At 55.7% G+C, this 115,343-nt stretch carries 99 protein-coding genes, 1 tRNA gene, 1 other RNA gene, 4 pseudogenes and 1 riboswitch (1 of these 106 running past the window's edge); of the genes and pseudogenes, 62 read left to right on the plus strand and 43 right to left on the minus strand.

The genetic code is table 11. The annotated features are described in order from the left end of the window. The coding region (locus DXY38_RS02670; protein WP_305791120.1) for a sigma factor-like helix-turn-helix DNA-binding protein at positions 1–170 on the plus strand (170 nt) is incomplete at its 5' end. On the opposite strand, the gene DXY38_RS02675 is transcribed toward DXY38_RS02670, so the two are convergent. From DXY38_RS02675 to DXY38_RS02690, 4 genes are all read right to left on the minus strand, one after another. Continuing rightward, a complete protein-coding gene (locus DXY38_RS02675) occupies positions 155–1,090 on the minus strand; it encodes an alpha/beta fold hydrolase (protein WP_371410985.1) in 936 nt (311 codons plus the stop codon). The genes DXY38_RS02670 and DXY38_RS02675 overlap by 16 nt on opposite strands. A gap of 5 nt (positions 1,091–1,095) precedes the next feature. Then, the gene (locus tag DXY38_RS02680) at positions 1,096–4,341 is read right to left on the minus strand and encodes an efflux RND transporter permease subunit (RefSeq protein WP_115070377.1); all 3,246 of its coding nucleotides are present in this window, start codon (positions 4,339–4,341) and stop codon (positions 1,096–1,098) included. 4 nt (positions 4,342–4,345) lie between these two features. Next, positions 4,346–5,473, minus strand: a complete 1,128-nt coding sequence (locus tag DXY38_RS02685; protein ID WP_115070521.1) for an efflux RND transporter periplasmic adaptor subunit — start codon at positions 5,471–5,473, stop codon at positions 4,346–4,348. Positions 5,474–5,545: 72 nt separating this feature from the next. Beyond that, positions 5,546–6,586, minus strand: coding sequence for a glycosyltransferase (locus DXY38_RS02690; RefSeq protein ID WP_115070522.1), 1,041 nt, complete (start codon positions 6,584–6,586; stop codon positions 5,546–5,548). 643 nt (positions 6,587–7,229) lie between these two features. Here DXY38_RS02690 and DXY38_RS02695 point away from each other — a divergent pair. Continuing rightward, positions 7,230–7,385: pseudogene (locus tag DXY38_RS02695) on the plus strand (A/G-specific adenine glycosylase); the annotation flags it as partial. Between the two features lie 52 nt (positions 7,386–7,437). Continuing rightward, positions 7,438–9,297 (plus strand): recombinase family protein, encoded by a 1,860-nt coding sequence (locus DXY38_RS02700; protein ID WP_006853923.1) that lies wholly within the window; start codon positions 7,438–7,440, stop codon positions 9,295–9,297. A 155-nt stretch (positions 9,298–9,452) separates the two neighbouring features. Here the strand turns inward: DXY38_RS02700 and DXY38_RS02705 are convergent, their stop codons facing one another. Beyond that, positions 9,453–12,164, minus strand: a complete 2,712-nt coding sequence (locus DXY38_RS02705; RefSeq protein WP_006853922.1) for a DUF3854 domain-containing protein — start codon at positions 12,162–12,164, stop codon at positions 9,453–9,455. 446 nt (positions 12,165–12,610) lie between these two features. Beyond that, on the minus strand, positions 12,611–12,766 hold the full coding sequence (locus DXY38_RS13865; RefSeq protein WP_206749672.1) for a hypothetical protein: 156 nt from the start codon (positions 12,764–12,766) through the stop codon (positions 12,611–12,613). Here DXY38_RS13865 and DXY38_RS13945 point away from each other — a divergent pair. Next, on the plus strand, positions 12,704–13,045 hold the full coding sequence (locus DXY38_RS13945; RefSeq protein ID WP_244279000.1) for a hypothetical protein: 342 nt from the start codon (positions 12,704–12,706) through the stop codon (positions 13,043–13,045). The genes DXY38_RS13865 and DXY38_RS13945 overlap by 63 nt on opposite strands. A gap of 89 nt (positions 13,046–13,134) precedes the next feature. Here the strand turns inward: DXY38_RS13945 and DXY38_RS13950 are convergent. The 5 genes and pseudogenes from DXY38_RS13950 to DXY38_RS02730 all read right to left on the minus strand — a co-directional run. After that, positions 13,135–13,344: pseudogene (locus DXY38_RS13950) on the minus strand (EamA family transporter); the annotation flags it as partial. Positions 13,345–13,555: 211 nt separating this feature from the next. After that, positions 13,556–13,921, minus strand: a pseudogene (locus DXY38_RS13955) (EamA family transporter); the annotation flags it as partial. A gap of 27 nt (positions 13,922–13,948) precedes the next feature. Beyond that, positions 13,949–15,118: an efflux RND transporter periplasmic adaptor subunit gene (locus DXY38_RS02720; RefSeq protein ID WP_115070378.1), complete on the minus strand. Its 1,170-nt coding sequence runs from the start codon at positions 15,116–15,118 to the stop codon at positions 13,949–13,951. Next, positions 15,115–18,246, minus strand: a complete 3,132-nt coding sequence (locus DXY38_RS02725) for an efflux RND transporter permease subunit (RefSeq protein WP_115070379.1) — start codon at positions 18,244–18,246, stop codon at positions 15,115–15,117. Before DXY38_RS02725 ends, DXY38_RS02720 begins: the two co-directional genes overlap by 4 nt. After that, a complete protein-coding gene (locus DXY38_RS02730; RefSeq protein ID WP_244278983.1) occupies positions 18,239–18,853 on the minus strand; it encodes a hypothetical protein in 615 nt (204 codons plus the stop codon). Before DXY38_RS02730 ends, DXY38_RS02725 begins: the two co-directional genes overlap by 8 nt. A gap of 74 nt (positions 18,854–18,927) precedes the next feature. Here DXY38_RS02730 and rppA point away from each other — a divergent pair, with 74 nt between their 5' ends. Genes rppA through DXY38_RS02755 form a run of 5 tightly spaced genes read left to right on the plus strand, consistent with a single transcriptional unit; the run spans position 18,928 to position 23,672 of the window. After that, positions 18,928–19,632, plus strand: a complete 705-nt coding sequence (rppA, locus tag DXY38_RS02735; protein WP_115070524.1) for a two-component system response regulator RppA — start codon at positions 18,928–18,930, stop codon at positions 19,630–19,632. Beyond that, the gene (gene rppB / locus DXY38_RS02740) at positions 19,632–20,999 is read left to right on the plus strand and encodes a two-component system sensor histidine kinase RppB (RefSeq protein WP_115070380.1); all 1,368 of its coding nucleotides are present in this window, start codon (positions 19,632–19,634) and stop codon (positions 20,997–20,999) included. Before rppA ends, rppB begins: the two co-directional genes overlap by 1 nt. A gap of 60 nt (positions 21,000–21,059) precedes the next feature. Next, a complete protein-coding gene (locus DXY38_RS02745; RefSeq protein ID WP_115070381.1) occupies positions 21,060–21,470 on the plus strand; it encodes a DUF411 domain-containing protein in 411 nt (136 codons plus the stop codon). Beyond that, positions 21,463–22,218 carry a MauE/DoxX family redox-associated membrane protein gene (locus DXY38_RS02750; protein ID WP_115070382.1) on the plus strand — a complete coding sequence of 252 codons (756 nt, stop codon included), beginning with the start codon at positions 21,463–21,465 and terminating at the stop codon, positions 22,216–22,218. The genes DXY38_RS02745 and DXY38_RS02750 overlap by 8 nt, the downstream gene beginning before the upstream one ends. After that, positions 22,215–23,672, plus strand: coding sequence for a multicopper oxidase family protein (locus DXY38_RS02755; protein WP_330848514.1), 1,458 nt, complete (start codon positions 22,215–22,217; stop codon positions 23,670–23,672). Before DXY38_RS02750 ends, DXY38_RS02755 begins: the two co-directional genes overlap by 4 nt. 24 nt (positions 23,673–23,696) lie before the next feature. Here the strand turns inward: DXY38_RS02755 and DXY38_RS02760 are convergent, their stop codons facing one another. Further along, a complete protein-coding gene (locus DXY38_RS02760; RefSeq protein WP_115070383.1) occupies positions 23,697–24,134 on the minus strand; it encodes a MerR family transcriptional regulator in 438 nt (145 codons plus the stop codon). Between DXY38_RS02760 and DXY38_RS02765 the strand changes: the two genes are divergently transcribed. Next, the gene (locus DXY38_RS02765; protein WP_115070526.1) at positions 24,133–24,834 is read left to right on the plus strand and encodes a DUF305 domain-containing protein; all 702 of its coding nucleotides are present in this window, start codon (positions 24,133–24,135) and stop codon (positions 24,832–24,834) included. The two genes, DXY38_RS02760 and DXY38_RS02765, sit on opposite strands and share 2 nt — an antisense overlap. A gap of 53 nt (positions 24,835–24,887) precedes the next feature. Here the strand turns inward: DXY38_RS02765 and DXY38_RS14065 are convergent, their stop codons facing one another. Continuing rightward, a complete protein-coding gene (locus DXY38_RS14065) occupies positions 24,888–25,013 on the minus strand; it encodes a hypothetical protein (RefSeq protein WP_255445316.1) in 126 nt (41 codons plus the stop codon). On the opposite strand from DXY38_RS14065, the gene DXY38_RS13960 reads away from it, so the two are divergent. Together DXY38_RS13960 and DXY38_RS02775 are read left to right on the plus strand one after the other, a co-directional pair. Continuing rightward, positions 24,993–25,082, plus strand: coding sequence for a DUF3721 domain-containing protein (locus DXY38_RS13960; protein ID WP_244278994.1), 90 nt, complete (start codon positions 24,993–24,995; stop codon positions 25,080–25,082). The genes DXY38_RS14065 and DXY38_RS13960 overlap by 21 nt on opposite strands. Beyond that, a complete protein-coding gene (locus DXY38_RS02775) occupies positions 25,079–25,348 on the plus strand; it encodes a hypothetical protein (protein ID WP_006853915.1) in 270 nt (89 codons plus the stop codon). The genes DXY38_RS13960 and DXY38_RS02775 overlap by 4 nt, the downstream gene beginning before the upstream one ends. 35 nt (positions 25,349–25,383) lie before the next feature. Here DXY38_RS02775 and DXY38_RS02780 read toward each other — a convergent pair whose 3' ends face one another. Then, complete coding sequence (locus DXY38_RS02780) at positions 25,384–25,851, minus strand: DUF411 domain-containing protein (protein WP_244278984.1); 468 nt, start codon at positions 25,849–25,851, stop codon at positions 25,384–25,386. A gap of 329 nt (positions 25,852–26,180) precedes the next feature. Between DXY38_RS02780 and DXY38_RS02785 the strand changes: the two genes are divergently transcribed. The 5 genes from DXY38_RS02785 to DXY38_RS02805 all read left to right on the plus strand — a co-directional run bounded on the left by DXY38_RS02785 (position 26,181) and on the right by DXY38_RS02805 (position 30,957). Further along, the gene (locus DXY38_RS02785) at positions 26,181–26,930 is read left to right on the plus strand and encodes a recombinase family protein (protein ID WP_236629520.1); all 750 of its coding nucleotides are present in this window, start codon (positions 26,181–26,183) and stop codon (positions 26,928–26,930) included. Beyond that, positions 26,930–28,117 carry an 8-oxo-dGTP diphosphatase MutT gene (gene mutT, locus DXY38_RS02790; protein WP_115070385.1) on the plus strand — a complete coding sequence of 396 codons (1,188 nt, stop codon included), beginning with the start codon at positions 26,930–26,932 and terminating at the stop codon, positions 28,115–28,117. Before DXY38_RS02785 ends, mutT begins: the two co-directional genes overlap by 1 nt. Positions 28,118–28,181: 64 nt before the next feature. Next, complete coding sequence (locus tag DXY38_RS02795; RefSeq protein ID WP_115070386.1) at positions 28,182–29,219, plus strand: carbohydrate kinase; 1,038 nt, start codon at positions 28,182–28,184, stop codon at positions 29,217–29,219. Next, a complete protein-coding gene (locus DXY38_RS02800; protein WP_115070387.1) occupies positions 29,216–29,458 on the plus strand; it encodes a hypothetical protein in 243 nt (80 codons plus the stop codon). The genes DXY38_RS02795 and DXY38_RS02800 overlap by 4 nt, the downstream gene beginning before the upstream one ends. 2 nt (positions 29,459–29,460) lie before the next feature. Further along, complete coding sequence (locus DXY38_RS02805; protein ID WP_115070388.1) at positions 29,461–30,957, plus strand: sodium:solute symporter family protein; 1,497 nt, start codon at positions 29,461–29,463, stop codon at positions 30,955–30,957. On the opposite strand, the gene tsaE is transcribed toward DXY38_RS02805, so the two are convergent. Further along, complete coding sequence (tsaE, locus tag DXY38_RS02810; RefSeq protein WP_115070389.1) at positions 30,851–31,387, minus strand: tRNA (adenosine(37)-N6)-threonylcarbamoyltransferase complex ATPase subunit type 1 TsaE; 537 nt, start codon at positions 31,385–31,387, stop codon at positions 30,851–30,853. The genes DXY38_RS02805 and tsaE overlap by 107 nt on opposite strands. A 24-nt stretch (positions 31,388–31,411) precedes the next feature. Between tsaE and ahcY the strand changes: the two genes are divergently transcribed. Continuing rightward, positions 31,412–32,842, plus strand: a complete 1,431-nt coding sequence (gene ahcY, locus DXY38_RS02815) for an adenosylhomocysteinase (RefSeq protein ID WP_115070390.1) — start codon at positions 31,412–31,414, stop codon at positions 32,840–32,842. Between the two features lie 512 nt (positions 32,843–33,354). Continuing rightward, on the plus strand, positions 33,355–34,014 hold the full coding sequence (locus DXY38_RS02820) for a DedA family protein (RefSeq protein WP_115070527.1): 660 nt from the start codon (positions 33,355–33,357) through the stop codon (positions 34,012–34,014). A 78-nt stretch (positions 34,015–34,092) separates the two neighbouring features. Here the strand turns inward: DXY38_RS02820 and DXY38_RS02825 are convergent, their stop codons facing one another. Continuing rightward, entirely contained in the window at positions 34,093–34,473 is a 381-nt protein-coding gene (locus DXY38_RS02825) for a single-stranded DNA-binding protein (RefSeq protein ID WP_115070391.1), read from the minus strand. A 160-nt stretch (positions 34,474–34,633) separates the two neighbouring features. Between DXY38_RS02825 and DXY38_RS02830 the strand changes: the two genes are divergently transcribed. From DXY38_RS02830 to DXY38_RS02860, 7 genes are all read left to right on the plus strand, one after another. Next, positions 34,634–35,686, plus strand: a complete 1,053-nt coding sequence (locus DXY38_RS02830) for a rod shape-determining protein (protein WP_038014152.1) — start codon at positions 34,634–34,636, stop codon at positions 35,684–35,686. A 5-nt stretch (positions 35,687–35,691) separates the two neighbouring features. Then, on the plus strand, positions 35,692–36,435 hold the full coding sequence (mreC, locus tag DXY38_RS02835) for a rod shape-determining protein MreC (RefSeq protein WP_115070392.1): 744 nt from the start codon (positions 35,692–35,694) through the stop codon (positions 36,433–36,435). A gap of 3 nt (positions 36,436–36,438) precedes the next feature. Beyond that, positions 36,439–36,942 carry a hypothetical protein gene (locus tag DXY38_RS02840; protein WP_006853880.1) on the plus strand — a complete coding sequence of 168 codons (504 nt, stop codon included), beginning with the start codon at positions 36,439–36,441 and terminating at the stop codon, positions 36,940–36,942. Beyond that, complete coding sequence (locus tag DXY38_RS02845; RefSeq protein ID WP_115070393.1) at positions 36,939–38,261, plus strand: sugar ABC transporter substrate-binding protein; 1,323 nt, start codon at positions 36,939–36,941, stop codon at positions 38,259–38,261. Before DXY38_RS02840 ends, DXY38_RS02845 begins: the two co-directional genes overlap by 4 nt. Positions 38,262–38,386: 125 nt before the next feature. After that, on the plus strand, positions 38,387–39,154 hold the full coding sequence (rpaB, locus tag DXY38_RS02850; protein ID WP_006853878.1) for a response regulator transcription factor RpaB: 768 nt from the start codon (positions 38,387–38,389) through the stop codon (positions 39,152–39,154). 70 nt (positions 39,155–39,224) lie between these two features. Next, positions 39,225–40,694, plus strand: a complete 1,470-nt coding sequence (gene lysS / locus DXY38_RS02855) for a lysine--tRNA ligase (protein ID WP_115070394.1) — start codon at positions 39,225–39,227, stop codon at positions 40,692–40,694. 45 nt (positions 40,695–40,739) lie between these two features. Beyond that, complete coding sequence (locus DXY38_RS02860) at positions 40,740–41,003, plus strand: hypothetical protein (RefSeq protein WP_006042532.1); 264 nt, start codon at positions 40,740–40,742, stop codon at positions 41,001–41,003. A 37-nt stretch (positions 41,004–41,040) separates the two neighbouring features. Here the strand turns inward: DXY38_RS02860 and DXY38_RS02865 are convergent, their stop codons facing one another. Genes DXY38_RS02865 through egtB form a run of 4 tightly spaced genes read right to left on the minus strand, consistent with a single transcriptional unit; the run spans position 41,041 to position 44,041 of the window. Then, entirely contained in the window at positions 41,041–41,526 is a 486-nt protein-coding gene (locus tag DXY38_RS02865) for a hercynine metabolism protein (protein WP_115070395.1), read from the minus strand. Beyond that, complete coding sequence (locus DXY38_RS02870; protein WP_006853875.1) at positions 41,523–41,756, minus strand: hercynine metabolism small protein; 234 nt, start codon at positions 41,754–41,756, stop codon at positions 41,523–41,525. Before DXY38_RS02870 ends, DXY38_RS02865 begins: the two co-directional genes overlap by 4 nt. A gap of 27 nt (positions 41,757–41,783) precedes the next feature. After that, on the minus strand, positions 41,784–42,776 hold the full coding sequence (gene egtD / locus DXY38_RS02875) for an L-histidine N(alpha)-methyltransferase (RefSeq protein WP_115070396.1): 993 nt from the start codon (positions 42,774–42,776) through the stop codon (positions 41,784–41,786). Beyond that, positions 42,773–44,041 carry an ergothioneine biosynthesis protein EgtB gene (gene egtB / locus DXY38_RS02880; protein ID WP_170952834.1) on the minus strand — a complete coding sequence of 423 codons (1,269 nt, stop codon included), beginning with the start codon at positions 44,039–44,041 and terminating at the stop codon, positions 42,773–42,775. Before egtB ends, egtD begins: the two co-directional genes overlap by 4 nt. A gap of 97 nt (positions 44,042–44,138) precedes the next feature. Here egtB and DXY38_RS02885 point away from each other — a divergent pair, with 97 nt between their 5' ends. Further along, complete coding sequence (locus tag DXY38_RS02885; RefSeq protein ID WP_115070397.1) at positions 44,139–46,133, plus strand: phosphotransferase; 1,995 nt, start codon at positions 44,139–44,141, stop codon at positions 46,131–46,133. Between the two features lie 59 nt (positions 46,134–46,192). Here DXY38_RS02885 and smpB read toward each other — a convergent pair whose 3' ends face one another. Further along, positions 46,193–46,687, minus strand: coding sequence for an SsrA-binding protein SmpB (gene smpB / locus DXY38_RS02890; protein WP_006853871.1), 495 nt, complete (start codon positions 46,685–46,687; stop codon positions 46,193–46,195). Positions 46,688–46,751: 64 nt separating this feature from the next. Between smpB and ruvB the strand changes: the two genes are divergently transcribed. The 7 genes from ruvB to DXY38_RS02925 all read left to right on the plus strand — a co-directional run bounded on the left by ruvB (position 46,752) and on the right by DXY38_RS02925 (position 53,218). Next, positions 46,752–47,831 carry a Holliday junction branch migration DNA helicase RuvB gene (gene ruvB / locus DXY38_RS02895; RefSeq protein ID WP_115070398.1) on the plus strand — a complete coding sequence of 360 codons (1,080 nt, stop codon included), beginning with the start codon at positions 46,752–46,754 and terminating at the stop codon, positions 47,829–47,831. Then, the gene (locus tag DXY38_RS02900) at positions 47,828–48,637 is read left to right on the plus strand and encodes a tetratricopeptide repeat protein (protein ID WP_006853869.1); all 810 of its coding nucleotides are present in this window, start codon (positions 47,828–47,830) and stop codon (positions 48,635–48,637) included. The genes ruvB and DXY38_RS02900 overlap by 4 nt, the downstream gene beginning before the upstream one ends. Then, on the plus strand, positions 48,634–49,812 hold the full coding sequence (locus tag DXY38_RS02905) for an amidohydrolase (RefSeq protein WP_115070399.1): 1,179 nt from the start codon (positions 48,634–48,636) through the stop codon (positions 49,810–49,812). The genes DXY38_RS02900 and DXY38_RS02905 overlap by 4 nt, the downstream gene beginning before the upstream one ends. Beyond that, positions 49,809–50,039: a DUF3188 domain-containing protein gene (locus tag DXY38_RS02910; RefSeq protein WP_115070400.1), complete on the plus strand. Its 231-nt coding sequence runs from the start codon at positions 49,809–49,811 to the stop codon at positions 50,037–50,039. The genes DXY38_RS02905 and DXY38_RS02910 overlap by 4 nt, the downstream gene beginning before the upstream one ends. A gap of 1 nt (position 50,040) precedes the next feature. Then, a complete protein-coding gene (locus DXY38_RS02915) occupies positions 50,041–50,667 on the plus strand; it encodes a HEAT repeat domain-containing protein (protein WP_006853866.1) in 627 nt (208 codons plus the stop codon). 41 nt (positions 50,668–50,708) lie between these two features. Continuing rightward, positions 50,709–50,815, plus strand: a riboswitch (TPP riboswitch). Positions 50,816–50,860: 45 nt separating this feature from the next. Then, on the plus strand, positions 50,861–52,264 hold the full coding sequence (thiC, locus tag DXY38_RS02920) for a phosphomethylpyrimidine synthase ThiC (protein WP_115070401.1): 1,404 nt from the start codon (positions 50,861–50,863) through the stop codon (positions 52,262–52,264). Positions 52,265–52,303: 39 nt separating this feature from the next. Next, positions 52,304–53,218, plus strand: a complete 915-nt coding sequence (locus tag DXY38_RS02925) for a glycosyltransferase family 2 protein (protein ID WP_115070402.1) — start codon at positions 52,304–52,306, stop codon at positions 53,216–53,218. 178 nt (positions 53,219–53,396) lie between these two features. On the opposite strand, the gene DXY38_RS02930 is transcribed toward DXY38_RS02925, so the two are convergent. From DXY38_RS02930 to acpP, 7 genes are all read right to left on the minus strand, one after another. Continuing rightward, positions 53,397–55,721, minus strand: coding sequence for a hypothetical protein (locus DXY38_RS02930; RefSeq protein WP_136988016.1), 2,325 nt, complete (start codon positions 55,719–55,721; stop codon positions 53,397–53,399). A gap of 598 nt (positions 55,722–56,319) precedes the next feature. Next, positions 56,320–57,699 (minus strand): hypothetical protein, encoded by a 1,380-nt coding sequence (locus DXY38_RS02935; RefSeq protein WP_206749673.1) that lies wholly within the window; start codon positions 57,697–57,699, stop codon positions 56,320–56,322. A gap of 109 nt (positions 57,700–57,808) precedes the next feature. Next, on the minus strand, positions 57,809–58,789 hold the full coding sequence (locus DXY38_RS02940) for a glycosyltransferase family 2 protein (RefSeq protein WP_198410369.1): 981 nt from the start codon (positions 58,787–58,789) through the stop codon (positions 57,809–57,811). After that, complete coding sequence (locus tag DXY38_RS02945) at positions 58,761–60,422, minus strand: DUF6311 domain-containing protein (RefSeq protein WP_136988018.1); 1,662 nt, start codon at positions 60,420–60,422, stop codon at positions 58,761–58,763. The genes DXY38_RS02940 and DXY38_RS02945 overlap by 29 nt, the downstream gene beginning before the upstream one ends. 160 nt (positions 60,423–60,582) lie before the next feature. Next, the gene (gene tkt / locus DXY38_RS02950) at positions 60,583–62,592 is read right to left on the minus strand and encodes a transketolase (protein ID WP_115070406.1); all 2,010 of its coding nucleotides are present in this window, start codon (positions 62,590–62,592) and stop codon (positions 60,583–60,585) included. A 46-nt stretch (positions 62,593–62,638) separates the two neighbouring features. Beyond that, entirely contained in the window at positions 62,639–63,886 is a 1,248-nt protein-coding gene (fabF, locus tag DXY38_RS02955; RefSeq protein ID WP_115070407.1) for a beta-ketoacyl-ACP synthase II, read from the minus strand. A gap of 8 nt (positions 63,887–63,894) precedes the next feature. Further along, on the minus strand, positions 63,895–64,137 hold the full coding sequence (gene acpP / locus DXY38_RS02960) for an acyl carrier protein (protein ID WP_038014040.1): 243 nt from the start codon (positions 64,135–64,137) through the stop codon (positions 63,895–63,897). 149 nt (positions 64,138–64,286) lie between these two features. Between acpP and psaC the strand changes: the two genes are divergently transcribed. Both psaC and glmS read left to right on the plus strand, forming a co-directional pair. Beyond that, positions 64,287–64,532, plus strand: a complete 246-nt coding sequence (psaC, locus tag DXY38_RS02965) for a photosystem I iron-sulfur center protein PsaC (protein ID WP_006042515.1) — start codon at positions 64,287–64,289, stop codon at positions 64,530–64,532. Positions 64,533–64,583: 51 nt separating this feature from the next. Continuing rightward, on the plus strand, positions 64,584–66,470 hold the full coding sequence (glmS, locus tag DXY38_RS02970; protein ID WP_115070408.1) for a glutamine--fructose-6-phosphate transaminase (isomerizing): 1,887 nt from the start codon (positions 64,584–64,586) through the stop codon (positions 66,468–66,470). A 76-nt stretch (positions 66,471–66,546) separates the two neighbouring features. On the opposite strand, the gene DXY38_RS02975 is transcribed toward glmS, so the two are convergent. The 3 genes from DXY38_RS02975 to DXY38_RS02985 are packed head-to-tail and all read right to left on the minus strand — an operon-like array spanning position 66,547 to position 69,233. Further along, complete coding sequence (locus DXY38_RS02975; RefSeq protein ID WP_115070409.1) at positions 66,547–67,488, minus strand: UDP-glucuronic acid decarboxylase family protein; 942 nt, start codon at positions 67,486–67,488, stop codon at positions 66,547–66,549. Between the two features lie 59 nt (positions 67,489–67,547). Continuing rightward, a complete protein-coding gene (locus DXY38_RS02980; RefSeq protein WP_136988020.1) occupies positions 67,548–67,742 on the minus strand; it encodes a hypothetical protein in 195 nt (64 codons plus the stop codon). Between the two features lie 27 nt (positions 67,743–67,769). After that, complete coding sequence (locus DXY38_RS02985; protein ID WP_115070411.1) at positions 67,770–69,233, minus strand: mannose-1-phosphate guanylyltransferase/mannose-6-phosphate isomerase; 1,464 nt, start codon at positions 69,231–69,233, stop codon at positions 67,770–67,772. A gap of 110 nt (positions 69,234–69,343) precedes the next feature. Between DXY38_RS02985 and DXY38_RS02990 the strand changes: the two genes are divergently transcribed. After that, positions 69,344–71,098 carry an SLC13 family permease gene (locus DXY38_RS02990; RefSeq protein ID WP_115070412.1) on the plus strand — a complete coding sequence of 585 codons (1,755 nt, stop codon included), beginning with the start codon at positions 69,344–69,346 and terminating at the stop codon, positions 71,096–71,098. Here DXY38_RS02990 and rimM read toward each other — a convergent pair. Continuing rightward, the gene (gene rimM / locus DXY38_RS02995; protein WP_115070530.1) at positions 71,095–71,658 is read right to left on the minus strand and encodes a ribosome maturation factor RimM; all 564 of its coding nucleotides are present in this window, start codon (positions 71,656–71,658) and stop codon (positions 71,095–71,097) included. The two genes, DXY38_RS02990 and rimM, sit on opposite strands and share 4 nt — an antisense overlap. A gap of 35 nt (positions 71,659–71,693) precedes the next feature. Here rimM and DXY38_RS03000 point away from each other — a divergent pair, with 35 nt between their 5' ends. Further along, complete coding sequence (locus tag DXY38_RS03000) at positions 71,694–71,876, plus strand: NAD(P)H dehydrogenase subunit NdhS (protein WP_115070413.1); 183 nt, start codon at positions 71,694–71,696, stop codon at positions 71,874–71,876. Positions 71,877–71,880: 4 nt separating this feature from the next. Then, a complete protein-coding gene (locus DXY38_RS03005) occupies positions 71,881–72,696 on the plus strand; it encodes an ion transporter (RefSeq protein ID WP_115070414.1) in 816 nt (271 codons plus the stop codon). Here DXY38_RS03005 and DXY38_RS03010 read toward each other — a convergent pair. Both DXY38_RS03010 and rnpB read right to left on the minus strand, forming a co-directional pair. Beyond that, entirely contained in the window at positions 72,654–73,406 is a 753-nt protein-coding gene (locus DXY38_RS03010) for a ribonuclease III family protein (RefSeq protein ID WP_115070531.1), read from the minus strand. The genes DXY38_RS03005 and DXY38_RS03010 overlap by 43 nt on opposite strands. 80 nt (positions 73,407–73,486) lie before the next feature. Then, positions 73,487–73,878: RNase P RNA component class A (rnpB, locus tag DXY38_RS03015), an RNA gene on the minus strand. Between the two features lie 21 nt (positions 73,879–73,899). On the opposite strand from rnpB, the gene DXY38_RS03020 reads away from it, so the two are divergent. The 3 genes from DXY38_RS03020 (at position 73,900) to DXY38_RS03030 (ending at position 74,929) form a co-directional block, all read left to right on the plus strand. After that, positions 73,900–73,973 (plus strand) — tRNA-Arg (locus tag DXY38_RS03020). 110 nt (positions 73,974–74,083) lie between these two features. Further along, a complete protein-coding gene (locus DXY38_RS03025) occupies positions 74,084–74,437 on the plus strand; it encodes a hypothetical protein (protein WP_115070415.1) in 354 nt (117 codons plus the stop codon). A gap of 36 nt (positions 74,438–74,473) precedes the next feature. After that, complete coding sequence (locus tag DXY38_RS03030) at positions 74,474–74,929, plus strand: hypothetical protein (protein ID WP_115070416.1); 456 nt, start codon at positions 74,474–74,476, stop codon at positions 74,927–74,929. Between the two features lie 89 nt (positions 74,930–75,018). Here DXY38_RS03030 and DXY38_RS03035 read toward each other — a convergent pair whose 3' ends face one another. Next, positions 75,019–77,541 (minus strand): glycogen/starch/alpha-glucan phosphorylase, encoded by a 2,523-nt coding sequence (locus DXY38_RS03035; RefSeq protein ID WP_115070417.1) that lies wholly within the window; start codon positions 77,539–77,541, stop codon positions 75,019–75,021. 230 nt (positions 77,542–77,771) lie between these two features. On the opposite strand from DXY38_RS03035, the gene DXY38_RS03040 reads away from it, so the two are divergent. Continuing rightward, positions 77,772–79,166, plus strand: a complete 1,395-nt coding sequence (locus DXY38_RS03040; protein WP_170952839.1) for a cation:proton antiporter — start codon at positions 77,772–77,774, stop codon at positions 79,164–79,166. Between the two features lie 19 nt (positions 79,167–79,185). Here the strand turns inward: DXY38_RS03040 and DXY38_RS03045 are convergent, their stop codons facing one another. Then, the gene (locus DXY38_RS03045; RefSeq protein WP_115070418.1) at positions 79,186–79,500 is read right to left on the minus strand and encodes a hypothetical protein; all 315 of its coding nucleotides are present in this window, start codon (positions 79,498–79,500) and stop codon (positions 79,186–79,188) included. A 126-nt stretch (positions 79,501–79,626) separates the two neighbouring features. Between DXY38_RS03045 and DXY38_RS03050 the strand changes: the two genes are divergently transcribed. Together DXY38_RS03050 and DXY38_RS03055 are read left to right on the plus strand one after the other, a co-directional pair. Then, positions 79,627–80,493 carry an alpha/beta fold hydrolase gene (locus tag DXY38_RS03050; RefSeq protein ID WP_244278995.1) on the plus strand — a complete coding sequence of 289 codons (867 nt, stop codon included), beginning with the start codon at positions 79,627–79,629 and terminating at the stop codon, positions 80,491–80,493. Positions 80,494–80,550: 57 nt separating this feature from the next. Continuing rightward, complete coding sequence (locus DXY38_RS03055) at positions 80,551–81,411, plus strand: galactose mutarotase (RefSeq protein WP_115070420.1); 861 nt, start codon at positions 80,551–80,553, stop codon at positions 81,409–81,411. Here the strand turns inward: DXY38_RS03055 and DXY38_RS03060 are convergent. Further along, positions 81,386–82,603 carry an FAD-binding oxidoreductase gene (locus tag DXY38_RS03060; protein ID WP_170952835.1) on the minus strand — a complete coding sequence of 406 codons (1,218 nt, stop codon included), beginning with the start codon at positions 82,601–82,603 and terminating at the stop codon, positions 81,386–81,388. The two genes, DXY38_RS03055 and DXY38_RS03060, sit on opposite strands and share 26 nt — an antisense overlap. 56 nt (positions 82,604–82,659) lie before the next feature. Here DXY38_RS03060 and DXY38_RS03065 point away from each other — a divergent pair, with 56 nt between their 5' ends. Next, positions 82,660–84,078, plus strand: coding sequence for a four-carbon acid sugar kinase family protein (locus tag DXY38_RS03065; RefSeq protein WP_115070422.1), 1,419 nt, complete (start codon positions 82,660–82,662; stop codon positions 84,076–84,078). Here DXY38_RS03065 and DXY38_RS03070 read toward each other — a convergent pair. Both DXY38_RS03070 and DXY38_RS03075 read right to left on the minus strand, forming a co-directional pair. Then, positions 84,075–85,349, minus strand: coding sequence for a (Fe-S)-binding protein (locus tag DXY38_RS03070; RefSeq protein WP_115070423.1), 1,275 nt, complete (start codon positions 85,347–85,349; stop codon positions 84,075–84,077). The two genes, DXY38_RS03065 and DXY38_RS03070, sit on opposite strands and share 4 nt — an antisense overlap. Positions 85,350–85,398: 49 nt before the next feature. Continuing rightward, entirely contained in the window at positions 85,399–86,823 is a 1,425-nt protein-coding gene (locus tag DXY38_RS03075) for an NADP-dependent isocitrate dehydrogenase (RefSeq protein WP_115070533.1), read from the minus strand. A gap of 92 nt (positions 86,824–86,915) precedes the next feature. Here DXY38_RS03075 and DXY38_RS03080 point away from each other — a divergent pair. Continuing rightward, positions 86,916–87,860, plus strand: a pseudogene (locus DXY38_RS03080) (glycosyltransferase family 2 protein). Here DXY38_RS03080 and DXY38_RS03085 read toward each other — a convergent pair. Continuing rightward, entirely contained in the window at positions 87,848–89,164 is a 1,317-nt protein-coding gene (locus DXY38_RS03085) for a ChbG/HpnK family deacetylase (protein ID WP_244278986.1), read from the minus strand. The pseudogene DXY38_RS03080 and the gene DXY38_RS03085 sit on opposite strands and share 13 nt — an antisense overlap. Before the next feature lie 34 nt (positions 89,165–89,198). Here DXY38_RS03085 and DXY38_RS03090 point away from each other — a divergent pair, with 34 nt between their 5' ends. The 9 genes from DXY38_RS03090 (at position 89,199) to DXY38_RS03130 (ending at position 101,553) form a co-directional block, all read left to right on the plus strand. After that, a complete protein-coding gene (locus DXY38_RS03090; RefSeq protein WP_115070424.1) occupies positions 89,199–89,660 on the plus strand; it encodes a hypothetical protein in 462 nt (153 codons plus the stop codon). A gap of 73 nt (positions 89,661–89,733) precedes the next feature. Next, on the plus strand, positions 89,734–90,447 hold the full coding sequence (locus tag DXY38_RS03095; RefSeq protein ID WP_115070425.1) for a heme oxygenase (biliverdin-producing): 714 nt from the start codon (positions 89,734–89,736) through the stop codon (positions 90,445–90,447). Next, positions 90,448–91,548 carry a glycosyltransferase gene (locus DXY38_RS03100; RefSeq protein ID WP_115070426.1) on the plus strand — a complete coding sequence of 367 codons (1,101 nt, stop codon included), beginning with the start codon at positions 90,448–90,450 and terminating at the stop codon, positions 91,546–91,548. Between the two features lie 510 nt (positions 91,549–92,058). Further along, positions 92,059–93,948, plus strand: a complete 1,890-nt coding sequence (locus DXY38_RS03105) for an ABC transporter ATP-binding protein (RefSeq protein ID WP_115070427.1) — start codon at positions 92,059–92,061, stop codon at positions 93,946–93,948. Between the two features lie 8 nt (positions 93,949–93,956). Then, positions 93,957–95,138, plus strand: coding sequence for a glycosyltransferase (locus DXY38_RS03110; protein ID WP_115070428.1), 1,182 nt, complete (start codon positions 93,957–93,959; stop codon positions 95,136–95,138). A 450-nt stretch (positions 95,139–95,588) separates the two neighbouring features. Beyond that, positions 95,589–96,737: a glycosyltransferase gene (locus DXY38_RS03115; protein WP_115070429.1), complete on the plus strand. Its 1,149-nt coding sequence runs from the start codon at positions 95,589–95,591 to the stop codon at positions 96,735–96,737. Then, positions 96,730–97,998, plus strand: coding sequence for a glycosyltransferase (locus DXY38_RS03120; protein ID WP_115070430.1), 1,269 nt, complete (start codon positions 96,730–96,732; stop codon positions 97,996–97,998). The genes DXY38_RS03115 and DXY38_RS03120 overlap by 8 nt, the downstream gene beginning before the upstream one ends. Next, positions 97,998–99,146, plus strand: coding sequence for a glycosyltransferase (locus DXY38_RS03125; protein WP_115070431.1), 1,149 nt, complete (start codon positions 97,998–98,000; stop codon positions 99,144–99,146). Before DXY38_RS03120 ends, DXY38_RS03125 begins: the two co-directional genes overlap by 1 nt. 922 nt (positions 99,147–100,068) lie before the next feature. Next, positions 100,069–101,553 carry a hypothetical protein gene (locus tag DXY38_RS03130; protein ID WP_115070432.1) on the plus strand — a complete coding sequence of 495 codons (1,485 nt, stop codon included), beginning with the start codon at positions 100,069–100,071 and terminating at the stop codon, positions 101,551–101,553. 92 nt (positions 101,554–101,645) lie between these two features. Here the strand turns inward: DXY38_RS03130 and DXY38_RS03135 are convergent, their stop codons facing one another. Next, positions 101,646–102,524 carry a glycosyltransferase family 2 protein gene (locus DXY38_RS03135; protein WP_006853758.1) on the minus strand — a complete coding sequence of 293 codons (879 nt, stop codon included), beginning with the start codon at positions 102,522–102,524 and terminating at the stop codon, positions 101,646–101,648. Positions 102,525–102,583: 59 nt separating this feature from the next. On the opposite strand from DXY38_RS03135, the gene DXY38_RS03140 reads away from it, so the two are divergent. The 4 genes from DXY38_RS03140 (at position 102,584) to DXY38_RS03155 (ending at position 109,351) form a co-directional block, all read left to right on the plus strand. Then, positions 102,584–104,137 (plus strand): hypothetical protein, encoded by a 1,554-nt coding sequence (locus DXY38_RS03140; RefSeq protein ID WP_170952836.1) that lies wholly within the window; start codon positions 102,584–102,586, stop codon positions 104,135–104,137. 336 nt (positions 104,138–104,473) lie between these two features. After that, positions 104,474–105,703, plus strand: a complete 1,230-nt coding sequence (locus DXY38_RS03145) for an O-antigen ligase (protein ID WP_115070434.1) — start codon at positions 104,474–104,476, stop codon at positions 105,701–105,703. Beyond that, positions 105,700–108,111: a UvrD-helicase domain-containing protein gene (locus DXY38_RS03150; RefSeq protein WP_115070435.1), complete on the plus strand. Its 2,412-nt coding sequence runs from the start codon at positions 105,700–105,702 to the stop codon at positions 108,109–108,111. Before DXY38_RS03145 ends, DXY38_RS03150 begins: the two co-directional genes overlap by 4 nt. A gap of 4 nt (positions 108,112–108,115) precedes the next feature. Continuing rightward, positions 108,116–109,351, plus strand: a complete 1,236-nt coding sequence (locus tag DXY38_RS03155) for a CCA tRNA nucleotidyltransferase (protein WP_115070436.1) — start codon at positions 108,116–108,118, stop codon at positions 109,349–109,351. A gap of 15 nt (positions 109,352–109,366) precedes the next feature. Here the strand turns inward: DXY38_RS03155 and selD are convergent, their stop codons facing one another. Together selD and galE are read right to left on the minus strand one after the other, a co-directional pair. Further along, complete coding sequence (selD, locus tag DXY38_RS03160; RefSeq protein WP_115070437.1) at positions 109,367–111,475, minus strand: selenide, water dikinase SelD; 2,109 nt, start codon at positions 111,473–111,475, stop codon at positions 109,367–109,369. Further along, positions 111,466–112,587, minus strand: a complete 1,122-nt coding sequence (galE, locus tag DXY38_RS03165; protein WP_115070438.1) for a UDP-glucose 4-epimerase GalE — start codon at positions 112,585–112,587, stop codon at positions 111,466–111,468. Before galE ends, selD begins: the two co-directional genes overlap by 10 nt. 91 nt (positions 112,588–112,678) lie before the next feature. Here galE and hisS point away from each other — a divergent pair, with 91 nt between their 5' ends. Both hisS and DXY38_RS03175 read left to right on the plus strand, forming a co-directional pair. Next, positions 112,679–113,965 carry a histidine--tRNA ligase gene (hisS, locus tag DXY38_RS03170; protein ID WP_115070535.1) on the plus strand — a complete coding sequence of 429 codons (1,287 nt, stop codon included), beginning with the start codon at positions 112,679–112,681 and terminating at the stop codon, positions 113,963–113,965. A 36-nt stretch (positions 113,966–114,001) separates the two neighbouring features. Then, positions 114,002–115,343 carry the 5' portion of a nucleotide sugar dehydrogenase gene (locus DXY38_RS03175; protein WP_115070439.1) on the plus strand. It continues 98 nt past the right edge of the window, so 1,342 of the gene's 1,440 nt are visible here — the first part of the coding sequence; the start codon lies at positions 114,002–114,004; the stop codon falls past the right edge of the window.

A 115,343-nucleotide genomic window follows, 5' to 3' on the forward strand; every position in this document is an offset into this window, starting at 1 on the left:
GAAAAGTGTTGCGTATGCGCTACGGGATGGACGGGGAAGAGCCGATGAGCCTCACCGGGATTGGCCGCATCATCGGCATTAGTCGTGATCGTGTCCGCAATCTTGAGCGTGATGGTTTGGCCGGTTTGCGTCGCCTCAGCGATCAAGTTGAAGCCTATGTTGCTTGCTGATTGAGAATTAGGAGTAAACGTTCATTGACATCAGTGGGTGATTCGTCGTGCGGGCAATGTCCAGCATTGGGAATCACCAATAATGACTGAATGCAATCAAATCGATGCTTCCAGTTTTCAGCTTCCCCTACCGGCTCCCATGGGTCATTTTTGCCCCAGATCATATGCACTGGCACTGACAAACTATTGAGTAGGTCTGGAGCTAAGTGATCATTGAAAAGGTTGATGAAGCCGCGAAATGCTTCTGCAGCTCCTTTGCGTTGGCTGGGCTCCAGTAAGAGAGACACCAAGTCATCGTCCACATTCTGACCACTCGGATAAGCCTGTTTAAGCACGGAACGAATAAGAGCGGGGCGGGCCGCATTGCGGAACAGCGCTGTGCTCAGCCAGCGTTGACTCACCAGGGTTTTAAGCAGAGGGCGAATCCAGGCCATCCAGGCTGGCTGTGTTGCTAGTTGTTTGTCGTCCATCAGCCGTTGAGCGCAGTCGATCAACACCACGCCCTTACAGGAGACAGTGTGACCCTGCTCCTTGATCAGTTGTGCAGCTCTGAGCGCTACAACACCACCGATTGAATTTCCAACAAGAACCACGGGACGATCAATCACGTCGTGACAAAAATCGGCCACTTGTTGGGCCCATAGATCAAACCCGTAGTGAACGCTGTTATGAGAGGCGAGTTCATCGTTCAGTTGTGCTTGCGGCTGATCACTTCTGCCGAAACCCAGCAGATCGATGGCATAGGTGGGAACTTGCTCGGCGAGTACGGGTTGGTTGAAGCGCCAATGATTCGTATTCGCGCCGAAGCCATGGATCAACAGCACCGCTGTCGGTGCTGTTGGATCCCCCATGACGGACCAGCCAATGTGATGGGACTTCCAGGTCCAAAGCGCCTGCATCGGAGCGAAAGGAGGGGGCATTGGCGTCATGTTGAAAGCCTGCTCTCAAGGTCCTTGACGAGTACATAAACGGGCGGAACAACCCCTACTGAGAGAACGGTGGCAACGATTAATCCTCCAAAAATCACTGTTCCAAGAGATTGTTGAGCACTCGCGCCTGCACCGTTGGCGACCACAAGAGGTAAGAAACCCGCGAGGGCGGCTACAGCGGTCATCAGGATGGGACGAAGTCGCGATTCGGCTGATTCGATCACGGCGACGACCGTACTTTTTCCCTCCTTGAGTTTTTGTTCGGCCACCTCCACGATCAAAATTCCATTTTTGGCCGCTAGGCCGATGAGGGTGATGAGGCCAATTTGTGCATAGATGTCCAAATCGATGGAGCGGATTGCAAGAAAGGCGAGAGCACCCAGCATGGCCAGGGGAACCGTTGCCAGGATGATCACAGGTGTGATGTAACTCTCGTACTGGGCTGAAAGCACCAGATACACGATCAGCACACCCAGTCCAAACACCAGGATGCTCGCGTTCCCCGCTGAGAGCTGCAGAGCTGCCAAACCGGTGAAGGCTGAACCGATATTCGTGAAGGTCTCAGCGTTAAACAATTGCTGGATTTTGCTGAGGGCCTGGCCGCTGCTCTTGCCGATCGCTTCTGCGCCCTGGATCAAGACGGTGCGGTTCAAGTTGTAGTGACTGATCACGGGTGGGGCGCTGCTGAGCTCGGCTTCCGCAAACTGGGAGACCTGGACTAATTCGCCATCGTTTGAGCGAACGTAGAAGCTGAGGATGTCATCAATGTTTTGTCTTTGATTTGGCGTGCCTTGTACGTAGATGTTGCGAACTTGGCCACTCTCGTAGGTGATGCCGGAGAAGTTATTGCCTGCCAGCGCAGAAATGGTGTCCATCGCCTCTTTGAAGTCGACATTGAGAGCACCCATCACCTCGCGATTGATGTTGAGGCCGATCGCTGGAGAGCTTGGAGTGAATTGGGTGTAAACGTTGGAAAAGTCTCCGCTGGCATTGGCGGTCTTGATCAATTGGCCCGCTAAATCGGAGAGTTCATTGAAGCTATAAGCACCGTTGCTGAGATCGTTGAACTGGAAGTAAAAACCTCCTTGGGGTGAGAATCCAGGCACCGCTGGTGGGCCTGAAGCCTTCGCAAGGCCGTCGCTTAATTGAATTAACTTGGCATTGAGGCGTTTCACGATGGCGTCTGAACTGTGAGCGGCTCCTTTGCGTTCCTCTAAGGGCTGGAGTCCGAAGAAAAAGATGCCTTGATCGGGACTGGAGCCGTTGAAGCCATAACCATTGATGATCGATGCTTGGGCTACATCGTCTTCCTCACTGAGAACCTTGGCGATTTGCATCCCAAGCTTTTTGGTTTCCACCAGGGACGCCCCGTTCTGTAGTTGGAAAATTCCCATTCCATAGCCTTGATCTTCATCGGGGATAAAGGCTGTTGGGAGGGTGGTGAAGGCGAAGCCGGTCGCCACAATTCCGAAAACCAAGCCAACGAGCACGATGCGGCGGGCCTCGATCATCCGTTGGAGGATCTTGGAGTAGGTGGTTTCGAGACGCTCGAAGTTGCGGTTAAACACTTTGAAGATCAGGGGCAGGTTCGAACCCGCCACGGCACCGATCGCGATGCCAGCGATGTAGGTCCAGTTCCCGAAGGAGGCAGCACTAAAGCGGCCAAAGGCCAAGCCCACGATCACGCCCACCACAATCCAGCTGCGTCCCTTCGGTTCTGGAGGTTTTTTCTGCGAAAGGATCAGACCCGAGAGCATCGGTGAAAATGTCAGCGCATTAAACGCAGAGATGGCCACCGAAAAGGCGATGGTGAGTGCGAACTGTTTGTAGATAATCCCGACCCCACCCGGATAAAACGCAACCGGGACAAACACGGCCATCAGCACTAAAGCGGTGGCAAGCAGGGCACCAAAGAGCTCTCCCATGCAAGCAAGTGCGGCCTCGCGGGGCTTCATTCCCTGCTCGATATTGGTGGAGACGGCCTCGATCACCACGATGGCGTCATCCACAACAAGGCCAGTGGCTAAGACGAGTCCCAGCAGCGTGAGTTCATTGATCGAAAATCCGAAAACGTTGAGGAAAGCGAACGTTCCCACGAGTGAAATCGGAATCGCCAGGCTGGGCACCACGGTGGCGCGCCAGTTCTGAAGAAACAGAAACAGGATGATGAGAACCAGCACGATGGCCAGTCCGAGAGCATCAATCACTCCATCAACGGAGGATTCGATGAATTGCCCGATGTTATAGATCTGATTAATCGTGACTCCAGGAGGAACCGTTGATTTGAATTGGTTGATTTGATCAACTACGGCTTCAGAAACATCGAGGGCATTGCTCGCAGGAGTTTGATAAATGGCAACCGTAAGGGCTTCTTTCCCATTTTTATCAACGGCTTGCACGGAAAAGGTGTTGGTGCCATAGCGGACTTCACCGACATCCTTCAGTTTGAGCAGATTGCCAGAGGGCGAGCGATTGAGGATCAGGTTGTTGAAGTCATCAATAGAGATGAGGTTGCCATTGTTTTCTACAACAATTGGATAGGTGTAGGCCTGATCACCTGAGGCCGGAGGTCCTCCAACAAGCCCACCAACAGCCACACTGTTTTGTGACTGCACGGCATTAAGGACGTCCTCTGATGTGAGTTTGTTGGCTGCAAGTTTGTTGGGATCAACAAACAGCCAAAAGGCTGGATTGGCGCCGCCGATGATATTGACGGTGGCAACGCCTTCCACCCGCGACAGCGGGTAATAGAGCTGTTCGTAGACGAGTCCATTTAAGTAAGCCGCATCGAATTGTCCTTCACTGGAACTGATCTCGTAGGCAAGCAGGATCGAGGGATTGCTCTGCTTCACCGACACACCTGTTGCGCTTACCTGTTCCGGGAGTTGGGTATTCGCCAGAGTCACACGGTTCTGGACGTTGACCTGATCAATATTGATGTCTGTTGTCTCGTCGAAATAGACATTGACCGTGCTAACGCCTGTCATGTCGGTGTTGGACGAGATGTAGCTCACCCCGGGAACGCCATTGATCTGTTGCTCCAATGGATTTGTCACCGCTTGCTCGGTGACCTCCGCATTGGCGCCTCCATAGGTTGCGCTCACCTGGATGAGGGGATTGGCAATGTTTGGCAGGTAGGCAATCGGCAGCATCGGGATCGAAATCATCCCAACCAGCACAATCAAAATGCTGCAGACCGTGGTGAGGACCGGTCGCTTGATGAAATTGTCGGAGAAGGCCATTGGTTTAGTTGGCTCCCGCTGAGACCTTCACAGGCATGCCGCTGCGAAGGCGACTGGTGTTGCTAACAGCCACTTTGTCCCCCGCTTTGAGTCCAGAGATCACGGGATAAAGGTTGTTCTGCAAATCCCCGAGCTGCACTTTTGTTTGAAGCACGATCGGCGTATTGCCTGGAAGTTTTTCCAGCCTTTTCAACGCTTTCGCCGTCGTATTAGGTGAGCGTTTGATGTTTGGTAGCGCCTTGCTGACGGGCACTACCTGATAAACGAATGGCTGTTGGGCTTGCATCATCACCGCCTGCACCGGTACCGCCAACTGCTCACGCGATCCGGTAATGATTTCGGAGGTGACGTATTGGCCTGTTTTTAATTGCCCGGTGAGATTGGGAAACTCCGCCTTCACCATCAGCGTGTTGGGAGGATTGCCCGATTTGGGAATCGCGTAGTAGGGCGAAACAAATGTGATCTCTCCTTTACCCGTAATCGCTGGGGAGGATTGGGATGCGAGCCGCACAGGTTGCCCTACTTTGACCTGGGATCCCTGAGACGCGGGAATTTCCATCAAGGTCCAAAGCGTGGAGTTGTCCACAATTCCTGTGATCACCTCTCCGGTTTTGATGTAGTCACCGATTTTTACGGTGTCTAAATCGCCGATCACTCCATTGATTGGAGAACGTACAAATTTATAATTAAGGGTGGCTTTGTCGGCGATGGCCTGATCCCTTGATTCGATCGCCTTTGTGAAATAGGCGTCACGGCGTTTGGCTGGTACGGCTCCTTGTTCGTACAGGTATTGATATCGTTCAGCATTCACCTTGTCGTAGCGAGCTTGTGATTGAGATGCATCGAGTTGAGCGCTCAGTTGCGTGTTGTCGAGCACAAGAATCACTTGACCTCTCTGAACTTGATCTCCTTCCCTGACCAGCTTTTTGATCACCCGACCATCTGTTTCAGGGCTGAGCGTCACGTTGGTGGTGGACTCAAGAGGGCTGACCGCTTTGATGCTTGGTTGGAAGCTGCCCTGGGAGATCGTTGCCGTGTTGATCGATAAGAAGGTGGTGTTGGATTTCTTGCTCTGCCCGCATGCTGCAAGCGCAACCGAGAGAGTTAGCACGACAACAAAAGGGCCCCGCACAATGCAACCGATGAGTTGCGCGGACAATACCTCTTCTTGGAGGCAGATGAGGCCCCAGCTTGTTGTTGACAACTAGCGAGCCAATTCCGAGATGTGTTGGCGGATGCTTTCTGCTTGCCGTTGGACGGATAGGGATTCAGTTAAGTCCCGACCGGCTGTGGAGAGTTGTTTCCAGCTAGCGCGATCGTTAAGGAGCGTAGATAGCTGTTGCGTCAGCACTGTTCCATCGTCGTCTGCTGGAAAAAATAACGACGAATCCTGATGAAATTCCTGATGGACGGGTATTGCGCTGATCAAGGTTGGAAGTCCTTCTGCTTTCGCTTCAAGGACCGGGTAGTCGAAGCCCTCATTTAATGATGCTGAAATCAGCGCCAAGCTGCCCCTCAGGGTTTGTAGGAGAGTCTCTGAAGTCATGGATGGGATGCACTCAAGTCCGTTGGGCCTGGGAAGGGCGCGTTGGTAGCGTTGAATCATCGGCGTGGATTTACCCTTACGTCCGATGATTCGCACCACCCCACGCCAGTGTGGGAGCCGTTTTTGTACGGTTGCGAGGGCTCGAACCAGAGCAATCAGATTTTTGTTGGCGTCATGGCGAGCTAGCACCACGAGGTCTTCGCTGGTGGGGGCGCTTAAGGCTGGCCTTTCTATCCGAATTCCATTGGGGACCACGCTGATGTGATCTGCGGGCAGGCCGAATGCGATGAGTTGATTGGCCACATGACGGCTGATCGCAATCACCCGCGTCGCGCAATGGAGGTGTTTGGGTTGCCAAAACCGGTATTTCAACCAAGCCCTCCGACTTGCCGGCAAGGTGAGAGGAGTGAGGTCGTGGCATGTGATCAGCTGAGGAATCTCTGGGAAGCAGAGCAAAGCCTCGAAAAAAGGTGAATAAATCACTTCCAAATCCTCAATGTCGACCTTGCTGCCTTGCAGGACATCCTTCAGGTTGAGACCGTGTTGTGCCATGGCATTGCTCTGCAGCAAGCGCATGAAAAAGGTTGGTGCTTGTGGAGGTGCGATCGAACTCCACTGTTCACGTGGAAGGAGAATGCCTTTCCCGTTTTCGTCAAGCTGAAGCCGCCATCCATCCAGTTCCGGGACGAGGCGTTGCACGTAGCTGCCAAATCCGGAATGGCCTGGACGCCATGAAAGTAAGTTGATCAGCCTGGCCAAAGCGGTGATGTGAGATCTGGCGTTTCTTCACTTTCCCACGTTTGTCATTTTGCTTGCTGAACCAGCCGGCATTGCCGCAATGTAGGAAGTAACCCCGCCTTCTTCAACTTGATGCAGCAATATGCCTATGAAAAGGATTCATGATCCTCGCCTGGATTAAGAAAAAGCCGAGTTTGATGTTGATTCCTACTTTGGACAATAAAGATCTATAAGAGTAGTTTTTGGTCATGCTTTTTGAGTGTGAAAAGGATGTTTCGCTTTGAGCATGAGTGATTAGGTCGATTGTGTGAAAGGTGTCGCCAGAGTGAGTAAGGACAAAAAGGCTAAGTGAGGTGATTTGGCAGTTGCGATTTCAACTTAAAAGGTGTGTTGGGGGATGTTTGCTTCAAGGCAAGCTGCGAAGGAGTGAGGTCCTGCTGAGATCATTGCTTGGATCCTCCGCCATATTCTTTGAGAATCAAATTTTGTCGACGAATGGAGCAGTGTTAAGAGCCGAAGAGTGGAGCTGTGAGACTGAAAGTTCATATCGGTCACGAATACAGCTCGTGGGAACGAGCGGGAGTGGCCATGAGATCCCAGTTTCTTGACCACTGAACGAAGTCGCTCCTTGTTGGCCTGGTGGGAGGCGCATGGTCGCCGAGATCCTGAGCAGAAACCCTGGATGTTCACTGCGGATCAAACCTGGCCAGGGCCGGATGAAGTGTTGTCTCCCTACGGCGTTTGGATCGCCGAGGTGATGCGGTGCTCTGCGGCATAGGTGACTAGCTTGTCTGTGTCGGGCAAGCCTCTCCATGGCGCTGGCTTATTCCTATCGCCGCGTTTCCAGTGGTGGCCAGGCACAAGGCGATAAGTCAGGTCTGCAGCGCCAGGAGGAGGCTCTAAAGGATTGGATGCGCAGGCATCCCGACTTTCGTCTTGCTGAGGAACTTCTCGATCCAGGCGTCAGCGCTTACACCGGCCGGAACCGCACCCAAGGGGCGCTGGGGCGGTTTCTAGAGGCAGCTCGCTCCGGTTCTATCCCGAAGGGGTCCGTGCTGGTCGTTGAGGATCACAGGCGCTTCTCCAGGCAAGAGCCTCTGGATGCACTGGAGTCTCTGATCCGGGATGTCTGGGGGCAGGGGCTTGGGTTTGCGGTCTGCAGCTATCAGGGTGGCTCTCCTTTGTTCAGAGAGACGACTGGGGCCCAAGACCTCGCCATGCTGTCGTTCCTCTTCGCACAGGCTCATGCCGAGAGCGACGAGAAGTCGAAATGGTCTCGTGGTGGGTGGCGCAAGATTTACGAGGCGCAGGATCGTGGTGAGAGGCCGCGGCATCGCAATCCCTACTGGATTGACCGGGATGAGTCGTTGCCTGACAACCCATTTCGCTTAAACGGCTACGCCAAGTCGATCGAGGCCATGTTCAAGATGTGCCTGGCGGGGATGGGCCAGACGCAGATTGCCGATGAGCTGAATACGGAGGGCTATGCAGCCCCTCCTGCATCTAAGGACGGTCGTTGGAACCGTGGTCAAGTGAGTCAACGGTTAAGGGACCCCGCTGTCACCGGCTTGTTGCAGCGCAAAAACAGCCATGAGATACCGGGTTATTACCCCTCTGTTGTTGATCAGGAGACCTTCACAAGAGCCCAACGGGCGAAGGCAACGCGTGATCGGAAGCGTTCAACCACCAAGGCGCGGAAAGTTCACTTCCTGTTCAGTGGTTTGGTCCGTTGCGCGGGTTGTGGGTCTCTGTTGACTTACAGGGCGGCCGGTCGATACGCCAGACCCGGGCATCCCGGTTATGTCACCTGTTCTGACAGTGCTGGTGCGGTCGCAAAGCAGGGTGCGACGCGATGTCGTGAGCAGCTTGGTGCTTGGCGGAAGTCGCCGACCATCAATCTTCCTTTGGATGAGGCCGAGGCGATGCTGATGGCGACCTTGTCGTTGGCCGACTGGCAGAACCTCTTCCCCATCCAGATGGGGCCGGAAGTGGAGGATTTGAGCAGGCAGATCCGTACTGCAAACGATCAGCTTCAGGAGCTCAGTGGAAGGATTCAGCGCGGTGAACATCGTCTTGCTGAAGAGCTGACGAAGGAGCTGCCCAACGAGATTCAGGTCTCTGTTCTGACCGGTGCCATCTCTCAGGCGCGTGAGCAAGTTCTAGAGCTCGAGCGAGAGATTTCTGAGTTGAACTACAGGCTCAGCGAGTTACGCCCTCAGGACCCTGTGCTGAAGGCGCAGGACACAGTCGAGATCGTGTCCCAGTTTCTTCAGCATGGGCTTCAAGAGATTCCCAAACGGATGCAGTTCAACTCTTGGCTTCAGCAGCTCGGTATTTCTTGGGTCATGAGTGGAGACTCGATTCAGCTTCACTACAACCGGCTTGGTCCCAATGGGTTTCCGACGGATTCCTGGGGGACTGCGCTTGGAGAGCTGCATGCCCTGCGAGCGATGGGTTACGAGCGCGGCTTTGCCTTCTTGTTCGCTGGCAAGACTTGGTTCAATCAACTGGTGACAGGACGAGGAGGGGTGATCAAGGAGCCTGGCAAGTTTCCGCGGCCTGTCTTCCCCCCAGAGGTTGTGGCTGGTCTCCAAGAGATTGCTCGCTTCCGTGCATCAGAGCTTGGTTACGAAGTTGATCTTGGAGGCGATAGAAGCGAGGGACGACAATGAAAACAAGCGTGAGCTTCAGCAGTTCCCTGAAGGCGCTCTGTTCGAGTTATCAACAGTCTTCTTTGCTTCGAGCTGAGTGTGGCGACTCTATGGACTGGAAAGATGTTGGACGTTGCCCTGTTTTTGTAGTGGGGTGTGTAGATCTATAGACCCCACTACAAGAATGGGGACAGCTCCAACGCGATCACCTCAAAGCGGTAGGTACGGACGCCATCAACCTGGAGCCTCTGCCTCTGGGTGGTGAACCCCGCCACCTTGAGCAGCGCCTTGGCGAACGTTGCGGGGACGTCGTCGTCTGGTCCAGGAATGGTGACGCGGCCACCGAGGATGTCTCGCAGTTCCCGTGCCTCGTGCTTATTCAGGCTCTGCACCTCTGCTGCCATCGCGCGGAACTCAGCGCTATCGACAGTGAATGACCTTGCAGCGATCAGGTCATGCACCCTGACGCGCAGCATCCACACATAGGCATGGCTGGGGTCTACCGCTGCCAGGTCCACCCAAATGCCGTTCTTGGTCTCCCTACTGGCCTCTGAGTTGGCCTGGTCAATGGTCTTCTGACCAGTCATGACCTCATGGATCAGCTGGGTCCGGCGGCTCAGTTCAGCCTGCTTTTTCTGTTTATCCCGCTGAGCCTTCGGGATAACAACAGCGTTGTCGCTGATCAGCTCGTCAAACGGCCGGAGCGTGTAGCCCTGATCCTTGAGGCGGCATGCCAACACGTGCTCGTTATTGACGGCCTCATAGTTGACCCGAGCTTCGAGGGCGACTGAGTAGCGCACGGTTGCCGGGTCAACGCCTTTCAGGTGGTCTCGGTAGAGCTCCTGCATCTTCGGGTCGATCGCAGTGAACCTGGCACGGCTGACCTCTTCTTGTGATGTCCGCCCAGTTCCGATCTTTGCCATCGGTGCTGAGACAGGCGACAGCATGATCCGCCGATCTGCGCTTCGTGCCCTGGCGACGGCTTGCATGGCGTCTTGGGGGGCCATCGCGAATTGCTGCACACAAGCAGCGATGCCAACGGTTGAGGCCTCATACGAGATGCCAGAGACCACAGATGGGCTGTATCCGACCAAGGTGTACTGACCTGCGACCGCATTGGTGTTGGACATCAGTTCAGCGACCTCCAAGGATGAGGAGTTGTCGCTGTGGATCAGAAAGCTGCGAGAAAAAGGTGCGCTGAATTTCTTCAGTGACTCTGCTTCGCCCATCGAGAGCCAGACCTGCTGGCCTTGATCGATGGTCTGTCCGCACAGCTGCTGGAGCTTGTCGATGTTGTCAGCAGTAGCGGCGCCATAGAACAGGTCGGACTGCCGGCGAAACGTGGTGTTGATGACCTGAGGTTGAACACCAGACAGCGCCTGTAGCCATTCCAGCTCGATGTCGCCTATGCCCGCTTCAGCAGCGATGATGATGAGCTCTGGGTTTCGTATCAACCGTTCAACTGACCGGATCGCCTCACGCCTGCTGTCTCTCATCCCGTCAGTCCCGTCCAGGAGCAGATGCAGGGTTGCTTGGGTGAGCTCGTCAAGGAACAGCACAGCTGGCCTGGGGTTCTCCTCCAGGTCGTGGCTCCATCTCCACATGTCCAACTCGCCGCTGTCCTTCTTGATCGATTCGCAGCAGCAGAACAGACCGTCCCTGCGCTCTCCACGTTCACGCTCAAACGTGCCTCTGGATGAGCTGAGGTCCCTGACACCGAACTCAGCAGCGCCTTTGTGGACCAGCGAGGCACGGTGATACAGACCCAGCACGATGACCTTGTGGCCCAGGGCCTGCTCCATCAGGTCAATGGCACCGACTGAGGCCTTGGTCTTGCCAGTACCCGTGGGGCCCTCCAGGGCGATAATTCGCCCCTGCATCCGCGCCTTGACCAGGTCCTCCGGCTCGAACTCGCGATCGATCGTGGTCGTCCGCCAGTTGCCCTTCAGTCGGGAGTAATGGCCCTTTTGACCCTCGTTCAGGTTGAAGCTGTCGGTTTGATCGGCTGAGCGGTCAAACGTGCCGGCGACCAGTGCCTTGCCCTTCGCCGCGAAGTAGTCGTCCGTCTTGGCCTTGCCTGGATCTGTCCAGGTGAACCAGTTGGCATCAGCTCCAGCTCGATTCAGCTGCCCTGCTACTCGCTGCGCAGCGCGCTCAGAGTTGCTGCCGTTGTCAAACCTGACAATCATCCGACGGCCACCCTTCGCGAGCTTCTGCAGGGGCACACGGAGGCGATCTGATCGGGTCTTTTGCCCTGCTGAGTTGATGCCGTTAATGCCGACGGCGAGCTGACCATGGGAGGTCGCAGACAACGCCTTAAGGGCTGATTCCTCGACCCAGATGGGGACCGCCGGGTTACTGAAGATGAACTGCCATGCCATCTCCGGGGTGTACTCCTCCCGAGTGCAGATGAACCCGTGATGATCCAGCAGATGCAAGGCGTACTCCCACGTCAACGGCGGGAGGTAGACCTTCACCTGGGTGCCGGTGCAGTCGAAGCGAACTTCACCCTTCTCTCGGGTGCGGATGCTGGGGTGCTTGCGTTGGCCTGCAAAGTGCAGTCCGGTCAGAAGCACGCCTTTGTTGGTCATCCCGACGCTGTAGATGTTCCAGTTCTCGGGCGGAGTTTCTCGGAACCTGTAGTCCGTCTTGCGAGTGATGGAGCGCTCTTCCCAGGCGACCTCGTTAGGGCGCAGGTTGAGATTTTCTTTGACCTCCTTGATCTGCTCCTGTGCCTTGCGATTTAACGCCTCACGCCAGCCTTCATCAGCGCCAAGCGTGATCGCTCCGCGGATGTAATCGTCAAGATTAATCAGATGGTCGACAACTAACTCGGCTCTGAGTTGCTCAGTTGTGTGGGGCCTGAGGCCCTGAAAGTTCTTGCGCATTGGGTTTGTGTGTGAGGAAGGTCCGGACCGACCACCTCGCACACACAGGGCCAATGAACCCAAACGAGGTGGCTATCCGGCTCAGGGAGCTACTCCTGAGGTTGTTTAAGTTCGCCACAGAAGTGGCAAGAGAGCAGTTGTTGTTCTCGTTGCAAGTGTTCCGAAGCGGTGGCAACTACCTCGAAATGCCAACCCTTCAAGTTACCTGGGCTTGTTCAGGTTCGTTCGGAATGTCGATAACAACCGGAAGCCTGGAGTAGTTACCTCTCTCTCTTGGCTTCCTTTAGAACCGATCTTGATTCCTTTTACAAGGGCCAACCCAATAGATCCTCAGGATGGATGGAGAGAAGGCGTAGAGCCTTCATCGAGAAGCAGTGGGAGGCGACTGGAGGACGTCCACTTCGCTGGGAATGCTGCCCGCTAGATCACTCTGAGCAGCTACAAAATCACCACCAATCCGAATGGTTTGGCTCTTCCGGATGAAGCTCGATGACGCTGCTTGAAGCCCGTTGGAAGCCTGTTGGAAAGCGCACAAGTCGATGAACTCCTTCCCACAACTCCCTGGTGAGCCCGCAGATGCCTTCGAGCAGCTCCTGCTGCATCGAGACTTTGGCCCCAGTCGTCAGTTCAGTCAGACAGCGGATGTTGTGGGCTGCTCTGAATCAACCCTGCGCCGACGAGCAGAACAGTGGCGCTGGAACGAGCGTCTGGCTGACTACGACTCCGGGATGCTTCAGCAGGCATCAGAGGCACGAACGAAGGAGGACCTTGAGCGCTGCAAATACCAGCTTGAGACGTTCCGACAAGAGCAGCTCGCACGAGCTCGCACCGTTGGAGATCGAGCTGAAGAGCTACTGGCGATGGTCGAGCGCAGCGCATGATGCTGATGCCAGTGGCTGTGTTCTTCCCTCAGCAATAGAACGACGCCTGACCCCATCAATCCGGCGGCAACACTCAGGTTCAGCGTGAAGGAATCACGCAGCACCACAAGCGCAAACAAGGCGCCCACAAAAGGCGCTGTGGAAAAGATCACGGCTTCCCGCGCTGCACCCAGATCCCGCAACGCCAGGAGATCCAGCCAGATCGAAAGGCCGTAGCCCAGTGCACCGACAAGCAGCAAGGCCGCGCAGACGGTGGCAGGTGGAAAGGGATGCCCCAGGACCCAGGCAAGAACGAGCATGGAGCGATGCACCCAGTGCCTTGACGGTGGCAATCTGAATCGGATCGCGCAGACTCAGGCGTTGGCTGAGGTTGTTGTCGATCCCCCAGGCCAGGGTCGCCAGAGCGATCAGGGCAGCTCCGGTGGCATTGACACCGCCGAGTGATCCATCCGAAAGAACGATGGCCCCAGCGATGGTGAGCGCTGCTGCCGCAGCGCCGCGTTTGCCGAGATGTTCACGCCCCACCAGAACAGCGATGGCCAGGGTGAAGACGGTCTCAAGGTTGAGCAACAGTGAACTCGATGCGGCTGGTAACCGCGCCAGGCCGTGAACCAGGGCAACGGGCCCGACGATCCCGCCCAGAAGGATCAACCCAGCCAAGGCAGGCGCATCACGCCGTTGGAGGGGGCTTTCATCCTGGGTTCGGCCTTTCATCAGCCGAACAATCGCCAGAGCCAGAGTCGCCCCTGCGTAGAGCAACCCGGCAATGCTCAGGGACGAACCGCTGGCCGTGAACGTACTGATCAGTGGGGCGCTGCATCCGAACAGCACGGCCGCAGCGAAGCCAGAGAGTTGACCGCATCTCAAGGATGCCATCGGTTTGATCGGGTTGCTGAACTTCACTCAGTTCTGGCTGCTGTCCTTGGAAGCATCCAGTGCGTTGCGCAACATCTGCGTGTTGCCTCTCAGGAGCACATCACCTTGACGAACACCCTGAAGGATTTCCGCTTGCCCCGCCGTTTGCTGGGCCACCACCACAGCAACCTGTTCCACAGCCCCCCGTTGATAGCGAAAGACCACCGGTGATCCATTGATCAGGGCAATGGAATCCTGCGGAACAATGAACCGTTGCTCGGAGGATGGGATCTGCACAAAGGCCGTGATAGCTGTTCCGATCGGTGGGAGTTGAGCATCAATAGGTTGCGCGCGGAGCAGCATCACGCGCCCGGCGGTTTGCGCATCAGGTGCCACAGCGATCACCCGTGCCTGCAGCGTCTGAGCTCCCGCTCGAACGCGCAGCAGCTGTCCGGTCCTGATGTTCGTGGCGAGTCCCGGTGACACGAGGAAGCGAAGCTCACCCCCTGTGACATCACTGATCTGGGCCACGTCTTCCCCCACAGACAGGACGGCACCGGGTGAGGTGCTCACAGCAGTGACCTGACCGGCAATTGGACTGCGAATCAACAGACGCCCTGAATCATCAGGCTTCCCTAGCGCTGAAGCCTTGGCAGCGGCTGCCCTGGCTGTCGTCGCGGCTGTAACGCTGGCGATGCGGCGGCTTTCCAGCTCCTGGGTCGAGAGTGCACCTTGCCGTGCCATGGGTTCGGCAAGGCGGTACAGGTATGCGAGCGAGTGCGCCGTGGCCTGCGCTGCATCGGCATCGGCGCGTACAGCAGCCGCATCAGCGCTTTGGACTTCTGCGATCGGTTCGCCAGCACGAACACGGGTGCCCGGTGACACCATCAGACGTAAAACACGTCCCGCCACAGGCATCCCCACGCTTGAGCGCGACGATGTTGCTGCTTCAACAAAACCAGTGATCGGACGTTCCGTGCCCGAGCTCAGTTCGGGGCGAACAGTGGTCAATCCCAATCGCCGAAGCTGGTCTTCGCTGAGAGCCACGCTGCCATTGGCATCCGCACGGTCCATCGCCGCAACCGATGGCGCAGAGACCGGCCGGCTGCTCTGGCGACCCACACCGATTCCAACCAGCAGAGATGCGGAGATCGCCAGAGGAAGAAGCACGCCGGGTTGGCGCAGGTGATGCGTGAGGTGGTTAAGGCTCAGGTTCATGACGGGAGAGAGGCAAGAGACGACGCCGAACCGTCGCGGGCGGGCAGCAGCCAATGGCCAAAGCGTGCATAGAGCGCCGGGAGCACCAGCAGGGTCAGGGCCGTGGAGGTGATCAATCCACCGAGCACCACCACAGCCAACGGTTGCAGGATTTCATTCCCGGCCCCGAAAGCGAGTGCAAGAGGCAAGGCTCCGAGTGCCGAGGAGAGGGCTGTCATCAGGATGGCGTTGAGGCGCTCCAGGCTTCCCTCACGGATCACCTCGCCCAGGGGTTGCCCTGCGCCGTGGCGGCGGTTGTAGTTGTCCACCAGCAACAACCCATTGCGCACGGCGATGCCAAACAGCGTGATGAAGCCGATCAACGAGGCGATCGATAGCACTCCTCCCGTGAGCAACACCGCCACCACACCTCCGATCAGGGCCAGGGGCAGGTTGAGCATGATCGCCACTGTGGCGGGCACTGATTTCACCGAAATCACCATCAGCACACCGATCACCACTGCGGCAACAGCGCTGTAGAAGACCAGAGACGCGGTTGCCCGCTCTTCTGATTCAAATTGACCGCCATAGCGAATGGTGTAGCCCTGAGGTAAACGCACATCCCGGGTGATGGTGCGCTGAATATCTTTCACCACACTGCCAAGGGGCCGACCGTTGACATTGGCCGAGACCACAATCAAGCGGGAAACATCTTCTCGGTTGACGATGTTGGCCCCCAGACCTTCCTCAACCCAGGCAACACTGCCGAGAGGAACGGTCATGCCATTGCTGAAGGCCACCGGCAACGAGCGGATGGCCTCCAGGTTCTGGCGAGCATTCTCCTGAAGCTGCACGAGCACATCGCTGCGCACACCCCCTTCCACCACGTGGCCCACCACCTTGCCGTTGAGCGCGATCTCCACTGCTTGCGACAGCTCCTCCACCGTGAGCCCGAGCGCCGCCGCGAGCGGGCGGTCGTAGTGGATCTGCACCTGGGGAATCGGCAGCTGCGGTTCCAACTGCAGATCCACCACTCCATCAATGGGTTTGATGGCCTTCTCCACCGCCTCACCGATGCGGCGCAGTTCGCCTAAATCGGTGCCGTAGATCTTGATTGCAATGGCACTGCGCACCCCCGAGAGCACTTCATCCATCCGATGGGAGATGAAGCCGCCGATGTTGGGAGCTACGCCGGGAAGCTTAAGAAAGGCTTGCCGCAGCTCGGCGATGGCAGCGGGCCGATTCGCCATGGCCTTGTCACTCAGTTCCACATCCACATGAGCCAGGTTCACACCAGCTCCATCGGCATCGCCTGGAGCGCGGCCCGTGCGCACCTGCACCCACTCAAACAAAGGGTTGTCTTGCAGGGAACGGGTCAGAGCCAGCCCTGCTCGGTTGGTCATCTCCAACGACACACCTGGATACAACAACATCGAATTCACCAATGACTTTTCGCGGAATTCCGGAAGAAAGACCCGCCCCAAGGCCGGCAAGATCAGGGTGGTTGCCACGATCAGGGCCAGTGCGATCGCCAACACCCGCTGGGGTGAGCGCAGGACTAGATCCAGGATCGGGCGGTAGAGCCGCTCGGCCTGGTTAGCCAGCCAGGTGTTCTCCTCTGGCAGCTCCGCAGGCGCGAGCAGGATCGCGCACAACGCGGGTGACAGGGTCACCGCCACCAATGTGGAGGCCGCGATGGAGAGAAGATAAGCCAGGCCCATCGGCGCAAAGATGCGCCCTTCCACGCCGGTGAGCGAAAAGATCGGCGCAAACACCACCACGATGATCACGGTGGAGAACAGCACGGGCTGGCGCACCTCTACCGAGGTGTCGAACACCACCTGCAGGGGCGATTTGGGCGTGTCGCTGGCCCGGTTGCGGCGCAGCCCCCGATAGCAGTTCTCCATGTCGACGATCGAGTCGTCGACCACCGAACCGATCGCCACCACCAGCCCACCCAGGGTCATGGTGTTGATGCCCAGGCCCAGGCTCTTCATCAACATCAGGCCAATCAGCAGTGACAGCGGAATGGCGATGAGGCTGATCACGGCGGCGCGCCAGTTCATGAGAAACAGCACGATCACCACCGAAACGATCACCACCCCCTGGAGCAGCGACTCGCTCACATTGCGGATGGCACTATCGATGAAATTGCTCTGACGAAATGTGGTCTGGACCTGTACATCGTTAGGCAGCGTGCGGTTCAACTCAGTCAGCCGCTGCTCCACCGCCCGAGTCACGGTGGGTGTATCCACATCGGGCTGCTTGATCACCATCAGCACAACGGCGGGATTTCCGTTGAAACTGGCATCACCGCGTTTGAGCGCCACACCGCGCTTCACCTGGCCCAAGGTGGAGAGCAGTACCGGGCGTCCCTGCTCGCTCTGCACCGCCGCATCGGCGAGATCACTCACCTGCGTAACCTGAGCCAGGGGGCGAATCAACCGCTCCTGGCCACCCCCGATCAGGAAGCCCCCAGGGCTGGTAGCCATCGCCGAGCCAACACCCTCCATCACCGCCTGGAGCGAGACAGCCTGAGCCTGCAGCTCCTGGGGATCAAGCAGCACCTGAAACTGCTGCTCATCGCCGCCGTAGATCGTGACCTGGGCGACGCCGGGCACCGCCAGGATTGACTGGCGGTAAGAGCGCAGGATCAGCTGCTGCAGATCCATGAGCGATGTGGCGCCATCGCCGGTCACCGTGAAGGCAACCTGCAGGATCGTGCCCAGTGGCGAGACCAGTGGGGAGACCTCGGGAGCGTCGGCGTTGGCGGGCAGCTGGGCGCTCACCTGTTGCAGCCGCTCCGCCACGGATTGGCGGGCGCGGTAGATGTCGGCGTTCTGGTTGAACACCACCTGCACCATCGACAAACCCGGCTTGGAGGAGGAGCGCACGGTCTCCACCCCGGCAATGCCATTCACTGCCGATTCGATCGGCAGCGTGATGCGGGTTTCCACTTCTTCCGGTGAGAGCCCAGCGGCGCTGGTTTGCACATCCACCTGCGGCGGCGCGAAGGGGGGAAACACATCCAGGGGCATCTGGCTCACCGCCAGCAGGCCCCAGAGGCTGATGGCGATGGCTGCGGCAACGATCAGCCAGCGGCGAGCGATCGAAAACCGCAGCGTTGTGTTGAGCAACCGCTCAAGCATCCGTCTTCCTGCGGCGGTTCAGCCAGATAGCCCCAGCGGTGAGTACGACAACCGCGCCAGCTGCCAGGGCGGGAATGGGTAGAGCGGACGGGCTCGCCGTCGCGCTGTCCTGTGGCGCAGCGGCTTTGTTATCTGCTGCCGGCTCAGCCTGTGGTGTCTTCTTCGATTCGGCGTACAGCGAGAGGGCGCCAGAGATCACCACCTCGTCGGTGGGATCAAGGCCCTCGGTGATCACAACCCGGTCACCCTGTCTGGAACCCGTCACCACGAGAACAGGGTCGTAGGTGGTCTGGGTTTGCACGAACAGCAGTGGCTTGCCATTCGCATCGACTAGAGCAGTGGAGGGAACCGAGAGCCCATCCGGCCCTTCTTCCGGCGTTGCCGTGGCCACCCCCAACAGGGCATCGGTTTCGGCGTTGCGGCGCACCTGGCGTGCGTCGCCCTGCTGCTGAAACTCATCGCCATGGCCCACATGGGCAAGAGCGAGGGGGGCTGCGATGGGGGAGGCCAGCAGAGCCGTTGCAGCAAGGCTGGCGCTTCCCGCCAGCTGGAGGATTCGTAGAAGCAAAGGCCTGAGGAAGCAGTGGATGGGCGGAGGATGGCGCAACCGGGATGAAAAACAGATGAAACCGGCTGCGCGCACTAGGATCTGAGCCTCGTTGATCCGCCACGCTGATGCCCATGCGGATCCTGTTAGTGGAGGACGAGACGGATCTGGCGGGATCCATCCAGGCCGTTCTGCAGGACCACGGGCATGTGGTGGATCACTGCGTCAGCGGCCAGGACGCCTGGGTGCTGCTTGGCAGTGATCAGGCCCGCTATGAGCTGGGGATTTTCGATTGGATGCTCCCAGACCTCAGCGGCCTCGATCTGTGTAGGCGAGCGCGATCGCGGGGCCTGGAGCTGCCGCTCTTGCTGCTGACGGCACGCGGCGACACAGCCGATCGGGTCGAGGGGCTGGATGCCGGCGCGGACGACTATCTGAGCAAGCCATTTGCGATGGAGGAACTTCTCGCACGGGTACGGGCGTTGCAGCGGCGTCATCCCAGCTATCGCGCACCAGTCCTGGAAGCCGGCTGCTTCCGGCTGGATCTCGCCACGGGGCAACTGGTCGTGACAACAGCCACAGCTGAGATGAGTATTGAGCTGTCCACGAAAGAGCAGCAACTGATGAGCTATCTCATGGATCACCCAGGTCAGGTGATTTCAGGCTCTCGCTTGCGCAACCAACTGTGGAATCTCCAGCAAGATCCCATCAGCAATGTTGTTGCAGCTCAAGTGCGATTGCTGCGGCGCAAGCTTGCTGCTCATGGGCTTGCTTCCCCGATTGAAACCGTCCCGAGTAAGGGGTATCGGCTGAATCCGCACGCTGCGGTGTTGCTGTGATGACCATCCGAACGCCGGCGCATCGCCTGTTGTTTCAAGCTCGATTGAGGCTGGCGGGACTCTCCTTGCTGGTGATGGGTGCACTCCTATACGGCGCGGGTTTCGCGATGGGAAGGCTGTTGCTGCAGAGCCAGGAGAGTGCGATCCGACGTGAACTGCAGGCTCTTGCCGGAACCCTGCACGACAGTCTTAAGCCTGTCCTGCCGCAGAGAGCCCGGCCCACATCCGCACTCGTTGCGGTTCTGCCGGGCCTCTGTATCGCAGGAGAGCCTTGCAAGGCACCAGATTCACTGGTTGAACGCCATGTAATCAGTGCCACTGATCCCGACCGCTACAAGCTGCGTGTTCTCGATCAAAGCGGTGCTCTGATCGCCAGCTCTCCCGGGGCTCCGGAGGCTGTATCTCCAGCTGCGGATCAAGGTTGGCAGCTCACGCAAGAAGCATTCGGCCAGCGCTGGCTCACCTATTCCATCCATCTCCACCACTCCAACGGCAGCGGAGAACCGGTGTGGGGCTTCCTCCAGATTTCACGCAGCCTGAACGATCTCGATCGGGAAGCCCAACAGGTGTTGTGGTTGGGTCATGGTGTCTTTCTGAGTGCGCTCTTGGCGATCGGCGCGGCCAGCTGGTGGCTGGCTGGATTGGCGATCGCACCACTGCTAGAGGCCTATCAGCGTAAGGAGCAGTTCAGCGCTGACGTCGCGCACGAATTACGCACGCCTCTTGCCAATCTCTTGGCGTTGGTGGAGGCAGAACGCCCCACACGTTCCATGGTGGCTGAACAGCCGTCAATCCAGAGCTGGGATCGGGTGCTTGTCCAGGGCCGGCGCCTGCAGAACCTGATCGGCGACCTGTTGTTGCTCGCCAGCCTTGAACGACCCTGCGAGCGGGAGCCGGCAACGGTGTGTGATCTCGCCGAGATCACGGCCGATGTGATGGAGGATTTTTCAGAGACAGCTGCGGCTGCTCAGGTGAGCCTGATTCACACGTCATGGATGTCCAGTGCCAAGGTGCTTGGGGCGGAGACAGAACTCAGCCGGCTTGTGATCAATCTGCTGAGCAACGCGATGCAGCACAGCCCAGCAGGTGGCGCGATCGACGTCTCCCTGAAGCACCAGGGTCGCCATTTCCAGCTTTCAATCACCGACAACGGGCCTGGCATCGCTGAGGAGATGCAGGGCCGAATCTTTGATCGCTTCACGCGACTGGATCCGTCTCGCTCACGCCTCCAGGGTGGCAGTGGGCTGGGGCTGGCCATCGCGCAAGCCATCGCCGTCCGCCATCGCGCAGCAATCCAGGTGCACTCCAGGACTGGATGCGGCAGCTGCTTCTCCCTGGAGATTCCGGCGGCTGAGCCACCCCATTGACTCTCCACCGACTGGAGTGTTTACGGTGGAAGCAGTCGCCGTCCTCCTGTGCCTCTGTTGATGCCTCCAGTCGCCGCCATACCTGTGCCTGCGGTGGTTTCCGCCTATCGCTCCCCAAGCTGTGGCTGCTGCAAAGGCTGGCTGGACCACCTCAGGCAAGCCGGCTTCACAGTGAAGGACTACGTGACGAGCAACCTTGCGAGCATCAAGCAGCGCTACGGCGTTCCACCTCAGCTGCAGTCCTGTCACACCGCCCGGATTGGGGGTTACACGGTTGAGGGTCATATTCCAGTGTCGGCGATTCAGCGGCTGCTGAAGGAACGCCCACAGGTGGCCGGAATTGCCGTACCCGGTATGCCGCTCGGTTCGCCCGGCATGGAATCACCGTTCAAGACAGAGAGCTACACGGTGTTCACCTTCACCGAATCCGGCCGGACCCAAGCCTTCCAGACGGTGGAGGGTGATGGCTAAGCCGGAACTCAGCGCTGTGCGTCTCTACAGGATGGAGACGCCCGAGCATGCCTGTCCGTGGGGGCAGCGCGCGCTTCAGCTCCTGCGCGCCCAGGGGATTCCGTTTGAGGATCATCCTCTGCGCAGCCAGGCGGAGGTGGAAGCCTTCAAGCATGCCCACGGTGTGACCACCACGCCGCAGGTGTTTGCCGGCGCGGAGCGCATTGGGGGCTACACCGAGCTGGCGAAACGGCTTGGTGTCACCGCGGAAACAGCAGAGGTGTCCTACGCACCAGTGATCGCTGTGTTCCTGAGCGCTCTGTTGATCAACCTGGCATTAGGGGGCGAAATCCGGGGCTACATGGGCCTGGCGATCTGCCTGTTGGCGATGCTCAAGCTGATGGATATTGCGGCATTCGCTGCAAGCTTCCGCAAATATGACCTGCTCACGCAGCGTTGGCAGGCCTGGGGAAAACTGTATCCCGCTGTTGAGCTATTGGTGGGACTTGGGATGCTGCAATCGGCCGAGAGTATGGGCCTTGAAGCTGTGATTGGCGTGACAGCAGTGCTTCTCGGTGTGATGGGCATGGTCTCCGTCGGCAAAGCCGTGTTCGTCGATCACCTGGCACTGAACTGTGCCTGCGTGGGCGGCAACTCCCGCACACCGCTGGGGGTGGTGAGCTTCGCTGAGAATCTGATCATGGGGCTGATGGGTTTGGCGATGTTGATTCAGCCAGTGATGGCTCTTGCTTCTGGGGGTGCGTTGTGATCAGCCGGCGCTCCTTTCTCGCCCTGGCAGCCGGTGGCACTGCAGCAGCCTCAGTCGCGGCTCTGCGCCATGGCTGGGACGCAGATCCACGGAGGAGCATCAACGCGGCGGCGACGTCGCCAGTGCGCTCTCAAGCTGGCCTGCTGGAGCTGGATCTGGTAGCGCAGGAAACGTCCATCAGCATCCCTGGCACATCAGGACGGGCACTCACCTACAACGGCTTACTCCCTGGCCCCCAGCTTGAACTGCAGCCTGGTGATGCGGTGCGGATCCAGCTGCACAACCGCCTGACTCAGCCAACGAATCTGCACTACCACGGCCTGCACATTCCACCCAGCGGAGCAGCCGACAATGTGTTCCTGAGGGTTGCTCCTGGCCAGCGACAGAGCTACAGCTTCTCCTTGCCGGACAATCACCCGGCGGGCCTCTTCTACTACCACCCCCATCACCATGGAACGGTGGCTGACCAGGTGTTTGGTGGCCTGGGTGGTGCGCTGCTGGTGAGAGGCGATCTCGATCGCATCCCTGAAGTGCAGGCGGCCCAGGAAGAAGTGCTTGTGCTCAAGGATCTTCCAGCCGCCAACCAGCGCTCCGGTTCTGGTGTGATGCTTGGCCGAGAAGGCTCGATTCTGAGCGTGAACGGCCAGGTGAAGCCCGAGCTGCAGGTTGCAGCCGGCGGCTTGCTGCGCCTACGCCTTCTCAACGCCTCCAATGCCCGCTTCTGGCGACTGGCGCTGGAGGGTCACACCATGCATCTGATTGCCACTGATGGTGGTGCACTGGAGCAACCACTGCCGTTGCAGGAGTTGCTGCTGGTGCCCGGCGAGCGTGCCGATGTGTTGGTGCAGGTGGCTCCCGAAGGTGGTCGGTTTCGCTTGAACAACCTCCCCTACAGGCGCCTGGGGCGCCCAATGATGGGCGGCATGGGTATGGGCATGGGTATGGGCATGGGTATGGGGAGAGCGGTGTCTGGCCAGGAACAAGCTGATGTCATCGCAACGGTGAGCACCAATGGCGTTGTAGCGCCGCAGCCTCTGCCGCAGCAGCTCTTAGCGGTGGAGGAGCTCCCCAGCCCGCTGCGTACGCGCCGATTTGTGATGAATCACGGCATGGCACCAGGCATGGGCATGGCCTTTTTGATCAACGGCCAGAGCTACAACCATGGGCGCATTGACACGCGCGTGCAATTGGGAGACACAGAGGACTGGGAGCTGCTGAACACAGGCGTGATGGATCACCCCTTCCATCTGCATGTGAATCCGATGCAGGTGATCAGCCGCAATGGCAGGCCTGAGCCCTACCGGGCCTGGCGGGATGTGGTGCTGGTGCGCCCTGGCGAAACCGTGCGCGTGCGCACCCGCTTCAGCGACTTTGCTGGCAAGAGCGTGTATCACTGCCACATCCTCGATCACGAGGAGCTCGGCATGATGGGCAACATCTTGATCGAAGCCTGAGCACTGCGCTGATCGCGCAACGCATCAACGGCCGCCGCAGCGCTCCCAGGTGTTCAGCATCGTGTTGAGTTCGGCTTCCAGGCTCTGTAGTTCGTGGACGCGCTGCTGAATCTCGGTGAACTTGCCGCGGATCGTGGCCTGGAGATCGTTGCAGGTGCAAATCCCGGATCGCCGTGCACCCAGCACAGTGCCAACCGTCGCCAGCGGTAGATCCATGGCCCGCAGACGGCGGATCAAGGCCAGCTCGGCAAACACCGAGTCGTCGAACAGGCGGTAGCGCCCATCAGAGCGCGCCACCGGCTGGAGCAGGCCCTGGTCGCAGTAGAAGCGGATCGTTTTCACCGAAACGCCACTGCGCTCCGCCACCGCACCGATCTTGAGCAACGCATCCGAAGCCGTCACGGGGATTGACTCTCCTGTAAGGGGAGACCAGACACTATCTGGACTCGTGCTGTCCGACATGCGTCGCCTTCTTCCTCTGGTTGCCTTTGCCTCCCTCTGGCTACCGGCCGTGTCCGTGGCACAGCCGGCGATGGATCACTCAGGTCACGATCACAACCACGACCACCATCAACGGCAACCGAGCCAACAGCCGCACCATGGGCATGACCATTCGGTGGGCCCTGCAGGCAGCACCTACGACCTGCGCTTTATCGATGGCATGGTCGAGCATCACACCGGGGCGTTGCGGATGAGTGAGTACGTCTTCAATATCGGCGCCCCTGGGGTGGGAGCCCTTGCGAACAGCATCTGGGACGAACAGGCCCGTGAGATCAAGGCGATGCGCCAATGGCGCAAGGCCTGGTATCCGGATGCACCGGTTTATCCCGTGGCATTGCGCCCTAACGGGGACCCCAACTCCATGGCAGATCTGGTGCGCATGAGTCCTGATGTGATTGCCGCGATGCGCATGTCGGGAACGAAGCCAACGCGCGACAACAGGGTGCAGTGGTTCTTAGAGGGAATGATTGAGCACCATGGAGGCGCACTTCAGATGGCACATGAGGCTCGGCAAAACTCCACCAACCCCACCGTCCTTCGCCTGGCGCGCGAGATCATCGTCGCCCAGCGCAAAGAGATCATCGAACTCCGCAAGATGCTGCAAAGCGGAGGACTGAATAAGCCGGACTACTACAAATTTGATGGCCTTTTCGCGCTGTGAAAGCAATCACTTTTAATGCCTTCACCACAACGATGATGGGATGGATCTCCATCTCATTCGCCCTCGTCGCTGCTTTCGTTGTCCATCCCATGGCCAGCCATGCTCACAGCAAAGGCATCTACCAATCCAAAGCTGACGCGCAACAACGTGCCAGTGAGATTGGTTGCAATACGCTGCATCAGAACAACGGAAAGTGGATGCCCTGCGCAGATGAGCGTGAACTCCACCGCCAACTTCGCAAGCTATGAACCAACGTCCGCTTTCACGGCGAGCACGCAAGATTCACCGTTGGCTGGTTCCAATCGCCGCTGTTCCGTTGCTGATCACCGCCGGTACGGGATCTCTCTACAGCTTGCTCTTAGAGCAAGGCATTGATGCCTTTTGGCTGCTCAAGATCCACACCGGAAATTTCGGTGTTCTGAACCTTCAGCCCGTCTATCCAATGCTCTTGGGTGGGCTCACCGTCATCGTGACCATCTCAGGTGCGGCAATGCTCTTGAAGCCATCGCGATGACACCTCATTCTCTGTAGCGGTCTCCCTGAAACCGCTCAGTAGCGCGCAAAGACGGAGGTTGTTCCGTCATGGGCAATAGCGAGCACCTCGAAACGTTCAGCCTCAACGCCTGCCACCTCCATCCCAGGGGAACCCATTGGCATCCCTGGAACTGCCAGGCCACGGATATTGGGCCGTTCCGACAAAAGACGGTGGATCGCAGAAGCAGGCACATGCCCTTCGATCACGTATCCCTCCACCACAGCGGTGTGACAAGAAGCCTGTTGCGGACTGACACCACGCGCCTTCTTCACGGCATCCATGTCCTCGGTGACATGGTCCTCAATGCGGTATCCCGCTGAAGCGATGTGGGATCCCCATGACGTACAGCAACCGCAACTCGCCGATCGATACACCGTTATCTGTGGCCCGGTCGCACCACTAGTGACGGGCATCTCACCATCCCCTTTCGCATCACCATGCGCCTCAACCGGTTGACTCGCTGAAAGCAGAGAGACGACCACGAAGGCTCCGACCAAGCTCTGTCGCAAGGCAGTTGAACACAGGTGCGCAAAACGCGAAGCCTTCATGGATTCCTTTAGGAGACAAATGAGATCAAGCTCCGCATTATCGCGAGTTGAGCTTTGTCCAGACCAGTTCCAGGCTCTTGCTGGCATCGATGCGCAGACAGCACGAATCGTGCTGGAGAACTCGGTAGCTCTGAAGGTGGATAACTCGGGGCTTTATTGAGTTCAGCGTCGGCCTTCATGGCATGCGCTGACTACCCATCGATAAAGTTCGCTGTTACAGGTTCAACCGACGTAGACTTGTGGAACAACCGACTGGATTCCCGTTGTCTTTGCCTGATCGTCCTCTGAGTCCGAGTCGTTGGCTGGCCTACTACCGGGTCAGTACAGATCGCCAGGGAAACTCCGGCCTGGGCCTCGAAGCGCAGCGGGCCAAGGTTGAAGTAATGGCTTCCGAGCGGGGGGCTGTGATTGCGGCTGAATTCGTGGAGGTTGAGAGCGGTCGGAAGAACGATCGTCCTCAGTTGGCCGCGGCTCTGGCTCAGGCTCGCGCGGAGAAGGCTGTCATTGCTGTTGCCAAGATCGATCGTCTGGCTCGTGATGCTGGCTTCGTCTTGAAGCTCGCCAACGAGGCAGAAAAGAACGGGATGGGTGGCTTCATCTTCTGCGACTTGCCAGACATTGATGCCACCACCAGTGCTGGTCGGATGGTTCTCACGATGATGGCCAGCGTTGCTGAGTTCGAGGCACGTCGGATCAGCGAGCGAACTAAAGAAGCGTTGGCCGCGGCCAAGGCCCGAGGCGTGTGTCTTGGGGGGTACCGGGAAGGTGCTGCTCAGAAGGCGTCGGAGCGCAAGCAGAAGGCCATTGCTGAGGCGGAGGGACTGCGCGGGGTTCTTGAGCCAATGGTTCGTGCAGGCTTGAGCTACAGGGCCATGGCTGATGCGCTTGCAGGGGTTGGCAAGCTCAGCAGCACGGGAAAGCCACTGGCTCCGGCGCAGATCGGTCGGATCCTGCAGCGCTTGGGTTTGTCGGGAAAGCTGCTGGGCAGTGACCAGGCTTGGGTCGCTGCCTGATGGGTCAACGACGCAGCGCTGAGCATCGCGACTTCAGTCCTCTAGCGGCTGAGCTCAGTCACTCCCTGCTGGCCTGGTGGGAAGTCCACGGCCGGAAGGATCCTGCGCTGAAGCCGTGGATGTTCACCAAGGACGGAAGGTGGCCCGAGCCCCATGAACATCTCAATGTCCTGGAGTGCTGGATTGCCGAGGTGATGTTGCAACAGACCCAGTTGCAGGTGGTCTTGCCTTACTGGGAGCGCTGGATGGAGGCTTTTCCCACGCTTGAGCTGTTGGCTGAGGCGCGCGAACAGGATGTATTGCTGTTGTGGCAGGGGCTTGGTTACTACTCGCGAGCCCGTCGTCTTTTAGCGGGTGCCAAGCAACTGATTGGTCAGATTGCTCCTGCTTCAAGCACGACGCTCTCCGCTTGGCCAAAGGACCTCGACTGCTGGCTGCTTCTCCCTGGGATTGGTCGCACCACTGCGGCTGGGATCCTTTCGTCTGCTTTCAACAGTCCACTGGCGATTCTTGATGGCAATGTGCGCCGGGTTTTGGCGCGGCTTCAGGCCCATCCCAGGCCTCCAGGACGTGATCAGGCTTTGTATTGGCAATGGAGTGAGGCTCTTGTTGCAGCTGTACCAGGGAGTGCTCGTGATTTCAATCAGGCCCTGATGGATTTGGGTGCCACCGTTTGCACTCCCCATTCACCAGACTGCGGAGTCTGCCCTTGGCAGACGCACTGTGCTGCGTACGCTGCTGGCGATGTAGGTCGCTATCCCGTGAAAGACACCCCTCGAGCTGTTCCTTTTCAAGTGATTGGAGTGGGTGTTGTGCTGAACGAGGCCGGTGAGGTGTTGATTGATCAGAGACTCAATGAAGGTTTGCTCGGGGGGTTGTGGGAATTCCCAGGAGGGAAGCAGGAGCAGGGGGAAGTGATTGTGGACACCATTGCCCGGGAATTGCGGGAGGAATTGGCGATTGAGGTGGCTGTGGGGGAGGAGCTGATCAGCGTTGAACATGCCTACAGCCATAAAAAGCTGCGGTTTGTGGTGCACCTTTGCCAATGGATTAGCGGTGAACCGCAACCCTTGGCGAGTCAGCAGGTGCTTTGGGTCAGCCCGCAGTCATTGGCTGACTATCCCTTCCCTGCAGCGAACGCCAAAATTATTGCGGCGTTGTTGAAGGAGTTGCCACGGATGAGCTGATTGCGTCCAAACGGTTGGCATCGCTGTTTTCTTTGGCCAGCCTGAAGTCAGCCGCCCTGTCCTCATGGCCGATGGTTCTGCTTTAGCTCCTCGCGTGTTGTGCCTGGGTGAGGCGTTGGTGGATCGGCTTGGCCCCCTGGGGGGGGATCCCGCGACGGCTGTGCCCGAATCTTGTGATGATCGCTTGGGTGGTGCGCCTGCCAATGTGGCCTGTGCTCTGGCTCGGCTGGGCACTCCCGTAGGCCTGATTGGTCGGCTCGGTGAGGACGTGATCGGTAGGGAATTTCTTGCCTTGTTCCAGCGGCGTGGTGTCGATGTGCAAGCCCTTCAATCGGATCCAAGCCGACCAAGTCGGGTGGTCTTGGTGCGACGTGATGCCAATGGTGAAAGGGTCTTTCAGGGTTTTGCAGGAGATCAGAGCCTGGGGTTTGCTGATCAGATGTTGGATCGTGCCGGCTTGGAACTGGTCTGGCCTGGTGTGTCGAAGCAGGCTCGCTGGTTGTTAGTGGGCACGATTCCATTGGCGACGACGGCGTCCGCTGAGTCTTTGCAGTGGGTGTTGGCTCAGGCAAAAGCGGCTGGTCTTGCGCTGGCTTTGGATGTGAACTGGCGCCCCACCTTTTGGGACTCCGAGGCGGATCCTGCGGCAGGACCTGATGCCTCCGCCTTGTCAGCCATGAAGCCATTGCTGCATCAGGCGGCGTTGCTCAAGCTTGCGCGTGAGGAGGCTCTCTGGTTGTTTGACAGCGATGATCCTTTGGCTATTCAGGCCGTTCTTCCACAGCGCCCCGATGTGGTCGTCACCGATGGCGGAAATCCCGTGCGTTGGCAGATCGCCGGCCATGCAGGAACCATGCCGGTTTTGACACCAGCGCGCGTGGTCGACACCACGGGTGCAGGAGATGCGTTCACCGCGGGCTTGCTTCACCAACTGGTGGGTTTATCTGGGCACACCGATCTGTCCCATGTTGGCGATTCCGCGATGGTGGAACGCATGGTCCGCTATGCGGCAGCTTGCGGGGCTTTGGTTTGCGTTGGAGCCGGGGGCATTGATCCTCAACCGGACCCAGAGGCTGTGGCTAAGTTCCTCAATCAGGCTTGATCAAGGCGGGGCTGGCCAGCCATGAGGATGGAGTGATGGCTGGAGTGTTCATGGTTCGGTCGAAGGCGCGCCATTGGGGGTGGATCGCGGTGATTGGAGTGAGTGTTGCCGCGTTGGGGATCCATCGCTGGGCAGCCCTCGGCGGGGGCTTGTGGCTGGGTTTGCCGGTTTGGGTGCTGGCTTTGATCGTTGTGCAAGCGCTGTTGACCCTGACAGCAGCCTTCCTGGCGAGGTCATAGCGATGTCATCCACGATGCTTGTGGCCCTTCTGGGTCTGGTCATTTATCTCCTTGCCTTGCTTTGGCTTGGTTGCAGCAACAGAACCTCGCTGGGCGGTAGTGCAGATAATTATTTTTTGGCCGATCGCAAGCTGCGCTCAACACTGCTCTTTTTCACGTTGATCGCTACAAATTTCAGCGCCTTTTTCTTTCTGGGATTTGCCGGTGCCGGATACCGCATTGGCTTGGCTTATTACCCGATGATGGCCCTAGGAACAGGGTTGGCTGCTCTCAGTTTTGGAACATTGGGTTGCCGTGTGCGCGCCATCAGTTGCGAACACGGGTTGATTACACCCTCTGAGCTGATTGGCCAGCGGCTCCCGGGCGAGGCGATTCGCTTGGTGGTGTTTGTTGTGATGACCCTCTTCACGTTGCCCTATTTGGCATTGCAACCCTTGGGGGCGGGATATCTGCTGGAAACCCTCACCAATGGAGCGATTCCTTTCCCAGTAGGCGCCACGGTGCTCACGGTGGCAATCGTTGTGTATGTGGTGGGTGGTGGCATGAATGCTGTCGCCAAGACGGATGTGCTTCAGGGCGTGCTGATGTTTAGCCTGATGTTGCTTGCTTTTGTGGCAGTGGCCCATGGCGTGGGTGGTCTCACTCAGGTGAACCAGCTGCTTCAGCAGGAGCAGCCACAACTCTTTTCTGGTGCTGGTCTAAATAACTTTTTTACGCCAAGGATTTGGTTCAGTTATTTGCTGCTTTGGCCATTGTGTTTGCCGATGTTCCCGCAAATGCTGATGCGTTTTTTTGCAGCCGAAGATGATCGTTCTTTAAAGCAATCGATGGTGCTTTATCCCCTGGTTGCAGGGATTCTTTTTATCTGCCCGGTGTTGATTGGAGTGTGGGGGCATGGGGCTTTCCCCGACTTGATCGGCCGCGCTGCTGACCAGATCATGCCGCTGATGCTCGCTCGCTTTGCTCCGTCTTGGTTGACCGGTCTGGTGATGGTGGGAGCGTTGGCTGCCTTTATGTCGACTCTCGATTCTCAGCTGCTGGCTTTGTCTTCGATGTTTACGCGCGATGTGTATCGCCGCTACCTGCGGCCTGAGGCGTCCCTCAACGAACAGGTTCGAGTGGGCCAAATGGCGGTGGTGGCACTGGCGGTGGCTGGATTGTGCATTGCCCTGCGACCGCCCGAGGCGATTTTGACCTTGGCGACCCATGCCTTTTCCGGTCTGGCCCTTCTGTTCCCCGTGATGGTGGGAGCTGTTTACGGCTTGCGTTTCTCTGCCTTGGCCGCAGTGCTTTCTGTCCTCTGTGGAGAATTCATTCTGCTTGGGTTTGCTTTGCAGTGGCTCCCGGAGCCTCTCGCGGCTGGATTTTTGCCCTTGGTGCCAGCGTTGATGATCAGTTTGATGATTTTGGGCGTTGATTCCGCTCTCTTCGCTGGGCGGCGAGGGGAGCATGGATCGTGGCCAAGCGCCCTTCGCCGTCTGATTGGTATCGGAGAATGAGTCTCCAGGCGTCAGGCAGGGCGAGGCTGAGCCGCTCCGGCCACTCCACCATCAGCAGGGCTCCGAGGGCCGTGGCTTCCTCTTCTTCTTGAAGGAAGAGGTCGTCTGCTGCGACAGCTTGCTCGAGCCGGTACAGGTCGAGATGGATCAGTGGTGGGGTTCCTTCGGGGTAGTGCTGAGCAAGCGCGAAGGTGGGGCTGGTGATTGGTTCTTGGATCCCTAGAGCCTCGGCAAGGCCTTGCACTAGAGAGGTTTTGCCTGCACCGAGGGGTCCCTCTAGCAGCACGATGTCATTCGGTTGAAGGCGCGCTGCCAACCTCCGGCCAAGGTCTTTTGTGGCCTCGAGATCGTCAAGGATCCTTGTCTCATCTGTAGATTGGCTGATAAGGGAGCCCGAAGCCTCGGCGTCTCCGAAGTATTTATCGTTCACATCCTCCCCAGGGAGCTTTTCAATATGGTGGCAACAGCCGCGGCAACGGCCGAACTTCAGGTCGCAAAGGATTACGTGATTGCGGATATCGGTTTAGCCGATTTCGGCCGCAAAGAGCTTGATATTGCTGAGACCGAAATGCCCGGTTTGATGGCATTGCGTACCAAGTACGGCAAGGAGAAGCCCTTGAAGGGAGCCCGGATCGCCGGCTCTTTGCACATGACGATTCAGACCGCTGTTCTGATCGAAACCTTGGTCGAGCTCGGTGCTGATGTGCGCTGGGCCTCCTGCAACATTTTTTCCACCCAGGATCATGCTGCGGCTGCGATGGCGGCTGGTGGAATTCCCGTCTTTGCCGTCAAGGGTGAGACCCTTGAGGAGTATTGGGATTACACCCACAGCATCCTCGAGTGGGGTGATGGTGGAACGCCCAACATGATCCTGGACGATGGTGGCGATGCCACCGGTCTGGTGATGTTGGGCAGCAAGGCTGAGCAGGACATCACCGTGCTCGACAACCCTTCCAACGAAGAGGAGACCTTCCTGTTCGCTTCGATCAAGAAGAAGCTGGCGAAGGATTCCAGTTTCTACAGCCGTATCAAGGCTGAAATTCAGGGCGTGACCGAGGAGACCACCACGGGCGTGGCTCGCCTCTACAAGATGCAGAAGAGTGGAGAGCTTCCCTTCCCTGCGATCAACGTCAACGATTCGGTTACGAAGAGCAAGTTCGACAACCTCTATGGCTGTCGTGAATCTCTGGTTGACAGCATTAAGCGTGCGACCGACGTGATGGTGGCTGGCAAGCAGGCCCTCGTTGTTGGCTACGGCGACGTGGGCAAGGGTTCAGCCCAGTCATTGCGCGGCCTCGGTGCCACCGTTTGCATTGCTGAAGTGGATCCCATTTGCGCTTTGCAGGCTGCGATGGAGGGTTACCGGGTGGTTCGCCTCGAGGATGTGGTGGATCAGATGGACATCTTTGTGACCGCAACCGGCAACTACCAGGTGATCCGCAATGAGCATCTGGTGAAGATGAAGGACGAAGCGATCGTCTGCAATATCGGACACTTCGACAACGAGATTGATGTGGCCTCGCTCAAGTCCTATGAGTGGGACAACATCAAGCCTCAGGTGGATCACATCACCTTGCCAAGCGGTAACAAAATTATTCTTCTTGCCGAAGGTCGTCTCGTCAATCTGGGATGCGCCACTGGTCACCCTAGTTTCGTGATGAGCAACTCATTCACGAATCAGGTGTTGGCTCAGATTGAGTTGTTCACCAAGGGCAACGAATATGGCAAAGAGGTGTATGTGCTGCCTAAGCACCTCGATGAGATGGTAGCTCGCCTCCATCTTGAGAAGATTGGTTGCAAACTCACCGAATTGAGTAAAGATCAGGCCGATTACATCAACGTTCCTGTTGAAGGCCCCTATAAGCCAGATCACTATCGTTATTGATCTTTTTTAATTTGATTGAGGGCTGCAATTGCAGCCCTTTTTTATTGCCTTGTTATTGTGGACCATCGTCTAGGAGAGTGATTTTTGTGCCTTCGGTTTGCTTTAAATTTAAAAATTGGCTCTAGTTGGTGCCACTTAATAGATTATTGATTCAAATGCTTGCTTGTCCTATAGACGCCCTGCTGGTGGATATTGAATGGATTTCGATGTCGCCTTGTCGCGGGCTAAAACTCTTTATTTATTTGATGAATGAAACGTATAGTCAGTAGTTGCAAGGATTGTCTAAATTATTCTAATCGGAGCTATTTGATTACTGTTTTGTGCGCTGTCTCTTGCTCTGATTTTGAGAATAGGCTCGAACTCTTTCGTCTGGAATAATGCCTTGTTGGTACGTAGGTGAAGGGGCTTCTCTTTCTGCTACGGATAATTCCTATGCCTGAATCACAGCCCAATTGGGGATGTCGCTTGGCCGCAAGGTGTGAAATACTGGCAAAACTTTGTTGTCGATGTTGATGGGTCTGTCTGAACTGATTACCCAGCTTCCAGAGCTGATTGGACAGGCCGTCGAGGCAAATCAATGGTTGGGGTATGGCGCCATTTTTGCGGCCATGTTTCTCGAAAATTTGTTTCCGCCTATTCCCTCTGAGCTGATCATGCCTTTGGGAGGCTTTTATGTGCAGCAAGGGCAACTGCAATTCGTCCCCGTTGTGCTTGCGGGTTTGATTGGAACGGTGCTGGGGGCGTTGCCTTGGTATGGCATCGGCCGTTTGATCAATGAACAACGCATTGAACAATGGCTTGAGCGCCATGGCCGCTGGATCGGCATTAGCCCTGAGGAGTTGGCGCGGAGTCGCCGCTGGTTTAGCCGCTACGGCACGGCCCTCGTGTTTTGGGGACGGTTGGTGCCAGGCATTCGCACTTTGATTTCGGTTCCCGCAGGAATCGAGTTGATGCCGATGGCGCCATTTTTGATTTGGACTACGGCTGGCAGCCTGATCTGGACGCTGTTGCTCACCATCGCTGGGATGGTTCTTGGTGAGGGTTACAGCAATGTTGAGGTCTGGATCGACCCTGTCTCCAAGGTGATCAAGGTGGGCTTGGTGATTGCCGTTTTGGCTGGTGGGATCTGGCTGGCCCTCAGGATTTGGCGTCGCCGCCAGTCGGCCGACTAACCAGCGGATAGGCGCCGGCGCCCGGCTGTGTTGAGCCCCTCCATGCGAGGAATTCGCCGGTCGCCGTGGGCCCCTGTTTCAGAAGGGAACTTCTTCGTCGCTCGGGCTGCCTCCCCCGAATCCACCGGAGCCCGCTTCGCTGTCGCGTTTGGAGCCGAGGAGTTCGAGGCGATCAACGCGAACAACAGGCTTGCTGCGTTCTTCACCGCTGTTGCGATCGGTCCAGCGATCCAATTTGAAGCTGCCGATGATGCCCAGGAGTGATCCTTTTTTGACGTAATCGGCGGCAACCTGGGCTTGTTTGCCCCAGATCTCAAGGTTGAACCAATCTGGTTCGTCGTCGCGGCTGCGGCGATTCACGGCAATGGTCAGGTTGGCCACCATGCTTCCCGATTCGAAGTAACGAACTTCGGGATCTCGGCCGGCGCGGCCGACCAGGGTTACGGAATTGACACCCATAAAGGTCTTGTTCTGTGTGGATCAATGATGCGCCACGGTTGACGTGGCTGCTTTTAAGGAGTTCCACCCTCAGCGCCGGATGTATCAGCCGATGGATCAGGCGATGCATGAGTCAGAGCATGACACCCCTCCTAAGATTCGGCGACTTGTGCCACAGCCAGTGCTTTTTCGTCGATTTCAACTCTCCCGTGACATCGGTATCGACCTCGGCACTGCCAACACCCTGATTTACGTCTCCGGAAAGGGGATCGTGTTGCAAGAGCCTTCTGTGGTGGCGATTGATTTGGAGAGGGGAGTGCCCCTGGCCGTCGGTGATGAAGCGAAGCTGATGCTGGGCCGGACGCCCGGGAACATTCGTGCCGTTCGGCCCCTACGTGATGGCGTGATCGCGGACTTTGATGCGGCTGAGCAGATGCTCAAAAGCTTCATTCAAAAAGGCAATGAGGGGCGCGGGATCATTGCGCCGCGTTTGGTGGTGGGCATCCCAAGTGGTGTGACGGGTGTGGAGCGCCGCGCCGTGCGTGAGGCGGGCCTGGCCGGTGCCAGAGAAGTGCATCTCATCGATGAGCCCGTGGCTGCGGCGATTGGTGCTGGGCTGCCGGTGACAGAGCCCGTCGGCACGATGATTGTGGACATCGGTGGTGGAACCACCGAAGTGGCGGTGCTCAGCCTCGGAGGCACCGTGCTGAGTGAATCCGTTCGCGTTGCTGGTGATGAAATAAGCGATTCGATTGGCGTCCATCTCAAAAAGGTTCACAACCTCGTCGTGGGTGAGCGCACGGCCGAAGACATCAAGATTCGAATCGGCTCTGCGTTTCCAGACAACGACTTCGACCAGACCGTGATGGATGTGCGTGGTTTGCACCTCTTGTCTGGTTTGCCGCGCACGATTCAGCTCCAAGCGGGTGATCTTCGTGAGGCGATTGCTGAGCCCCTCAACGTGATTGTTGAGGCGGTGAAGCGCACGCTTGAACGCACTCCCCCTGAGCTGGCCGCAGACATCGTCGATCGCGGAATCATGCTCGCGGGCGGTGGGGCTCTGGTGAGGGGGATTAGTGATCTGATCAGCCATGAAACCGGGATCTTCACCCACGTGGCGGAAGATCCGCTGCTGTGTGTAGTGAATGGCTGCGGACAGGTGCTGGAGGATTACAAGCGCCTGCAGCGTGTCTTGGATACCCCTGAATTCGTTCGCTCTGCCTCGAGCCTCTAATTCCGATGGGCTCCTCGCCGTGGCCGCAGGGAACGCGTTCCCGGAGCCTGAAACGAATTTGGCCTTGGCTGGCTCTGCTTGGCGTGCTGGGGATGGTGCGTTGGAGCAAGGGCGCCGGTTTCGCGGATGCCTACGCCTTGCTCACGCGTCCGTTTTGGCCAGGCTCAGCTCAGAAAGAGTGGGTTCAGTCAGCGCAGCAGCAGGACGATGCCACGCGTTTGCAGTTGCTTGAGGTGGATAACGCCCGTTTGAGGGGTTTGCTTTCGTTGGATCGTCAAGGTGCCCAAGGGGCGATTTCTGCTGCCGTGATCTCCCGAACGCCTGAGGGCTGGTGGCAGCAAATCGTGCTGGGGAAGGGGGGGCTGGATGGCATCAAACAAGGGGATGCGGTGAGCGGTCCGGGTGGATTGATTGGCCGCGTGCAAAGTGCCACGCCAGCGACAAGCCTTGTGCGCTTGCTCACCGCTCCGGGAAGTCGTGTCGGCGTTTGGGTGCCTCGGACCCGTCAACATGCCCTCCTGGTGGGAATGGGCACGGCCCGTCCTGAACTGAAATTCATCGATAAAGACGTGAAGGTCCGTCCTGGTGATTTGGTGAGCACCTCCCCGGCCAGCACTCTGTTGCCTGCAAACCTTCCTGTGGCCGTTGTGCAGTCCTTGAACTCCAGAGCGGTTCCAGCTCCCACGGCCCTGGTTCAGTTGATTGCGCCTCCGGATGCGATCGACTGGGTGCAGGTGAGTCGGCGCTGATCGATGGCTCGTCTTCACAGCCAACCGATCTGTGTTGCCTCCGGATTGTTGGTGCCGTTGATCAGCTTGGCGGCACCGTCATGGCTGAGCTTGGGAGGTGTCTTGCCGAGCTGGGCGGTGCTGTGGCTGTTGCCATGGGCTCTGGTGGATGGACCGGTATCGGGAGTGATCGCGGGCGCGGCAATGGGATTGGTCCTGGATGGCCTCAGTGTGGGAGATGTCAGTCAGGTGCCCGCTTTGATGCTGTTGGGCTGGTGGTGGGGACGGCTTGGGCGGCGGGGCCGACCGATTCAACGCAGTCTCAATTTGGGTCTGCTGGCTTGGATCGGCACGATGTTGCTGGGGTTGAGCCTCTGGGCGCAGCTGTTGGTTCAGGGTGTGGATGCTCCTTTGGCCCAAGCCTTTGCATTACACACCTGTTTGGCTCAAGGCCTGATGACGGGCCTGATGGCCCCGATGATTGGGTCTTGGCAACTTCTGATCTGGCGACGGCGCACTCCCGCATGATTCAGCACACTTCTCATCGCCATAGGTCCCATCGCTTTAGGTGGCTCGCCTTGGCCGTTGTCAGCACGTCTTTGCTGATGGGGGGATGCCGGCGTGCCGCCGCTCCAGAAGGAGCTCTCCAGCTTTGGACGCTGCAACTAGCGCCCAAATTCAACACCTACATGGAACAGGTGATTGATCGCTGGGATGATGAGCATCCCGATGCGCCGGTGCGTTGGACCGACCTGCCCTGGGGCTCGGTGGAACGGAAGCTTCTGGCTGCCGTGTTTGCGCGCACCGCTCCGGATGTGGTGAATCTCAATCCCCCCTTCGCGGCCAATTTGGCAAGTAAGGGTGGGTTGACCGATCTCACGCCGCTGTTGCCGCCCGATGCCGCTCAGCGTTATTTGCCTTCGGTGTGGCGTGCCGCGCGCGATCCAAAGGCGGGCCAGATTGCCGTGCCCTGGTATCTCACGGTCCGCCTCAGCCTGGTCAACCAGCAGCTGCTTCAACAAGCTGGCGTGAAAGAGCCACCCCGTCGTTGGGAGGATGTCCCCGCCTTCGCCCGCCGCATCCGAGAGCGAACGGGACGCTACGGGCTGTTTGTCACGGCCGTGCCCGACGATTCCGCTGAATTGCTGGAGTCGATGGTTCAGATGGGGGTCGTTTTGCTCGATGAGCAACAGCGCGCTGGATTCGATTCGCCAGAGGGGCGCAAGGCGTTTGCGTTTTGGACTGATTTGTATCGAGAGGGGCTTCTCCCTCGGGAAGTGGTCAGTCAGGGGCAGCGCCGGGCGATTGAGCTCTACCAAAGTGGTGAGCTTGCCTTGCTGGCCAGTGGGGCTGAATTTTTACGCAGCATTCAGACCAATGCCCCTGGAGTGGCGGCGGTGACCATCCCTCAACCGCCTCTCACAGGAGACGATGGCACCGCCAACGTGGCTTTGATGACGCTCGCTGTTCCTCGCCAGAGTCAGCGACCTCAAGAAGCGTTGTCATTCGCCCTGGATCTCACCAACGGACCGAACCAAGCGCGCTTTGCGCGCGAGGCCAGAGTGTTGCCCTCCTCCCTGGCGGCTCTCAGGCATGTCCGTGCTGAGCTTGAAGCCGAGCGACCTGCCACTCCCGAGCAGGCTCAAATTCGAGAGGCGAGGCTTCTGTCGGCCAAGACGCTGGAGGGAGCGAGGGTCCTGGTGCCTGCGACGCCAGGGGTGAAGCGACTGCAAAGCATCGTTTACACCCAGCTTCAGAGGGCGATGTTGGGTCAGATCAGTAGTGAGGAGGCGGTGCGTACCGCTGCTGAACAGTGGAACCGTTATTCAGAGGCGCGCTGGCCCTAAGGGAGCCATTCACTGCCTTGAATTGAAAACATAAAGACAATCGAAAGCCTGAGTCGATAGCTTTTTGTCACTCACGAACCGTTTGCGCTGACCGGTAGAGTCGCTTCTCTTCACATTGTGTTGCGATGCCCACAGATGGGCCTTCTGTAAAAGGAACCATTCTTGTGGTTGACGACGAGCCCGCAGTCAGGCGGGTTCTGTTGATGCGTCTGCAATTAGCTGGTTACAACGTCATTTCCGCTGAGGACGGAGAGGAAGCGTTGGAGATGTTCCACAACGAAGCTCCAGACCTCGTTGTGCTCGATGTCATGCTTCCCAAAATGGACGGCTTTGCTGTATGCAGGCGCCTGAGAGCGGAATCCTGCGTCCCCATTATTTTTCTCTCGGCGCTGGAATCGATTTCTGAACGCGTCGCTGGCCTCGACCTCGGAGCCGATGACTATCTGCCAAAACCTTTCAGTCCAAAGGAGCTGGAAGCCCGCATCTCCACGATTTTGAGGCGGGTTGGCTCTGGCTCCGCCACCGTTGAGCCACGGGAGATTCCCAGCGGCCAAGGGGTGATGCGAGTTGGAGACCTGGTGGTCGATACCAATCGCCGTCAGGTGAACCGAGGAACCGAGCGGATCGCTCTTACCTACACAGAATTCAGCCTCCTTGAGTTGCTGTTTCGGGAGCCAGGTCATGTGGTTCCTAGGGCTGAAATCCTGGAGCAGCTCTGGGGCTATCCGCCCAGACGTGCAGCCGACCTCCGGGTCGTTGATGTTTATGTCGCACGCTTGCGCGGCAAGCTTGAGCCCGACCCTCGCAATCCTGAATTGATTCTCACGGTGAGAGGGATTGGCTACGCGTCTCAACGCATGGGTGAGCCCGCGGGAGCACCGGCAGCAGTTTGAGAATTTGGCGTAATCCGCTCGCTCTCGTCCCCGTCGCGGGGCAGGATGGCGCCCGACTGCTTCTTCTCTCTTGTCTGAACTTCGTGAGACCCGCTTGGAGAAGGCGAATGCTCTCAAAGAACAGGGGCAAGAGCCGTATGCGTTGCGCTTTGATCTCACCGATCGCATGGCTCGCTTGCAAGCCGATCATGCAGATCTCCCGAACGGTACCGAGCGAGACCTAAAGGTTTCGGTGGCTGGTCGGGTGATGACGCGCCGGGTGATGGGCAAGCTTGCCTTCTTCACGCTTGCGGATGAAACGGGAACGATCCAGTTGTTTCTCGAAAAAGCAACGCTGGGAGACAGCTTCGCTCAGCTCAGTTCCTTGGTGGATGCAGGAGACCTGATTGGGGTTCACGGCATCTTGCGCCGCACTGATCGCGGTGAACTGTCCGTCAAGGTGAGCGAATGGCAGATGCTCACCAAGTCGCTGCAGCCCCTGCCAGATAAATGGCATGGCCTCGCCGATGTGGAGAAGCGCTATCGCCAGCGCTATTTGGATTTGATCGTCACGCCGCAGTCTCGTGAGACCTTCCGGCGTCGAGCGATGGCCGTCAGTGCGATCCGCCGTTGGTTGGACGAACGCGATTTCCTAGAGATCGAAACACCGGTTTTGCAATCCGAAGCCGGTGGAGCTGAAGCGCGACCGTTCATCACGCATCACAACACCCTTGATCTGCCTCTCTACCTGCGGATTGCCACGGAGCTCCACCTCAAACGGCTCGTGGTGGGTGGATTTGAACGGGTGTATGAGCTCGGGCGGATCTTTCGTAACGAAGGGGTGAGCACGCGCCATAACCCTGAATTCACCTCGGTGGAGGTGTATCAGGCCTATGCCGATTACAACGACATGATGACGCTCACCGAAGAGCTGATCGCCTCGGTTTGTGAGCAGGTTTGCGGGACGACCCGCATCAGCTACCAGGGCGTGGAGGTGGACCTGACGCCGTCCTGGAGGCGCGCCACGATGCATGAACTTGTGCAGGAGGCCACCGGACTGGATTTCGCCTCTTTCCAGACCCGTGAGGCGGCTGTGGAGGCGATGCGAGCCGCGAATCTCCCTGCACCGGATAAGGCCGACACGGTCGGACGGCTCTTGAACGAAGCGTTTGAGCATGCGGTGGAACCCAATTTGATCCAGCCAACCTTTGTGCTCGATTACCCGCAGGAAATTTCCCCCCTGGCGCGTAAACATCGCAGCAAGCCAGGTCTGGTGGAGCGGTTTGAGTTGTTCATCGTGGGCCGTGAAACGGCCAATGCTTTCAGTGAGCTCACGGATCCTTTGGATCAAAGAGGCCGCATGGAGCTCCAGCAGGAACGCCGTGCGGCAGGAGATGTGGAAGCCAGCGGCGTGGATGAGGATTTCATTCAGGCTCTGGAAGTGGGGATGCCCCCCACGGGTGGACTTGGGATCGGGATTGATCGCTTGGTGATGCTGCTCACGGATAGCCCCTCCATTCGGGATGTGATTGCCTTTCCGTTGATGCGACCGGAGGGGTGACCTGTCAGCATGGATAATTAAACCCAGTGGCAGGGTCCAATTCCCATGAGTGGTGAGCGCGTAGGTTTCCGCTTCAAACACGCCGATGCGGTGGTCAAGCGCAATCCGCAGGGGCGGTCCCGTCGCGGATGGGTGATGGAGCCCGTGGAGCAGACCACGAGCCGAGGCACCAAGATGCCCGCTTATCGCATCCGTTGGCGTGACAGTGAGCGTCCTGAGATCGTGCTTCAGCACATGCTGATTGCTGATCCAGACCCCACTCCACCGCCTGAAAATGTGAGCCTCGAGCCACCCGCACCGAAGGCTTGATCGAGAGAGATCTCACTTGCGATGAGCTGAGGCCCTCTTAGCTGAGCCCTTTGTTGCGCCTCAGTGCTTCGAGCTCTTGCTGTGCTTCGAAGAGGGCCCAGTCCTCATCAAGGCTTCGCCGAGATGTTGACTGCTTTTCCTGAGTTTTCAGGCTGTTGAGCTGCTCTTCGAGTTCGGCGAATTGAAGGCCAAGCGCCTCCAACTCTTCCCAGAGTTCACGACCTTGCTGCATTAGGGCGACAACGTGCTGATCCGCCCGTTGCGCCAGTTCAAGGGCGCCAGCCCTACGTGCTTTCTCTCCACGCTGTGTCCAGGCTTGTACTTGTTCCGCAAGCGTGAGCAGTTGTCGGCGCAATTCTCTCGCTTGGAGTTGCTGTTGCCCGCGACGGTTGTGAAGATCCCGTTGGCGGTCCTGCAGGTGTTGTTCGCGTAGGAGTTGATCTTGGCTTGGATTGCTGCGCAAAAACTGCTCAAGCCGTTCTTCCAAGCTGCGTTCGAGGTTGTCAAGCCAGGAGGGGCTCATGGGATTTGATCCGGTGCGCGCGTGATCAATGGAGCTTCGATCTCCTGCTCGAGCGGATTGATCGCCCCTTCCCGTGAACGCAGCAACAGCTGGGTGAGACGGGCGACCGATCCTTCGCCAAGCTCGAGTGCGCCTAGGCGATCAAAGGCATTGCGGTAGACCGTTTCCAGCTCTTCGATCAGGGTTTCACGTTGTAGGCGGACGGTGGCCCGTTGCTCGTCGCGACTCATGGCTCAGCAGGGATGAAGGTTTGGATCTCAGTCTGTGGGCTCTAAAAGATGCAAGGAGAGATCATCCTCTGGATCATGCCAGCGCCGCAGCCAGCGCCATCCGGCCCGTTGCGCTAACGCAACAGCGCGTTCAGGGCTGTACTTGAGGCTGTATTCGGTGATCAGGGGTTCATCGCATTGGAAGCTCCAACGCTCACCGGCGATCCTGACCACTTGATCGCAGCGGCTGATCAAGGCCATCTGCACGCGGTGTTGCTCGGCTTGCCAATCCGCTTGGTAGGAAAAGGCTTGGGGGTCAAAATTTGCTCCCAAATCGGCATTGAGGCGATGCAGCAAGTTGCGTGCAAAGGCGGCTGAGATCCCAGCGGCATCGTTGTAGGCCGCTTCGAGGCGGACCTTGCTCTTGGGTTGGTCAAGACCAAGAAGGAGAGGTCCCCCATTCAGCAACTGCTTGAACTGGCGCAGCACGCGCACGGCATCGTCCTGTTCAAAATTGCCGAGCGAGCTGCCAGGGAAGAAGCCGATCCGCCGTTGCTCTCGCAGCAATGGGTGCTCAGGCAGGGATGAAAGCGTGCTGTGATCGCAGCAAATGCCCAGCATTGGCACCCTTGGGTGGCGTTGTTGCAGAGCTGTGGTGGCTTTGCGTAGATGCTCGGCACTGATGTCCAGGGCCACGTAGGCGGCGGGATGGGCTGCCTCGAGAAGAGGGCCTACTTTTTGGGCGCTGCCAGCACCGAATTCCACGATCACCCCTTCGCCGATGGCGGCCGCAATCTCTGGGGCAGACGACTCGAGCAGGGCAATTTCGGTGCGAGTCAGGCTGTATTCGGGTTGCTCACAGATGCGATCGAACAGGCGTGACCCCTCCTCGTCATAGAGAAACCAGGCCGGCAGCTGGCGGGGACAACGGTTGAGCCCGATCCTGACGAGCTTTTCCATATCCGCTGCTGGCGGATGGAGGTCGATCAGTTCTGTTTTTTGATCGGTTGTGTAATGGGTCTGTTGAGAGGTGGTGGTCATCGGGCCAAGCGCAGGCCAGCCGCCATCCAGCGGCTAGAGGGAGCAAAAAAGTTGCGGTAGGTGTTGCGGGCATGGCCATCAGGGGTGAGCTGACTGCTGCCTCGCAACACGAATTGGGAGGTCATGAACTTGCCGTTGTACTCGCCAACGGCTCCTTGGGCCGGCTGAAATCCGGGATAAGGCCGGTAGGGACTGGCTGTCCATTGCCAAAGTTCAGCATGACTTTGCTTGAGCTGAGGCCCCTGCTCCTTGGCGCCCATTTCCCACTCGGCCTCCGTTGGTAGGCGAGATCCAGCCCAGCGTGCATAGGCATCGGCTTCAAACCAGCTGAGATGGCGTACCGGGCGATGGGCCTCCAACGGGCAGCGGCCTGCCAGGGTGAATTCCCAGGCCCAGGCTGACGGGTCTCGCTGTTGTTGAGCACGCTTCTGTTCATCCCACTCTTGGCGCCAATAGCGCGGTGCTTGCCATTGCCGCTCTGAGCGGATGGCCCAGCCTTCACTCATCCAGAGTTCGGGGCGTTCATAGCCGCCGTCCGCGATAAAGGCCTTGTACTCGCCGTTGCTCACCAAGCGATCCGCTAGGGCATAGGGCTCGAGCCAAACGCGATGACGGGGTTCCTCATTGTCGAAATGAAAGGGGTGGGCCTTGCGGGTGCTGTTTTGCTCGATCTCCTGGCCGATCTCCACCAGGCCCCCTGCACAGGGCAGCCAAACGGGAGCTGTCCCGTTGTTTGTTGTTCCCTTAGGAGAAGAGCCTTCGGGCTCCGGCCAATCCGTTCGGTAGGCCGGTTCCAAGGGCTGACGGCTGAAAGCATCGAGAAGATCCATCAACATCAACTCCTGATGCTGTTGCTCGTGCTGAAGGCCCAGTTCCACGAGTTCCAGCCAGGGGGAAGGGGAGTCGCCGTTGCTTTGCAGCAGGTCCTCCAGGGCCTGGTCCACTTTGTGGCGCCAAGCGATCACCTCTTTCATCGGTGGCCGGCTGAGTAAACCCCTCTGCGGTCTGGGTTGCCGAGGGCCCACCGCTTCGTAATAGGAATTGAATAAGTAGTTCCAGCGGGGATCGGCCCCCTCGTACCCAGGGCAGTGGGGGATCAGAACAAAGGTTTCGAAAAACCAGGTGGTATGTGCGAGATGCCATTTAGGGGGGCTCGCATCGGCCATGCCCTGGAGGCAGAGATCTTCGGCCTCAAGCGGCTCAATCAACACTTCGCTGGTGCGACGCACGTCCATCAGCCGGCGGATCAGCGTGCCGGAGTCCATGGCGGGTTGATGCACGAGATAGTGACCTTAGGGAGGCCAGGCTGCAGGTGCTTTCCCAAAACTCGCCCTAGCATCAGCCCATTTAGGCAATGTCGTTGTGATCGGCACGCTGCTGTCTGAGCGCTACCGCTTGGATCAATGTCTGACGTCAAACACGTCCGCACCCCAGGGGCAGCTTTGGCGTGGAACGGATGTGTTGGCCTTAGATGCGCCAGTGGCACTGCGGCAGCTGCAGGATCCTGATGCGCAAGACCGCTTTCGCCAGCTTTTGCCGGCCATGCAATCGGTTCTTCACCCGCTGATTCCACGCTTCGGAGGACTGCTGGAGGAATTGGATTCGCTCTGGCTGGTGAGGGAGTGGCAGGAAGGATCCAGCTTTGGCCAAATCCAGCAGCAGCGGCGTGAGCGTCAGCTGGTGTTCGGTGGCGGTGAAGTGCTGTTGCTGTTGCGTCAGCTTCTTCCAGTGTTAGGCGTTCTCCATGGCAAAGGACTGGTCCATGGAGATATCAATCCCAGCAACCTTCTTCGCCGGGATCAGGATGGGCTGCCAGTGTTGCTGGATTTTGGCCTGCTTCAAAAACTCGGCACCGCCCCGCTCCTAGGAGCAACGGCTAGTTATGCCCCGAGGGCACAAGGCCGCGGCGAGCTGGCTGCTCCCTGGATGGATGTTCATGCTCTTGGCGTGACCGCACTGACTCTGCTGAGTGGACGGGCCCCGGAGGCCTTGCTGCCCGCTGATGCCAGTGAATGGTCATGCCCCCCAGACCTCGAACTCCATGAGGGCTTCCGCGACGTGTTGGAACGGATGCTGAGCGAGCTGCCAGGTCGCCGTTTTGAGCAGGCCGCGGAGGTCTTGCAGGCCTTGAAAGCGGTTCCCATGCCGGAATCGACGGGGCCCATGCCGAGTTCGGATCGAACGGTTGTGCTGGCGCCTGTGCTCCTGCCCACTCCTGAACGTCCTGCCGTGGAGCCGCAGGCTGTTGGCCCCTCGTCTCCTGAGCCTCGCCGGCGTCAGCGCGCCGATGAGCGCCAAATGGCGGCGGAAGGACGGCTATGGCCCGTGGTGATCGCCCTGTTGATGTCAGCGGTGGTGGGCACGGCCATCGGTTGGTTCCTCCTCAGCCGGGGCAACGCCCCGTCTGGCGTCCCCTCCACCGAGCGTGATGTGGTGGGCCGCTCGCCGACGGCCAGCTTGCCGCCGGCAGAAGTGGATCAGCGTCAACAACTGCTGAGTCGATTGAGAGCGTTGCAAGTGGACCGCAGCTGGTTCTTGGAGCTTGTGGATGCCAGCCTGTTGGCCCGTTTTCCGGAGCGGAGCGGTCGCTTGCCCAGTGATTCCCTCGAGGATGCTCCCCTTCGCCAGGTTTGGAATGAGTTGGCCAACGAGTGGTTGGCAAGGGTGGAGCAGCTGCCTCCAGGGCTGCGGCGTCGCCTGGGGAAACTCGATCCAAAAGATTGGCAGACCCAACGTCAGGCCCTCGTAGCGCAAGGGGTGAATGACAGGGTGGTGGAGCAGCTGGTCTCCGTGGCGGCCAACACCCTGTTGCCGGGTGTAGCCACGGGTACCAAGCCACCAGAACCCTTCCGGCAGCTTTGGTACGCCGCTGCCTTGCGCAGTCTGGAGGAGGTCAAGATTGAAAAGGTGAAGGCAGGGGCCGAGATGGCCACCGTGCTGTCCAGTAGGGTCCCAGCCGATAGCGCGCGCCTGATTTCCATTCAGGTGCCGGCCAATCGTCGGTTGGTGCTCGGCATTAACGGAACACCGTTGATGCAGATGACCGTCTATGCCGCTGACGGCTCTGTCGCGGCAGAACGGGGCCCTTTGCGAGTGGTCACGCTGGAGGCTGATGTGGGCACACCTGTGCAGGTGCTCGTGACGAATGAAGGGGTTGCATCCGGCCTGTTGACCTTGTCCTGTCGCGCTGATCTGCCGACTCCGACCCCTGCACCGAGAGCCGTGTCGAAACCGCTGCCAAGGGTGGATATCAATCCGATTGCCGATCCGGCGACTGGAGCGCAGGGACCGGTGGAGGCTCTGCCAGAACCCCCTGGGCCGAAGCCAGCTGGCGTGAAGGAGAAGGTTTCCCAATAGCCATCTTCCCAAGAGCAAGCGGTCCAAGAGCCCTCCGCTGAGCCAGAAGGGCTGAAGGGTCAGTAGCGGGCGATGGCCTCCCGTGTTTCCTTCTTGACCTGCTTATCTTTGGCAGCGGCCCGTTTGTCATGCAGCTTGCGCCCCTTCCCCAAGCCGATGGTCACCTTGATCCATGATCCCTGCAGGCGGAGGTTGAGTGGGATCAGGGCGAGTCCTTTTTGTTCGAGCTGACCCCGCAATTTGTCGATTTCGCGGCGATGGGCGAGCAGGCGTCTCACCCGGAGTGGGTCGTGATTGAAATAGCGGCTGGCGTGGGTGTGCGGGGAGATATGAACGTTGTGGAGGTGCAGTTCGCCGCGTCTAATCAGGCAGAAGCCATCGCGCAGATTGGCTTGTCCAGCGCGCACCGACTTCACTTCGGTCCCCAGAAGTTCGATTCCCGTTTCTAGGGTTTCGAGGATTTCGTACTGGTGTCTGGCCAGCCGATTGTCGGCCAGCAGGCGATTGGCCGCTGCTCTTGCCGCTGCACTCTTTTTGCCGCCTCCCTTGCCCATCTCGCGTCAGGCCCCACGGCCGATCGGTCTCCCGACCTTATCCAGCTATCGGTACCCTGCGACCATGGCGATTGTTTCTTCTAACGCTGGATCCTCCAAGGGAGCTCCCCGACCGAAGCCGTCGCGGGTGGTTGATGCAGCGCGTCAACAGGATGATTCGGCCGAGTTAAGCGCCACGAAGGAAGACGGTCTCAGGCCGCGTCGACTCGACGATTACATCGGTCAGCGCGAACTCAAGCAAGTGCTGGGAATTGCCATTCAGGCCGCGATGGGTCGGGCGGAGGCCCTCGATCACGTGTTGCTGTATGGCCCTCCCGGCTTGGGCAAAACCACCATGGCGATGGTCTTGGCGGAAGAATTGGGGGTCACCTGCCGGATCACCAGCGCTCCGGCCTTAGAGCGCCCCCGCGACATTGTTGGCCTGCTCGTGAACCTGCAGCCAAGGGAGGTGTTGTTCATCGACGAAATTCATCGGCTCACCCGCGTTGCCGAGGAGCTCCTCTATCCAGCGATGGAAGACCGACGCCTTGATCTCACCGTTGGCAAAGGCAGTACGGCGCGAACGCGAGCCCTGGAGTTGCCGCCCTTCACGCTGGTGGGCGCCACCACCCGGGCCGGCGCGCTGAGCTCTCCCCTGCGTGATCGCTTTGGACTGATTCAGCGACTGGAGTTCTACGGACAAGAGGATCTTCAAGCGATTGTGATGCGAGCGGCTGGTCTGTTGTCTTTGCAGCTTTCTCCTGAGGCTTGTGCCGAGATTGCCCGCCGTTGTCGGGGCACCCCCCGGATTGCGAATCGTCTGTTGCGCCGGGTGCGGGATGTGGCCTGTGTGCGGGAGGTGTCTGGTTGCATCGATGTGCAGTTGGTGGATGAAGCGCTCACCCTGCATCGTGTGGATGGCCGGGGCCTTGATGCCAGTGACCGTCGCCTTTTGGAGTTGTTGCTGCAGTCCCATGGAGGCGGCCCCGTCGGTCTCGACACCTTGGCCGCGGCGCTTGGCGAGGATCCCACCACCCTGGAGGCCGTGGTGGAGCCCTATTTGCTTCAGCTCGGATTTCTTCAGCGCACCCCCCGTGGACGGGTGGTCACCGCCGCTGGCCGAGGCCATCTGGGCTGGCCGGCGGACGAGGGAGATGCGGCATGAGCATCGATCTCAAGCGTTGTTTGTCCTTGTTGTTGGTTGCCTTCGGGGTTGTGCTGTTCCTGGGGGCCGATCCGGTTCTGGCTGAATCGCTTCCGAAGGATCAGCACCGGGAATTGTTTGAACAGGCCCTGCGTTTCAGCCGTCAGGGCGACCCGCAACAGGCCCTTGAGGGATGGGATCGGGTGCTGGAGCTGGCTCCAGAGGATGCGGCTGCCTGGAGCAACCGCGGCAATGTTCGTCTTGTTTTAGGTGACACCGAGGGGGCGATCGCCGATCAAACCAAGGCCATTGCGCTCGCACCAGAAGAATCCGACCCCCATCTCAATCGAGGCACCGCTGAGGAGGCCTTGCAGCACTGGACGGACGCCGAGCAGGATTACAACTGGATTTTGAAGCGGGATCCTCAAGATGCTTCTGCGCTCTACAACCTCGGTAATGTGCGCGGCTCCGAGGGCGATTGGGAATCCGCTGAAACCCTGTATGGGCGCGCTGCTGAGGCCCGTCCCGGTTTTGCCATGGCGCGCTCCAGCAGGGCGTTGGCCCTCTACCAACTTGAAGCCTTTGACGAGGCTGAGCGGGAGATGCGCAACTTGATCCGTCGTTATCCAATGTTTGCGGATGCGCGGGCTGGCTTGAGTGCTCTTCTTTGGATCCGGGGCTCTAAGGGGGAGGCTGAAAGCAACTGGGCCGCGGCTTCCGGCTTAGATCCGAGTTATCGAGAAGCCGATTGGTTGCTAGAGGTGCGTCGTTGGCCTCCACGACCTGTTGCTGATTTACAGCGTTTTCTGGCTTTGGAAAGTCCATGACCACCACCACCAATCCTCTCCTTAAAGCCCGGCTTGAGGCGATCTTGCCCGCGTTGATCGAGTTGCGACGCCATCTGCATTCCCATCCGGAATTGAGTGGGGAAGAGCATCAGACCGCGGCCCTGATTTCAGGGGAGTTGCGTCAGTGCGGCTGGCGTGTTCGTGAAGGGGTGGGGCGCACCGGTGTGCTGGCGGAGCTTGGTCCGCAGAGCGGTCCGCAGCTGGGCTTGCGCGTGGACATGGACGCTCTGCCGGTGGAGGAGCGCACGGGTTTGCCCTATGCCTCCTTGCAGCAGGGAGTCATGCACGCCTGCGGTCATGACATCCACAGCTGTATTGGCCTGGGAGTTGCGCGTTTGTTGGCGCAGGAGTTGTCATTGCCAGTGGGGATGCGCCTGTTGTTCCAGCCTGCTGAGGAGCTTGCCCAAGGGGCTCGCTGGATGCGTGCTGATGGTGCCACCGCTGGGCTCAGTGCCCTGTTCGGCGTGCATGTGTTTCCCACCTTGCCGGTGGGCACGATCGGGGTGCGCAGCGGCAGCTTGACGGCGGCTGCGGGAGAACTGGAAATTGAGGTGATCGGTGAAGGCGGTCATGGAGCGAGGCCCCATCAATCCCTCGATGCGATTTGGATTGCAGCCCGGGTGGTGACGGGATTGCAGGAGGCGATCAGTCGTCGCTTGGATGCCCTCAATCCAGTGGTGGTCAGTTTTGGGAAAATCGAGGGGGGCAAAGCCTTCAACGTGATCGCCGATCGGGTCACCCTCCTCGGCACGGTTCGCTGCCTGTGTGCGGATCTCCATGAACGCTTACCGGCCTGGATTGAGGAGACGGTGCAAGGCATTTGCGGGAGCTTTGGCGCCACTGCTCAGGTTCGCTACCGCTGTATTGCACCCCCTGTGCGCAACGACCCCGCCCTCACCGCCTTGCTAGAGCGCAGTGCCGTTGAACAACTGGGGGCAGAGCATGTGCAACGCCTGGAACAGCCTTCCCTCGGCGCTGAGGATTTTGCCGAACTATTGCGGGACGTTCCCGGCAGCATGTTTCGCCTGGGGGTGGCGGGTCCTGATGGATGTGCACCGCTTCATAACGGTCATTTCAACCCTGAAGAGCGGGCCCTCGGCGTGGGGGTGCAGGTGTTGACCGCTGCGATGTTGGCTTGGACTCCCACACCATGAGCCGTCAATCCAGGACAAGGATCCACACCGTGTTGTCACTGGCGGCGCCATTGATGGTGCTGCTTGGAGTGTCGGCGATGCTGCAGCGAGAAGGTCCCGACCGCTGGCAAGCTCTCACTGCCATTCTTGTGGGATCTGGTTTGGTGATCCATGCAGTGGTGGGCCGTCGTCATCGCCGCCATCAGTTGTTGATCGCCTTGCGCACCACCCGTTCTCAGGAGGATTGAGATGGCTAGCACCCCTGAACAGACCGCACCCAACCCTGAGGAGTTGCGTGCAGCGATCGCCTCGGGTGATCCAGTGCAAGCGATGCCAGCCCTCGCCAAGCTGCGAGCGCTTCCCGATTCCGATAACGACAGTGTTGTGATCCCCCTGTTGATCCTCGGAAGTGAGCAACAGGCGTTTTTAGTGCGCTCTTTGAGCTGCAGTGGCCTGGGTTATCGGCGCAATGAACAGGGCTGGCAGGTGCTGAGCCGCTTGCTGCTGGCTGATGACGATCCCAACGTGCGGGCTGAAGCGGCGAATGCCTTGGCGAGCTATGGGGTGGAGCGGGCCTGGCCCCTGTTGCGCGACAGCTTCGCCAAGGATGGCGCTTGGCTGGTGCGCTGCAGCATTCTTTCTGCTTTGGCTGAGCAACCTGGAATCAACCCCTCTTGGCTGCTGGATCTCGGCAGGCAAGCGATCGCAGACGCCGACGGAACCGTGCGGGTGAGCGGGGCGGAAATTTTGGCTCGGGTGGTGCGTGAGCAGGCCGGAGATGCCAACGGTTCCGAAGCGAGAGCGCTGCTTCAGCCGTTGCAGCAGGACGATGATCACCGTGTGGTGGCTGCTGCCCTGAATGGCTTGCAGCCCTGAAACCAGAAGTGGGTCAGACCTGAAATGCGTTGCTAGCTTTCAAAGACCACTAGGGGTGCCCTGGCTTTTTTTGATCGCTGGGGCTGAGATCACACCCTCTGAACTTGATCCGGGTCATGCCGGCGCAGGGAAGTGAATGATGTGATCTTCGGCTGTTAAGTCGGCTCCTGGCAATTCCGCTGCTGCCAAGGACATGCGTACTGAATGGGTTTCCGCTCGCAAGGGCCAGGCCAATGTGTCTCAGATGCATTACGCCCGTAAGGGTGTGGTGACGGAAGAGATGGCCTATGTGGCCACGATCGAGAACCTTCCGGAATCCCTCGTGATGGAAGAGGTGGCGCGGGGTCGGATGATTATTCCCGCCAATGTGAATCACACCAATCTGGAGCCGATGGCGATCGGCATTGCCAGCAAATGCAAGGTGAACGCCAACATTGGTGCCTCTCCGAATGCATCGGATGCAGCAGAGGAGGTGAACAAGCTGAAGTTGGCCGTGAAATATGGCGCTGACACCGTGATGGATCTGTCCACCGGTGGCGTGAATCTGGATGAAGTGCGTACGGCGATCATTGGCGCATCACCCGTTCCGATTGGCACGGTGCCTGTGTATCAGGCCTTGGAAAGTGTGCATGGCTCGATCGAGAAACTCGATGAAGATGACTTTCTGCACATCATCGAAAAGCATTGCCAACAGGGCGTTGATTACCAAACGATTCATGCTGGCCTGTTGATCGAGCATCTCCCCAAAGTGAAGGGACGCCTGACCGGAATTGTGAGCCGAGGCGGCGGAATTTTGGCCCAGTGGATGTTGTATCACCACCGCCAGAATCCTTTATTCACGCGCTTTGACGATATTTGCGAGATTTTTAAGCGCTACGACTGCACTTTCTCCCTAGGAGATTCACTCCGCCCTGGTTGCCAGCACGATGCCTCCGATGCGGCCCAGCTGGCTGAACTGAAAACGCTGGGAGAGCTCACCCGCCGGGCTTGGAAGCATGACGTGCAGGTGATGGTGGAGGGTCCAGGCCATGTGCCCCTTGATCAAATTGAGTTCAACGTGAAAAAGCAGATGGAAGAGTGCAATGAGGCGCCTTTCTATGTGCTCGGCCCGTTGGTCACAGATATCGCCCCTGGCTATGACCACATCACCTCAGCGATTGGTGCGGCGATGGCCGGTTGGCATGGCACAGCGATGCTTTGCTATGTGACGCCTAAGGAGCACCTTGGTCTTCCCAATGCTGAGGATGTGCGCGAGGGGCTGATTGCTTACAAAATTGCAGCCCACGCTGCTGATATCGCCCGTCATCGTCCTGGTGCTCGTGATCGTGATGATGAGCTGAGTAAGGCTCGTTATAACTTTGATTGGAACAAGCAGTTTGAGTTGTCTTTAGATCCAGAGCGGGCGAAGGAATATCACGATGAAACTCTGCCGGCTGACATCTACAAGCAGGCCGAGTTCTGCTCGATGTGTGGTCCCAAGCACTGCCCAATGCAGACCAAGATCACGGATGAAGATCTTGCTGGTTTGGAAGAGGTTATTAAGGCGAAAGGTGGTGCTGGTGAATTGGCTGGCGTGAAGCAACAGAAGCAATCCTGAGACAAAGGCAGGTTAAAACTTAATTGATTGAGGGATTAAATGAAAGAAGTTGCCTTTGTAATTCCTTGTTTTAATGAGCAGGAATCTATTGGCTTGGTTGTGACTGAGCTTCAGGATTTATTCCCTGAATCCAGCATTTATGTTTGTGATAATCATTCTCTAGATCGCACAGCTGAGGTGGCTCGTGCGGCTGGTGCTGTTGTTTTGTATGAGAAAGCAAAGGGGAAAGGAAATGCAGTTCGTCGTTTATTGCGAGACGTTGAAGCAAATTTATTTGTGATGGTGGATGGAGATAATACGTATGACCTTTCATTCTTGCCTAAGGCGATTGAATGCTGTCGAAGAGATCGATTTGATCTCATGACTGGTGATCGGTTTACAGGGCTGGGAACATCCTATTTCCGTAGGGGACATGGCTTCGGGAATGTTTTCTTCACGTCGTTTTTCCGTGTTGTTTTTGGCGTTCAAACTCGCGACGTTTTCTCTGGTCTGAGGATTTTTTCTCGTCGTCTTGTGAAAACATTTCCGTTGGTGAGTGCGGAATTTGAGATTGAAGCAGAGTTGACTATTTATGCAGCTAGAATGCGTTTGCCTGTTGCAGATTTTCCTACAAAAGTCAGAGCAAGAGTAAATTCAGAGAGTAAATTATCAACATATGTGGATAGTTGGAAGATTTTAATCTTTGCTTTGCGCTTATTGCATCGTGAATTCCCACTTCGGCTGTATTTGCCTATTAGCCTGGCCTCGGCTTCTGTTGCCGCGGTGCTCTTCCTCATCCCTTATGCAGAATATTTGACTACTGGCTTGGTCACTAAAATTCCAACTTTGGTGATCTCTACAGTCTTTGTTTCGGTTTCGATTGTTTTGTTTTTCTCGGGACTGATTTTGAAAGAGATTTCAAACTTAAAGTATGAGCAGCGGTATTTGCATTATCTATCAATAGCAAGTAGATAGCGTGCCGGTTCTATTGTCGCTTATGATGTGTCGAAATGCCTACTAGATATGGACAGGATTGATTGAAGCATTGCATCTTGACGCAGGGATGAGATTGATAGATTCTTCTTTTCAGGAGAGATTGAGCCGCCTATGAATAGGTGAATATTCTAAATGCCAGATCATTGGCAAAAACTAGTTAGTTTGTGATAATAAAATATGAGGGCAAACTAAATCTTGCTCTCTCTGTCGCCATTATTCTGATCTCGATCCTCTTTTGGCCACTACTAACTTGGAATGGGATCGGGGTATTGATAGCTAAAGGCTCAAAGGATTGTTTGTTGGTTTGAAGGAAGTTTTCGTCGACAATTTCGATTGTGACATTGCCTCCATAGACTTTGAGCTCACTTGCTACAAGCTGGTAATTTCCTGGCTCAAGATTGTTGATATAGAGTCCCCAAAACAAGAGGGAATTAGATGATTTTGAGATTATGATCTCTTTGTGTTGATTGCACTTAGTCTTTAAAGACTGGCTTTGTATTGATTCACAAGGCATGATCTTGATACTTCCCCTTGTGTTGCTCAATTCTCCATAATCGATTCGTTTGTTTTCACGGTTCAATGCTTGGTTGCTAAAGATGCGGAGTGGTTTAAGTCCCAGAGGTAGCGCTCGAATCTTGTTTCCTGTACTGGTGAGGATGAAGTCTTCTGGACTTAATTGTTGGATTGGTTCAGTACGAATAGAGCATTGGTAGAGGCCCCATCCATAGCGATCATCCATACGTTTTAATTTACATCGATCAAGTTTGGTATTGATCGGTTCGAGGTCGTTTCTATTCATCGTGAGGTGCAGATCTAGGGGGGCAATGATATATTCACAGCGATGGACATCTAGATTAAAAAAGTGATTATAGTCTTGATATGTTTCGCGATTGTGGAGAACTCTTTGGATGTCTGAAGAGGAGAGATAGAGTTCATATAAATAATTTGATTCTGAAGAGATAAGACGTGTGCGGATGGCAGCAAGACAGACTCTATTTGTTTTGCTGATTTCCTTAATCTCATCAATTAATGCTGGTCGACCTGAGCCCTCTGAGAGTATATTTGCGCGCGTTTGGTTCATTGTCCAGCCTGCAATACTGGAGATGAATCCAGCTATTATGAGTTTTGGATTCCATGCCATGATCTGTACCGCGATGATCAATAGGCTTCCAATTGCTAAGCCAGTAAGAGCTTCATGTTCACTCTTCAAAGCATTAGAAAAAAGGCTTGAGCTTGAGCTCATCGCATCGATGATGCTGAAGCGGTTGTCATAATCCACAAACACAGTTCCGACGATTATGGCTCCAAGGACAGGGCTCAGTGCGAGGGAAAGTCGGAGTGGCAAATTTCTTCGATTTTCATGATGTACACATTGGCTTAGACCAAGGATCCAGAGTGCTTGAATCATTGGAGCGAAGTATCTCTGATGCAGCATGAACTGATAATTTCCAACTTTATCAATTGCAAGCAGCGAGCTAAATAACAGCAACGCTATTGTCGTGATAAGGATAAAGGCAGAAACTTTTAAAAGGTTTTTTCTGGTCTGGCATATGCTTATTTGCTTAAATACTGTTAATCTGGTCAAAAATATTATGCCATAACCATATGTGGCAATGCTCATGTTTGCAATTCCATTCAGTATTGACGCGCTTACCTCGGCGATTGTTTGAAGAGTATCTTGTCTAAATGCAAGCAGATATTTGCTAATCTGCTTGCCATAGTGGCCTCCATCGCCTCCCATGCTGATATTGATCTTGCTGTGAAGTTCTTGATATAGGAGGACAAGTAATCCAGTCACTACGATCCCAAGTATTGTTATTAACAGTGATCTCAGTTGTGGCTTTTCTTTGTTGGCTGCAAGATCAGCGATAACAATAAGCCATGCACATACCGCGATCAATAATCCTGTTGGATGAACCCAATAAGCGAAAGCAGATGTGATCGTGATCGCAAAGAGTTTCCGATAATGGTGTTTTATCAGAAGCCAACGGCTTATCATGGCGATGATTAGTTGCATCCATGGATTGACAAACATCCAAGCAGTAAATCCCCATACGCTGAAGCAAACGAGAGACGAGATGCTGAGAAATAAAGCCCTAGTTTTGCTGATTCCAAAATATTGTAGTGTAGAAAACCAGAAGCCTATGGATCCAAGAAGTAAACTAAGATTGAAAAGTACGACTGCAATCCAAGTGGCTTGTTGTATGCCAAAGAGTTTGAAGATTGGTACAAGTGAAAGTGAATAGCCAGCATGCCATGAACTTGAGAGAAGATTATTTTGTCCTGCAAGGTGAGCTGCCTTTGCGGCGTAATGAACCTCATCAGAGCGGTAGATGGGCCCTGGATTGGCGAAGGAGCTTATCAGTATCAGGCTTACAAATATTATTAGTAGAACCACCATCAGGCGGTCTGTTTTACTTTGATGTATTGGACTTATGTTTGTCATCTGATTTTTGCGTATTTGAATATTAGCTTTTCTCAATCCAGCTTGATCGCTTTTGATAGGAACAAGACAGTTTTGAAATGCTTTCAGGTCGTGTAATCAAGTCTATGCATATGCTCGATTTATCATCGTCAATCTAACTGCTCTACAGCCAGCACAGTGATGGGTTGTCTTTGCATTGTGCCATCTTTAGGCCTCCTTTTGAATGATAGAAACTTATGGATTGATCCTACTCTTAATGAGTCGGGCAAGTCGTAGAGTTATGAGTTTGTCTTGCTTGCCAAAGTTAATCACTCTTATATCATTACTATTCACGATTTGCATGTGTCTCTTTGTAAATTATCGACATAGCATAGTGAATTTATTTGGTAACCGTCTCCGTTTTCAATGATCTCTATTACGATTAATATGTTGATCTATGCGTGCTTGCCTCGATGTTGAGGCCCATCGTTCACAGATTAATAAACTATATATAAATATAGACAATTCCTTTGATTGTGCCGGTGAGATGTAGCGCTGGACTAACTACATTAGGCTCGGCTGGTATAAGCTTGCAATTATTAAGCGAAAACAATTAGCACATTGCGTGGTGTTAAAAGTCTTCCTTTTTATGGTAATCTGAAAATTTACAATATTCCTAACAGTGAGGGAATACATTTTCTCGAAATCTATTTTTTGTGATCTCTCGTTTCTCCTCTAGGCTTTTTCCTAAAGCATTCGCTGGGAATGATGGAATCCAATTTCTCGTGTTTACATGGCTTTCAAATACGTCTTTCGGAAGATAGGAATCATCCCATTGATCAGTTCCAATACAAACAGAATGTTTGGCAAGGTATGTTCTTCCCCAATTCCTATAGATAGAATATACATTCTGTGTGCTAATCAATATTCCTAATAACATTGCAATCGATAATGCCATCCATGACTTTACCTTTGTGAATTTTGCTAATTGCGTAGCAATCCAACTAATAACTAAAATCAGTCCAATACCAGCAAATCTACTCGCAACATACGTTTGAGATGAATTATTTCCTAATTCTTGGTAGTAACGATCACTCAAAACTGGTGTACACCATGCCAGAAGCATGGCAGGACCCATCACAAGTACAAAATAGCTTGGAATGTTTTTTGTAAGTCTTAAATCTAATTCAGCCGAGATTTTTTGCTTTGAGGACATAACCATCATTGCATAGCATAAAAGTCCATAACACATGGAAATCAATATAATGACAATTGGCATTTCAGTTGGCAATTTATACATCGGTTGCATGCCACTTAGACCGCCTAAGCTTGTTCCTCCTAAGGCCCATCTGAAGGAGTTAGCAAGTAGATGAATCGGCTTAAGCTCTTTACTGAGCGCTTCTGCACTTCCAGTATTATGGTTAAGACGCCATACTAGCGAAATTGCTATAAACGGAATATAACGGAGTCCAGAGATAAAACTATCTTTAAGTATGCCTGGGCTCAGTGCCCTTTTTTGATCAATCAAATTTGAAAGTAGCAATCCAAACCATAAGAGGATTGATTGAAAAAAGTTGCAGGCATAGAATAAAAATGCAACTTGTTCTGCGATCCCTATCGCCAAGGAAATAAAGAGGCAAGTTGCTTTTCTCAGCTTTCTACTCTTACTTAAAATAATCTGTTGCTTGAACTTCCATAACTGGAACGTGTCAAACCAAATATTTCCTAAGACGATTATAAAGAAACAAGCGCTAAATCCTATTGGATAAGCCGAAGGCGGAAGAAACGTTGTGGATTGAACTCCAATAAGCAAATTAAAGCATAGGACTAGTAAAATTGCCGTTGCCTTTTGATTCTTACTTAGAAGTGTATTAACTATTAACAAGATTGTGCCAATTATTAAACTAGTCTCAATCAATCCAGAAAGCCATGGATGGAGAAAATCAAACCGGTTAGTTAGCGTTAGGATTGGATCATGAATAACAAGCTTCATCATTTGTTTCGCCTGGTAGGCACCATATTCCATTAATTTATGATTATTATTGATCCCATTCAATGCACGATGAACGTCATCCCAGTTTTGAGGCCATGGAATTGACTGTATGAGAATTAGTATTGCTGATGGTATTAAGGAAAGCCTGATCCAAGTTTTTTGCATCATCTACTTATTTGTCTTCAAATACTTGCATTGATTCAATAATGTAAATGGGCCTTCGCTTGCTTTCAACATAAGCTCGTCCAAGATATTCGCCAAGAATTCCAATCCCAATTAATTGCACCCCACCCAAAAATGTTACTGCTGTAAAGATGGAGGCGTAGCCTGGCACATTCACGCCACCGATTAAGGCAGAAAATACAGTTTTTATAGCTAATAAAAATGAGATTGTTGTGATTGTTAGCCCTAAATATGTCCATATTCTCAGTGGTGATGTGGAGTAATTAAAGATCCCATCCAATGCATAATTCCATAGTTTCCATCCCCCCCACTTCGTTGTACCTGCCTCTCTTTCTGGTCGCTTAAAATACACGGTTATCTGTTTAAATCCAGCCCATGCAAAAAACCCCTTACTGAAACGAATGGATTCTCTACATTGGCGAATTGCCTCAATGACCTGTCTGTCTAGTAATCGAAAGTCACTTGCATTTTGTGATATCTCTAATTTTGAAGTAGCCTGAAAAAATTTATAAAAATTTTTCGCTGTGATTCTTTTTAGGTATCCATCGTTAGTGCGAGATTTTCGGGCTGCACTTACAACTTTATATCCATCTTGCCAGTTTTGTATTAACTCAGGAAGTAATTCTGGTGGATCCTGTAGATCTGCATCCATTATGATACAAGCATCGTTATTGCACTGGTCTAAGCCAGCAATAAGTGCTGCTTCTTTCCCAAAGTTTCTGGAAAAATTGATAACTATTCCTTCGCACCAGTGGCCGTTTAGTCTTAACTGATCCTTTGATATTCTAAGCGTATTGTCACTGCTTCCATCATTCACAATAATGACTTTCCAGCTTATACCTTTAATTTCAGAGCATACTTGGCGTAATCTATCGAATAATCTTGGCAAGCATTCTTCTTCGTTAAAGCATGGTACGAGGAGATCGATTCTTGTATTCATTTTATACCTCACTGATTTTGTAGATTCCATGCTTTTCGTCATCAAACTCGTAGATTTTCTGCAAAGCATATTTGCTACACATTTTGTCTTCATCTCTCATGATAAACAAAATAGAATAAGGATCAGTGTTAATTAATCCTATACTGTTTTCGACTATTGTGCATGGCTTTTCTTCTAAAAAATTAGTTAAATCTTTTGGCGTTCTGGCAAGTGATGGAAAATAGTTCGTTTTAATCTGTGGATTTATTGATTGGATAAAATATTGTGGTAATTGTGTTATTCTGATGTTTGGATTTTGGCTAGCATTGATGAGACATTTGTGAGTAAATATTAAATTCACGAGCTTCGGATCTGCATTGGCGTGATGCTTAAGGCTAGATGCACCCCTGCTATACATCGTGGAATGAACCGATTCAATTGCTTTGAAGCTTGTCTCAAATGTAAGAATGATTAGGAATATAGCGATAAAGCTTAAGGCTTTTTTGCCATAGCGGCTGTTATTAAATAGTGAACAGAATACCCAAATAATTATGCTATAACCTACGGGCCATATGAATCTGCCGATAGATCTGAAAGTGTAAGCAACTGAGCCCATGGAGCTAACCGCTAAATTTGCATCGGAGATCTCAAATATGTTGTAATAAATTGGTCTGCCTAGCGAGACAACCCATAGTACTATCATGAATATAAGATATAATATTGGCTTCGGGAATATTGAAGGCGTTTTGATATTATCTCCAATTTGAAGCTTATTATATACCAATCTAAAGATAACTAAGGCCAACAGTGCAGCGATCGCGCTGCTTCCTATATAGCTATATCCTTCCCACTGGTAGGGCTTGATCGTTGCTTGTTCTGGGAATAAATAGGAATATTGTCCAGGATTTATTATAGAATTTACATTTGAGCTCCAGAATGGTCCTTCAGTTGCAACCTTTGCATTGGTCGGGAGATATCCGAATATATAAAGAGCTGCTATTGAAACTATGGTATACACTGAAACGTGTTTAGTTATTTCTTTTAATCTTACTTTGGCTGAGGATCCGGTCTCTATGGTGATTAGGTTAAAAGCTGCTAGCCCAATAACTATTGGCACATAGTATGCATGCACTCCAAAGGGGATAAATAATGCAAGGCCCCAAGCCAGAATGTTTTTGATTCTGGTTGCTAAAAACATTATCGGAATGATAATTGCTGATTGCATTGCTAGCGCTTCGTGACCATTCAGACGCTGTAGGGCTATTGGGCTAAGACTTAATGCAAATCCAAGTGCTACAACTCCAAAGGTGTTGATTCGGAACTTTTCACCAATCCTAATGGAGCAAATGTAAACTATTAGTAAATTTATAAAGCTAGCAATGCTAAAATATTGGAAAGAATTATGCGTTATACTTGCTATTGGTTTCAGAATGATTGAAAGTATCGGTATTGAATCGCCATAGATTAATGGGGTTTCTATTGGCCAAGTCCATTGGTCAAATTTTGGAGGCAACAAGCTTCCATTTTCACTGTACGCTAGCCAGCTATAAAAATGTTGGTGATGATCTCCTCCCCCAAAACCTGTAAAGCATGCAGTTTCAAGAGGGTTGTAGCATTTCCTCCACATGTAAAACCATATGAATATCAGAATAGAAATAGCTGTTAAATGAACAAATGTCTTCACCCCTGTCTCTCGACTAAAAATTTGTTTGATTTGCTCTAGTACGTTTTACGAGTTTCTTTGTTGACCAGCAAAAAGCTATCCCCTCTGAGTTAAGAAGTGAGGATAGCAATCTTCTGCTCTTGCGTCTTGCTCGTTTGTGCTGTTGATTCCTTGCTTGAGATCAGCCCATCAGAGCTTTTGACTTCGTTACTACATTCTCTACAGTGAAGCCGAACTTCTCCATGCAGGTGCCGCCAGGAGCGGAGGCGCCGAAACGATTCATGGTGATGCTGTCACCGTCGAGGCCAATAAAACGGTGCCAGCCGAATGTTTCTGCCGCTTCTACAACGATGCGCTTGCGCACGGCGTTCGGAAGAACTTCTTCTTTGTAGGCATCGCTTTGCTCATCGAAGAGCTCGACACAAGGCATGGAGACGACGCGTACTTTTTTGCCTTCTGATGTCAACTGTTTGGCTGCTTGGACGCAAAGGTCCAGCTCGGTACCCGTTCCGATCAGGATCAGATCGGGTGTGCCTGCACAGTCTTCAAGGACATAGCCACCTAAAGCCACCTTGTCGATGGAGGAGTTGGCCTGGTTGGCCATTCCTTGGCGGCTGAGGCACATGGCGCTGGGGCGGTTGCGATTCTCGATCGCAACTTTGTAGGCCCCACTGGTTTCGTTGCCATCACCAGGACGGAACACCAGCATCCCTGGCATGGCACGGAGTGAGGGGATGGTTTCGATGGGTTGGTGGGTTGGGCCGTCTTCTCCCACACCGATGGAATCGTGGGTGAGCACGTAAATCACCCCCAGCATGCTCAGGGCTGACAAGCGCATGGAGCCACGCATGTAATCGGCAAACACCAGGAAGGTGCCGCCGTAGGGGATCAGGCCGCTGTTGTGATAGGCGATGCCATTGAGGACAGCTGCCATTGCATGCTCGCGCACACCGAAGTGGAGGTAGCGCTTTTCAGGGCTTTCGGGCTGATAAGAACCTGTTTCTCCGGCGATGTCTGTGTAGTTGGAGTGGGTGAGGTCAGCTGATCCACCAATAAGTTCGGGGATTGTGGCTCCAAGGGCTCCGAGGCAAATCTGGGAATGCTTGCGGGTGGCCAGACCTTTGTCGTCTGCGGTGTAGGTGGGCAGGTTCTTGCCCCAACCCTGGGGGAGCTCACCGCGCAGCATCCGCTCAAATTCAGCTGCTTCTGTGGGGTACTTACTGCGGTAGGCCGCCAAGGCTTGATTCCACTCGGCCTCTTGTGATGCGCCACGCTCTACCGCTTGGCGGTATTGGTTGTAGGCCTCTTGAGGAATTTCGAAGGGCCCATGGGTCCAGCCCAGCTGTTTGCGCGTGAGCTCCGCTTCCTCTTCTCCAAGAGGGGCGCCATGGACACCAGCTGTATCACTCTTGTTGGGTGAGCCGTAGCCGATGGTGGTGGTCACCTTGATGATCGAAGGTTTATTGGTCACGGCTTTTGCCGCTTCAATGGCCTTGGCAATGGCGTTCACGTCGGTGTCGCCGTCGGCCACGTGTTGCACGTGCCAGCCGTAGGCCTCGTAGCGCTTGAGAACGTCCTCGGTGAAAGACACATCGGTGCGTCCGTCGATTGTGATGTGATTGTCGTCGTAGAGGGCAATCAATTTGCCCAACTTGAGGTGGCCGGCCAGGGAGGCTGCTTCTGAAGCCACGCCTTCCTGATTGCAACCATCACCCATGATCACGTAGGTGAAGTGATCAACAACTTTGGCGTCAGCCTTGTTGAATTTGGCGCCCAGGTGTGATTCGGCGATGGCCAGACCCACGGCGTTCGAGATTCCTGCTCCAAGGGGGCCGGTGGTGACTTCAATCCCTGGAGTCTCGAAGGTTTCCGGGTGGCCTGGTGTTTTTGAGCCCCATTGACGGAACTGTTTGATGTCCTCGATGGTCACCGAGTCGTAGCCGGTGAGGTGCAGGAGGGCGTATTGCAGCATGCAGCCATGGCCTGCTGACAGCACAAACCGATCGCGGTTGAACCACTTGGGGTTTTTGGGGTTGTGCTTCAGAAATTTGTCCCACAAGGCGTACCCCATTGGTGCGCAGCCCATGGGCAAACCGGGGTGACCGCTATTGGATTTGTTGACGGCATCAACGGCCAGCATGCGGATGCTGTTGACGCAGAGCGTGTCGAGAGAAGCGGTTGCGGCGGCCATGGAGTGAAGAGAAGGGGGACGAGGGGGGATTGGGCTGAGCTTGGTATTAGCTCATGCGTCGGAAGGCGAGGCAGACGTTGTGACCGCCGAAGCCGAAGGAGTTGGACAGCACTGTTCCTAGTGTTAGTTCACGAGCTGTGTTCGGCACAACATCCAGATCACAATCGGGGTCCGGATTGTTGTAGTTGATGGTGGGCGGGACCACGCCGTTGCGCAGGGCTAGCACACAGGCCACAGCTTCGATGCCGCCTGAGCCTCCAAGCAGGTGGCCTGTCATCGACTTGGTGGAACTCACCGGAATGTTCTTGGCACGACTGCCAAGAGCACTCTTAATGGCTGCGGTTTCGTTGCTGTCGTTGGCAGGTGTGCTGGTGCCGTGGGCGTTGACGTAGTCCACGCTGTCAGCTGAGATTCCGCCATCTTCAAGAGCGAGGCGCATGGCAGCGGCTCCACCGACGCCGCCTGGCGTTGGCGAGGTGATGTGGTGAGCATCGCAGGTGGTGCCGTAACCCACGATTTCGGCCAAAATTGTGGCACCCCGCGCTTCGGCATGGGCCAGGGTCTCAAGGACCAAAATCCCTGAACCTTCTCCGATCACGAAGCCATCCCTGGTTTTGTCGAATGGCCGACTCGCAGTGGCGGGATCGTCGTTCCTGAACGACAGCGCTTTGGCACTGGCGAAGCCCGCAACTCCCAGGGGCGTGATCGCTGATTCGGCACCGCCGCAGATCATCACGTCCGCCTTGCCCAACTGCAAGAGCTGGAAGGCATCACCGATGGCATTGGAGCCTGCAGCACAGGCGGTGGCTACTGCGGAACTCGGACCTTGGGCTCCGAGAGCGATCGCAGCGAGCCCGGTGGCCATGTTCGGGATCATCATCGGCACCGTGAAGGGGCTGACGCGACCCGGAGCTTTGTCTTTCAAGACATGAGCTTGGGTTTCCATGGTGAGCAGCCCGCCCACCCCAGAGCCGATGCTGACGCCAATGCGATGGGCATTGTCTGGAGTGATCGTGAGGCCGGAGTCGGCGAGGGCCTGCTTAGCCGCCACCACGCCGAACTTGCAGAAACGATCCCAGCGTTTGGCATCTTTGGGCTCAATGAAGCCGCTGGGATCGAAATTCTTGACTTCAGCAGCGAAGCGACAGGCGTGCTGCGCTGCATCAAACAAGGTGATCGCTTCGACGCCGTTCTTTGCGGAGGTCAAGCCCTCCCAATAATCAGCGACGGTATTGCCGATCGGTGTAACGGCACCGAGGCCTGTGACCACGACGCGCTGGAGACCCTCCACCATGCAGATCCTCAGGCTTGCTTGTCTTCGATGTATTTGACGGCATCGCCGACCGTGGCAATTCCTTCGGCGGCTTCATCGGGAATTTCGATGTCGAACGCTTCCTCAAGAGCCATTACTAACTCGACGGTGTCGAGGGAGTCAGCCCCCAGATCGTTCTGGAAGTTGGACTCAGGTTTGACTTCGCCGGCGTCGACGCTGAGCTGCTCCGTAACGATCGAACGGACTTTTTCGAGGATCGATTCCTGGGACATGGCCGTGCAGACGTGACGCCGCATCTTACGGGCTTGCCCCATGTGTCACCTCGTGGCGTTAACAACGGTGACGGCGTGCCTGCGTGAATGGCTCAGTGGCACCCGCGACGGGTACCTTGATTTCAAGTCATCCGCACCGGAACGGGCACATGTCCCACGCCGTCAAGATCTACGACACCTGCATCGGTTGCACACAATGTGTGCGTGCTTGTCCCCTGGACGTTCTCGAAATGGTGCCTTGGGACGGCTGCAAGGCGGGCCAAATTGCCTCGTCTCCCCGCACAGAAGATTGTGTGGGCTGCAAGCGCTGTGAGACCGCCTGTCCCACCGATTTCCTGAGTATTCGCGTCTATCTTGGGGATGAAACGAGTCGAAGTATGGGCTTGTCCTACTAAAGCCAGCTTTTATACCCATAAGATCAGCCCGGCACTGCCGGGTTTTTTTATATGTGCGGCATCGTTGCGGTGATCGGTTCGCGAGACGCGGCACCGCTCCTCCTGGAAGGACTTCGCCAGCTGGAGTACCGCGGCTACGACTCCGCGGGTATTGCAACGCTGCAGGGCAAGGATTTGCACTGCCTTCGCGCCAAAGGGAAGCTGAACAACCTCACCGTGCGTGTGGACAGTGAGGGTGCGCCAGGGCTTTGCGGGATCGGCCATACCCGCTGGGCTACCCATGGCAAGCCGGAAGAGCGCAACGCGCACCCCCACCGTGATGGCAGTGGAAGGGTTGCCGTCGTTCAGAACGGGATCATCGAAAATCACCGCGCCCTGCGTGAAGAGCTCACAGCTGAGGGTGTGAGCTTTCAGTCGGAAACCGACACTGAGGTGATTCCCCATCTGATTGCTGCGCAATTGCAGTTGATGGGGGTTGGTGAGGGGGCTGGAAACGGCGAAATTCTTTTAAAAGCCGTGCAGGCGGTCTTGCCCCGGCTTCAAGGGGCGTATGCCTTGGCGGTGTTGTGGGCGGATGCCCCCGGCGCTCTGGTGGTGGCACGCAAAGCGGCACCGCTCTTGATTGGTCTTGGGGAAGGTGAGTTTCTTTGCGCCAGTGATACGCCTGCATTGGCGGGATTCACGCGCACGATTCTTCCCATGGAAGACGGCGAAGTGGCGCTGCTCAGTCCGCTGGGGATCGAGCTCTATGACGCGGAAGGGGTGCGGCAACAGCGCACGCCAACCACGCTGAGTGGTTCGGATCACATCGCCGATAAGCGCCATTTCCGCCACTTCATGTTGAAGGAAATCCATGAGCAGCCGGAAACGGCACGGCTCTGGGTGGACCGGCATCTGCCAGTGGGGCTGCCTGCAAGCAATCCGGTGGCGCTTCCGTTTGAAGAGTCGTTCTACGAAGGCGTGGAGCGCATCCAAATCCTGGCGTGCGGAACTAGTCGCCATGCCGCCCTCGTGGGGGCCTATTTGCTGGAGCAATTCGCCGGGCTTCCCACCTCGGTGTTTTACGCCAGCGAGTTTCGCTATGCCCCACCACCACTGGCGCCCCACACCCTCACCATTGGGGTGACGCAATCTGGTGAAACGGCCGACACGCTGGCGGCGCTCAGCATGGATGCCAAGAGGAGGCAGGACGTTGGCCAGCCCGACTATGCAGCGAAGCAGCTGGGGGTGACCAATCGCACCGAGAGCTCCTTGGCCAGACAGGTGCCGTACATCCTGGATATCGGGGCCGGTATTGAGGTTGGTGTTGCTGCAACCAAAACTTTTCTTGGGCAGTTGTTGGCGTTTTATGGCCTGGCGATTGCATTCGCCGCAAGGCGGGGGCATCGCTCTGAGACTGAGATCAGCGAATTGCTCGAGGAACTTCGAGCTTTGCCGCAGCAGCTGGAACTTCTGGTGGAGCATCACGACAAGGGCTCGGAAGCGTTGGCCCCACGCTTTGCCGATACCAAGGATGTCATTTTCTTGGGTCGTGGAATCAATTACCCGATTGCCTTAGAGGGTGCACTCAAGCTCAAGGAGATCAGTTATATCCACGCCGAAGGCTATCCCGCCGGAGAAATGAAGCATGGGCCAATCGCCCTGCTCGACTCCCATGTGCCTGTGGTGTCGATTGCGATGCCTGGCCCTGTGTTTGAAAAGGTGTTGAGCAATGCCCAGGAGGCGAAAGCCCGGGATGCGCAAATGATCGGGGTGGCTCCTCAAGGTCCTGATACAGAGTTGTTTGATGCGCTGTTGCCCGTGCCTGAAGTAAGCGAGTGGGTGAGCCCGCTGCTCACCGTGGTGCCGATGCAGTTGCTGAGTTATCACATCGCTGCCTATCGCGGCCTGGATGTGGATCAGCCACGCAATCTGGCGAAGAGCGTCACGGTGGAGTGATTGCAGCAAATTTCTACGTTCCCACCAGGGACAGACGCGATGAGATTTGAGATGAAAGCGATTGGAATGGTCGTGCCTAAAGCAGCAACTCCTTGAAGTACGCAATCGTGGGCTCAAGACCGTTCTCTAGCGCCACCGCAGGTGTCCAGCCCAACTCCTTCTGTGCAAGATCAATGACGGGCTGCCGTTGGAGCGGATCATCTTGGGGCAACGGCTTGCAGATCAACTCCAACTCTGGATTGATCTTCTTTCGCACCAGCTCTGCCAGCTGCCGGATCGTGAATTCCGTTGGGTTGCCGATGTTGATTGGCCCGGTGTGGGTTCCATTCATCAAGCGAATCATGCCCTCGATGAGATCATCCACAAAACAGAAGCTGCGGGTCTGACTTCCATCGCCATACAGGGTCAACGGTTCTCCTTTCAGTGCCTGAACGATGAAATTGCTCACCACCCGGCCGTCATCAGGAAGCATGCGCGGACCATAGGTATTGAAAATCCGCATCACCCGGATCTCCAAGCCGTGCATGCGTTGATAGTCGAAGCAGAGCGTTTCAGCAATGCGCTTGCCTTCGTCGTAGCAACTGCGGATGCCAATCGTATTAACGCAACCCCGATAACTCTCGGGTTGGGGATGGACCTCAGGATCGCCATAGACCTCACTCGTGCTGGCCATTAGCAGCCTTGCCCCGACGCGGCGAGCTAGGCCAAGCATGTTGTAAGTACCGAGAAAGCTAGTTTTCGCCGTTTTCACCGGGTTGAACTGGTAGTGCACTGGGGAGGCGGGACAAGCTAGATGCCAGATCCGGTCCACCTCGAGCTTGATTGGCTCGGTGACGTCATGACGGATCAGCTCAAAGCGTGGATTCCCAATCCAATGCGCAATGTTCTGCTTTCGGCCTGTGAAGTAATTGTCCAGGCAGATCACCTCTTCTCCTGCTTCCATCAGACGGTCGCAGAGATGGGATCCCAGGAAACCAGCACCTCCTGTGATCAGATTGCGAGTGAGGGATGCTGGCATTCTTCAGGTCGTCAGGATTTGATTAGAGATGACTTGAGGTTGAATCTGTTTGGGCTTGTTCAAGCTGCCAACTGAAAAGCATCGCAAACCATCAACAAGGTCAATTCCAAGGTAAGTGAGAGCGGAAAAGTGTTTCTGGGAGAGGCGTTTGCCGATCGCTTGGTTAAATTTGCATGTGCCTGCTTGCGTTCGTTTTCTGGCTTGATGGTTGAGAAGGCGTTGAGTACCTCCCAATAGGTAAAAGCTTGAGACATGCAAGGGAGTGATCGGAAGTCTCTGTTCTATTGATTACTTCTTCCGTAGCGGTCTTCGAAGCGCACGATGTCGTCTTCGCCGAGGTACTCGCCGCTCTGTACTTCGATCATTTCTACGGGAATCCTGCCTGGGTTGGTGAGCCGGTGCTTGCAGCCCAGGGGGATGTAGGTGCTTTGGTTTTCGCCGATCAGCTGCTCTGTGCCGTCGCGTTCCACAACGGCGGTGCCGCGCACCACCACCCAATGCTCGGCGCGATGGTGATGCATCTGGAGCGACAAGCTGGCCCCCGGTTTCACGGAGATGCGTTTCACTTGCCAGCGCGTTCCCTCCACCACTCCGGTGTAGGCCCCCCAAGGGCGATAGATCTTGCGATGGGCTTTGCCCTCGGGGCTTCCCTCCGCTTCCAGCTGCTTCACCACCGTTTTAACGTTTTGTGCTTGGTTGCGATCAGCGATCAGCACGGCGTCATCGGTTTCGACCACCACCAGGTTCTCCACGCCGAGGCCCACCACCAGCCGGTGTTCGCTGCGTAGATAACAATTTTTGCTGCCTTCGCTGATCACACGGCCGCGCAAAACATTGCCGTTTTCATCGCGATCCGCGGTGTCCCAGAGGGCACTCCAGCTGCCCACATCGCTCCAACCGGCGTCGAGGGGAAGCACGGTGCCGAGCTCGGTCTGCTCCATCACGGCCACATCAATGGCCACATTGGGGCATTTGGCGAAGGCCTCTCGATCCAGGCGCAGAAAATCAAGATCGGCCATATCTTGTTCAAGGGCAGCGCGGCAGCAGCTCACCACTTCAGGGGCGAGTCGCTCTAGTTCGGCGAGCATGGCGCTGGCCTTAAACAGAAACATGCCGCTGTTCCAGGTGAAGCGGCCACTGGCCAGAAATTGTTCGGCGGTGGCTTGATCGGGCTTCTCAACAAACCGCGCGATCGGAACAGGCGTTAACGCTCCTGGCTCGAGCGGCTCAGTTGCTTCGATGTAGCCATAACCTGTTTCGGGTGCGGTCGGCACGATCCCAAAGGTCACCAAACGACCTGCCTCGGCTTCCTTTCGTCCAGCGGCAATGGCAGCTTGAAAGTGTGCCCCATCACGGATCACATGGTCGGCAGCGAGCACCAGTAACAGGGGATCTTCCCCTTGGGCTGTGGCTTGAAGGGCTGCCACAGCCACAGCCGGAGCGGTGTTGCGACCCATCGGTTCGAGCAAGATGGCTCCAGGCTGCACCTCGATTTGGCGCATCTGCTCGGCCACGATGAAGCGGTGGTCCTCATTGCAGATCAGCAGAGGGTCACCAAGGGCGTCGATGCCTGCCAAACGCTTCTGGGTTTGTTGCAAGAGAGTGTCATCTCCGCTACCGCCAAGGGGCCAGTACTGTTTGGGGTAACTTGCCCTGGATAGGGGCCAAAGGCGCGTGCCTGTGCCGCCACAAAGGATCACAGGAATCAGCGAGGTGACCACTGGCGCGTAGTGAAGTGGACTCATTGTTGCGCAGGCCTGCCGCCTTGCACCTTGATCCACTGTGTTTGTTGGAGCAGTAGCTCGATGTCCGATGCTGAGCTCACGTTTGTGTTGCCCATCCCAGTGAGGCCCTCTTGAGCGCCCTGGTCACGTTGCTGCTGTTGGCTTTGGCAATCGCCTGTTTCATCGGCGGTTGGCTGGCTCCTGAGCTGGTGGCGTTGTTGGCCGCAGGATTGCTGATGGCCACAGGAGTGCTTACACCTAATGAGGCATTGGCTGGTTTTGGCAGCCCTGCCTTGATCACGTTGGTGGGGTTGTTTGTGCTCTCCAATGGCTTGCTGCACAGCGGTGCTTTGGATCGCTTGCGTGAACTGTTGGCATCGCCACGGATTCGTAACCCCAGTCAGTTGATGGTGGTGTTTGGCTTTGTGGTGGCACCGATTTCCGGCTTCATCCCCAACACCCCGATCGTGGCGATCTTGCTGCCTGTGGTGCAGGGCTGGTGTCAGCGCCGCGGAATCAGCCCGTCGCGGGTGTTGATGCCCCTCTCGTTTGCAACCCTGATTGGCGGCACGATCACCCTGATTGGCACCTCCACCAGCCTGCTCGCCAGTGATTTAGTTACGCGGCTCGGCTACGGCACCTTTGAGCTGTTTTCCTTTACGGCCATCGGTATTCCTGTGTGGCTGATCGGTGCCTTCTACCTGGTGATAGCTGGCCGTTGTTTGCCCGATCGCGGTGATCAAAGCGACGACAACTTGCAGGCGTTGAGCCGTGATGGCTACCTCACGGAGGTGGTGATCCCAAACCGCTCTCCGCTCTGTGAGGTCACCTTGCATGAGAGCCGGTTGCAGCGCCGCTTTGACGTGGATGTGCTCGATGTGCACCGCGACGGCCAACGGCTTCAGCCGCCCCTGGCCCAATTGCGCTTGCAAGCTGCCGACCGCTTGCTACTCCGCTGCAGCCGCCAGGAGCTGTTGCGCTTGCAGCAAGACCGGATGGTGGATTTGGCCGGCACCCTGCTCGCTGCGGAATTGCCCCACATCCGTCATGCCGAGGTGTTGGTGCCGGCTGGCTCTTTGTTGGCAGGAGCCACCCTGCGCGAGCTGCGCTTTCGTCAGCGCTTCAATGCCACCGTGCTGGCTGTGAACAGGGCGAACAGCACCCTTCGCGATCGCTTAGGGCGGGTGGTTCTTCGCGAGGGAGACATGTTGCTACTGCAGGCCCCGCTCGATGCCCTGCGCGGGCTGCAGCAATCCAGCGATCTGGTGGTGCTCGATCAGCTCGACGACGATCTCCCCTCCACCCACCGCAAGGGCTTGGCGATCAGCGTGATGCTCGCCGTGCTGTTGCTGGCAGGTTTGAAGGTGATGCCACTTGTTGCAGCCGTGCTGGTGGGTGTGGGGGTGTTGGTGATCGGCAATTGCCTTGATGCCGGTACGGCCCTCCGCTCGATTCGTTGGGATCTTTATGTGCTGTTGGGTGGTCTCTACAGCTTCAGCGTGGCCCTACAAAAAACGGGTCTGGCGGATCAGGCGGCCTCAAGCTTGCTCACGTTTCTTCAAAACAGCTCCGCCTATGGGGCCTTGCTTGTGATGTATGCGATCACCCTGGTGGCCACCGAACTGCTCAGCAATGCAGCCGCCGTGGCTCTGGTCTTACCGATCGCTGCTGCTGTAGCCACGGGATTGGGGCAGCCGCCGATGCTGTTTGCCACCGCCGTGCTGTTTGCGGCCAGTCAAAGTTTTCTGTCGCCGATTGGCTACCAAACCAACTTGATGGTGTACGCCCCTGGCCGCTACCGCTTCCTGGACTTTTTCCGCTTTGGTTGGCCGCTCTCGTTGGCTTACACCCTGATCGTTCCCCTGTTGTTGCTTTGGTTTGCTTAAAGCTCCAGGAGTCCTGGCGGTGGGGTGAGCAGCAACCAGCCCTCCTCCAGCTGCACCTCTGGAACGATCGCTTCCACGAAAGGAACCAACACCGTTTTGCCATTGCTGAGCTTGATCTCCAGCAGGTCATTGCCGCCGCTGATCAGGTTGCTCACCGTGCCGATCGGTTCGTCATTTCCCCCTAATCGCGCCTCGAGGCCCACCAGATCGAGCAGGTGAAACTCCCCATCCGCCAGCTCGGGCCGGTCCGTAGCAGGCACCAGCACCGTGCAGCCAACGAGCGCTTCCGCATTGGCCCGGTTGTTCACGCCTTTCAGGCGCACCACGTAAATGCTTTTGCCTGGCAGCTGCCGGCCTTCGAGCAGCTCCACTTCTTTTGGCTCTGATCCCTTGGCTTGCAGCCAGCGAGGGCCTGGCTCGGTGAAGCGTTCGGGAAAATCACTGGCCGGGTTCAGGCGCAGCTCGCCCCTTAATCCCTGAGCGCCCACGAGCTGCCCCACCGGCAGCCAGTCGTCTGTGCTGCTCGGATCAGCTGAATGAGGTGACGGAGTGGAAGTCATCATTCGATAATGGCGCTACGACCGCCGTTCCTTCCATGGCTTCTGCCGCTCCGATCCTGCCTGGTACCACGGTCACCGTGGTGGACACCCGCTCGATTTACAACGGCTACACCGGGTTTGTGCAGCGGATCAGTGGCGATCGTGCGGCGGTGCTCTTTGAAGGCGGGAATTGGGACAAGCTTGTGACGATGCGCCTCAGCGATCTCAGCGCCGCTTGATGGGATGACTTGGCGTCTGCGCTTGCGGCGGATTGTTCTTGATGCCGACACCAGGGCCGGCCGTGTTTACAACCTGATCATTTTTGGCACGATTCTGCTCAGCGTGGCTGGCCTTTTAGTCCAGCCCCATCCCTTGAGGTTGGCCGCGCCGGGTGAGGTGCCCAGCTGGGTGGGGCAGTTAGAGCATGTGTGTTTGTTGGTGTTCATCGCCGACTTCCTGCTGCATTTGTGGGTATCCCCCAAGCCGCGCAAGTACCTATTCAGCTTCTACGGCTTGATTGATGTTTCAGCCGTTCTGTTCTTTTTCGTCCCCCAGATCAGCAGCGGTCTGATTCTCTGGATTTTCAAGTTTGGGCGGGTGCTGCGCGTGTTCAAGCTGCTGCGCTTTCTCGATGAAGCCCAGCTGCTGGGCAATGCCTTGAAGGCCAGTGCCCGCCGGATTGGCGTGTTTTTGTTTTTTGTGGTGATGGCCCAGGTGGTGCTGGGCTATTTGATGGTGCTGGTGGAAAGCAGCCATCCAGAAACCCAGTTCCAGACTGTTGGCCAAGGGGTGTATTGGGCGATCGTCACGATGACCACCGTTGGTTATGGAGACATCGTTCCCCAAACGGTGCTCGGTCAATTGCTGGCTGCTGTGGTGATGCTGCTGGGCTTTGGGATCATCGCCATCCCCACGGGGATCATCACCGTGGAAACGATGCAGCAGGTGCGCCGCGGTGGCCGCAGCTGCCTGAGTTGTGGAGCGCAGAGCCATCGCTCGGAAGCTCTGCATTGCGATCAGTGCGGAGCGATGCTGCCGTCTGCCTCAGCTAAAGGTTGACGTAAGGCTTCTTTAGCTGCCTGCTGCTCTGCTTGGCGCCGCGATCCACCCCAGGCCTCTGCTGTTGGACAGCTTTGGTTATGGATGAACACCTGACAGTGAAAACGCCGGGGGTCACCATGGCGCTGGCTGATTTCTTTGCAGGTGTAAGTCGGTAGCCCCAGCCCCTGGGATTGGGTCCATTCCTGCAGCGCTGATTTGCTGTTTCCTCGGTGGGGATCCGCGAGCACATCGCGGCTCGTTTGCCGCCAGTAGGGCGTGAGCCAAGTCTGCACGGGAGATACCTTGCAGCTGATCCGGTAGATCGCGCCGATCAGGGCTTCGCAGTGCTCGGCCCGAAGGGTGGCGCTTGCGGCCACATCGCCGCTTGCCTTGGATCCCAGCTTCAAGAGCGCTTCGATGCCGATGGCTTCGCCCAAGTCCGCCAGCCAGCGGTCGCTTACTAATTGGGCGCGCAGAGCAGAGCGTTCCCCCACAGGCATTTGCGGGTGTTCGGATTCGATGAAATCCGAAGCCGCCAGGCGCAGCACCGCATCACCGAGAAACTCCAGCTGTTCGTGATGGCGCGCGAACCCTGTGGAGGTGTGGGTGAGCGCTTCGTCGAGGTGCTCTAACTGCTCCGTGTTTAGGGCACTGTTGTTGGGGCTCGACTCTGGAACGAGTTGGCGCCAGAGCTCTTGAAGTTGTTGTTCGCGCAGGGGAGTGATCACAGCAACTCCGGCGGATGCGAATGACTTGTTTTTAGCTTGAGGCTCTTGATGATGCAGCCTGACGGAACAGCAACAAAGAGGGTTGAAAGCAGGACATAAGCCGGGTTCTGTTCACCCTTCCAAGGAAGGGGGGTGATCATCTATCTGGGATCGTCGTTACCGACGACCTCGAGCGGCGCACTCTGGCGGAACGGGGAAGATGGCCACCCGTCGTTCCTAGGCCTTGCTCCCAGCCGGGGTTTACCGAGCCAGCACCTCTCGATGCTGCTGGTGCGCTCTTACCGCACCTTTGCACCCTTGCCTGTGCCGGCGAACCGGCCATCGGCGGTGTGTTTCTGTGGCACTCTCCTCACGGTCACCCGCACTGGGCATTACCCAGCAAGCCTGGCCATCGGGGAGCCCGGACTTTCCTCAACCAATGACTGCAGCCCGAGGGCAACGGCCATCAATTGCGATCACCTCGCCTACTTTCAACCCCCATAATGGCTCCTGAGGGGCTGTAGCTCAGCCGGATAGAGCGACGGTTTCCTAAACCGTAGGTCGTGGGTTCGAGTCCCGCCAGCCCCGTGACTGAAGGCCATCGCGCTGTTCCTTTCTCTTGATGAGCTGATCCTTTTGGTTGGTTGGGGTAGCTAGGTGCTCAACCCCCGCTAATTTTGGAAGTGTGAACCGGTTCCATGACCCAGCTTCACGAGCTTCGGCTGCGGCTTTTGGTTCAGCAGGAAAGCGAGCGCATCGCTGCCAGCCAGCCAAGCGACCTTGACTTATCTGTGGTGCAAGCGCGTTGCCTCTGCTGGCTTGCCCTCTTGGCGGAAGCCCATGAAGATCAGGCCAGTGACGCTGAGAGTCGTGGAGATACCGAGCAAGCGATGGGGTGGTTTGCCGATTCCATGCGTTTGCGGGATGCTCTCAATGTGGTGAGTTCGATCGAGATCCCTCTGCCAGGTGTTGTGGACAGGGATGCGGATCCGTTCCTTGATCAGCTCGATGATCGGTCCGGGTTTGATCAGGATCCGCCATTGGCTGCTTGATCAGGTGTCATGATGGTTACTAACTGAGGGTCTGCTTTGCCTGAAGAGCCCTGTCAATGCCCAGACTGTCAACGCTTCTACCGTGAGCATGACCGTCTGATCAGAGAGTCACCAACCTTGCGTCAGCAGCAGGAGCTGAGTTGGGCGGCCCTTCAAGCCTTCAGAACCCTCTCTGGCCGTGTGCTCGAGGATCTGCAAAAGCAACATGGCACCCCGGGCGCTGACGCCCAAACCCATGCCACCCCGATTGGTGGTGGAGAAGAGCCTGCTGATGCTATCCATCAAGCGATGGCTGATTTGGAAAATATCAATGCTCACCTTTTTTCCATCGAAGCCTTGATGGAGCGCATCTTTGATGTGCGTGTGCCTGACGATATTGAACAGAAGTTCAGGGAGCTGGCGGGTGAACTCGCCCCAGATCCCCTCAATGCCGATCGCCTGCGCTTGAATCGTCTGCTGCACCAAACCCCTGATCTGCCCGATCGCAGCTGAGCAAGCGGCGTCTTTTTGTAGCTTTCATAGAAGAGTGAGTTAAACGCTTCAAAAAAAGCCCCCGAGAATATCTCGGGGGCTTTTGAATATCAGCGGACGTCGCAGGTGATCTCCACTGGCATGGCTTCCACCTTCCAGATGTCGCGGCAGTAATCACGAATCGAACGATCCGAGGAGAAGAAGCCGCTTCTAGCGCTGTTCAACACAGACATTCGGTTCCAGTGATGACGATCGGTCCAGGCCAGGCTCACCGCATCCTGCGCGCGCAGGTAGTCGGCGAAATCAGCCATCACGAAGAAGGGATCATTCCCGGTGAGATTGTCAATCAGAGGACGGAAGAGCTCACCATCGCCATTGCTGAAGTGACCCATTTCCACCAAGCGGATGGCCTCTGCCAGCTCAGGAACCGATTCGACCACTTCCCAAGGCCTGTATCCGCCTTGCTTGAGAGCAGCAATCTCTTCCACGGTCTTGCCGAATAGGAAGAAATTCTCCGCGCCCACGTGCTCACGGATTTCCACGTTGGCGCCATCAAGGGTGCCAATCGTGAGCGCTCCATTCATCGCGAATTTCATGTTGCCGGTACCGGACGCTTCCTTGCCGGCCGTGGAGATCTGTTCGGAGAGGTCTGAGGCTGGATACACCTGTTCGCCGAGCTTCACGTTGTAATCAGCCAGGAACACCACCCGCAGCCGTCCGTCCATGTCGGGATCAGCATTGATCGTTTCGGCGATGCCGTTGATGAAGCGGATGATCAATTTGGCCATGTAATAGCCAGGTGCCGCTTTGCCTCCAAAGATCACCGTGCGTGGTGCCATGCCATCGGCCTTGCCGTTTTTGATCCTCAGGTACTGGGTAATCACCTGCAGAGCATTGAGATGCTGGCGTTTGTACTCATGGATGCGCTTCACCTGCACATCAAACAAGCTGGATGGATCCACCAACACACCGGTGTTGCGGTGTATGTAGGTCGAGAGCTTGCGCTTCACGGAGAGCTTGGTGTCTTCCCAGTGGTTCAAGAAGCCAGTGTCATCCTGACGATCCTCAAGCTTGCGCAGGATCTCCATGTTGGTAACCCAGTCTGGGCCCACATGCTCATCCAGAAGGGTTGAAAGTCCTGGATTGGACAGGGCCACCCAACGCCTTGGGGTGACGCCATTGGTCACATTGGTGAATTTTTCGGGCCAGAGCTCGGCGAATTCCGGCATCAGTTGCTCGCGCACCAAATCGGAGTGGAGCGCCGCGACACCATTCACATGATGGGCGCCAATGGTGGCGAGGTGGGCCATGCGGATGGACTTACCACCCTCTTCATCGATGATCGAAAGTTTGCGTTGAATCGCTTCGTTGCCGGGATAGCGCAAGCGCACCTGCTGCAGGAAGCGACGGTTGATTTCATAAATCAGCTCTAGATGCCTGGGTAACAGGCTTCCAAACAGCTTGAGATCCCATTTCTCGAGGGCCTCGGGGAGCAGGGTGTGATTGGTGTAGGCCACGGAACGGCGAGTGATGTCCCAAGCCTTGTCCCATTCCATGTGGCGATCATCGATCAGCAGACGCATCAGTTCTGCAACCGCGATGGCCGGGTGAGTGTCGTTGAGCTGAACAGTCCAGTACTCGGGGAAGTCGTCGACGGAAAGACCACGGTTATCGAGACTTCGCAACATGTCCTGAAGCGAGCAGCTCACAAAGAAGTGCTGCTGCTTCAGGCGTAGGCGCCGGCCCTCATCGGTGCCGTCGTTGGGATACAACACTTTGGAGAGGGTTTCGCTCCCCACTTTTTCTTCCACGGCGCCGTAGTAATCGCCGATGTTGAAGGCGTAGAAATCGAAGCTTTCCGTGGCATCGGCGCGCCAGAGACGCAGGCGATCGCAGGTGTTTACGCGGTATCCGAGCACCGGTACGTCGTGGGGAACACCAATGGCGTGATCCGAGGGGATCCAGCGCGAGCGGTAGGTGCCTTTGTCGTCGAGATAGCTCTCCGTGCGGCCACCAAAGCCCACGAAACAGGCTTGATCGGGTTGCGGCAGCTCCCAAGGCCAGCCTCCTTTCAGCCACTTATCGGTGACCTCCACCTGCCAGCCATCGCGGATCAGTTGGTCAAAAATTCCGAATTCGTAGCGGATGCCGTAGCCCGTGGCTGGGATTTGCAAGCTTGCCAGCGACTCCATGTAGCAAGCGGCGAGGCGCCCCAGACCGCCATTCCCGAGGCCAGGCTCCTCCTCCACCTCGATGATCTGCTGCAGGGATTCAATCCCGAAGCGCTTCACGGCTTCTTCCGCTTCGTTCTGAATTCCCAAATTCAGCAGATTGTTGGCAAGCTGCGGCCCAATTAAAAACTCCGCAGATAAATAGGCCACGGTTTTTTGCGGTCGAGCCCGAATCGCCTCCAAGCTGGCCAGGTAGCGCGTCATCAGCCGATCGCGCACCGCATAGCTCAGGGCCATGTAAAGGTCGTGGCGGCTGGCGGATGGTGCAAGCTTGCCGAGAGTGAAAAACAGATGTTCTGTCATGCCGTCGAACACGGCATCAGCATCCAATCCCGCCCGTTCTGGGTCGGCGTAGCAACCAGGAGTTGGAAGGCGAAGATCGAGGGGTTCGGAGCTGCTCATGGAGAGAGAAATATTGTGATTGCTTTTTGTGTTGCGTTAAGTGTGGTGGTAATGAACCAAGAAAGCTTGAAATGGTCGCCGAACTGTGACCGAGGCTTCAGGTTCAACGGTCGGTCAATTAAGGGTTGAGCAGCCTCTTTTTTGTTGCCATCAGCTAGCAGGCCATCGCAATGCGCGGTCAGAGATCCCGTTTGCCCTTATGGTCCCGCTGAGAAAACATGCCGATTCCGATGCTCGCTGCTGCGATGCCGCCCCTTCTCACGCCGCTTTTGGCTGAACTGTCAGCCCACGATCTCGAGATGGCGGGCACCTTGATTGGGGTTGGCCGATTCATGCTGATCTTCGTGGCGGCGCGAGCGCTGGCCGAGGTTTTGGTTCGCCTTCAGCTCCCCACAATCTTGGGAGAGCTGCTGGCCGGTGTGCTGATCGGCGCCTCTGGTCTCCATCTCTTGGTGCCACCAGAAACCCAAGTGGAGCTGAGCAATGGCTTAGTCACCCTGTTGGGATCCCTGGGCAATGTGCCCCCCGAGGCAGTCACGGAGCTCTACAACGAAAGCTTCCCAGCGCTGGAATCGGTTGCTCAGCTTGGTCTGTTTGCTTTGCTGTTCCTCACCGGTTTGGAAAGTGAGCTCGATGAACTGATCGCCGTTGGCACTCAGGCCTTCACCGTGGCTGTGGCCGGTGTGGTGTTGCCCTTTGCCCTAGGCACCTGGGGGCTGATGGCTCTTTTCCATGTAGGAGCGATTCCTGCGATCTTTGCGGGTGCGTCGATGACCGCCACCAGCATTGGCATTACCGCCAGTGTGTTCGGAGAACTCGGATATTTGAAAACCCGCGAGGGGCAGATCGTGATCGGCGCGGCCGTTCTTGATGACATCCTCGGCATCGTGATTTTGGCTGTGGTGGTGGCCTTGGCCTCCGGCGGAAACCTGGAAATTGGTCCGATCGTCAAGCTCGTGGCTGCAGCCGCTGTGTTTGTTGTGGCGGCGATTGGCTTGAGCCGAACGGCAGCCCCAGCCTTTGACTGGTTGATCGACAAGCTCAAGGCACCGGGTGAGGTGTTGGTGGCATCCTTCGTCATCCTTGCGCTGAGCTGCTTTACCGCCACCGCGATTGGCTTGGAGGCCGCCCTCGGTGCCTTTGCGGCTGGTTTGATTCTCAGCAGCTCAAAGCACAATCACGCCATTCAGCAGGCCGTCCTGCCGATCGTGACCTTGTTCGCCACGATCTTCTTTGTGCTCGTGGGTGCCGGCATGGACCTGTCGGTGATCAATCCTTCGGATCCCGCGAGCCGCACTGCCTTGATCATCGCCGCCTTCCTGTTTGTGGTTGCCGTGATCGGCAAGATTGCTGCTGGTTGGGCCTTTGTGAGCAAGCAACCCACCCGTCGTCTCGTGGTTGGACTTGGCATGATGCCCCGCGGTGAAGTGGGTTTGATTTTCCTAGGACTAGGTACCAGCGCCAAGCTTTTGTCGCCCTCTCTCGAGGCAGCCATTCTGTTGATGGTGATCGGCACCACCTTCCTGGCACCGGTGTTGCTCAGGTTGGTGATTGGTGGGGATAAGCCCGATGACGATGACAAAGTCGATGCTGAGGTGGCGGCTGATCCTGTTGGGTTGATTTAACCGCGCAAGCCTCCAGGACTTAATCCCCTTGCCCGCGAGCGACTACGAGAAACAAACTCCAGCCAATGGTGATTAAGGCCAAGCTGGAGGCCCAACCTGGTCCGAGCGCCCAAGCCAGCACGAGTTGGGTGATCACACCTACGGCAAGGGCGAGCAGAAGACTGCTGATCACCAAAGCGGCCTGACGCCAGGCCCCACTCAGGGGCCCGTCTTCCAAACTGGCCTCCAGCCGTTGAAGTGGGCCACTGAGCGGTAGGTAAAGGGCAAGAGCCCAGAACAGGCCTCCGCTGAGGGTGCTGCTTTGCAGCAGGGGCCCCATCTCGTATGTGTCCATCGTTGGCAAGTGCCCGGCGCTGCGGAGGAATGAACAGGATGACTAGCATCGCTCCTCGACGGAAAAAGAGTGGTGGGCGAGACCTGGTGGCAGTTTGAGACCCATGCGGTGCATGGTCTTTGCCAGATGCCTGAGCAGCCTGAGGCAGCAGCCCAGGCCAAAACGACACCAGCGTTGCTGTTGGTGCATGGCTTTGGCGCTTCTACCGACCACTGGCGCCACAACATTCCAGTACTGGCCAGCCACTACGAAGTGCATGCTCTGGATCTTCTTGGCTTTGGACGCAGCGCCAAACCTGCGGGACTCACCTACGGCGGTGCTCTCTGGCGTGACCAATTGGTGGCCTATGTCCAGGAACGGATCGGTCGCCCCACCGTGATCGCTGGAAATTCGCTCGGGGGGTTTGCGGCCTTAGCGGCTGGTGCCGCGTTAAAGGACCAGTCAGCGGGTGTGGTGCTCCTGAATGCGGCAGGTCCCTTCAGTGATGAGCAGCGCTCGACGCCGAGTGGCTGGGGCAGCATCGCCCGTCGCACGATTGGTTCAGCTCTGCTCAAAAGCCCTGTGCTGCAAAGGGTGTTGTTTGAGAATTTGCGCCGGCGGTCCACGATTCGACGCACTTTGAATCAGGTGTATGTCGACCGCACCAACGTGGACGACGCCCTTGTGGAATCGATTCGGCTTCCGTCGCTTGATCCTGGGGCCTTTGGGGTGTTTCGCACCGTGTTCGATATCCCCAGCGGTCAACCCCTCGATGAGTTGTTTGCCCAGCTGCAATCCCCACTGTTCTTGCTCTGGGGGATCCGTGATCCCTGGATCAACGCCGCTGGACGTCGTGCCAGCTTCCAACGCCACGCTCCGGAAAATACCCATGAAGTGGTGTTAGAAGCCGGTCATTGCCCCCATGACGAGGTTCCCGATCAGGTCAACAAGGCCCTGCTTGATTGGCTTGGCTCTCTGCAAAGCCAACCAACCAAAATACTCCAACTTGATTGACATCCTTGGCTGCGCGGATCAAGCGCCTGTGATCACACTGTGGGAGCTCCGGGTTTTATGGCCATGACCCTCCGTCAACTGTCGACGCCGTATGCCCATTGGGAATACGTGCATCCCCAAACTGGTGATCGCCTGCGTGTGGTGCCTGAACGCGGGGGGATCGTCACGGAATGGCTCTGCAATGGGCGGGACATTCTCTATTTCGATCAAACGCGATATGCCGATCCAACGCAAAGCATCCGTGGTGGGATTCCGGTGTTGTTCCCCATCTGCGGCAACCTTCCTGGTGACCGGCTCCCCTTGAAAAGTGGTGAGGCCACCCTGAAGCAGCATGGTTTTGCGCGCGGCTTGCCCTGGCAGCTGGAGCTACTCGACGACCAAAGCGGCGTGCGTTTGTGTTTGACGGATACGGACGAAACGCTTGCTCACTATCCGTTTCGCTTTCGCCTGGAGATGGCGGTGCGTCCTGTGAGTGGTGCGCTGGAGATCACCACCACGATTGCGAATGCCAATGAGGGCGGCGAGTCGATGCCGTTCAGTTTTGGTCTCCATCCCTATTTCAACGTGACGGACCTCAGTCGCACCAGCCTTGAAGGCTTGGCACCCCAATGCCTGAACCACCTCGTGATGGCAGAGGCTGAAACCGGCGATCAATTGAGCCGCTTGCCTGAGGGAGTGGACTTTCTCACCCGCCCGGCTGGACCGGTCAGCCTGGTGGATGAGGCTGCGGGCACGCGCTTGCAGCTGCAGCATCAATCGCCCATGGATCTCACGGTGGTGTGGACCGAGCCTCCTCGCCCGATGGTCTGCCTCGAGCCCTGGACAGGGCCGCGCCAGTCCCTGATTACAGGCGACGGCAAGCTCGAGCTCGCTGCTGGAGAAAGCCTTCAGCTCAGCTGCCGCTATGCAGTGACTTGAGCGGTGCTGCCACTCCGGGCAGCCGTCCTCTTGAGAGCTGTTGTTTCGGGTCAAATTGACGCTTCACGGCTTCAATGAGAGGGCGGGATGGGGCATCCAGCCAGGCCGGTAGGGCTCCTGGCTGGGTTCCAGGTTGGATCAGCACGCTGAGCTGCCCTCCTAACGCGATCACCCGTCGCCTCAGTGCTTCGACTTGATACTCCGGTGCTGGAGAACCGCTTGGCTGCCAGGCCTCACCGCTGCCGGCACCAGCGGCGAGCTGCCAATGCCAGCCTTTGAGAGCACTGCATTCGCGTGAGCTGAACAAGTGCTGGAGCTCGGCGGGGGGCAGACAAAGGCGCAACAGCCAGGGTGGATCTGCGCTTAGGCCAGATTCTTCGGGGATCGGGTGGTCCCACGGCTGTCGCTCTGCGCTTACCCCCGCCTGGGCAGCGAGCGTCTCGAGCCGGTTGAGCTGGTCGACGACCGCAGCATCACTGATGCTGGCTACGCCAAGAAGGATCCTTGGCCCCTGGTCTGGGCGGAGCTCCCAATCAATCCACTCGGGTGTGAAGCTGCTGCCCACCACCTCGGCTCTGAATGCTTCGAGCTGGCTGAGCTCACCCTCTAGAACAAGCTGCCCGCGCGGTTCACGCAGCGGTTGCACGCGCAACGTGACCCCGGAGATCAAGGCGACACTGCCCCAGCTGCCGCAGAGCAGGCGCATCAGGTCATAGCCGGCCACGTTTTTCACCACCCTGCCGCCGGCCCGGGCGCTCACCCCATCGCTGCGGATCAAGCTGATGCCGATGATCTGGTCGCGCACGCCTAGGTGGCGTTGGCGCAGGCCTCCGGACAACCCCCGAGCCACCAGCCCGCCGATCGTGCCCGCCGATAGAGGCGAGGCCATGCTGCTGCCCCAGGGCCAGTTCAGCGGAAGCCACTGCTGATGGTCTGCCAGGGCTGTTTGCAGGTCCGCCATGGGCATGCCCGCATCCACGGTGATCGTGAGGTCATCCACGGCATGGTCAACAATCCGCGACAGCTGGCGCATGCTCAGCCGCGGCCCCGCATCAGCGGCAAGAGGAGGGCCCCAGTGCAGACGACTGCCTAAGCCAGAGGGAACCCAGGGCGTCCCATCGGCATGCATGGCGGCGATGAGTTGGCCAAGCTCCTCAAGAGAATTGGGTGCTAGGACCGCAGTGGAGGACAACCCTTGTTCAGGCACGTGAGCGAACAGGCCAGTTCAGTAAACCCATCGATCGTGCCATGAAGATTGTCGTAATCGACGACGATCCCACCGGTTCTCAGACGGTGCATAGCTGCCCGCTGTTGTTGCGTTGGGATGAAGGGGCATTGCGTCGAGGGTTGAGGCACCCCTCGCCGTTGCTGTTTGTGTTGGCAAACACGCGGGCGCTCACGCCTGAGGCCGCGGCCAGCCGCAACCGCGAGATTGTGGACGCTCTGGCGCTGGCCATGGCCGCGGAAGGCATTCAGGAGCATGAACTGCTGCTCGTGAGCCGCGGTGATTCCACCTTGCGCGGCCACGGCGTGCTCGAACCAGAGGTGCTGGCGCAGGCCTGGGAGGCGCACTTCGGAGCGGTGGATGCCACCTTGCATGTGCCTGCCTTTTTTGAGGGAGGGCGCACCACCGTGAATGGGGTGCATCGTTTGCACGGAGAGCCGGTGCACACCACAGCGTTTGCCCAGGATCGCCTGTTTGGTTATGGCACCAGTGATCTGGCGGAGTGGCTCGAGGAGAAGAGCGCTGGCCGGATCGCTGCCAACGCCGTGGTTCGCATCCCGCTGACGCTGCTGGAAGCAGAACGATCTGCGGATCTCTTGGCTTGTCTTGAGAGCCTTGAAGACAACAGTCCCGTTGTCGTGGATGCGACCCGTCCCGAGCAGCTGCAGGCGCTCGGAGTCGCCATCCGCAGGTTGCAGGGGCGCAAGCGCTTCTTGTTTCGTTCTGCCGCAAGCCTTCTCAATGGACTCGTGAATTCCGGTCCGACGCCCTTAGGACCCCAGCCCCTTGATGCCCATGGCCTGGCGGGCTTGCGTCGCCGTGATCTCCACGGCCAGCCGCTCCCTGGTTTGGTGGTGGTGGGCTCCCACGTTCCTTTGGCGGATCAACAGTTGAAATCTCTGTTGGCCAACGTGCGTTGCCGCGGCATTGAGCTGCCGGTGGCTCGCATCGCCCGGGTGTTGGAGGGGGGATCTGCTGATCTGCTCTTGCCGGATCTGGAGGCGGAATGGCGGAGTCAACTGGAGCGAGCCCTGGATGAGGGGCACACGCCGGTGCTGTTTTCCAGTCGTGGTGAGTTGCTGTTTGGATCAGGGGCGGCAGCGGCTGCGGGGCGGCTGCGCTTTGGGATGGAGCTGGCATCCCTGATGGCCCGTTTGCTGGCCGGCGTGGGACCGCGGCTTGGCTACCTGATCAGCAAGGGAGGCATCACCACCGGCACCCTGCTGGTGGAGGGGCTTGGCCTCGAGGCTGTTCAGCTGGAGGGTCAGCTTTTGCCAGGCCTTTCACTGGTGCGATCCATGTCTCCCTTGGATCAGGGGCTTCGGGAGCAGGAACCCAGCGACCCATTGCCGGTGCTCACCTTTCCGGGAAATCTTGGTGAGCCAGACACCCTCACCGAGGCATGGCGTTGGCTCGAATGCTTGAGGGGTGAAGGGCTTTAGGCCTTGCTTGGCGTTGGGCTGAACGGTCCCACCCCAGCGGAGCGGGCGAGCAGTTCCATGGGGTGCTCCACCTTGGGGCCGTCTTGGCTGAGGTAACGCCTCAGTTGCAGGCTGCAGCCGATGTTGGCGCTAGCCACAATCTCGGCTCCCGTGCTGCTGAGGTCGTCGGCCTTGAGTTGGCCGAGTTCTGCGGCCTCGTCTGGTTGCACCAGGTTGTAGATACCGGCACTGCCGCAACACACCCCGGCTTCCGTGGCTTCTTTGAGCTGGAGTTCGGGAATGGCACGCAGCAAGTCCCTGGGCTGGGCGGCAATCCCCTGGCCATGGATCATGTGGCAGGCGTCGTGATAAGCCACCTTGCAGGGCAGCGGTGTGAGCGCCTGTCGAAACGACTCCGAAAGCCCCCGATTGGCTAAGAATTCATGCACGTCCAACACCGGTGCATTGAAGGTGGCTGCACCATCGAGCAGCTCCCCGTAGGCCTTCATGGTGTGCCCGCAGCCGGAGGCGGCCACTAGCACGGCATCCAGGGCGTCCTCTTGAAAGCTCTGCACCAAAGCACTTGCCAGCTCCTGGGTTTGTTGGAGTTGGCCTTGGTGGTGGCTCACCGCACCGCAGCAGCCTTGATTGGTTGGAATCACCACCTCGAAGCCATTGGCTTGCAGGACGGCCACGGTGGCCGCGTTCACCCCAGGATCAAAGCAGCGTTGAACGCAACCAAGCACCAAGCCCACCCGGCCGCGTTGTTCGCCATGTGCCGGATTCACCCTGGGGAAGCGATCGGCAAACCCCTCGGGAGATAAAGGAGGCAGGAGTGCTTCCATCGCTTCCAGTTGCGGGCCAAGCAGCTGGATTAGCCCTGTTCTGCGCGTGAACCGCTGGAGTCCTGTGCCTGCATAGGCGCGTAAGGGTTGCAGGAGCGCGCGTAGGCGTTTGGGGTAGGGCAGCACCAGGAGCAACAACTGGCGAAAACTGGTTTGCCAGCTGCTGCGTAATTCAGGTTGGTTGAGCTTTGGGCGGGTCGCTTCAATCAGTTGGTCGTAGCGCACGCCGGATGGACAGGCGGTGACGCAGGCGAAGCAGCCCAAGCAGCTATCGAAATGGCTGGCCACCGTGGCATCCATCTCCAGCTCTCCAGCCTCGATCGCTTTGAGGGTGTGGATGCGCCCGCGCGGGGAATCCATCTCTGTGCCCAGCACCCGATAACTGGCGCAGGTGGGCAAACAAAATCCGCAGTGAACGCAGGGGTCGCTTGGGTCGACAAAAGCCATAGGCCGATTCTGGCTTGAATCGGCCTGTTGGTGCTCAAAAGCGCTCCGTTTAAAAACGCTTGATGATGGCGTCTGCGAAGCCACTACAGCTCACGGGATCCACTTTGGGTTCCATCAATCGTGCGAGGTCATAGGTGACCTGCTTGTCCTTGATGGCGGCGCTGAGGCCCTTCGTGATCAGGTCGGCTGCATCCTGCCAGCCCAGGAATTCCAGCATCATCACGCCACTCAGGATCACCGAGCCCGGGTTGATGCGATCCAATCCGGCGTGCTTGGGGGCGGTGCCATGGGTGGCCTCAAAGATTGCGGCCGTTTCACCGATGTTGGCTCCTGGAGCCATGCCAAGGCCTCCCACCATGGCGGCGGCGGCATCGGAGATGTAGTCGCCATTGAGGTTGAGGGTGGCCAGGATCGAATATTCCTGAGGCCGGGTCTGGATCTGCTGGAAGATGCTGTCGGCGATGCGGTCATCCACGAGCACCATGCTTTTCCATTTGCCGTAGCCGTGGCTTTCACCAATCGCTGCGAGCACCTCCCGCACTTCTGAATCAATCGCCTCTTTTTTCTCGGGCGTGAGGCTGTCGTAGCCGGGCTCAATCATCCGCGCGTTGTCCTGGGCGCTCAGGGAGTGATCCCGGTCGAGATTGTCGAGGATCCAACTTTCTCGTTCTGTGATGCAAACGTCGCGGAATTCGGTGGTGGCTAGCTCGTAGCCCCAGTCACGGAAGGCCCCTTCCGTGAATTTCATGATGTTGCCTTTGTGCACCAGCGTGACGTGACGCTTGTTCCCTTCCAAGCGCAGGGCGTGTTGGATGGCTTTACGGATGTGGCGTTGGCTGCCGTGCTTGCTCACCGGCTTAATCCCGATGCCGGATCCTTCAGGGATTTGCCGTTTGCCGAGCTTGCCGTTGGCGGGGATCACTACCTCATTGAGATGCTTGCGCAGCTCTTGGCCGATCGGATCATCGGCTTCCCACTCCACCCCCATGTAGATGTCTTCGGTGTTTTCCCGGTACACAATCACGTCTAGATCCTGCGGGCGTTTGTGCGGGCTGGGCGTGCCTTCGTAGTAGCGGCACGGACGAACGCAGGAATACAGATCAAAGAGCTGGCGCAGGGCCACATTCAGCGAGCGGATACCTCCACCCACTGGAGTGGTGAGGGGCCCCTTGATCGCCACACCGAAGCTGCGGATCGCTTCGAGGGTGTCTTCAGGAAGGTATTGATAGGTGCCGTAAAGGTCGCAGGCCTCATCACCGGCGTATACCTTGAACCACTCGATCTTTTTGTCTCCCTTGTAGGCCTGCGCGACAGCTGCGTCGAGCACCTTTTGAGTGGCGGGCCAGATATCCACGCCTGTTCCGTCACCGCGAATGAACGGGATAATCGGATCGTTGGCCACTACGGGTTGGCCGTTCTCGAAGCGGATTGGGGTGCCCTGGCTGGGGGCTGTGAGCTTCTCGAACTGGGCCATGGTTGGTTCGATGTCGCAGAGATGACGTGTTTTAGAGCCTATGTCTTGGGGGCTCGGTTGAGGCGTAACCTGAGCCAGATTTCTCAAGCTCAATGCCCTCTGAAATCTGGGTTTTTGCAGCCCGTTTCAACGAAGAGGTGGTAAGAGAGGCGTTCATCGAACGCGTTTTGCTGGTACCAGGCGTAGACCGCTTGGTGCTCACTGACGATGGCTCCTGAGATGCAACCGTGGCTCGGATTCGCGATTGGATGGCACAACGGCAGAGTCGAGGCGATAAGGTTCTCGCCACGTTGTTAGAGCTCACGCGCAATTTCGGCAAAGAAGCCACCATGCTGGCTTGCTTGGATGATGCCCTTGGCCAATGTGCCGCCGCTGTGTTGATTGACTCCGATTTGCAGCATCCCCCTGAGCTGATCGAATCGATGGTGCAGGCATGGCGGGACGGGGCAGAGGTGGTCACGGCTGTGCGCGATGACAGTGATGAGGAATCACGGCTCAAGGTGGCAAGTGCCCACTGGTTTTACCGCGTGTTCAACAAGGTGGTGGATTCGATTCAGATCAAAGAGGGAGCAGGTGACTACAGACTCTTGGATGCAGAGGCGCTCGAAGCGTTGACGAGCTTGCGTGAATCGACCCGCTTCTCGAAAGGATTGCTGCCGTGGACTGGTTGCCGCAGTGTGGAGCTGCCCTATCAGCGAGTGAGTCGTAGTGGCGGGCAGACCTCATGGAGTCTGTTCAAGCTCGTGAGTTATCCCTTTGATGGAATCTTTTCCTTCTCCGTGCTGCCCCTCAAGATGTGGACAGGACTTGGAGTGCTTATTTCCTTCTTGAGCTTGGTGTATGCGTTCCTGGTCGCATTGCGCACAGTTCTGGTCGGAGTGGACGTCCCTGGCTATGCCTCGAGGATGACGGCGGTGCTGTTCCTGGGAGGCATTCAGTTGATCGGAATCGGCGTACTCGGGGACTACATGGGTCGGATTTATGTGGAGGCAAAGCGGCGTCCCCGCTACTTCATCCGAGCGATTCACAACTCCTGAAGCGCTTGCCATTCGCGTTGTCGCCACGGGGAGGCTGCAAAGGGTTGCGACACAGAAAAGCCTGCATCCATGAGATTGCGCGAGAGCGGTGCGCCTGGATGGGCCAAGAGAATTGGTTGAGTGCGATTTGCTCGAGCTGGGAGGGCTGAAAGGGTTTGGTGGGCGGCTCGCAGCGGTGGCCCCGCCATCTGTCCGGTGAACAGGACACCGGCGAACCCCCCATTGCTGGCAATGCCCAGGCGTTGTTGCTTTCGCTGTGCTCGGCGGCTGAGAACCTCGAGCACGATCCATTTGAGCAGCCCCGCTTGGCGGATCGCATCCCACCACCAACGCAGCGCGAGGCCGGTGGGAAATGACTCTGATGTGTTGCGCATCCAGGTGATCTTTTGATCGCGGGAAACCCGCACCAGGCAGTCATGCACGACCGGTACAAGGTGCACGTGCTGATGTCCGTCAAGGTGCAGCGGAGCGTCATCGCTGCAGAGGAGCCGGTAGCGGGCAATCTGTGCCAGAACCTCTTCGTGGAGTTGACGGCTGATGCGCTGTCGCCGCGGATGCATGGGGGGTAACAGCGAGAGCGACAGCCAGGCCCCAAAAGAAAGCTTGAGATAGCCGTCTTGGTTGATGAGATCGGGGATAGCGGAAGCGAGGGCGGCACAAGGCCCCTCGGTTAAGCAAAGGTGGAGGCAAAGCTGAAGGTCTGGCCGCTCGGCTTGGAGTGCTTTCAAGGCCGCTACCCCCTGCGAGACCGCAGGGCCCTGCACCAGCACGCTGGCTCCATCCAACTTGCCGGCACTGGCGAGTTGAAGGATGGCGTTGTTGGTGGCTTCGCTAAGACCCAGATCATCCGCATGAATCCGTGGTTGCTGCTTTCGTCTTCGCTGCTTTGCGGAGAAGCGGGCGGCCTTCGACCAGATCAAGGCATTGAGAACCGTGGGGGTGAACACCAGAATCCCCACTCGGACCATATTTGGGACGGCGGCGGGGAGGACGAGAGGCAGCACCCCGCAAACCGACAAATTGACGACGTATTGAATGACAAGCCAGCGCCGCGCAAAACGTTGCCCACCGGTTTCTGGCCGGAAGGTGAAGCGCGCGTGACCGAGATAACCGGCGATGGAGGCCGCCAGAAAGGCCAATGGATTCGCTGCCCAAAGCGGCATCAGCAAACCCAAGCCGAGCAAGACGCCTGCGTGAACGATCGCTGCCACAATGCCGACGAGCCCGTAAAGACTGATCCGAGTGATGGGATTGGCCAGGGATCTGTTGCTGGTATGGATGAACCGTAACGGCAGCTGGCGCAAGACCTGGTAACCCTTCACTCTGGGTTTAGCGGCGATGAACCCTGTGAATGCGGCGGCGGCGGTCCATAGCGTGGCCTTGGCCCAGACTTTGGCCTCCAGCGTCACGCTGGTGCGACGGCAGTTCCCTGCGGCTAAGCCGAATTTGAGCCCTTGGCGTGATGACCCTTGCACCCGTCATTGGGATGAGGCCGCAACCTTGGATTTGGCCTTTGATTTCCCAGGCTGGAGCCCACGGCTGCAGTGCCGGAGTTTGTTGCTGCAGTTACGGCTCAAGTCGGAGGAGGGAGGGATGGACGCGTCTTGCCCATCCCTCCTTGGCGTGGTCATGCGTGGCATGACCTTTGAGGGCGAACGCTGGCGCTTGGCCACGGTGGGCGATTGGTTGCCTGCTGGCCCCCACCTACCTCAAAGGGATCAGGTGGAGCAGCTGCAATTGATTTGTCGAGAGTTGTTTGAAGTGTTCGAACAGGGTGTGCCCGATCGCACAAGTTCTTAACCCTTCGCAACCGATCAGAGCCATCATCGCAAACTGAATTTAAGGTCGTTAAATCGCTTCGTCTTTCACTCTTATGTCCGTCGCTCTGGCTACCCAGCTCCGGGAAGGAACGAAAAAGTCACACACCATGGCCGAGAACACCGGCTTCGTGAGCTGCTTCCTGAAGGGTGTGGTGGACAAGCTGAGCTACCGCAAGTTGGTGGCAGACCTTTTCTTTGTGTATGAAGCCATGGAAGAGGAGATGCATCGACTCAAGGATCACCCCGTGTTGGCCCCGATCGCCTTTGAACAGCTCGATCGCGTCACAGCCCTAGAGGAAGACCTCGCCTTCTACTTCGGCCCTGAGTGGCGTCAACAGATCGAAGCCTCTCCTGCCGCAACGGAGTATGTGGCTCGGATTCGTGAGGTGGCTCAGACGGCTCCTGAATTGCTCGTGGGTCATCACTACACCCGCTACCTGGGCGATCTCTCTGGTGGGCAGATCTTGAAGAACATTGCTCAGAAGGCGATGAACAACCCCACTGATGATGGATTGCACTTTTATGTGTTCCCTGAAATCGCAGACGAGAAAGCCTTCAAGACCACCTATCGCTCGGCGATGGATACTTTGCCGATTGACCAGCCCATGGCAGATCGCATCGTTGAAGAGGCCAATCAGGCGTTCCACCTGAACATGAAAATGTTCCAGGAGTTGGAGGGGAATCTCGTCGCTGCCATTGGCAAGGTCCTGTTTGGTTTCCTCACGCGTCGTCAGCGCACTGGAAGCACTGAGGCCGTTGTGGCTTAGATGTTTGGCGAGGAAGACATTCAAGACTCCTCAAGATTGTTGACTCCAATTCGGGTTCTGGTGCCTGGCACCGGGCCCCGTTTTCGCTGTGGTGGATTGAGCGTTGCCTTGCAAACGGCTCGACTCCTATCGGAGTTGCGTTCCACGCAGGTAGTGACGTACCGCGAGCGTGAACTTGGTTATCCATTTTTAGAAGATGTATTGAGGCGCGAAACTGCACCAGGGGAAGCGCTTTGGCTGGTGAGCTGGGGGTTTGATGTTCCCCAGTTGATTCACAAATTGAAGGGAAGACCTGTTGCTTATCAAGCTCACAGCAGTGGATATGGTTTCGACCTCCCGCCAGGTGTTCCAGTAATCGCAGTCAGCCGCAATACTCTTGGTTATTGGGGAGATCGTGTCCCGCGGAATCCGCTGTTTTTGATCCCCAACGGATTGGAACAGAAATGGCTAGAAAATGGTGCACGTCCCAGATCAAATCAAACTGCTGACTTGGCATCAAAACGCTCTATCGATGTTTTGGTACAGCAGCGAAAAAGCAGCCCCTATGTGCTTCATCAATTAGTGCCTGCGCTGAGGAAGAATGGATTGCGTGTGGAAGTGCAAAGCGGTTGGGTGGACGATCTTGTGAGCTTGTTCAACAGCGCCACCGTCTATGTCTATGACTCTGCTGAGTACTGGCGTGGCAGCGGGGTTAGTGAGGGTTTTGGGCTTCCACCCTTAGAGGCTCTGGCATGTGGTTGCGTTGTGTTTAGCAGCCTGAATCATGCTCTCGTTGATACGTTGACTCCAGGTGTAACGGCCCATCAGATTGGCTGCGGCAGCCTTCGCTATGACGTGCAACGGATTGAAAAGGCCGTGGCGAATCCGCAGAGATGGCAAGCCCCAATTCGAGAGCTGGAGGTTCTGATGGACTTGAGCTCGGAAGCTGTTATGCAGAAGCGATGGAAAAACGTGCTCAATCAGTTGCAATCATGTGCTGATGCAGGGGGAATGAGCCCATCAGATCAACTTCTAATGTCAAAATCCACGTGGCGCTTGAAGTGGGAAAAGAGGATAAGACTTGTGTTGGCTAGGGCTAGTAGATTGCTTGCTAGCCATTAAGGATTTGGATAAATACTGATGTTGGATTTTGGCTTGAATGATAAATGAGGGATCGATTAGTTAGCTTGGTCTAGATGTGAGTTGATAATTGATTTCCGAAAGATTTGCAATAGATGGGCAAATGTCAAGCTCTAACTAAGCTTGTCCTGCTTCTGTCTTAGGTTAAAAGTACTAAAATATGCAGTTAAAGGCAAAGGATGCCGCGAGTTTGGATAGGTTTTTCCTCGGCTTTGGCGGGCTTTTTATTGGGGAATGATATCTGATTATTGGCTGAATGCTGCTCATGTTATGTGTAAATATCTTTTATTTTAGCCGGGAAAGCTGGTTTTATTGATGGGGAGGAGTATTTTTTAGCAGTAGGGATTGATCGGATTTGGTTTAATCTACGATTTTTCTGGTTGAGGTTGTTATCGGACCTTCTCAATCTTGAGATGGTTGATAAAGAATTTTTGATTTTGGTGGTCAATCGGTTGTCCGGCTGACACATCCTCCGGATGTGGCGGAGGGCAAATGGATTTATATTCTTTAATACTGGTGCTCAGGGGGCTCTTGTTGAAACGACCCTTTCTTGAGCGGACCTCTTTACGGCGCAGTCAAACGCTTCGCCTATTGAGGGCTCTTATTGCTTACCTGCCTTCGCAGCAGCATAGAGTTTTGGGTCTGTTGCTATTGATCTCAATAGTTGTTGGTATTGGAGATTTGGTTTTTGTAGGTTTAGTGGCAAAGCTTGTTGGCTCTTTTAGTGGTTCAGACTTGGCTGATAATGTTCCATTTGTTAGGGTTTTTGGAGGTGATGCCTTAAATCGTGGGCTTTGGATTGTTGCAATTTTATTGGCATTGATATGGATTTCTACCGCACTAAAATTTGCCTCTAAATTAATAGAGGTTCGAGTGAGTGCTGATATATGGGCTGTTTTTGGCAATCGTGTTTACAGTAATCTAATTCTTCAAGGTTACGATTATTATAAGGACACTAGTTCGATTACGCTGTTAACGAGATTGAATCGCGTGCTCAGCAAGGTATCGGATAATATAGTTATTCCAATGCTATCCATTGTTAGCAATATCCTGTCTTCGGGTATTCTTGCTTTAGGAGTTGTTGTAGCATTTGGTTGGATCGCAATTGCTGTATTTGGCCTTTTGACTATATCGTATGTTTTAGCTTCATACTTTATTTCCCCCCGTCTCCGGTTTTTGACAAGTCAGCAATACATTTACAAAAGTAAAGTTAATCAAATATTGATTGAATCAACGCGCTCAATTCGCGATATTCATTTGCACGGTGCTGAAAATTATTTTATAAATCGTTTTGGTGCGATTGGGTCCCAGGGAAAACGCTACGATAGATTATTAAAGTTACTGCCTGACATTCCACGATTTGTCATCGAACCTGCTGGTGTAACCGTTCTATTTGGTTTGGGTTTATTGCCGCCTTTGCTTAGCGGAGGTGGAACCGAGTCTGTTCGCGATGCTTTGCCGGCTTTGATTGGTGTTGTATTTGCGTCCTTGAGACTTGCTGCTCCAATGCAATCTGTATCGAAATCAGTTAATAAATTACGAGGATCTCTTCCAGACCTTGAAGATGCATTGAGTTTGTTGGAATTAGCGCCTGTCCGTTATGCCTTTCAGTCAGAACTACCAGTAACTCCTGCGGGAATCATGCCTCGCCATACAATTAAGCTTAGCAATGTATCTTACAGTTATAATGACACTTCCGGCATGGCATTAAGTGATGTTGACGTCACTGTTCCAGTGGGTGCCCGGGTTGCATTGGTAGGTAGTACGGGAGGGGGGAAAACAACAGCGGCTCATATCATGCTTGGATTGTTAACTCCAGTAGAAGGTGAATTACTTCTCGATGGAGTTTCTTTGCAAAGAAACGAACTGCAAGCATGGCAGAAGTGTTGTGCTTTTGTCCCTCAAAATATCAAGCTACTTGATGCAAGTGTGCGTGGAAATGTTGCATTTGGTGTTGACGATGACGATATTAATGAGGATCGGCTTTGGGAATGTTTAGAGATGGCTCAGCTTGCTGAGTTTGTTTCGGAGCTACCGTATGGCGCTTTCACCAAAATTGGAGAAGATGGAATGCTCCTTTCTGGTGGTCAGCGTCAGCGCTTGTCATTGGCGAGAGCTTTTTATAAGCAAGCTCAGGTGCTTGTACTAGACGAAGCGACTAGTGCCTTAGACAATAAAACGGAGAGTGAGGTAATGGAAGCCCTCGAGCTTATTGGCCGACGTTGTACAACAATTGTTATTGCACATCGTCTTTCCACTATTCGTTATTGTGATCGTATTTATGAGTTTAATCATGGAAAGGTAGTTGCTTATGGTAATTATGAACAGCTGCAAAATCGTTCTTCTAGTTTTCGGGAATTGGTCGAGCTGCAGGGACTTTAAATTTAGTTATGGCTGATGTTGTTGTACTGGCTACTGCAGATTGGGAGCACCCTATTTGGACGAATAAGCAGCATGTTGCCATTTCAATTGCGGATACTGGATTTCGTGTTCTTTATTTAGATTCATTGGGATTAAGGCCTGCTAGGGCCACGGGACGTGATTTAAAACGCATTATTAAACGTTTGTGGCGTGGTTTGTGCCCTCCTCGGCGCGTCAGGCAAAACCTTTGGGTTTGGTCGCCATTGGTTATTCCTGGTGGATCCGGAAGCTTTGTGATTTTGATTAACAAATTAAGTTTAGCTTTTGGTCTTTGGCTGGCTTTGCGCTTTCTCAGATTTCGTAAGCCTTGGCTGTGGACTTACAACCCCTTAACGGCATCCTTCCTTAATCTTCGATCATTCTCTCTCAAGATCTATCATGCTGTGGATGCTGTTCAGGAACAGCCATGTATGCCTCGCGAATTGATTGAATCGCAGGAGCGCCGCCTTTGCGGAGAAGTTGACCAGGTTTTTGTAACCTCTCCCGCATTGAAGAGAAAGTTGGCCCCCTATTCGCGGCATATTCGCTTTGACCCTAATGTTGCTGACCAGGCTCACTTTTCGAAAGCAATGTCTTTGTCGTTGAGCTCTATTCCAGCAGATATTGCATCAATTCCAGAGCCACGGATTGGTTTTATTGGTGCTGTAAGCAACTATAAGCTGGACTTTGCTTTGATTGCTGCTGTCGCTCGTGCTCATCGTTCATGGCAGTTTGTGTTTATCGGTCCGACAGGTGAGGGCGAACCATATACGGATACAACACTTTTGGATATCGAGCCAAATGTTCATTTACTTGGGCAGCGTCCATACGGTGATCTTCCTAATTATTGTGCAGGATTTTCTTGTGGCTGGTTGCCGCTAAAGCTCAATCCTTATACCCAAGCTATGTTTCCAATGAAATTTTTTGAGTATTTATCTGCAGGCCTTCCAATCGTTGCTACTGATATCGATGCGCTTGGGCAATTCGGTCACGTTGCATTTTTATGTAAGCCCAATGAAAAAGATTTTTCTAAGGCCTTGTCGCTCTCCTTGCTGAATAAAGGGCCTGATTTGGCTTTACGTCTGGCTTTGGCTGCTGAATATACTTATCCTGCTCGGACCCGAAGGATGCTCACGGTATTAAGGGATTTGAGGGGATTTGAGGCGATATGAGAGTGGTTGCTGCCTGTACATTGATCATAAATAGTGTCAGTGGGTGTTAATTTTCCAACTGATACTATCTAGGAAATTAGCTTCCTCTGATTTTTAATCAATTTGAATAAGAATTCGAGCGTTACCATGATCAATATGTATCATTTTTTTGTGCGTTGAGAAGAGCGACTCCCTTCAAGAGGTGAGTCACGGTAGGGAAATTGTTGCATTTATTTCTGCGTTGATTTGTTAGACAAGGGTATCTCAAACTATTTTTTTACCAAGCCAAATTTTGATTTTTGCTTTTGTCAAGGAGTCTCAAGGAAATGAGATGATTGCTTGATGCTTTTGTTTAGCCTAGGGGTAGAGCAACTGTTTGGTCTGCATAATTTTCCTTTGCCGCTGGATTGTCTAGACAGCTTTTAAAGGAAAATTGTATTTTAGTTTACTTCGCCCATTAGAGTTCTACTAATGGAACCGATTCGAATCGCTTTTAGCATCGACTCGCTCAAGCTGGGAGGGGCCGAAAGAGTCCTTTTGCGTTGGGCAGCTTGGTGCAGGGAAGCTGGGTGGGACGTGGTAGTGATTACACGTCAGACGGCTGATCTTGATGTCTATCCATTACCTCAAGGAGTGCGCCGTTGTTTTGAGCCTCTTTTGCCTGCTGCATTGGATCGGCTTGGGTGGGTTGCTTTTCCCCTGAGGGTTTATCAGCTACGCCAGCTTCTACGGCAACAGAGATGTCATCTAGCGGTTGGTGTGACCACGCTTCCGTCGGTGAAGCTGCTTTTGGCCTGTTTCGGCTTGCAGATTCGTTGCATCGTGTCTGAACGGAATTATCCCCCCGCTAAACCACTGCTTTTGCCGTGGCGCTGGTTGCGGCGTCTGACCTACCCCTGGGCAGACCTTCATTTAGTGCAAACAAAGATCACCGGCTTGTGGTTGCGTGATCACTGTGGTGTGCGTCGTCAGCTGCTTCTGCCGAACCCCGTAGCTTGGCCTTTCCCTGATCGTGAGCCTCGTGTCGACCCTGATCACTGGATTGATGCCGATGCTCCCTTACTTATGGGAGTTGGCACCAAAGCGATGCAGAAAGGTTTTGACAAGCTGATGCCGGTCTTCAAGACGTTGGCTGGAGAACACCCCACCCTTCACTTGGCTCTGCCTGGTGTATCCCAAGGGATCTATCACGGTCGCGATCAGCAAGGCTGGTTGCGGGGGCTGTTGGGAGATGATCCGAACCTTCAGCAACGCTTCTTGCTCCCGGGAACAGTTGGAAACATGTCACGCTGGTATTCACGGACCACTGTGTTTGTTCTGCCATCTCGCTTTGAAGGTTTCCCAAACGTGCTGCTTGAGGCGATGGCTGCAGGGTGTGCTTGTGTCGCTAGCGACTGCTTGACGGGTCCTGCTGAATTAATCCAGCACGAGGTTAATGGCCTGTTGTTGCCCGAAGATGCAAGCAGCGACGATTGGGCCATGGCTATCCGAGAACTACTGAATGATCCTCGGCGGTGCATGGCACTGGGTCGTGAAGCAATAGCGGTGCGTGAAAGGTTTTCCTCTGAACGTCTCCGGCATGATTTTCTAGAGGCTCTACGACCGCTGAGCCATGGATGATCTCTGGGTCATACTTCCTCATCTCGGCGCCGGAGGTGCACAGAAGGTTGGTCTGCTAGCTGCTGAGCATTTTGTTTCTCAAGGGTTTCGCGTTCGTGTGTTGTCACTTCGACATAGCCATCCCATCAAGCAGCAAATTCCCTCAGGTGTGGAGGTGTTTGATCTTGAACCCGATATTCATCCTTGGTTTCGCGATGTCTCGAATCGATCGTTCAAAGCGCGCAGTCGAAGATTTGTTTTGGCGCAAGTTCTCAAGCTTCTACGGATCCTTTTCCTTTTAGCGATTGCAGCATCGTGGCCGTTGATTGAGCGTCAAATGCATCCTGATAGTGATAATTGGGCAAGCCAATTGCTGCGTCTAGGGATGCCATGGCTGGCGGGATATCGCTCCAAGCGTTTGCGCCAGGAGATTGTGGAGAAGCGACCAAAACGGGTCTTAGCTCTGCTCACTAAAACTAATATTCTTTGTTGCGCGGCCGTTTGGGATCAGCCCGTGCATTTGGTGGTTTCCGAGCGCAATGATCCTCGTAGGCAGACCCTTGAGCGTCTTTGGAGTCGCTTCCGCAAGGTGTATTACCGGCGAGCTGATGTGGTGACGGCCAATACCAAGGGAGTGATTGAAGCTCTTCGCTCGATGGGCGACTGGCAACGCCTGGAATTGCTCCCCAATCCTCTGCCCGCATCGTTATCTCGAGCTAGTGATGGGCCAACACCAGAACGAACACTCCAGATTTTGGCAGTTGCTCGTTTGGTTCCTCAGAAAGGATTGGATGTGCTTTTGCAGGCGTTTGCCGCATTGCCCTTGCACTGCCGCAACGGATGGAGCATCACATTGGTGGGCGATGGCCCAGAACGAACAGCCTTGGAGAATCAGGCTCTTTCTCTGGGTATTTCTGAGGTGGTCAGCTTTGCTGGCTTCCGCACCGATCCACTTACGTTTATGCAGCAAGCTGCGATTTTCGCCCTTCCATCACGGTTTGAAGGTATGCCTAATGCGCTGCTTGAGGCGATGGCGGCTGGTCTGCCTTCAGTGGTGAGTGACGCGTCGCCAGGCCCCCTGGAAATGGTGACCGATGGAGAGCACGGCTTTGTGGTCCCACGGGATGACTGGCGCGCTTTTTCTAAGGCGCTCGAGCAGCTGATGTTGGATTTGCCTCTGCGCGAGCGTCAAGGTGCTGCCTCAAAGGAGAAGTTGTGTTCGCTTGATTGGAGTGTGGTGGAGCCTCTCTGGCGCTCGGTTTTAGCACTACCGAACCACTGATGACAGCTCCCACGGCATCGCAGCACAAGCTGCTCGTTTTGGCGCCGACCCGTCGCGCCGCTAGTGAAACATTTGTTCGTGCCAATCTTCAGGGTTTGCCGTTTGATCTGACGGCTTTTTTTGGTGATGAGCGCCCCCTTAAAAGTCCTTGGCGATTGGCTTATGGATTGGCGATTTTGATCAGTAAGGTGTTGACACGCCTGAGATGGTTCCGTCTTGCCAGCTTGCCTGCAGCCATCGTTACCTTGGGTTTGATTCGTCAGCATCGCCCCAAAGCGGTGATGGTGGAGTTTGGGTTCGAAGCTGTAAGAGTGATGGAGGCGTGTTCCTGGACAGGTGTGCCTTTGGTGGTGCATTTCCGAGGATCGGATGCTTCCGCTCACGCTCGTTTGGGCCTGCTGCGTGACAGGTATCGCCGTTTGCTTTGTATTGCTGCTGGTGTGGTGGTGAAGTCGAAGCCAATGGCGCAAACGCTAGAGACCCTTGGGGCTCGACAAGATCGCCTGCTCATTAGTCCGTCTGGAGCAAATACTGCCTTGTTCAAGGGCAGTGCTCCGGAGCACACTCCGCCGGTCTTCCTTTCCGTGGGTCGTTTCGTTGAAAAGAAGGGCCCGCTCCATACGATCCGGGCTTTTTCACTCATCCACTCTGCCGGAGTGTCTGTGGAGGAGCAGCCGCAGCTTTGGATGGTGGGGGAAGGCCCTTTACTGGGAGAAGCCAAGTCTTTGGTTCAGTCTCTCGCGTTGCAAGAGTATGTTCACTTTTTGGGTCTGCGAACGCAGGAAGAGATTGCAATGCTGATGCGCGATGTCCGTGGATTTGTGCAGCATTCTTTGGTGGCATCTGATGGCGATAGCGAAGGGAGTCCTGTGGCCGTGATGGAGGCCCAGCTGAGTGGTTTGCCTGTGGTTGCGACTCGTCATGCAGGGATTCCAGAGGTGGTGTTAGAGGGCGAGAGCGGCTTCCTTGTGGATGAGGGAGATGTGGCTGCTATGGCTAGGGCGATTACTCGGTTGATTGAGGATCCGGAGCTGGCGGCACGGCTAGGAGGTTGTGGTCGCAGAAGAGTTCAGGAGTGCTTCACCATTGACCATCATTTACATCAAGTATCAGATCTATTGAGGCAGGTGATTGAGACTTCTCGCTAAACAAAACCAAGAGAAGAGTATTTAATGCTTTAGGTTGACTCATTCATAAGCAAATGTTTTATTTAACAGGGTAAAGCCTTAAGTGTCAGTGGAGATTCGAAGTTCATATTCTTTTATAGATGTGCATCTGCCCGGAGGAATTTAATTGGATTCATTGACTCAGCCCAATAAATTCCAAGTGCCATCAAGTGATTCATGGATTCGGCGAAGAAGACTATACCTTTAAAAGTGATGTCAAAAGCAGCGCCTTGACATAAGATTTTGTAGGGAATTTGTCGATTGCATATATGTAGTTTGAAATTTAAAAATAGGCACTATAAAGGCTTCTTGAATGTCCTGTTGTGTTGAATGAATAGAGAGAACAGATGATCAGGGAGAAGCAGATAGCTGTCATCATGGTAGATGCCTATTTTAATTCAATGATAGATCTTTGGGCGAGATGATATTGCCTTGTATGCGATCAGTTGTAGCAGAAAATAAATGATCTATATGACAGATATTTATTTCAGTCTTTTGATTTCTGGGCTCTTTGTTCGAGCATGGTGTTGGGCAGTTGGGCAGTTGGGCAGGATCAATTCACCTCTCAATAAGGCAGGAGTCTTAAATATATCTTCAATCACAGAGCAGAGACGGCTTAGTTGAAAGTTTTGATGTAAGTCATTGGCTAACTTCCTTTATGACGAATTTGCTTTTGATGTGGACTAATTGGTTGGTTCAATGGCAAAAACAACTTTAGGAAGAAGGGCTAAGTTTTCTGATTTATCTGTTTGTAACCGCTTCTTGCTTTTCGTAAAAAGTCTTCTGAGTTTTAGTTTGTAATTTCAAATTCCAACCGAATATTTCCTCGTTCGACGCTGTAGCTTGTGAAGCGATCGCCTTATTTTTACCTGGATTGTGTTTGTAGTAGCCAGCTGAATGTATAATGAAATGGCTCGACGATGCAAGTCCTAAAGTTTTGATTATGCCGATGAAAAAGAGATTAAACTTGATTTTAATTTTTTCAATCATTTCTTTTATTGCTTATTGCGCTCATCTCGACTTTCAGATCATTGATCCATCAGGGATCGGCGATGATGCTTCACAGAACTTACGTACTGGCTTGAATCTACTCAAGCATGGTGTTTATAGTGAGAAGGGAGTCACAAATGATGTTATAGCGGGGTTTAGACGGGAGCCTATTCCCAATTTTATTCTTGCTTTCCAGCTAAAGTATGCTTCTTTGTTTGATGCTGACTTATTGAATTATTCGGGAAAAGATGAGTTTCCGTCTGAGCTTCTTCTGGTCGCTAAGCAGGTTAATTTAATTTATGCATTGGGACTAATGATTAGTTTATGGGTTTTGACTTTAATGCTTGTTGCTCCAGCTTGGATGGCAAATACTATATCTTTCCCTTTAATAGCTCTTGTAAATGAGCAGTTTATTGCCGGTGAGATGAACACTTTAGATACTGAGCTACCAGCTGCTTTTTTCATGGTACTTCTAGCTCTCATATCGCTGGTAATGGTGAAAAATCTAAGTTTAGGTTGGATCCTTCTATCAGGGATTTCATTTGGACTTTTAGTGATGACTAAGCAAAGTGGAGCTTATGTTGCAGTTATTTGTATCCCAATTATTTTGACATTATTGCCTTCTGCCCGAACCAAATTTTTCATGAATCTGTTTTTGTTTTCTTTGGGTTTCGCAGTTGTCGTTTCTCCTTGGGTTATTCGGAATCGAATTGAATTCGGGCGTTCTGTGATTTCTAGAGGCGGGGGTGATGTGTTGTTGATACGCTCAGTTTTTAATCAGATGTCACCTTTGCAGTTTAGAAATGCTTTTTATTCATTTTCTCCTAAACCCATTCGTGATGATGTGTTAGGGCCAATAATGGGTCTCGAAAGCCAAGATCATTCATGTGGAAAGATTCTTGATGTTTTTAATCGAAAATTACTTTGTGATTCTCAAGCCTTAGATGAAGGTCGATATCAGGATGTAAGGTCTTTTTATATACGTGGAAAGCGAGCCGAGCCCCTTTCCATGAACTTATCAAACTCACTGCGAAAGCGGGAGGCTTTATCAAGAATATTGGCTAACCCTCTTCAGCATCTGATCATATCTTTCCCTTTGGCGTGGAGAGGAATCTGGGCCGTTCGTCCCGAAGGTTGGGGTGACGTTATTTTGAATATTTTATCATTTTTAGCTTTACTAGCTTCTCCATTGTTGTACTTTTTGGAGAAGCGTAAGTCTTGGTTGATCGTTTCAATTGTTCCAATTGGGTATTTCCTGTTTTATGCATTGTTTAGTCATTTTATACCACGCTATTCTCAGCCATTAGTGCCATTAGCATTCATATGTTTGATGATGGTAGTAGTTGATATGGCTTCGAAAATGTTGCCTCCTTCTGTTGTCAGGCTTAGGGATTATTAATAATCAGTTTTTGATTCTTTGCCGCAAGCCAATGGAAGGGACAGTGTGAAGTGTTTGCAGCAGTTTTAAGCGAAGATAGAAATTTTAAAGATTCAATTCCGTTTGTCTATCATGTCAGCCAATAACGCAAACATTAATATGTTGAGGCTTGTAAATCCGAAAAGTAATGTTTTTTCGGTTAAGTTGCTAAGGACTGCAATGTCGTAAATCCCGCTCAAAACGAATAAAATCGCTAGGCCTATGAAGAGTGGAGAAAGAAGTCTCAAGGGGGCAAAATACATGCCTGTTCTAAGTATTAGTTGAGTGAAACGTAGGGTGTCCTTGATTGGCTTAATGTGGCTCTTCCCTATACGTCTTGTATAGCTAATAGGTACATACTCCACCATGTATTTATTCCTGAAAAGGCAAATAGTGATTGTTGTTGTAAAGCTAAATCCGTCTGGAAGCAGCTTAAGGAATTCAAGTGCAAGCTCGCGCCGAAAAACCCTTAGCCCTGAATTCATGTCGGGCACATCAGAGCCACATAGAAATGATACCCATGGCACAAGTATCATTTTGGGGATAGAGCGAACTTTGGAGTAGCTAACATCTGCTCCTATTCGAGCGCCAACCAGCATATCAAGTTCCTTTTCCAGGGTTTTGTTTATTAGCTCTAAAATCCTGTTATTGGGATATGTGCCATCAGCATCAGTGATGCAAATATATTCGCTATGGCTTTTTCGAATGCCAGTTTTTAGTGAAGCACCGTATCCGCGATTTCGCTTGTGGTGAACGATTGTGAGAGGGTAGGTCTTGAACTCTTGTTGTATGGAATTTAATACATGTTCGGAGCCATCTGATGACCCATCATTGACAACAATTACATCGATATCGCTCGCCTGTGATTTGTCAAGACTGTGAAATATTTCTTCTAACGTGCCTCTTATGGCGTCTTTTTCGTTGTAACAAGGGATAACGATAGAAGCTTTCATTCCGTTGATCAGCTGATACGTCTATTGTACGACCGCAGCCTTTCTATTTTTCAATGAAGATGTGGGCGTGGTTCTTCTCAGTAAGGCCGGTATCATTTAAGCAGCTTCTGCTTTTAGTTACACCTGCAATAGTTGTTGGCTTTTTAGTGAGAGCCTTGTTAATTGCAGCGATCCCTCAAGGATATTTTGGAGCCGATAGTGGTTCTTATTATGAATTCACGAGCCTGTTTTGGAATAATAATGTTCTTTTTGATTTAAATGAAAAGCGCAGATGGTTTTACCCAATTTTCTTGTTCTTTACTTCTGTCCTGCCTATCCCTCCATGGTATTCAGTCCCATTGATTCAGCATTGTCTTGGCCTTTTGTCAATTTTGGGGATTGGATGGAGTTGTGCTCAAGTAGTCAATCGGCCCAGGTTAGTAGTTCCATTTGTTGGCCTAATTTGTAGCTTATGGCCCAGAACGATTTGGTATGAACATGAATTTATTGCTGAGTCGTTGCAGCTTACATCTTTTATTCTTGTTGTAGCGTTGCTGCTGACTCCTTCAATTGTGAGAAGCCGTCATGGATTGGTAGCACTAATGATTGCTTTTTCACTTCTTGCAGGGATGAAGGGTTCGAGTCGCTTTATCTGGTTGGGATGTGTCATCGGTCTTTTCCTTACGCATCATGATCCACGCAGATGGATGTGGACAAAAATTTCTGCTTTTCTGGCGGCATTTTCTTTTTTGCTGTTCTCTACCGTTGGCAAGAATTCTCAGGGTGATTGGTTGGCTTTGAGCTCATCACTTCCATTGGTTCGTCTTGAAGGTAACCCCTATCCCCATTATCGATCTTTCTTGCGCGATCAAATCATTGAGTCACGAGCATATGGTAATAATTATCCTTGGAAAGTGAAAGTTTATAAAAAGCGTTTGAGACAGAAGCGTAAATCGCTTTCTTTTAGCCCTCAATGGGCGGAATTGGTTGGGAATAAGAAGGAGTTTTCTAAAGTCTCACGAGCTTTTTGGACTGATGCTGTTTTTCGCAACCCAATTCGTTTTGGATGGTTTACTCTGAAAACATTTGGCATAGCGTTGTCTTCCTCCATTAATAAGCCACGCTTAGATCCGCAAGTTTTTTGGCCTGAGCAACTCTCAAATACTCAAGAGCGCATGGAGCGAAAATTTTATTATTTCAAGCGTCTTTTTGGAGTCAAGGACATGCATTCTTTTAGGGTTCTGTATGAGAATGGTCGTAAACATAAATATGCCGCATACCCCTTAATGGTCAAAATGAATCAATATTTTGGGTGGATGGGACGCGATCAGGTCACGAGTTCTGGCGGAGCCAAAGATGTCTTTCCTTCTTTGTATCTGAAACCTATGGGTTTTTCGGCAGTTTTTGGGGTGATTGGCGGAATCACTTTCTCTAACAAGCGTTTAAAGATCTTGATTCTGTTCATTCCTTTTTTCTTGTATTTGGCTGGTACGTATGCAGTTGGAGATGCTGTTTCTCGTTATCTTCAGCCAGTCGAATGGTTAGGGGTGATCTTTGCGGGTGTTGCCTTGGATTTAGTTATTGGTATGGTGGTGTGGATCCGTTTTCGATTGCTTACGGTTTTTAATAGTTGAATGTTTATGATAATGCATTTATTGTTTGATCATTCCATGTATTGAAGTCGTTTATTTTAGAAAACATTATCGAAATTGTGGCAATTGGGTAAGACGGTTTTTGATTCCTGGCATTCAAGCACTCTAAAATGTTCGTTCTGAGTCGTTCTTTTATCGCTTTCTTGTCAGAGTGATTTTGACGAAAGGTCGTGATGTGCATGCTTGGTGTTTTCCACAGACTCTGATTGGCTTCTTGTCTCTTTTGCGAGCAGTGGGTGAGCGGGGACAGCCATTGCAGGCTCAGAAGTCACCATTCTTGTTCATACAGGGATCTGTCAGGCTTGGTTCAATTGGATAGTGATTGGTTCTGTGTTGGTTGAGCGCTTAAGGGTTGCCGTGCCCTGGCTGGATGCCCTGATCCCCCTATCGCTTCTGGGGTTTGTTTGGGAACGCAGCGCTGATCCCTCCGTCACGGTCTGGCTTCTGGCCCTGTGGTGCGGGCTCAAATTGGTCAGCCGTCTTGCCAAGACACCGTTGTATGGAGTTTTGATCGGTGTGTTGCTGGTCAGCTTGAGTGCCCTGTTCCACCCACTCACGGTTTCGGCGCCAACGGATCTGGTTTTGGTGTTGCTCGCCTGCGCTGCGGGGCTTCAGCAAACCCCTCGTCAATGGAACATTGCCTTTTGGTGTCTGCTTGCGGTCGTTCTGGTTTGCCTTCCTTTTGTGGAATGGGACCGCTTTAACGGCAATCTTCAGCTGATCCCTTTGGCTCAACTGCGCGACTGGCTCCCTCAAGAGGCGCTTCGGATTCAGCGGATCACCATTAATCGATCAGCCTACTTATTTGGCTTATTCAGCCTGATTGGTTACTCCCTTTGGCGGTTTGAGCGGCGCATCTTGTTGCGTTGGCTGGCTGCAATCTCAGGGATTCTTAGCTTAGTGATGGCTTTCGCTACTGGTTCCAGAGCAGCCTTTTCTTATCCCCTTTTGGCTGTGATGCTCACCGAAGCGGCTTGGCGGCAACGCGATGTTGTGGTGCGCTATGCCCGCTCGTTTGCGACCGCTCTCCTGATGGGAGGTCTGTGCTTCAACGTGTTGTTGTACTGGCCATCAGGCCCTATCGCTAAGGGCGATCCCAGTGATGTCGGTCGGGCCGAGGTGGCGCGATGTTTTCTCGCGGAGTCGGCCCGTTCATGGCAAGATTTTTTGGGTGGGCATGGATACGACCGTGTCTCTGATCGGTGCGTTCAGCAGGTGTTCCTCCCGGATCCACCACGTGGCATACCCCACGCTCACAACGCTTTTCTTCATGTGTTGGCGGATCAAGGCGTTGTCGCTTTTCTGCTGATGGTTTGGGCGCTGTGGCTGGGGTTTACGCGTCTTTTCTCCAGCCTTGGCCGGGTTGCCTCTGTTCTGTCCTTTGTTGGGTTGAGTTGCTGGTTGTTCATGCTGGCGGCGGCTTTGGTTGAATCAACTTTGCTGAAGACGGTGTTGCAACAAGTGGTGTCTGGATATCTTTTGGCGATTCCTTGGTGGTTGGCGTCTGCTCCCAGTTCGTCAGATCGCTCGCATACCATCAGCGGATGAGTTTTCTTGCCGGTCTGAATGACGCCCAAAAGCGGGCTGTTGATCACCATGAAGGCCCTCTTCTGGTGGTTGCTGGAGCGGGGAGCGGCAAGACCCGGGCGCTGACCCACCGGATTGCCCATTTGATCGGTGAGCATGGCACCGATCCGGCCCAAATCTTGGCGGTGACCTTCACCAATAAGGCTGCCAGAGAGATGAAAGAGCGGTTGGAACTGCTACTCGCGCAGCGATTGGCTCAAAGTCAATTCGGTCAGCCCTGGAGCACGCTCCCTCCCGTGGAGCAGCGTCAGTTGCGCACGCGGATTTATCGCGAGGTCACGAAAGAATTATGGATTGGCACCTTCCATGCCTTGTTTGCACGGATGTTGCGCTTCGATATTGATAAATTTAAGGATCCAGAAGGCCTCACTTGGACGAAGCAATTCTCCATTTATGACGAGGCAGACGCTCAGAGTTTGGTAAAGGAGATTGTGACTCAAGAGTTGCAGCTTGATCCAAAACGTTTTGAGCCCAAAAAAGTACGTTGGGCGATTAGCAATGCCAAAAATCAAGGCTGGTCACCTGACGATTTAGAGGCCAACGCTGAAGGGCAGCGGGGCAAGCTCAGCGCTGATGTGTATAGGCGCTATCGCAAGGCTTTGGCTGCGAATAATGCCCTGGATTTTGATGATCTTCTGCTTCTTCCTGTGCAGTTGCTTCAGCAGAATGAGCAAGTGCGCGGGTATTGGTATCGCCGGTTTCGGCATGTGCTAGTTGATGAATATCAAGATACAAATCGCACTCAGTATGAGTTGATCAAGCTGCTGGTAACGGATGGAAAAGAGCCGCAAACAGTGGAAGATTGGTCAGGCCGATCGGTGTTTGTGGTGGGTGATGCGGATCAGAGTATTTATAGCTTTCGTGCCGCAGATTTCACCATTTTGATGGGGTTTCAGGACGATTTTGGTGACAAAGCTCCTGACGATGTCACCCGCACAATGGTGAAATTAGAAGAGAATTATCGCTCCACTGCCACCATTTTAGAAGCTGCGAATGCCCTGATTTCCAATAACAGCGAGCGGATCGATAAGGTGCTTCGTCCCACGCGTGGTGAAGGTGAATTGATTTCACTCACCCGTTGTGATGACGAAATCGCTGAAGCGGAAGCGGTGGTGCATCGGATGCGGATGATGGAGGCGGCCAATCCAGATCTCAGCTGGAAAGACATGGCGGTGCTCTACCGCACCAATGCCCAGTCTCGAGCGATCGAAGAATCCCTAGTGCGCTGGCGCATTCCTTATGTGGTGGTTGGGGGCTTGCGTTTCTACGACCGTCGCGAGATCAAAGACCTCTTGGGCTACCTACGCCTGCTCATTAATCCAGCCGACACCGTCAGCCTGCTGCGCGTGATCAATGTGCCCAAGCGCGGGATTGGTAAAACCACCATTCAGCGCTTGACCGACGCCGCCAATCAGCTGGGGATTCCGCTGTGGGATGTGGTGAGCGATCCCGAGGCGGTGCGCTCCTTAGGCGGTCGTTCTGCCAGGGGGCTGCTGCAGTTTTGCGAATTGATCAACAGCCTGAAGGAACGCATTCATGCGGCAACTCCATCCGAACTGATTCAAGAGGTGATGGAGAAGAGCGGCTATGTCAGCGAGTTGATCGCTGACGGTTCCGATGAGGCCGAGGAGCGCCGCCGCAACCTGCAGGAGCTGGTGAACGCCGGCCTCCAATACCAGGAAGAAAATGATGAAGGCGATCTAGAGGGGTTTCTGGCCTCCGCCGCGCTTGCCAGTGATGCCGACAGCAAGGACACGGCGGCCGACAGGGTCACTTTGATGACGTTGCACAGCAGCAAGGGACTCGAATTTCCAGTGGTTTGCCTGGTTGGCTTGGAGCAGGGCTTGTTCCCGAGCTATCGCTCCCTCGATGATCCGGCGTCGCTCGAGGAGGAGCGCCGGCTTTGCTATGTCGGCATCACTAGGGCCAAAGAGCGTTTATTCATCTCCCATGCCAGTGAGAGGCGCTTGTGGGGTGGCATGCGTGAGCCAGCCATGCCCAGCGTGTTTCTGTCCGAATTGCCGGAAGGTCTCGTGCAGGGCGATGTCCCTCAAAGCGGGGGAGCGGCGCTGCGCCGTGAGCAGCGCCTGGAGCGACTCACCCGCGTTGACCGCCAAGATTCCCAACGGGTGGCTTCTGGCGGAGCATCCGGAGCGCCCGCCAATGCCGTGCGTCGCCGCCAGGCCGGACCGGCCCCTGGAAAAAGCTGGAGTGTGGGCGATCAGGTGGTCCATGCCAGCTTCGGTGTCGGGGAGATCACCCACACCTTTGGCAGCGGTGAAAAGGTGTCGATTGCCGTGAAATTTGCGGGCATGGGGCCCAAAATTCTCGACCCGCGCTTGGCACCTATCGAGCCTGCTGGAGGCTGAGCGGGTGGAGCGTCCAGGCCTTCCTGTCCAGCTCTTGCCGGCACTTCAGGCCAGCGCATCACCCGCTGGAGTCAGCCGATTAGCCCTCGTGGGCGGCGCTGTGCGTGATGCCTTGCTGCACGATCAGCAAGGAGATCCATGGCGAACGTTGCCGGATTTGGATTTGGTGATCGAGGGGTCGGCTTCGGAGTTTGCGGCGGCTCTTGAGCAGGACTACGGAGATCAGCGGGTCGAGGAGGTTCGTGTGCATGCTGCCTACGGCACAGCGGAGCTGTCCTTCGATGGCGTGCTGATCGATCTCGCTGCGGCGAGGCAAGAGCGTTACCCGGCTCCTGGCGAAAACCCGTTGGTCGAGAGCGGCTCCTTGGAGCGAGATCTGGAGCGTCGGGATTTCACGGTGAATGCGATGGCCTTGGAGCTACCGCTGTCAGGGCATGGTGAGCCCGTGCTCTTGGACCCGCACGGCGGCCGGGTCCACCTTGCACGTCGTGAACTTGCCTTCTTGCATGCCTCCAGCGTGACCGATGACCCCACGCGCGTGGTGCGTGCTGGCCGGTATGCCGCGCGCTTGGCCTTTGTCCTGGCACCAGAGGCGCGGCAGCAGATCGATCAAACGCTCGAGGCTTGGCCATGGTCATGGACCCATGGGGATCCACCGGCTGCGGCTCCCCCCGCCCTCGCTACGCGGCTGCGGATGGAATTGGAGCTGCTGTTTGACCAAGAACCATGGCCAGCGGCCCTTGAAGCTCTCCAGTCCTGGGGTGCCCTGAGGCTGCTAGACCCTGCCCTCCAGTCTGATCCCCGCTTAATTCGGAGTTTGCTCCAGGCCCAGAGGCTGCAGCTGCCGTTGTTGCTAGCGCTTGTGGCGGGAGCCGCTGATCCATTGGCGTTGGCGGCTCGGCTGCAATTGCCGCAGCAGCAGCAGCGCTGGTTGCAGCAGCTGCAGGCGCTCAGCGCTTGGCTTAACGCCCGTCTAGGCCAGGACGCGTGGGAAAGCTGGACGGCTGAGCAGTGGAGTGATGCTTTGGAACAGCAGGCCTGGGGAGCGGAAGCGGTGGCCTTGCTGGTGAGTCAGAACCCGCCTTGCCGAAGGCCGTTGTTGCGTTGGTGGGGGCGCTGGCGCCATTGCACATCCCCCCAAACTGCGAAGGATCTCTTGGCCCAGGGTTGGCAGCCAGGCCCTGAGCTTGGGGCGGAATTGCAGCGCTTGCGCCGGCAGCGTCTGCGCGGGATGCGCTGACAGCTGATTGTTCGATCACTCCTGCATGGATTGGACAACTCCGATGTGATGCCATGCCGTGTCGTTGGCTTGAAGCAAGGCGTTCGCCATGGATTCGGAACAGCCCAGCAGCAGAGGCCCGCAGGTTTGGGGATCAATGAGCAGTTCGAGCAGGGCCTGATCGTCCTCGGGAGCGCCGCCGCTGCCTGCGCGAGCAAGGATCACTTTCGCTGGATGGTCCTTGGTGGGATCGAGCAACGACCAGGACCTGCGGTTGGCGGGCGCCAAGCTGCTCGCATGCTGGGCTTTCAGCAGCTTCAAGGCTCCTGGTAGGGCCGGAATGGCGCTCGCATCGAGCACCACTTGCAACCGGTGGTGGCTGGCCTGGAGCATTTCACCGAGATGGCCCAGCAGCCCAAAGCCAGTCACATCGGTGCAGCTGAGGAGCGTCTCGGATTCAAGGCGGATCAGCGTCTGCAGCTGCTCAACGATGGGGTGCTGGCTCGTCCCCATCTGCGCCAAGGCATGGTCGAGATCCTCTGGTTGGGCGGCACCGGCCATGGCCGCGGCAAACAGCACGCCTGTTCCGAGTGGGCGTGAGAGCAGCAGCTGGTCCCCTGCCCGCAGTCCCCCTTTCGTCCAGGGTCGAGCGGGACGTTTTCCATTCACGCTCAGGCTGACTTGCAGCCCGAGCGATAGCGGGGTGGGAGCCTCTGAGCGTGCCTCCAAGGTGTGTCCCCCAATCAGCTGGGCCCCTTGGGGCTCGAAGCCGGAACGCAGTCCCGACAGGGTTTGGCTCAGCAGCTCCTGCTGCAGCGCAGCGGCTGTCTTGGGCAAGGTGATTACGGCCATCGCGGAAGCCACGCTGGTGCCGCAGGCCCAGAGATCCGAGCTGGCATGCAGGGCGGTGAGCCGTCCATTGAGCCATGGATCACTGATCAAGGCGGGGAAGCCGTCCACACTCTGAAGCCAGTCCTTCCCAAGGCTGGCGGCATCTTCCGGCGCCGTGCCAAGTGATTTCAGCCCCGCTGCTTCGAGGGCTGCTTCCAGGGGGGCGGCGGGGAGCTTGGCCGCGCAGCCCCGGCAATCCATCGCTTCGGACTCCATGGCGGGAGCTTGATCAAACCGCTCCATGAACTGGCGGTCGATGCGCTGTTTCCAGCGCCAAATCCAGGGGTGGGGACCGATTTGAATCCCGCCCCATAGGGCCCAGGCTTGAGGGCAGCCCTCTGGATTCACCCCGCCCAGCAGTTGCAAGGCCCGGCGTTGAGGTCGCCATTGGCGTAATCGATCCCCTTCACTGGCCGCACGGAGATTGTGCGCCAAGGTGGCGGCAGCGCGAACGGCCCATACGCCAGACGGGGGGCGGGGGTGCTCGTTGATCACCGCGCAGTCCCCGGCCGCAAAAATCGCTGGATGTCCCAGGACCTGAAGGCTGGCCAGAGTGAGAACCCGGCCGCTGTCTGGGCAACAGGGCAAGCCGCTGGTGCTTAGCCATTCAGGGGCTTGGCTTCCCGTGCAGCGCAGCCCTGGCCCGGAGGGGTTGAGAGCTGTGCTCGGCAGCACGTCAATCTTGAGCTGGCTGAGGCTGGAGAGCAGCCGGCTGGGTACCGATTCCGGTCGATGCAGAACTTGCAGCCTGCGCTTGGGCCAGCGCTGCCGCAACGCCATGGCCACCTCCATGGCTGCCAGGCCGCTGCCCAGGAGTTGGAATGGAGGGGAGGCCGGGCCCTGGGCCGCGTCCAACGTTTCCAGGGCTGGTTCCAGAGGCTTGATCGCAAGCAGAGGACCTGGCCGTGTGCCCCCTCCGACGTTGATGCTGAGTTGGCTGAAGCTCAGGGCGGGCCGGTCTCGCAATTGCAGCTGCTGTTGGCTCACGTCCACACCGGTGATCTCGGCGATCACCAGCGAAACGCCGGCCCGATCGCAGAGGCGGCGGAGGTCAATGGAGATTGCAGAGCGTTCGTAATGGCCGGCGATCAGGCCGGGCATCATCCCGGAATACAGCGTTGAGCTCTGCTGATTCACCAAGGTGATCAATCCAGAAGGTCGCCGTTGCGGATGCATGCACCAATGGAGAAGCACCAGGGCGTGGCTGTGCCCACCACCCGCCAACACGAGATGCTGAGGGCTGGTCAGCGGCATCCATCTCCATAGCCATTCGGATTGGCCTGTTGCCAAGCCCAGCCATCACGGCAGATATCCGTCAGCGAGCGTTGCGTTTGCCATTGGAGCTGTTGGGCGGCCAGGCTTGGATTGGCCACGCTGATCGCGGCATCGCCAGGACGCCGGGGCGCGATGCGATACGGAATCGCTCGCTGACTCGCCGCTTCCATAGCTTTCACCACATCAAGCACGCTCGCTCCCTGCCCGCTCCCCAAATTGAGAGTGAGCATTTGGGGGTCAGCCCTGAGAAGGGAATGGAGCGCTTCTCGGTGCCCTTCGGCGAGGTCCATCACGTGGATGTAGTCGCGCACTCCGGTTCCATCCGGCGTCGGCCAGTCATCGCCAAACACGGTGAGTTCCGGCCGGCGGCCAATGGCCACCTGGGTGATGAACGGGAACAGATTGTTGGGGATGCCGTTCGGGTCTTCACCAATTCGGCCACTGGGATGGGCGCCTACGGGATTGAAGTAGCGCAACCGGGCGATCCGCCAGCCACCGCCGCTGGCTTGGATCGCTTCCGCTGCACCGCTGCAGCGGGCTAGATCGGCGAGAAGCGCTTCCACGGCGTGTTTGCTGGCGCCGTAGGGATTGATCGGTTTGATCGGGGCCGTTTCCGGAATCGGCACTTGCTCGGGGGATGGGTAGCCGTAGAGGGTGGCGCTACTGCTGAACACCATGGTGCGGCAGTTGTGCTGGTCCATCGCCCTGAGCAGACGCTGAGAGCCAACGAGGTTCACATCCCAGTACCGCAAAGGCTGTTGAACGGATTCACCCACAGCCTTGAGTCCAGCGAAATGAATCACCGCTTGTATCGGCAGGCCGAACGCCTTGGCGCTGGCGAACAGGGCCTCCAGGCATTGGGCGTCCCTGATGTCTCCCTCCACCAGGGTCAAGGCGTCCGGTGCTGCCTCCAGGGTGGGTTGAGCTCGCTGCAAGCGAGTGCCAGCGAGTTCGGCGACCCGCTCAAGGGCGACCGCTGAGCTGTTGCTGAAATCGTCGAGCACCAACAACTGATGCCCCGCCTCCAGCAGCACGAGGCAGGTATGGCTGCCGATGAAGCCGGCTCCGCCCGTGATCAGCAGTTGGGCCATCGAACGATCGTTATCCACCAGCATTCTGAGGGGAGATTGGAGCCGTTCACACGATTGGGCGGCAGACTGCTTCTGTGATGGTGGAAGCGCTGTGAGTCAGCTGCAGACTTTGCGCGGCATGGTTGACCTGCTGCCGGAGCAGACGCGACGTTGGCAGGCTGTGGAGTCTGTGGCGCGCGAACACTTTCGCTGCGCCGGCATAGACGAAATTCGCACGCCTTTGCTCGAATTCACGGACCTGTTTGCCCGGGGCATCGGTGAGGGCACCGATGTGGTGGGAAAGGAGATGTACACCTTTGTGGATCGTGGCGACCGCTCGTGCACCCTGCGCCCAGAAGGAACCGCCTCCGTGGTGAGAGCAGCCCTGCAGCATGGCTTGCTGAGCCAGGGGCCGCAGCGGCTTTGGTACGGAGGTCCGATGTTCCGTTATGAACGGCCTCAGGCTGGCCGTCAGCGTCAGTTTCACCAGATCGGTGTGGAATTCCTCGGGGCTAGCAGCCCGCGCAGTGATGCTGAGGTGATCGCTCTGGCCTGGGATCTCTTGTCTGCGTTGGGGATTCAAGGCCTTCAGCTTGAAATCAACAGCCTCGGCACTCCTGAGGATCGCCTGCGCTTTCGCTCTCAGCTGGTGGGCTGGCTCGAGGAGCGTGTTGAGCAGTTGGATGCCGAGTCCCAGGCGCGTCTCACAACGAACCCCCTGCGCATTCTTGACAGCAAAGACAAGGGCACCCAGCGGTTGTTGAACGATGCCCCAACGTTGTTAGCTGCGCTCAGTGAGGAGAGTGTGGAGCGGTTTGCGCAGGTGCGTGCCCTGCTGACTGCGCTGCAGATTCCCCATCAACTCAATCCCCGCTTGGTGCGCGGCCTTGATTACTACGGTCATACCGCGTTTGAAATCACCAGCGATCAACTCGGTGCCCAGGCAACGGTGTGTGGCGGAGGTCGTTATGACGGTTTGATCCAGCAGTTGGGTGGTCCAGCCACGCCCGCGATCGGCTGGGCCTTAGGGATGGAGCGTCTGTTGCTGGTGATCGCCGCTGCTGCGCAAGCCAATCCCGATGGCCCTGCGGACCGGCTAACAGCGACGCCAGCACCGCTGGTGTATGTGATTAATCGCGGCGAGCAGGCTGAACCGCAAGCGTTGAGCTTGGCCCGGCAATGGCGGCGTGCAGGCCTTGCCGTTGAGTTGGATGGCTCGAGCGCGTCGTTCGGCAAGCAGTTCAAGCGTGCTGATCGTTCAGGGGCGCCATGGGCTGTGGTGCTTGGAGATGACGAGGCATTGGCTGGCCAGTTGCGGCTGAAGCCCTTGCGTGGTGAAGGTGAGGAACAACAGCTCGCTTGGGAAGAGGCCCTGTCTTACCTCATGAATCAGCGATAACCTGCCGGGATCAAAGACGGCGCCTTAGTTTCTCCGATGAGCAGCAATCCCACCATTCGATCGATTTGCTGTATTGGCGCCGGCTATGTGGGTGGACCAACCATGGCGGTGATCGCTGATCGCTGCCCAGATGTCAAGGTCACGGTTGTGGACATCAATCAGGATCGAATTGCTGCTTGGAATCACCCCGATCTCTCCAAGTTGCCTGTCTATGAACCAGGCTTGGATGCGGTGGTGGAGAGGGCGCGGGGACGAAATTTATTTTTTTCCACGGCAGTCGAGGAAACGATTGCAGCAGCAGACATGGTGTTCATTTCCGTCAACACACCCACCAAGACCCGCGGTATTGGAGCTGGTCAGGCCAGTGATCTGCGCTGGGTGGAAGCCTGCGCCCGCACGGTGGCGAAGGAAGCGACTGGCCACACGATTGTGGTGGAGAAAAGCACCCTTCCGGTTCGAACGGCTGAAGCGGTGAAGGCGATTTTGGGGTCCGTGGATTCTTCAGCGGAGCAGAAAACCTTTTCTGTGCTCTCCAACCCAGAGTTTTTGGCGGAGGGGACGGCCATTCGTGATCTCGCCAACCCTGATCGCGTCTTGATTGGCGGCGAAAACGCTGAGGCGATTGACGCTTTGGCAGAGATTTATCAACAGTGGGTGCCCGAGGAGAAGATTCTTCGCACCAATTTGTGGAGCAGCGAGCTCTCTAAGCTCACCGCCAATGCATTTCTGGCTCAGAGAATTAGCTCGATCAACTCCGTGGCGGCCCTGTGTGAGGCCACCGGTGCGGATGTGCGTGAGGTAGCGAAAGCGATCGGCACCGATAGCCGCATCGGACCCAAATTTCTCAATGCAGGCCCTGGCTTTGGGGGGAGCTGTTTCCAGAAAGACATCCTCAATTTGGTGTATCTCTGCCGTCACTTCGGTTTGCCTGATGTGGCCGACTATTGGGAGAGTGTGGTTCTGCTCAACACCTGGCAACAGCACCGCATCGCTCGCTTGGTGGTTCAGAAATTGTTTGGCACGGTCACAGGCAAGCGCCTGGCCATTTTGGGTTTTGCCTTTAAGGCGGATACCAACGACACGCGGGAGGCTCCTGCGATCCGAATTTGCAAAGACCTGCTGGAAGAAGGTGCCCAGTTGGCCATTCATGACCCGAAAGTGGATCCGGAACAGATCAGCCGCGATTTGAAATTGATCGCAAGCCAAGCTCCGGAGGAGGATGCAGGGCCAACGCGTGGGGCCTTAAGCGGGGAAGCCACATGGTGGCCGAGCCCCGATGTGGCTTCGGCGATCCGTGGTGCTGACGCCGTGCTCATCCTCACGGAGTGGCAGCAGTATCGGGAGCTGGATTGGACAACCTTGGCGCCTCTGATGCGCA

The organism is Synechococcus sp. UW179B, assembly GCF_900474245.1.
Lineage (GTDB): Bacteria > Cyanobacteriota > Cyanobacteriia > PCC-6307 > Cyanobiaceae > Synechococcus_C.

Excerpts from the sequence above, each read along its gene's own strand:
- DXY38_RS02795 (WP_115070386.1), top strand. The coding sequence starts at position 28,182 with ATGGCCGATGGTTCTGCTTTAGCTCCTCGCGTGTTGTGCCTGGGTGAG.
- DXY38_RS02745 (WP_115070381.1), top strand. The coding sequence starts at position 21,060 with ATGCCTCCAGTCGCCGCCATACCTGTGCCTGCGGTGGTTTCCGCCTAT.
- DXY38_RS02980 (WP_136988020.1), bottom strand. The coding sequence starts at position 67,742 with ATGTCTCAAGCTTTTACCTATTGGGAGGTACTCAACGCCTTCTCAACC.
- DXY38_RS02865 (WP_115070395.1), bottom strand. The coding sequence starts at position 41,526 with ATGAGCCCCTCCTGGCTTGACAACCTCGAACGCAGCTTGGAAGAACGG.
- DXY38_RS03120 (WP_115070430.1), top strand. The coding sequence starts at position 96,730 with ATGGATGATCTCTGGGTCATACTTCCTCATCTCGGCGCCGGAGGTGCA.
- psaC (WP_006042515.1), top strand. The coding sequence starts at position 64,287 with ATGTCCCACGCCGTCAAGATCTACGACACCTGCATCGGTTGCACACAA.
- DXY38_RS03070 (WP_115070423.1), bottom strand. The coding sequence starts at position 85,349 with ATGGCTTTTGTCGACCCAAGCGACCCCTGCGTTCACTGCGGATTTTGT.
- DXY38_RS02985 (WP_115070411.1), bottom strand. The coding sequence starts at position 69,233 with ATGAGTCCACTTCACTACGCGCCAGTGGTCACCTCGCTGATTCCTGTG.
- DXY38_RS02705 (WP_006853922.1), bottom strand. The coding sequence starts at position 12,164 with ATGCGCAAGAACTTTCAGGGCCTCAGGCCCCACACAACTGAGCAACTC.
- DXY38_RS02915 (WP_006853866.1), top strand. The coding sequence starts at position 50,041 with ATGGCTAGCACCCCTGAACAGACCGCACCCAACCCTGAGGAGTTGCGT.
- DXY38_RS03095 (WP_115070425.1), top strand. The coding sequence starts at position 89,734 with ATGTCCGTCGCTCTGGCTACCCAGCTCCGGGAAGGAACGAAAAAGTCA.
- DXY38_RS02940 (WP_198410369.1), bottom strand. The coding sequence starts at position 58,789 with ATGGAATCTACAAAATCAGTGAGGTATAAAATGAATACAAGAATCGAT.
- DXY38_RS03035 (WP_115070417.1), bottom strand. The coding sequence starts at position 77,541 with ATGAGCAGCTCCGAACCCCTCGATCTTCGCCTTCCAACTCCTGGTTGC.
- glmS (WP_115070408.1), top strand. The coding sequence starts at position 64,584 with ATGTGCGGCATCGTTGCGGTGATCGGTTCGCGAGACGCGGCACCGCTC.
- egtD (WP_115070396.1), bottom strand. The coding sequence starts at position 42,776 with ATGACCACCACCTCTCAACAGACCCATTACACAACCGATCAAAAAACA.
- egtB (WP_170952834.1), bottom strand. The coding sequence starts at position 44,041 with ATGGACTCCGGCACGCTGATCCGCCGGCTGATGGACGTGCGTCGCACC.
- DXY38_RS03115 (WP_115070429.1), top strand. The coding sequence starts at position 95,589 with ATGGAACCGATTCGAATCGCTTTTAGCATCGACTCGCTCAAGCTGGGA.
- rpaB (WP_006853878.1), top strand. The coding sequence starts at position 38,387 with ATGCCCACAGATGGGCCTTCTGTAAAAGGAACCATTCTTGTGGTTGAC.
- DXY38_RS03000 (WP_115070413.1), top strand. The coding sequence starts at position 71,694 with ATGGCTTCTGCCGCTCCGATCCTGCCTGGTACCACGGTCACCGTGGTG.
- DXY38_RS02750 (WP_115070382.1), top strand. The coding sequence starts at position 21,463 with ATGGCTAAGCCGGAACTCAGCGCTGTGCGTCTCTACAGGATGGAGACG.
- DXY38_RS03065 (WP_115070422.1), top strand. The coding sequence starts at position 82,660 with ATGAAGATTGTCGTAATCGACGACGATCCCACCGGTTCTCAGACGGTG.
- thiC (WP_115070401.1), top strand. The coding sequence starts at position 50,861 with ATGCGTACTGAATGGGTTTCCGCTCGCAAGGGCCAGGCCAATGTGTCT.
- DXY38_RS02845 (WP_115070393.1), top strand. The coding sequence starts at position 36,939 with ATGATTCAGCACACTTCTCATCGCCATAGGTCCCATCGCTTTAGGTGG.
- DXY38_RS02805 (WP_115070388.1), top strand. The coding sequence starts at position 29,461 with ATGTCATCCACGATGCTTGTGGCCCTTCTGGGTCTGGTCATTTATCTC.
- DXY38_RS03050 (WP_244278995.1), top strand. The coding sequence starts at position 79,627 with ATGCCTGAGCAGCCTGAGGCAGCAGCCCAGGCCAAAACGACACCAGCG.
- DXY38_RS02860 (WP_006042532.1), top strand. The coding sequence starts at position 40,740 with ATGAGTGGTGAGCGCGTAGGTTTCCGCTTCAAACACGCCGATGCGGTG.
- DXY38_RS03055 (WP_115070420.1), top strand. The coding sequence starts at position 80,551 with ATGGCCATGACCCTCCGTCAACTGTCGACGCCGTATGCCCATTGGGAA.
- DXY38_RS13865 (WP_206749672.1), bottom strand. The coding sequence starts at position 12,766 with ATGCAGCAGGAGCTGCTCGAAGGCATCTGCGGGCTCACCAGGGAGTTG.
- DXY38_RS02840 (WP_006853880.1), top strand. The coding sequence starts at position 36,439 with ATGGCTCGTCTTCACAGCCAACCGATCTGTGTTGCCTCCGGATTGTTG.
- galE (WP_115070438.1), bottom strand. The coding sequence starts at position 112,587 with ATGGCCCAACTGCTGATCACGGGCGGAGCCGGCTTCATCGGCAGCCAT.
- acpP (WP_038014040.1), bottom strand. The coding sequence starts at position 64,137 with ATGTCCCAGGAATCGATCCTCGAAAAAGTCCGTTCGATCGTTACGGAG.
- mutT (WP_115070385.1), top strand. The coding sequence starts at position 26,930 with ATGGGTCAACGACGCAGCGCTGAGCATCGCGACTTCAGTCCTCTAGCG.
- ahcY (WP_115070390.1), top strand. The coding sequence starts at position 31,412 with ATGGTGGCAACAGCCGCGGCAACGGCCGAACTTCAGGTCGCAAAGGAT.
- DXY38_RS02905 (WP_115070399.1), top strand. The coding sequence starts at position 48,634 with ATGACCACCACCACCAATCCTCTCCTTAAAGCCCGGCTTGAGGCGATC.
- DXY38_RS02765 (WP_115070526.1), top strand. The coding sequence starts at position 24,133 with ATGCGTCGCCTTCTTCCTCTGGTTGCCTTTGCCTCCCTCTGGCTACCG.
- DXY38_RS03105 (WP_115070427.1), top strand. The coding sequence starts at position 92,059 with ATGGATTTATATTCTTTAATACTGGTGCTCAGGGGGCTCTTGTTGAAA.
- DXY38_RS02820 (WP_115070527.1), top strand. The coding sequence starts at position 33,355 with ATGGGTCTGTCTGAACTGATTACCCAGCTTCCAGAGCTGATTGGACAG.
- DXY38_RS03005 (WP_115070414.1), top strand. The coding sequence starts at position 71,881 with ATGACTTGGCGTCTGCGCTTGCGGCGGATTGTTCTTGATGCCGACACC.
- DXY38_RS02700 (WP_006853923.1), top strand. The coding sequence starts at position 7,438 with ATGGCGCTGGCTTATTCCTATCGCCGCGTTTCCAGTGGTGGCCAGGCA.
- DXY38_RS02680 (WP_115070377.1), bottom strand. The coding sequence starts at position 4,341 with ATGGCCTTCTCCGACAATTTCATCAAGCGACCGGTCCTCACCACGGTC.
- DXY38_RS03135 (WP_006853758.1), bottom strand. The coding sequence starts at position 102,524 with ATGAAAGCTTCTATCGTTATCCCTTGTTACAACGAAAAAGACGCCATA.
- DXY38_RS02910 (WP_115070400.1), top strand. The coding sequence starts at position 49,809 with ATGAGCCGTCAATCCAGGACAAGGATCCACACCGTGTTGTCACTGGCG.
- mreC (WP_115070392.1), top strand. The coding sequence starts at position 35,692 with ATGGGCTCCTCGCCGTGGCCGCAGGGAACGCGTTCCCGGAGCCTGAAA.
- DXY38_RS02725 (WP_115070379.1), bottom strand. The coding sequence starts at position 18,246 with ATGCTTGAGCGGTTGCTCAACACAACGCTGCGGTTTTCGATCGCTCGC.
- DXY38_RS02675 (WP_371410985.1), bottom strand. The coding sequence starts at position 1,090 with ATGCCCCCTCCTTTCGCTCCGATGCAGGCGCTTTGGACCTGGAAGTCC.
- ruvB (WP_115070398.1), top strand. The coding sequence starts at position 46,752 with ATGGCGATTGTTTCTTCTAACGCTGGATCCTCCAAGGGAGCTCCCCGA.
- DXY38_RS02900 (WP_006853869.1), top strand. The coding sequence starts at position 47,828 with ATGAGCATCGATCTCAAGCGTTGTTTGTCCTTGTTGTTGGTTGCCTTC.
- DXY38_RS03045 (WP_115070418.1), bottom strand. The coding sequence starts at position 79,500 with ATGGACACATACGAGATGGGGCCCCTGCTGCAAAGCAGCACCCTCAGC.
- fabF (WP_115070407.1), bottom strand. The coding sequence starts at position 63,886 with ATGGTGGAGGGTCTCCAGCGCGTCGTGGTCACAGGCCTCGGTGCCGTT.
- DXY38_RS03090 (WP_115070424.1), top strand. The coding sequence starts at position 89,199 with ATGAACCCTGTGAATGCGGCGGCGGCGGTCCATAGCGTGGCCTTGGCC.
- tkt (WP_115070406.1), bottom strand. The coding sequence starts at position 62,592 with ATGGCCGCCGCAACCGCTTCTCTCGACACGCTCTGCGTCAACAGCATC.
- rppB (WP_115070380.1), top strand. The coding sequence starts at position 19,632 with ATGACCATCCGAACGCCGGCGCATCGCCTGTTGTTTCAAGCTCGATTG.
- DXY38_RS02975 (WP_115070409.1), bottom strand. The coding sequence starts at position 67,488 with ATGCCAGCATCCCTCACTCGCAATCTGATCACAGGAGGTGCTGGTTTC.
- DXY38_RS03125 (WP_115070431.1), top strand. The coding sequence starts at position 97,998 with ATGACAGCTCCCACGGCATCGCAGCACAAGCTGCTCGTTTTGGCGCCG.
- DXY38_RS03075 (WP_115070533.1), bottom strand. The coding sequence starts at position 86,823 with ATGGCCCAGTTCGAGAAGCTCACAGCCCCCAGCCAGGGCACCCCAATC.
- DXY38_RS03025 (WP_115070415.1), top strand. The coding sequence starts at position 74,084 with ATGACCCAGCTTCACGAGCTTCGGCTGCGGCTTTTGGTTCAGCAGGAA.
- rppA (WP_115070524.1), top strand. The coding sequence starts at position 18,928 with ATGCGGATCCTGTTAGTGGAGGACGAGACGGATCTGGCGGGATCCATC.
- DXY38_RS02760 (WP_115070383.1), bottom strand. The coding sequence starts at position 24,134 with ATGTCGGACAGCACGAGTCCAGATAGTGTCTGGTCTCCCCTTACAGGA.
- DXY38_RS03140 (WP_170952836.1), top strand. The coding sequence starts at position 102,584 with ATGTGGGCGTGGTTCTTCTCAGTAAGGCCGGTATCATTTAAGCAGCTT.
- DXY38_RS02925 (WP_115070402.1), top strand. The coding sequence starts at position 52,304 with ATGAAAGAAGTTGCCTTTGTAATTCCTTGTTTTAATGAGCAGGAATCT.
- DXY38_RS03100 (WP_115070426.1), top strand. The coding sequence starts at position 90,448 with ATGTTTGGCGAGGAAGACATTCAAGACTCCTCAAGATTGTTGACTCCA.
- DXY38_RS02870 (WP_006853875.1), bottom strand. The coding sequence starts at position 41,756 with ATGAGTCGCGACGAGCAACGGGCCACCGTCCGCCTACAACGTGAAACC.
- selD (WP_115070437.1), bottom strand. The coding sequence starts at position 111,475 with ATGCCGCTGACCAGCCCTCAGCATCTCGTGTTGGCGGGTGGTGGGCAC.
- DXY38_RS03040 (WP_170952839.1), top strand. The coding sequence starts at position 77,772 with ATGCTCGCTGCTGCGATGCCGCCCCTTCTCACGCCGCTTTTGGCTGAA.
- DXY38_RS14065 (WP_255445316.1), bottom strand. The coding sequence starts at position 25,013 with ATGCAGCGTATTGCAACCAATCTCACTGGCACGTTGTTGCGCGTCAGC.
- DXY38_RS02825 (WP_115070391.1), bottom strand. The coding sequence starts at position 34,473 with ATGGGTGTCAATTCCGTAACCCTGGTCGGCCGCGCCGGCCGAGATCCC.
- DXY38_RS03130 (WP_115070432.1), top strand. The coding sequence starts at position 100,069 with ATGAAATGGCTCGACGATGCAAGTCCTAAAGTTTTGATTATGCCGATG.
- DXY38_RS02775 (WP_006853915.1), top strand. The coding sequence starts at position 25,079 with ATGAACCAACGTCCGCTTTCACGGCGAGCACGCAAGATTCACCGTTGG.
- DXY38_RS13945 (WP_244279000.1), top strand. The coding sequence starts at position 12,704 with ATGAACTCCTTCCCACAACTCCCTGGTGAGCCCGCAGATGCCTTCGAG.
- smpB (WP_006853871.1), bottom strand. The coding sequence starts at position 46,687 with ATGGGCAAGGGAGGCGGCAAAAAGAGTGCAGCGGCAAGAGCAGCGGCC.
- DXY38_RS03110 (WP_115070428.1), top strand. The coding sequence starts at position 93,957 with ATGGCTGATGTTGTTGTACTGGCTACTGCAGATTGGGAGCACCCTATT.
- DXY38_RS03150 (WP_115070435.1), top strand. The coding sequence starts at position 105,700 with ATGAGTTTTCTTGCCGGTCTGAATGACGCCCAAAAGCGGGCTGTTGAT.
- DXY38_RS02720 (WP_115070378.1), bottom strand. The coding sequence starts at position 15,118 with ATGAACCTGAGCCTTAACCACCTCACGCATCACCTGCGCCAACCCGGC.
- rimM (WP_115070530.1), bottom strand. The coding sequence starts at position 71,658 with ATGACTTCCACTCCGTCACCTCATTCAGCTGATCCGAGCAGCACAGAC.